The organism is Sphingomonas sp. Leaf242 (assembly GCF_001422045.1).
Classification (GTDB): domain Bacteria; phylum Pseudomonadota; class Alphaproteobacteria; order Sphingomonadales; family Sphingomonadaceae; genus Sphingomonas.
In genome coordinates, this window is the sequence record NZ_LMLW01000007.1 from 575,014 (window position 1) to 690,356 (window position 115,343).

Sequence of the window (115,343 nt, forward strand, 5' to 3'; positions counted from 1 at the left end):
CCTCAACGCGGCGGTCGCGACCGCGGTGATGGCGTATGAAGTGCTCGCCCGGCAGGAAAAATCCGCAGCTTCCGCCTGAACCGACGAAATAGGCCCGATTGGCGATGCTTAGCGAGTCCGGTTCAGCTATGGGTGGGGTGCGTCGTGCGAAAGCATCGACGAGATACGGGTAGACAGGATGAGTATGGCGCGCGGTTTGGATGATGGACGAGTGAAAAGCAGCATGGTCCGGTTGGCGCTGACGGCGGCACCGCTGCTGCTGGCGACGCCCGTGTTCGCGCAGGTGACGCCGCCGCCGATCGTTCCCACGGTGCCGGCGGTCATCCCGACGCTCGCGCCCCCGGTGATCACCGTGCCAACGCTGAGCGACAAGCAGGCGGCGCAACTCGACAAGCTGCTCAACGGCGACATCGTCGCGCAGGGGCTGAAGTCCGCCGCCACCGCGACGACGATCGCCCCGAGCAAGGACGAACTGGTGCGCGCCGCGCTCGATCATGCGCGCGCGGTTCATGCCGGCCGGCTGAGCGAAGCCGATTTCCAGAAGGATTGGGGCCTGCGTCCGCCCGCCTATGATCCGACCCCGGCGTTCGCCGACGCGGTGCGGCAGGACCGGATCGCGGCGTGGTTCGCCTCGCTGCCGCCGCCCTATGCCGGCTACGACGGCCTGCGGAAGGGACTCCAGAATTATCGCTCGATCGCTTCGGCGGGAGGCTGGCAGACGCTGGCCTCCGGTCCCGACTTCACGATCGGTGCGACCGGGCCGCGCGTGGTCGCGCTGCGCAAGCGGCTCGCGGTGGAAGACAAGGACGTCGATGCCAACGGCGATAAGTTCGACGCGTCGCTGCTTGAAGCGGTGCGTCGCGCACAGCGTCGCTACGGCCTGAACCCGAGCGGGATCGTCTCGACCCAGACGCTCGCCGCGCTGAACGTGTCGGCGGGCGACCGCGTGCATCAGATCATGGCGAACATGGAGCGCTGGCGCTGGCTTCCGCAGAACCTGCCGCGCGATCGGATCCAGGTGAACATCGCCGCGGCCGTGCTGACCGTGTTCGACGGCGACGTGCCCGTGCAGTCGATGCGCGCGGTGACCGGTCGCCCGGGCGACGAGACACCGATGCTGTCGTCGACGATCCACAGCATCGTCATCAATCCGCCCTGGAATGTGCCGACCTCGATCGCGACCAAGGAATTGTGGCCCAAGGAACGCGCCAATCCCGGCTATTTCAAGCGCAACGGCTTCAAGGTGATCGGCGGGACGCGGTTGCAGCAGCAGGCCGGCGACCAGAGCGCGCTCGGCCGGTTCAAGTTCGACTTCCCGAACGACTATTCGGTCTATCTCCACGATACGCCGAGCCGCGCCAAGTTCGCGAGCTTCAGTCGGCTTTCGAGCCATGGCTGCGTGCGCCTTGAAAAGCCTGCCGAACTTGCCGACCTGTTGCTGAAGGGCGACCCGACCTGGACGCCCGAGATGGTCGATGCCACGGTCGCTAAGGGCGATACCGTCCGCGCGCCGCTGATCAAGCCGGTCTCGGTCTATCTGCTCTACTGGACGGCGTTCGCCAGCGGCAACGGCCAGATGAACTTCCGCGCCGATCCCTATGATTGGGACGGCATCCTCGCTTCCAAGATCGAGGCGCGCACCGCACGCCAGACGATCGCCGCTCGCTGAGAGACACGCCATGACGATATCCCACACCCGTACCGCCATCGCCGGTGGCCTGCTCGCCGCGATGGCGCTGGCCGGTTGCTCGCGCTCGGAGCCAGAGCAGCCGCCGACGGATACCAACATGGTCGAGGATACCGGCGTGACCGAGACCGAGGCGGCCCCCGCCCCGGTCGAGGCCGCGCCGGTCGAGGCCGCCCCGCCGGCGCCGGCGGTGGTCGAACCGCCACGCGAGAAGCCGATCACGCCCGACGAGCAGATGCAGGACGATGCCGATGCCACCGGGATGACCGCCCGCGTCAACCGCGACGATGCGCCCGCGACCAACGAAGCCGAACCGCAGCAGTAGTTCGTTCTCCTGCGGACGCAGGAGCCCAAGATAACCGGCGTTGACGCTTGTGATCCTGGGCTTCTGCGTGAGCAAAAAAGGTCAGGCCGCCATCGCCGCCATCACCCGATCCCGTAGCGCGACGGGACAGATCAGTAGGTCGGGCATGTAGACATCCCGACAATTATACACCAACGGCGACCCGTCGATCCGGCTGCAATGCAGGCCGAACGCCGCCGCCACTGCCACCGGCGCGGCGGAGTCCCACTCATACTGACCGCCCGAGTGGAGGTAGATGTCGGCCTCGCCGCGGACTACCGCCATCGCCTTTGCGCCTGCCGAGCCCATTGGGATCAGCGTTGCGCCTAGGACCTCGGCGACCTTTACCGCCTCGGGTGCAGGGCGAGTCCGGCTGACAACCATCCGCAGCGGATCGCCCGGTGGCGGCACCGGCGCAGGCTGGTCGGAGCGCAGCACCAGGCCCAATCCCGGCAATGCGACCGCGCCAACTGTCGCGACCCCGTCGATCGCGAGAGCGACATGGACCGCCCAGTCATCGCGCGCCTCGCCATATTCGCGCGTGCCGTCGACCGGATCGACGATCCACACGCGCGACATCGTCGTCCGCGTCCCGTCGCATCGGCGTTCCTCTGACAACAGACCGTCGTCCGGCCGCGCGTCCTGCAGCGCATGGACAAGGAACGCGTTGGCCGTCTCGTCGCCAGCCTTGCCGAGTGCGCCCGGCGAGAACACGCCCGACCGCCGTACTTCCAGCAGCAACCGGCCCGCCGTTTCCGCCAGATGCGCGGCGAGTTCGCCGTCGGTCATCGCCCCGCTCATGGGATCAGCATCGCGACGATCGCATCGGCCGCCTGGTCAGGAGTCATGCCGGTCGTGTCGATCCGAATCTCCGGGTTGGCCGGCGCTTCATAGGGCGAGTCGATCCCGGTGAAGTTGGCGAGCTTGCCAGCCCGCGCCTTCGCATACAGCCCCTTCACGTCGCGCCGCTCGGCCTCCGCGAGCGGCGTGTCGATATGCACCTCGATGAACTCGCCCGGCGCGATCATCTGCCGCGCCATCTCGCGCTCGGCGCGGAACGGCGAGATGAACGCGGTGATCACGATCAGCCCGGCATCGGTCATCAGCTTGGCCACCTCGCCGACGCGGCGGATATTCTCGACCCGATCCGCATCGGTGAAGCCCAGATCGCGGTTCAGTCCGTGGCGGACATTGTCGCCGTCGAGCAGGAAGGTGTGGCGGTTCATTCGCGCAAGCTTCATCTCGACGAGGTTGGCGATCGTCGACTTGCCCGCACCCGAAAGCCCGGTGAACCATAGCACCGCCGCCTTCTGGTTCTTCAGGCTAGCGTGCGCCTCGCGGCCGATATCGGTCGCCTGCCAGTGCACGTTCTGCGCGCGGCGGAGCGAGAAGTGCAGCATCCCCGCCGCGACGGTCGCGTTGGTGATCTTGTCGACCAGGATGAACCCGCCGAGCTGGCGATTGTCGGCATAGGGCTCGAACACCAGCGGCCGGTCGGTCGACAGGTTCGCGACACCGATCGCATTGAGCTCCAACGTCTTGGCAGCAAGCCGTTCCATAGTGTTGACATTTATCGCGTATTTTGGCTGCTGGATGGTCGCCGTCACGGTCTGTGTCGCGAGCTTGAGCCAATAAGAGCGCCCCGGCAGCATCGCCTCGTCCGCCATCCACACGACCGTCGCCTCGAATTGATCGGATGCCTCGGGCGGCGAGTCCGCGGCAACGATCACGTCGCCGCGTGAACAGTCGATCTCGTCCGCCAGCGTCAGCGTCACCGACTGACCGGCGACCGCACTCGGCAGATCGCCGCCGAACGCGACGACGCGCGCGATCGTCGAGGTGCGCCCGCCCGGCAGAATGCGCACCGCGTCACCCGGCGCGATCGATCCGCTCGCGACCAGCCCGGAAAACCCGCGAAAATCAAGGTTCGGCCGGTTGACCCACTGGACCGGCATCCGGAACGCGCCCGCCTGATCTTCGCTGACGTCGAGCGTCACCGTGTCGAGATGGTCGATCAGCGTCGGCCCGTCATACCAGCGCGTGTTCGCGCTCGCGCCTGTAATGTTGTCGCCCTTGAACCCCGAGATCGGCATCGCCGTGAAGCCGGCGATCCCGATCGACTCCGCAAACGTCGCGTAATCCGCAACGATCCGGTCGTAGGTCGCCTGCTCGTACCCGACCAGATCCATCTTGTTCACCGCGAGCACGAGGTGCCGAATGCCGATCAGGTGCGCGAGATAACTGTGGCGCTTGGTCTGCGTGAGGATGCCCTTGCGCGCATCTACCAGGATCACCGCGAGATCAGCGGTCGACGCGCCGGTGATCATGTTGCGCGTATACTGCTCATGCCCCGGCGTATCCGCGACGATGAACTTGCGCTTCTCGGTCGAGAAATAGCGATAGGCGACGTCGATCGTGATGCCCTGCTCGCGCTCGGCAGCGAGCCCGTCGACCAGCAACGCGAAGTCGATCTCCTGGCCTTGCGTGCCGACCTTCCTGGAGTCACTCTCCAACGCAGCGAGCTGATCCTCGAAGATCATCTTAGAATCGTACAGCAACCGCCCGATAAGCGTCGACTTTCCGTCGTCGACCGACCCGCAGGTGATGAAGCGAAGGAGGCTCTTGTGCTGGTGCTGGAGCAGGTAGGCGTCGATGTCCTCGGCGATGATGTCCTGCACCTGATAGGCGGACTCCTGCGTGCGCGTAGCCATCAGAAATAGCCCTCCTGCTTCTTCTTCTCCATGCTAGCCGAACCAGCGTCGCGGTCGATCGCGCGGCCCTGGCGTTCGCTGGTGGTGGTCAGCAGCATCTCTTGGATCACTGCGGACAGGTTGTCGGCCTCGCTCTCGACCGCGCCCGTCAGCGGGTAGCAGCCGAGCGTACGGAAGCGGATCGAGCGTTCGACCGGCACCTCGCCCGGCTCCAGCCGGAAGCGATCATCGTCGACCATCAGCAGCATGCCGTCGCGCTCGACGGTCGGGCGCGGCGCTGCAAAATAGAGCGGGACGATCGGAATGTCCTCGAGCTGAATATATTGCCAAACGTCGAGTTCGGTCCAGTTCGAGATCGGGAAAACGCGGATGCTCTCGCCCTTCGCCTTGCGCGCATTGTAGAGGTTCCAGAGCTCAGGGCGCTGCTGCTTCGGATCCCAGCGATGATGCGCGGCGCGGAACGAAAAGACGCGCTCCTTCGCGCGACTCTTCTCTTCGTCGCGCCGTGCGCCGCCGAACGCCGCATCGAAACCGTGAAGGTCGAGCGCCTGCTTGAGCCCCTCGGTCTTCCACATATCGGTGTGGAGCGCGCCGTGGTCGAACGGATTGATCCCGCGCGCCTCAGCCTCGGGGTTCTTGTAGACGAGCAGTTCCATGCAGCTCTCTGCCGCCATCCGGTCGCGCAGATCATACATCGCCTTGAACTTCCACGTCGTATCGACATGCAGCAGCGGGAATGGCGGTGGCGACGGGTAAAAGGCTTTGCGCGCGAGATGCAGCATCACCGCGGAATCCTTGCCGACGCTGTAGAGCATCACCGGGCGCTCGCACTCGGCGACCACCTCGCGCAGTATATGGATGCTTTCCGCCTCGAGCCGCTGGAGATGCGTGAGCGGCACGGGGTCGGTATCTGAAGTTTTCGTCATCTCCCCAGACGTAGGGCGTCGGGGCGGCGCGTACAGCATCGTATTTCTCGCCCGCCCCCAAGATCGAGCATTACCCCTCGACCGGATCCAGCATCAGCGGGGCATGGCGATCGACCAGCGTCGCGCTTGCGGTGTTGAGCCCGATCACCTCGACCTCGCGGCCGTGGCGGCGAAGCTTGTCGACGACGGTTTCGAGCGCGCCAACTGCGGTGACGTCCCAGAGGTGGGCATTGGTCAGGTCGATGCGAACGGCGCGCGCGCTTTCTCGCAGATCGAAGCGATCGGCGAAGATGTCGGCGCTGGCGAAAAAGATCTGCCCGCTTACCCGGTAGATACGCGTGTCGGTTGCCACGTCGTGATCGATCGCAACGTCCATCAACCGCGTGACCTTCCACGCGAAGAACACGCCGCTGAGCAGCACGCCGACGCCGACGCCGAGCGACAGGTCGTGCGTCGCGACGGTGACGACTACGGTCGCGACCATCACCACGCTCGACATCTTGGGATGCCGCGCGAGGTCGCGGAGCGAGCCCCAGGAAAAGGTGCTGATCGACACCATTATCATGATCGCGACCAGCGCCGCGACCGGCACCTGCGCGACCCACGGCCGGAGCGGGACCATGACGATCAGCAGGAACACGCCTGCGACCATCGTCGAGAGCCGCCCGGTGCCGCCATAGCGCACATTGCCGACGGTCTGGCCGATCATCCCGCAGCCGGCGATGCCGCCGAACGCGCCCGCCGCGATGTTGGCGAGGCCGAGCCCGGTGCACTCGCGCGCCTTCGAACTGGTGGTCTCGGTGAGTTCGTCGACCACGCTGGCTGTCATCATCGATTCGAGCAGGCCGACCGCGGCCATTGCGAACGCATAGGGCGCGACGATCCGCAGCGTGTCCCAGCTGAGCGGCACGTGGGGAAGGCCGAACGACGGCAGCGAATCCGGCAGGCGACCGAGATCGCCGACGGTCTTCAGCGGCATCGGGAACCACATCGCGATTGCGGTGAGCACGACGATGCAGATCAGCGGCGACGGGATCGCGCTGGAGATCCGCGGGACTAGGTAGATGATCGCGAGGCCGGCCGCGATCATTGCATAGGCCTGCCAGCTGACGCCGACCATCTGTGGCACCTGCGCGGAGAAAATCAGGATCGCGAGCGCGTTGACGAACCCGGCATGGACCGACTTCGAGACGAACCGCATCAATATGTCGAGCTTGGCGAGCCCGAACGCGATCTGGAGCACGCCCGCGAGGATCGTCGCGACGAGCAGATATTGCAGGCCGTGCGCGTGGACCAGCGCGGCGGCGACCAGCGCGACGGAGCCAGCAGCGCCCGAGATCATCGCGGGGCGGCCGCCGGCGAACGCTATGACGATGCCGATCACGAACGAGGCGAACAGGCCGACTTCGGGATCGATGCCGGCGACGAACGAGAAAGCGATGACCTCGGGGATCAGCGCGAACGTGCCGACCATGCCGGCGAGAACGTCGCGGCGCGCAGCTGTCGGGCCGCTGAACCATTCGGCTCGGTAACGAGAAAGTGATGTCATGTGTGTATCCGCATAGGACGCGAGAACCGCGGCGGTTGCGCGGGCGGTTCATTGCAAAGGCGTCGGTGCGTTGTCCGGCGGATCGGCGGCCGGAATAGCCACCCGGAATTGCACCGGGTCCAGGGCGAATGGGGGTTCGTTAGCGGCGCACGAGCGTCAGTGCAACACTCGCGTCATGTCCGTCATCCTGACGAAAGTCAGGATCCAGAGCCATCTACGACAGCCCGAAGTTACTCTGGATCCTGACGTTCGTCAGGATGACGGAACGTTTGAAGCCAGCCCGACCCGGCCTACGTAAACAAATCCACGATCTCCGCCCCCTCGCCCACCGCTTGCAACAGCAAGGTCCGGTGGCAGTGACACGGGTCTCGCTCGTAACACAGGAGCGCGCTCGGCTTATCCGCTGCAAGACCGAGCATGATCGCGGCCGCCGCCTGAGCCTCGGGAAGCTCGAGTTGCTCGTCATACACCGCAGTCAGCGTCGCGACGTCGCCCTTTTTCGCCGCATCGCGCCCGCGCTTCGGCGTCCCCAACGCCTTTAGATGCACGTAATCGATCTCGACCTCGCGCAGCGCCGCAGCCAGCGATGTCTTCGAGAACCCCGGCCGTCGCGACAGCGGCAGCGCGCGGACGTCGATCACGCGCTGCACCCCCGCCGCCTTCAGCGCGCTGAGGAAATCGGCCATCGTCGTAGCCTCGTAGCCGATCGTGAAGATTGTCGTGGGGTTCGTCATCTAGGCGAAGTGGGATTGCCCCGCCGACACGACAACCGCTGACACGACAGGCGTCCCGCACTATCTGATCGGAATGACCCACGATATTCACGTCATCGGCGGCGGGCTCGCCGGTTCCGAAGCGGCCTGGCAACTCGCAGAAGCCGGCCTAAAGGTTCGCCTCTCCGAAATGCGCGGCAGCGGCGAAGAGACGCCTGCGCACCAGACCGACGGCCTCGCCGAACTCGTTTGTTCGAACAGTTTTCGCTCGGACGATGCGGAGAGCAACGCGGTCGGGCTGCTCCATCAGGAACTTCGCACGCTTGGCTCGCTGATCATGCGGCAAGCGGACATCCACCGCGTCCCCGCCGGCTCGGCGCTCGCCGTCGACCGCGACAATTTCTCGGCCAGCGTGACGGAGGCGATCGACCGGCATCCCAACATCACGCTGGTGCGCGAACGGATCGATGCGTTGCCCGATGGCCCGGCGATCATCGCGACGGGTCCGCTCACTGCTGCGTCGCTCGCGGCCGGGATCGGTGCCGAGACCGGTCGCGAGGCGCTCGCCTTCTTCGACGCACTCGCACCGATCGTCCACCGCGAGTCGATCGACATGGACACCGCCTGGTTCGCATCGCGCTGGGACAAGGGTGAGGGCAAGGATTACATCAACTGCCCGATGGACAAGGACCAGTATCTGGCCTTCCACCAGGGCCTGATCGATGGCGAGAAGACCCCGTTCAAGGAGTGGGAGAAGGACACGCCCTATTTCGACGGCTGCATGCCGATCGAGGTGATGGCCGAGCGCGGGGTCGACACGCTGCGCTACGGGCCGATGAAGCCGGTCGGGCTCGACAATCCAAAGACCGGGCGCTGGCCGCACGCCGTCGTCCAGCTGCGGCAGGACAATGCGCAGGGCACGCTGTGGAACATCGTCGGCTTCCAGACCAAGATGAAGCACGCCGACCAAGTTCGCCTGTTCCGCACCATCCCCGGCCTGGAGAATGCCGAGTTCGCGCGCTTGGGTGGGCTGCATCGCAACACGTTCATCCGCTCGCCCGAACTGCTCGACGCGACGCTGCGGCTGAAGTCGCGCCCGAATATTCGCTTCGCTGGCCAAATCACCGGCTGCGAAGGCTATATCGAGAGCTGCGGGATCGGCATGCTCGCGGGGCTGTTCGCCGCGGCGGAACTCACCGGCAAGACTCTGACGCCGCCGCCCTATGCGACGGCACTCGGCGCGTTGCTCGGCCACATCACGGGCGGTGCCGAGGTAGAAACGTATCAGCCGATGAACGTCAATTTCGGCCTGTTCCCGCCGATTCCCGGCAGGACGAAGAAGACCGATCGCAAGCGGATGTACACCGATCGCGGTCGTGCAGCACTCGCGCAGTGGCTCAACTCTCCTCGGCAGGAGCCTGAACCGGTGGACAATTCACCCGAGCTGGCCCCTTCCGCTTGACCGCCGTCGTGGCAAATTCGGGCGCGGTCATCGCGCCGGATTTGTCACGATCGGCGTCCGCGAACTTCGTCGTCGCCTTTACCGCCCATTCGTCGAACGACAGCTTGCCGTCGCCGTCCACGTCGAGCCGCGCGTAAGCCTTGTGCCGCTGGACAAGATATTCCTCGCGCGTGATCTTGGCATCACGATCCTTGTCGTAGCGATCGAAGCGCTTCTGCTCGCGAGTCTTCTCGGTCGCCTCGGGGGCGGCATCGGGTAGCGGATCGCTGGCGACCGCGGCGCCGCCTACCTGCGATATCGGTTGCGGGGGCAGCAGCGGCCCAGGTCGTGCGTCGCCGTTGAAAAACATGAACCCCGCGACGATCAACGCGATCACCGCCGTCCCACCTGCCAGATACCGCCACATCGCCGCCGCCCCCACTGCCCAGGCCGTACGCTAGGCCTCGCTCGCGGCGATCCCCATACGATTGGTCAGTATCCGGTCAGTCTATGCCACGCCAACCGCCCGACCCGCTTCGGGCTGCCCGGCGGCGCTGGCGAAGCCGAAACGTCGAACCGCGCCGACAGCGCCAGGGCGCCAAGCGCGCGCGCTTTGCCGGGCCAACGACCACGCAGGGCCGCGTCGAGCGCCTCGACAGCCCGCGCGCGCGCCAACGCCCGACTAGGCGCGTCACTCAACCGCTGCGACAGATCGGCCAGCGCCCAGCCCTCGCCCGCCAGCCCGATCCGCGCGTCGCTCACCGACAGCATCGAGCCGGCCAACTCGAACACCCGCCGCCCCCGATCACGCGCGAACCGGTCCACGGCGGCCGTATCGAGCACCGGCTCCAGCAAAGCCTCCCAGCCATCGGTCATCCCCGCCAGCATCGCCCCCGACACGCCCGCCGGCAACACGCACGCCTGGAGTGCGGTCAATACCGGTTCGGCGGGCGCAGGGGCAGTATCGAGCCTCTCCAGCGCCTCGTACCACCACGTCAGCCGCATCTGCCCGACCAAAGGCTCGCGTGTCGTCCGCAGGATTCCGCCCAACGTGTCGTCGAGCGCGAACAGCGCTTCCAAGGCTGGGCGTTCGGATGAGTCGGCATAGCCCATCGCCAGCCGAAATTCAGGTTTCGTCATCGGGTTTCCTACGCTTCACGCCGTCGTCGATGCCGGATGAGCCAACCGCAGCGTAAACATTCCTTAAGTCGCGCATGCGATACGGATTTCGGGTGGATGCAGATCAGCTATGACGATGCTTTACGACGATATGCCGGTACGGCGCCAGCTATCGCGGCCGGCTTGGGCAGCGATCATCCACGACACGCGTGGCTCGCCGGCGATCGAGTTCGCCATCGTCGCGCCGATGTTGATCGCGCTCCTGCTCGCGATCACCCAGATCGCGCTGTTCTTCTTTGCCCAGCAAAATCTGGAAACCGTCGCGGAGAACTCCGTGCGCAAGTTGATGACCGGGAATGCCCAGCAGGCCAACATGACCCAGGCCCAGTTCAAGAACGCGGTCTGCGCGGATCTTCCGCGTTTCATGAAATGCGCGAACCTGATGATCGATGTTCGTACCGCGAACTCATTCTCGGATGCCAATACGGGTGCGCCCACGATCACATACGATTCGACGGGTAAACCAACAAATCTTCAGTTCGCGCCCGGCGGCGCGGGCAGCATCGTCATCGTCAAGACGATGTACGTGTGGGACGTCGCCGATGGACCGCTCGGCTTCGACATTTCGAACATGTCGAACAACAAACGACTGCTGATCGCCACGTCGGTCTTCAAGACCGAGCAATACGCGTGATCGGCGCGCTTCTGGGCAGGCTCGCGCGTGACACGCGGGGCGTCTCGCTCATCGAGTTCGCGATCTCGCTGCCATTCCTGATCCTGCTTTTCACCGGCAGCTTCCAATTGAGCGATGCAGTGGCGGCCAATCGCAAGGTCACCATGGCGACCCGGACGATCGCCGATCTTACTTCGCAATACACGGCCGTGTCCGATTCAGACCTCGATACCATCCTGAATGCCAGCCAGCAGGTCCTGGCGCCTTATTCTGCAGATGCCGCGACAATGACGGTAACGCTGGTGAAGACCGACGCGCTGTCCCGGTCCACGGTCGCCTGGAGCGATGGGAAGAATACCACGGGTCTCAGGCCGTGTTCGGCCTTCAACCTGCCGCTTGCGATCAAGCAGGCCGGCACATCGATGATCGTCGCACAGGTAGTCTATAAGTATAAGCCGACGTTCGGCGCGACCTATATCGGCATGATACCGCTGACCGAAACGATCATCATGAGTCCGCGTGGATCCACCACGATCACATACTCGGGCCCGTCATGCTAATGCTCCCGCAAACCGGTGTAACATCATGAAGATATCCTTCAAATCCTCAATGCGGCGGTTGATGGCAGATCGGCGCGGTAACGTGCTGATGATCATGGGATTTGCGACAATCCCGATGGTGTTCGCAACGGGCATGGCGATCGATTACTCGGGTGCCGCGCGGCTTCGTACCAAGTTGAACGCCGTCGCCGACGCGGCCGCTCTCGCTGCGGTCACCACGCCGATGATGAGCCAGACGAGGGAAGCAGGCGCGCTTGCCGCCTACACCATGTTCACGTCGCAGGCGTCTAACATCAAGGGATTGGAATACACCGTAACCTCTCCGGTGATCACGTCGACCGCAACCGTAGCGTCGTACGACTATGGCGCGTTCAAGATCGTCATCACGCAGACCAATTCCACCGGAATCAATCGCACCGCGGTCGTTAGCTACAAAGCGCGTTCGCAGAACAGCTTCGCGGGCGTGCTCGGCATGGCGACGCTGCCAATCAGCGGATCCTCGACGACGAACGCGAAGGTCGCACCGAACATCGACTTCTACGTGTTGCTCGACACGTCGGGATCGATGGCGTTTCCAGCGACGTCCAGCGGGATCACGCAGTTGCGATCGCTGACCGGCGGGTGCGCATTCGCGTGCCATTCGACCAATGACGCGACCGCGCGGTCCAAGAATGGATCATATACCGATTATTACGGCGTCGCGCTTTCCTACGGTATCCCGCTTCGCGTCGATGAGGCCCGCAAAGCTGTGCAGTCTATGATGGCGCAGGCGACCCAGACATCGGCCAACAACAACGCCGATTATCAAGCCGCGATGTACACGTTCGCGGCGGCCGATCCTCGAGCCCCCAACAGCTTCAAAATGCTGGCAAGCCTGACTGATAATCTTCAGTATGTTTCGGATAGAGCGGCACAGGCCCAGACATCATTATATTATAACAACGGCTGCCCGACCAAAGGTTTTTGTAATAACGATGCCGATACTGGATCGAGCGATGCCTTTGTGAAGATGAATGCCCTCATGCGCCTTCCCGGAAACGGAACCAATGTCCTCGGCGACAGGCCTCAAGGGATCATGTTCGTCATCACGGATGGTATGCGTGACGAGCAACGGGCATCGGGTGTTCCCGAGATCGCATTCGACACCTCATGGTGTGCTGCCGTCAAAGCCAAAGGCATTCGCGTTGCGATACTCTATACCGAGTATCTAAAAATGTCCATGGATGGCGACGCGTGGTCCCAAGCCAATGTCGTGCCCTATCTGAGCCAAGTCGAACCCGCGCTACAGAATTGTTCGTCCGACGGGCTTTACTACAAGGTCACGACCGACGACGACATTTCGACTGCTCTCAATCGCCTCTTCTCGCAAGCCGTGTCCACCGCCCGCATCACGCAGTAGGCAGTGGACACGCGACTGGTCACTTCTTGTACGTGACCTTCTTCACCGCCTTCACGACCTTCGCGACGTCGACCAGCATCAGCTTTTCCAGGTTCGCCGCGTAGGGCATCGGCACGTCTTCGTTGGTGACGCGCAGCACCGGGGCGTCGAGGTCGTCGAAGCCGTGCTCCATCACCACCGAGACGATCTCCGAAGCGATCGAGCAGGTTGCCCAATTCTCTTCGACGATGATCATGCGGTTGGTCTTGGCGAGGCTCTTCAGCACCGTCTCGGTGTCGAGCGGGCGCAGCGTACGCAGGTCAATGACCTCCGCGTCGACGCCTTCCTCGGCAAGCTTCTCGGCGGCTTCCAAGGAAATGCCGACCCCGATCGAGTAGCTGACGATCGTGACGTCCTTGCCCTCGCGGACGATCCGCGCCTTGCCGATCGGCAAGACGTGGTTGTCGAGCTTGGGGACGTCGAAGCTGCGGCCGTACATCAGCTCGTTCTCGAGGAACACGACCGGATCCTCGGTGCGGATCGCGGCCTTCAGCAGGCCCTTCGCGTCCGCCGCGTCATATGGCGCGATCACGATCAGGCCGGGGACGCTGGCATACCACGCCGCGAAATTGTGCGAATGCTGCGCACCCACGCGCGACGCGGCGCCGTTCGGACCACGGAACACGATAGGGCAACGCATCTGGCCACCCGACATGTAGTTGGTCTTGGCCGCCGAGTTGATGATGTGGTCGATCGCCTGCAACGCGAAGTTGAAGGTCATGAACTCGACGATCGGGCGGAGGCCGCCCATCGCCGCGCCCGCACCGATGCCGGCAAAGCCGTATTCGGTGATCGGCGTGTCGATCACGCGACGGTCGCCGAACTCGTCGAGCAACCCTTGCGTGACCTTGTACGCGCCCTGATACTGCGCGACTTCCTCGCCCATCACGAAGACGCGGTCGTCCTCGCGCATTTCCTCGGCCATCGCGTCGCGCAGCGCTTCGCGGACGGTCGTCTTGACCATCTCGGTGCCCTCGGGGATCGCCGGGTCGGAGATACCGACCTTCTCGGCGGACGCGACGAGCTGCTGCGTGCCGCTCTCGGCCTTGGCGGGCGAAGCGCCTTGGGGAACCGGCGGTGCCTTGTCGTCCGACGGCGTTTCCTTCGGCGCGGCGTTGGCCGCATCGCCGGAGCGTGCTTCCGCAGGCTTCTGGTCGCTCGCGCTCTCGCCTTCTTCGAGGATCGTCGCGATGACGGTGCCGACCTTCACGTTGTCGGTGCCTTCAGCGACGCTGATCGAGCCGATCGTGCCTTCGTCGATCGCCTCGAACTCCATCGTCGCCTTGTCGGTCTCGATCTCGGCGAGGATGTCGCCCGACTTGACGCTGTCGCCTTCCTTGACGAGCCATTTGGCCAGTGTGCCCTCTTCCATCGTCGGGGAGAGCGCGGGCATCTTGATCTCGATCGCCATCAGTACTTCTCCACCAGAACGTCGGTGTAGAGCTCGGCAGCATCCGGCTCCGGGGTCTGCTCGGCGAAATCGGCGGCTTCGTTCACGATTTTCCTGATTTCCTGTTCAAGGGACTTGAGGTCCGCCTCGGTCACGCCCTGCGCGTCGAGCAGTTTCTTCATGTGATCGATCGGATCGGACTTGTCGCGGACCGCCTGGACCTCGTCACGCGTGCGGTACTTCGCCGGATCGGACATCGAGTGGCCACGGTAACGATACGTCTTCATCTCGAGGATGACCGGCCCCTTGCCCGCGCGGACCCATGCCAGCGCTTCCTCGGCGGCACCGCGGCAGGCGAGCACGTCCATGCCGTCGACCTGGATGCCGGGAATGCGGAAGCTCTCGCCGCGGCGATACAGCTGGTCCTCGGCGGAGGCGCGATTGACGCTCGTGCCCATCGCGTACTGGTTGTTCTCGATCACGAAGATGATCGGGAGCTTCCACAGCTCGGCCATGTTGAAGCTCTCGTACACCTGGCCCTGGTTCGCGGCGCCGTCGCCGAAATAGGCCATGCAGATGCCGCCGTCGTTCGAGTATTTGTGCTTGAACGCTAGGCCGGTGCCGAGCGACACCTGCGCACCGACGATGCCGTGGCCGCCGTAGAATTTATGCTCGGTCGAGAACATGTGCATCGACCCGCCCTTGCCCTTCGAGATACCCGAATTGCGCCCGGTCAGCTCGGCCATGATCACCTTCGGATCGATCCCGTAGGCGAGCATGTGGCCGTGATCGCGGTAGCCGGTGATCACCGAATCGGTCTCGCCGTTGAGCGCGGACTGAAGGCCGACAGCGACCGCTTCCTGGCCGATGTACAGATGGCAGAAGCCACCGATCAGGCCCAAGCCATAGAGCTGGCCCGCTTTTTCCTCGAAACGGCGGATCAGCAGCATCTGCCGATACATTTCGAGCAGTTCGTCCTTCGACGCCTCGTACGGCTTTGGTTCGGCCGGTCGTTCGCGGTTCGTAATCGGCGGTTCGGCGATTGCGCGTGCTGGTGGGGGGGTCTTGGCCACGATGTGGGAAACCTCGTTTTCCGTAGGGGAGTTGAGGGAGCCTATAGGCGCGGACGGGGCGGAACATCAATTCCTGTCTGGGGTATGATGGTTTGCGGGGTGTGGGAGGGGGTCGGAGGGGGCTGCGGCGCACTCTATTCGCCCGCCATCTTTCACCCGTCATGCCACCCACCGCCGTCATCCTGACGAAAGTCAGGACCCAGGATTACTCAGGGAAGCATTACGTTACTCTGAGTCCTGACTTTCGTCAGGATGACGGCGTGGTTGTGGCGATGCCGCTTCCGCCTCCTTGTTCTACGGTCTCTATCCCCACCCCAAGCAAAGCTCCGGTTGCCCTGCCCGTTCACCCAAGCCTAAAGCCAATCGCAATGGACCCCACCACAGACCCCCACCAGCATCCTTTACGGATCGCCAATTTCCGCGCCTATTGGCTGTCCCGCTTTACCGGCACGATCGCCGTCAGTGCGATGTCGATCGTGATCGGGTGGCAGGTCTACAACATCGCCCGTGAGACGATGGACATCCGCGAGGCCGCCTTCATGCTCGGCATGATCGGGTTCGCGCAGTTCGTGCCGTTGTTCCTGCTCACCCCGATCACCGGACTCGTCGCGGACAGCTTCGACCGCCGCTGGATCGTCCGCGGCACGACCGCGCTGCTGGTGCTGACGGCCGCCACGCTGTGGTTGCTGACCTGGACCGGCCACCTCACGCTCGGCGTGCTTTTCGTGGCTGCAGTCGCGTTCGGCGTCGCCCGGGCCTTCTCCGGCCCAGCCTATTCCGCGCTCGCCCCCAACCTCGTCCCCCGCGCCGTCCTCCCGACCGCGATCGCGATCAGCTCGATCGCCTGGCAGGTCGGCACGATCGCGGGCCCCAGTGTCGGTGGCCTCCTCTACGCGATCCACCCGGAGGTCGCCTACGGCGTCGCGACGATCCTGTTCGTCGTCGCGCTCCTCTTCATGTTCCTGATCGGCCCGGTGCCGCAGCCCGCCGCGCAGACCGATCACCGCCCCCTCGCCCGCATCATCGAGGGCTTCACCTATGTCCGCCGCAACCGGCTCGTGCTCGCGACGATCACGCTCGACCTGTTCGCGGTGCTGCTCGCCGGCGCGACCTCGCTGCTCCCGGTCTATTCGCGCGACATCCTCCACGTCGGCTCGCAGGGGCTAGGCGTCCTCGCGGCAGGCATGGGCATCGGCGCGGCAGTGACGGCGATCTGGTTCTCGTTCCGCCCGATGAGCACCAACGTCGGCATGAAGATGCTTATCGCGGTCGTCGTGTTCGGGCTCGCGATCCTGACCTTCGGCATCGCAACCCCGATCGTAAACCTGATCGGCATCGCGCCCGGCACGATCGGCGGCATCCCCGTCCAGCCAGCCTTCGTCCTCAGCCTCATCGCGCTGATCGTCGCGGGTGGCGCGGACATGATCTCGGTCTATGTCCGCCAGTCGCTGATCCAGCTCCACACGCCCGACGCGATGCGCGGCCGCGTCAGCGCCGTGTCGCAGCTCACCATTTCGGCCTCGAACGAACTCGGCGAATTCGAGAGCGGCGTGATGGCATCGCTGCTCGGTCCGGTTGGCGCGGTGGTGTTCGGCGGCGTCGGTGCTATTGCGATCACGATCGGCTGGGCGCGACTGTTCCCGGAACTTGGCCGCGCTAAAACCTTTGATCCCCCAGAGATCCTAGAGACCGAACCCGAACACGGAGAAGCCAAGCCATGAAGGCCCACTCGATCCTCGATACGATCGGCAACACGCCGCACGTCCGCCTGTCGAAGCTGTTCCCCGAATCCGAAGTCTGGGTGAAGTCCGAGCGCTCGAACCCCGGCGGGTCGATCAAGGACCGCATCGCGCTCGCCATGATCGAGGCGGCGGAAAAGGACGGCCACCTCCAGCCCGGCGGCACGATCATCGAGCCGACCAGCGGCAACACCGGCATTGGCCTCGCGCTCGTCGCCGCGGTGAAGGGGTACAAGATCGTCCTCGTCATGCCTGAGAGCATGTCGATCGAACGCCGCCGCCTGATGCTAGCCTACGGCGCGACCTTCGACCTGACTCCACGCGAGAAGGGCATGAAGGGCGCGATCGAGCGTGCGAAGGAACTGGTCGAGCAGACGCCGGGCTCGTGGATGCCGCAGCAGTTCGAGAATCCTGCGAACATCGCCGTGCATGTCGCTACGACCGCACAGGAAATCCTCGCCGACTTCCACGATACGCCGATCGACGTGATCATCACCGGCGTCGGCACCGGCGGTCACATCACCGGCGTCGCCGAGGCGCTGAAAAAAGAATGGCCATCGCTGAAGGTGTATGCGGTCGAACCCGCCGCCTCGCCGGTCATCGCCGGCGGCCAGCCCGGGCCTCACCCGATCCAGGGCATCGGCGCAGGCTTTATCCCGGTGAACCTTCATACCCAGGCACTCGACGGCGTGATCGAGGTCGACGCCGCGGTGGCCAAGGACATGGCGCGTCGCTCGGCGACCGAAGAGGGCATGCTGGTCGGCATCAGCTCGGGCGCAACGCTCGCAGCGATCCTCCAGAAGCTGCCCGATCTGCCTGACAACGTTCGGGTTCTCGGATTCAACTATGACACCGGCGAGCGCTATCTGTCGGTCCCGGACTTCCTGCCCGAACAGTGACACGTCCTACGTTCGCGCGCGGCGCATCATCCTCTTCCGCGCGCGGGTTTACCGCGTTGCATGGCATTTTGACCGGCATCGCCGGGCTGGCGATCGTCGGTCCGGCGTTGGTCGTTGCCAATGCACCGGTTATCGTCCCGGCCAAGCGCATGGCGCTGCCGCGACAACGCATCGTGCCGAAGGCCGAGATACCCCAGGTCGAACCGTTGAAATTCGTCGACCTGACGCCGACCGATGCTCGCGCCTTCAACGCAACCGTCCCGTTCTCGACCGAGCCCAATCCGGCGGCCAAACCGTTCCGCTTCGCCGGTGCCCCGGACGACCTCGCGCGGGCGACCGACTGTATGGCGGCAGGGATCCTCTACGAAGCCGGCGACGACACGCTCGGCGAACGCGCGGTGGCGCAGGTCGTGCTCAATCGCTTGCGCCATCCGGCCTTCCCCAAAACCGTGTGCGGCGTGGTGTTCGAAGGACAGGACCGTAGCACCGGTTGCCAGTTCAGCTTCAGCTGCGACGGTGCGATCACGCGTTGGCACCCGACCGAGGACGCCTGGCGTCGCGCGCGCGAAGTCGCCACCGCGGCGCTCGGCGGCGCGGTGTTCAGCCAAGTCGGCTATGCGACGCATTACCATACCGACTGGGTCGTGCCTTACTGGCAGTCGAGCCTCGACAAGATCACCGCGGTGCACACGCACCTGTTCTTCCGCTGGTCCGGCTGGTGGGGCACATCGGCGGCGTTCGGCCGTCATCCCGAAACCGTCGAACCGGTCATCACCCAGCTTGCCAGCCTGTCCGACGCACACAAGACCGGCGCAGCCTTCGACGAAGCGCAGGCGGCGTTGGCCGAGGCCTCCGCGGCGATGGGGTTCGTCACGGCCGCGGACTCGGATGACGCTGGTGCCGAGGACGCCTCCGCGCGGCGCATCGACGCGGATACCGTCGTGGTCGTGTTCCCGCGCGGGCAATCGCCGGACACGCTCGTGACGGCTGCGACGCAGTCGTGCGGCAACCGGTCCTTCTGTCGGTACATGGCATGGCTCGACGGGACGAAGGTGCCCACTGCGCTGCCGCTCGACACCGCGCAGATGACCTCGCTGACGTTCAGTTATCTGCGCGATCGGTCGAACGGCTATGAACGCGCGTTGTGGAACTGCCGCGAGTATAAGCGCCCGGATCCATCGCAATGCCTCCAGCCGCCGGGAACGAAGATCGCGGCCCCACTGCCTGCCGGATCAGATCCCGCGGTCAAGCCACCCGCAGCGACGGATCTCAACGGCGTGAGGCGGAAGCCCGCGGCTCCGTCCGATCCAGTCGCACCGATACCCAAAGCCGTCGCCGGTCAGTAAGTCGCAAAGGCCTGAAGGCGATCAACAGGTCGAGGGAGGCGGCACATCGTCGCATCCCTCGCTTTGCGGCAGACCTTCTACTTCGCGACACCAAGCTGTTGCAGCATGAACGCCTGCCACTCGGAGTTCTGGCGATAGCGCTCGAACCGGCCGGACTTGCCGCCATGCCCTGCCTCCATGTTGACGCGGAACAGCAGCGGGTTCTTGTCGGTCTTGAGTTCGCGGAGTTTCGCCACCCATTTGGTCGGCTCGTAATATTGCACCTGGCTGTCCCACAGCCCGGTGCCGACATAGAGCGCCGGATATGCCTTCGCCTTGACGTTGTCGTACGGCGAATAGCTCAGCATATAGTCGTACGACGCCTTTTGCGCGGGGTTGCCCCACTCGTCATACTCGAACGTGGTCAGCGGGATCGACGCGTCGAGCATCGTCGTCACCACGTCGACGAACGGCACCTGCGCGATGATCAGCTTGTAGTCGGCCGGCGCCATGTTCGCGACGCCGCCCATCAGTAGCCCGCCAGCACTGCCGCCAATCGCCGCGACGCGGTCCCTCGCCGCGTATTTCTGCGCGACGAGATAGCGGGTGACGTCGATGAAGTCGGTGAAGCTGTTCTTCTTGTTGAGCAGATGCCCGTCGTCATACCAGCCGCGCCCCATCTCCTGCCCGCCGCGGATGTGCGCGATCGCATAGACCACGCCGCGATCGAGCAGGCCGATCCGGCCGGGATCGACCGCCGGATCGCTCGAAATGCCGTAGCTGCCATAAGCGTATTGGAAGAGCGGCGCGGTGCCGTCGCGCTTGGTGCCCTTGGCGTACACCAGCGAGACCGGCACGCGCGTGCCGTCGCGCGCCGGCGCCCAGATGCGTTCGGTGACGTATTTCGCGGGATCATAGCCCGGCACCGGCGCGACCTTCAGCACGCGCCGCTCGCCGGTCTTCGCGTTGACCTCGTAGGTCGTGGTTGGCGTGACGAGCGAACCATAGGTGTAGCGAACCCACGGCGTCGACCTTTCCTCGTTGACGTCGAGCGACATGCGGTAGGCAGGTTCGTCCGCCGTGACCGGCGTCGACTTGCCTGCATCGCTCAGCACGCGGATCATCCGGTTGCCGCCCTCGCGCTGGTCGATCGCGACGAAACCGTCGAACGGCTTGAAGCCCTCGATGAAGACGGTGTCGCTGGCGGGCGTCAGGTCGCGCCATGCCGCCGTGCCCTTGGCCAGATCGGCATCGGCGACGGTGACGAGCTTGTAGTTCTTCGCGTCCTTGTTGGTGCGGACGATCCAGCGGTTGCCGATGTGATCTGCACTGTAGCGAAATTCTCGCGCGCGCGGTGCGACGATCGTGAAGCTGGTCGGGGCCGCGGCCGGCGCGCAGCGTTGCTCGTCGCTGACCGTGCTGCTCACGCCGATGCAGACGAACTTGTCGTCGGCCGTGCGTGAGACGCCCATCGAATAGGTGTCGTCCTTCTCCTCGTACAGCAGCCGATCGCTGGCGACGGGCGTGCCGAGGACGTGCGCCTTCACGCGGTAGCCGCGCAGCGTGACCGGGTCCTTCTCGACGTAGAGCAACGTCTCGTTATCGTCCGCCCAGACGACGTTCGGCTCGATGTTCGAGAGCGTGTCGGCGATCGTCGCGCCGGTCACGAGGTCCTTGACCTTGAGCACGTATTGGCGACGGCCGACGGTATCCTCCGCCCAGGCGACGCGGGCGTTGTCGGGGCTCACCGCCCAGTCGCTCAGCGCGAAGAAGCTGTGTCCCTTCGCCATCGCCGGCTCGTCGAACAACGTTTCGGCGGGCGCGGTGCGGCTGCCCTTGCGGCGTTCGAGGATCGGATAATCCGCCCCGGTCTGAAACCGCGAGCCGTAGTAATAGCCGTTCTTCGTGTACGGAACCGAGCTGTCGTCCTGCTTGATGTGCGAGACGGTCTCTTCGTAGAGCTTGGCCTGGAGCGGCTTCAGCGACGCGAGTTGCGCATCGGCGTACGCATTCTCCGCAGCGAGATAGGCGAGCATCTCCGGGTTCTTCCGCGTGTCATCGCGCAGCCAGTAATAGTCGTCCTCGCGCGCGCCGTTAGGCGACGTCACCTGGAACGGCTTCTTGGCAACGCGCGGTGGTTGGACCTGCGCCACCGCCGCGGTCGAGACCAGCGCTACGCCGGCGAGCATCATGTACCGTATCGTCATTGTGCTGCTCCCTGTGCCGGCGTCGTTGCGCCTGCCGGTTTTCGGTATCGATCGAACCAGGCGATGATCACCGACGCCTTGGCTGCGGATTGCGACGGGCGAGCGGCGAGGCCACCGTGGCTCGCGCCCGGCACCTTCACCAGCGCGGTCGGCACGCCGCGGATCTGGAGCGCCGCGTAATATTGCTCGGACTCGCTCACCGGCGTCCGGTAATCGTCGCCGCCGACCACCACCAGCGTCGGCGTCTTGACGTTGCCGACCAGGCTCAGCGGTGAGCGGTTCCAATAGCTCATCGGATCCTCCCACGGCAGCTTGGTGAACCAGTAGCGCGAGGTGAACAGCGTGTTGTCCATCGTCAGCGCCTCGCTGATCCAGTTGATCACCGGCTTCTGCGTCGCGGCGGCCTTGAACCGGTCGGTCTTGCCGACAATCCACGCGGTCAGCAGCCCGCCGCCAGAACCGCCGGTCACGAACAGATTGTCCGGATCGGCGGTGCCGTCCTTGATCGCCGCGTCGACCGAGGCGATCAGATCGTCGTAATCCGCAGCGGGATAGGTCTTGTCGATCAGGTTGGCGAACTCGGCACCATAGGAGGTCGAACCGCGCGGGTTGGTCCAGAGCACCGCGTAACCGGCGGCGGCGTAGAGCTGCATATCGGTCGCGAAGCCGGGGCCGTAGGCGGCGTTCGGACCGCCGTGGATTTCGAGGATCAGCGGCACGCGCTGGCCCGCGGCACGGCCCGGCGGGGTGGCAAGCCAGGCGTCGATCGGGCGACCGTCGGGTGCGGTCACCGCGATCTTCCGCACCGTCGCCAGCGCCTTCGATCCGGTCAGCACGGCGTTCAGCGTCGTCAGGCGTCGCGGCTTGCCGCCCGCAAGCACCCAGACGTCAGCGGGGGCGCTCGCATCGCCGCCGGTATAGGCGATCGTGCCGCCCTTCGAGACCGAGAACTCGCCGCCGGTATAGGGGCGGTCGAGCCCGCCACCCGCGACATTGTCGATCAGCGGCGTGACGCGGCCATCGACACCGACGCGTGCGACGCGGCGCTGGCCGTGATCGTCGTAGCTCGCATACAGGCTGCGACCGTCGGCAGACCACACCGCATTCTCGATCGCACGGTCCAGCGTGGCGGTCAGCGAGCGCGGCGCCGCGGCACCGCTGTCGCCGACATAGAGCTGCGTGTTCTCATAGCTGCGGCGCTTGTCGTCGAAGCCGAGCCACGCGATCTTCGAGGCGTCGGGCGAAACGCGCGGCTGCGCATCGGGGCCGTCGCGCGTCGTCAGCGTCCGCATCGTGCCGCTGATCGCGTCGACCGCGATCACGTCGGAGTTCATCACCTGGCGGTCGGCGGCGGGCCCACGGATTGCGGCGAAGACGATGCTGCGGCCATCGGGCGTCCATGACAGCGGGCCGCCATCGTCGAACTTGCCGTAGGTCAGTTGTCGCGCCGCACCGCCGTCCGCGCCGACCACGAAGAGATGGTCGTAGCCCGGCTTCACATAGCCCGGCCCGTCGTTGCGGTAGTTGACCCGGTCGATGATCGTCAGCAATTCGGCCCATTTCGCGCCCTCGGGCTTGGGCGGCTGCGTGCCGAGCTTGGTGCCCTCGCCTGCTACCGTTGCGATATAGGCGAGCCTGGTGCCGTCCGGCGACCAGGCGAGCGCCTGCGGATCGCCGGGAAAACTCGTCACGCGCGCGCTTTGCGCACCGCCGATCCAGCGAACGAAGAGCTGCGATCCTTCGCCGTCGCGTGCGGCATAGGCAATCCGCGCACCGTCAGGCGACCAGCGCGGGCTGCTGCCGTCGGTGGCGAAGGGGGTCTGGCGACCGCTCGCGACGTCGATCAGCCAGAGCGAGGACTTCATCGTGTCGGTCATCACGTCGCCGGTGCGGCGGACATAGACGATCGTCTTGCCATCCGGGCTGATCTGCGGATCCGCCGCGATCGTCAGGCCGAACAGGTCGCTCCCGGTGAAGCTGCGCGTCGGGCCATCGGGCACCGGCGCGGGGGGCTGTTGCTGGGCAAAGGCCGGCGTCGCCGCGAGCAGGAGGAGGGCAAGGGTCAAGCGCAACGAACGGCTCCTTCGAATGAACCGCGCGAAGATGACACAGTATTACGTGGAGGCAAGCGGTACGAACGTGACCGGCAAACCATCCTTCGGGCGCGGAATCGGGAAGACCTGCCACGCATTGCCGCTGCCTGCCGCCGCCTCGATCCGGTAGCGCGTGAGCAGATGCGCGATCAGCAGCCGCATCTGCATCGTCGCGAAGTGCAAGCCGATGCACATGTGCGCGCCTCCACCGAACGGCACCCAGGCGAACCGGTGGCGGCCCTTTGACGCCTCGGGCGTAAAGCGGAGCGGGTCGAACGTGTCGGGATCGGGCCAGTATTCGGCCATCCGGTGCGTATAGGTGATCGCCGTCCCGACGTTCGTCCCAGCCGGAATGTCGAACCCGCCGAAGCTGAAATCCTTCAGCGCGCGGCGCGGAATCGACGGGACCGGCGGCATCATCCGCAGCGATTCCTTGAACGCGTATTCGGTGAGGACGAGGCGATCGAGTTGCTCGGTCAGCGGCACGTCCGGGTCGAGCGCGGCGACCTCTTCGCGTAGCCGCTCCTGCCATTCCGGGTTGCGCGCGAGCAGCATCACCAAGCTGGTCGCGGACGAGGTGATCGTATCGTGCGCGGCCATCATCAGGAAGTTCATGTGGTCGGCGATCGCCAGCGCGGTCAGCGGCGCGCCGTCGTCATCGGTCGCGCGGCAAAATTGCGAGAAGAAATCCTGGCCGTTTCCGGTGCGTCGTGCGGGGATCTCGCGCTCGAAGAAGTCGACCAGATACGCGCGCGCCTTCGCGCCCTTGCGCATCTGCGTGCCAGGCCAGGGTTTGCGGATCGGCGAGACGCTCGCCTGGACCTCGTCGACGAACGCCTGGTTGATCCGATCCGCTTCGGCGCCGAGCGGAACGCCGAGGAAGCTGGTCGCGGCGAGATCGAGCGTGAGTTTCTTCACCGCATCGTAGAAGCGCAAGGTCTGCCCGGCCCAGCCACCGATCGCCGCCTCGATGCCCGCGTCGAGTTCGGTCGCGTAATGCCGCATCGGCTCGGGTTTGAACGCGACCGACAGCGCCTTCCGGTCGGCGCGATGCTTGTCGAAATCCATCAGCATCAGGCCGCGCGGGAACAGCATGTTGAGCAGCGGCCCCCAGCCCTGTTCGGACGAGAAGATTTTCTCGCGGTCGAACAGCACCAGTTCGTTCGCGTCGGGGCCGAGCAGGTTGACGCCGGTGCCGCCAAGTGCGCGGTTGCGATAGATCGGACCGTATCGCGCCGCCATACCTTCCGAAAACGCGATCGGATCGGCCAGCAATTTGAAGGTGTTGCCGAAGAACGGCAGGCCATAGCTGCCGGGGATATGATCGAGCGCGCCTTTTTGCTGACGCGGGAGCCAGTGCGGACTGGCGTTCTGCAACATGGCGTGGCTCATCGACAAATCCTCAGCGACATGCCGGCTTGGCAAGTCCCGGATACCGGCATAACTATTGTTCTGCAACCGGGGCGCGGATCCCGGCGCTTTGACAGGAGAGATGCATGGACCTCGCAAACAGTGCTGCCGTCGTGACTGGCGGCGCGTCGGGCTTGGGCGCGGCGACGGCTCGCGCCTTGGCCGCCAAGGGGGTGAAGGTGGCGATCTTCGACCTCCAGGCGGACAAGGGCGAAGCGCTCGCTGACGAGATCGGCGGGGTGTTCTGCAAGGTCGATGTCACGTCCGACGACAGCGTCGATGCGGGGTTCGCGGCGGCGCGGGCGGCGCACGGTCAGGAGCGGATCCTGGTCAATTGTGCAGGCACGGGGAACGCGGCGAAGACTGTGGGGCGATCGAAGCAGGACGGCTCGATCAAGCATTTCCCGCTCGATGCGTTCGACCGGATCATCCAGATCAACCTGGTCGGTACGTTCCGTTGTCTCGCGAAATCGGCGGCTGGGATGTTGACGTTGGAGCCGGGTGAGGACGGCGAGCGGGGGGCAATCGTCAACACGGCGAGCGCGGCGGCGGAGGATGGCCAGATGGGCCAGGCCGCGTATTCCGCGTCGAAGGCAGGGGTGGTCGGGATGACCTTGCCGATCGCGCGCGACCTGATGAGCGAGGGGATCCGCGTGAACACGATCCTGCCGGGGATTTTCGACACGCCATTGCTGGCGGCCGCCCCGCAGCCGGTGCGCGACGCGCTGGCGGCGTCGGTGCCGTTTCCGAAGCGGCTCGGGCGGCCGGAGGAATTTGCGGCGCTGGCGCTGACGATGATCGAGTGCGGGTATTTCAATGGGGAGGACGTGCGGCTCGATGGCGCGATCCGGATGGCGCCTCGGTAAGATCGACCGCACCCTTCCCCTAGCCAAGTCGCTGCGAGCTCTTTCCCTGTCCCAATTTGAACAGGGAGAGACGTCGGAGGCGACGAAGGGTGAGGATGGTCGGTGCGCGATACGACAACCTACCGCCACCCCGGCGGAGGCCGGGGCCCAGTTGGAAAGGTAGCAATAACGAAGCGCGATCCTTTGTTAGCACCGTTTCCCAACTGGGCCCCGGCCTTCGCCGGGGTGGTGGACTATGTGGTTAAGGTGGTGGCAGCCGCGCCGCCCCCCTCAGGCAGCCCGCGCTAACTGCCGGCCCTTGATCATGTCCGCCGCCTTCTCCGCGATCATGATCGTCGGCGCGTTGGTGTTGGACCCAATCAGCGTCGGCATCACCGACGCGTCGACCACCCGCAGTCCTTGCAACCCACGCACCGCCAGCCTCGCATCGACCACCGCCATCGTGTCGTCGGACGCGCCCATCTTGCACGTCCCCACAGGGTGGTAGATCGTCTCGGCGGTCCGCCGCACCCAGGCGTCGATCTCGTCGTCGGTCCGCACGTCCTCACCCGGCGACAATTCTCCCGCGCGGTAAGGATCGAGCGCCGCCTGCCGCGCGACATCGCGACCGATCCCGACGCACGCGCGCATCACGCGGCGATCCTCCGCGGTCGCGAGATAGTTCGCGACGATCACCGGATCGGCGAACGGATCGGCCGAGCGCAACCCGATCCGTCCGCGACTCTCGGGCCGCAACTGGCACAAATGCAGCGTGAAGCCATCCTCGGTTGCCTTCACCTTCCCGTGATCCTGCATGATCGCAAGCACCGCGTGAATCTGCACGTCGGGCCGCGACAGACCCTCGCGCGACGAGACGAACGCGCCTGCCTCAAGGAACTGCTGCCGCCCCGCCCCCTTGCCGCGCAACAGGTAATTGAGCCCGACGCCGATCATCCCCACACCCTTGGTCATCGCGTACCCGGTCCGCAACCCGCGCGATTTCCAGTTCATGACGACGTCGAGGTGATCCTGAAGGTTCTCGCCGACACCGGGCAGCGCGTGCACCACGCCGACCCCCGCCGCGGTCAGCCGATCCGGATCGCCGATCCCCGACAGCTGGAGGATATGCGGCGATTGCACCGCCCCCGCGCACAGCAGTACCTCGCGCGTCGCCGTTACGCTCTCCTTCCGTCCGCCCTTGTCGAGCACATAATCGACACCGGTCGCACGCCCGTTAGCGATCCGGATCCGCGTCGTCCGCGCGCCCGTCACGCAGGTCAGATTGCGCCGCGACAAGACCGGCCGCAGATACGCCGCTGCCGTGCTCCACCGCTTCCCGTCCGCGACGGTCAGGTCATAGCGGCCAAACCCCTCCTGGCTCGCCCCATTGAAATCCTCGGTCACCGGATAGCCCGCCTGCCGCCCCGCCTCGACCAGCGCGTCATAGAACGGACTGTCGGACTTGCCGCCCGAGATCGTCAGCGGCCCGCCGCCGCCGTGCAGATCGCACTCACCGCGGTGATGGCCCTCGAGCCGCTTGAAATACGGCAGCACGTCGTCGAACGACCAGCCCGGCAAGCCCATCTGCCGCCACTCGTCATAGTCCTGCGGATGGCCCCGCGTGTAGATCATGCCGTTGATCGACGAGCTTCCGCCCAGCCCCTTGCCGCGCGGCCACCACAGACGACGGTTGTCGAGATGCGGCTCGGGCTCGGTCGAAAAGCCCCAGTTGCTCGCATTCTTGCTCTTGATGAGTTCGCCGACGCCCGCGGGCATCCGCACCAGCACGCCGTCGTTGCGCCCGCCTGCCTCAAGCAGCAGCACGGTCACAGCGGGGTCCTCGGTCAGTCGCGCGGCGAGCACGCAGCCGGCCGAGCCCGCGCCGATAATCACGTAGTCATACGTCCGCATGCCCGCATCCCCCCCGTTTCGCGCTCCGCTTTTTTACGGAGTCGCGTCAGTCCGCTACGCTAGCGCTCGCACAGCAGGGTCAGCAATCCCTCGCGCAACACGCTGCGGTCGATCCCCTCGTCAGCATGAACCTGGCTGAGACCGATCGCCAGCAGCGCATAGCTGCGGATTTCGGCTTCGACGGGCTCGAACCCATGGGCGACCAGTTCCGCGATCAGGAACGCCATCACCTTTTCGTCATGCTCGCGGATCGCCGCCGCCGCCCGCACGTCGCTCTTTCCCCACGCCCGCATCGCCAGCGCAAGCTGGGCCATGTCGTGATCGCGGACATGGTCCGCAAACGCACGGATCCGCTCGACCGGCGCAAGATTCGACGCGGAGAGCGCCGCGATCAAGGGGTCGATATGCGCCTCGACGAAATACCCCGCGAGCGCCGCATGATACCCGTCGAAGTCCTTGAAATGATGATAGAAACTACCCGTCGATGCGCCGAGCGTCTGCGCCAAACCCCGGAGCTTCAGCGCGCGCAACCCGCCATCCTTCAGCAACTGCAAGCCGATTTCCAGCCAGTCGCGCGGCGCAAGATCCGCCCGTGGTGCCGTCGCGTCGTCCACCAATACCCTGCTTGACAAGCCATTCCCCATAACGAATGTTACGCCGTGCTGGCACCGGACGCAATCCGGCATCAGGCACCACGACCGAACCGGCGGGTGCAACAGGAGAGCGATGTGGCCGAGGCACTGATCATCGACGCCGTCCGTACCCCGCGCGGTATCGGCAAGACCGGCAAGGGCGCGCTTGCGCACATGCACCCCCAACATCTCGCCGCGACCGTCCTGAAGGCGATTGCCGAGCGAAACAAGCTGGATACCGCCGATGTCGACGACATCATCTGGTCGACCTCGACTCAGCGCGGCGAGCAGAGCGGCGATCTGGGGCGGATGGCGGCGCTCGACGCGGGCTATGACGTCAAGGCGAGCGGGACGACGCTCGACCGGTTCTGCGGCGGCGGCATTACCGCGGTGAACTTCGCCGCGGCGCAGATCATGAGCGGGATGGAAGACCTCGTCATCGCCGGCGGCACCGAGATGATGTCGCTAACCACGACGATGATGCAGGACGACATGGCGGCGGGGAAGCGGCCGCTCGGGATCGGCTCGGGCAATGCGAGGCTCGACGCGGCGCATCCGCAATCGAACCAGGGGATCTGCGCCGACGCGATCGCCAGCATCGAGGGGATCGACCGCGAAACGCTCGAAGCGCTTGGGCTTGAGAGCCAGCGCCGTGCCGCGGTTGCGATCGCCGAAGGGCGGTTCGATCGCAGCCTCGTGCCGGTCACCGACGATACTGGTGCGCTGGTGCTCGAAAAGGACGAATACCCGCGGCCCGATACGACTGCCGAGGGCCTCGCGGCGTTGCGCCCTTCGTTTGCGGGGATCGCCGACATACCGCTCGACGAGAAGGGCACGACGTATCGCAAGCAGATCAACCGCCGCTATCCTGACGTCGATATCAAGCACGTCCATCATGCCGGCAATTCGTCGGGCGTGGTCGATGGCGCCGCCGCCGTGCTGCTCGCGAGTGCCGATTACGCCGCAAAGCACGGGTTGAAGCCCCGCGCGCGGATCGTCGCGATGGCGAACATGGGCGACGACCCGACGCTGATGCTCAACGCGCCCGTCCCTGCGGCGCGGAAGGTGCTCGCGAAGGCTGGGCTCACCGTCGACGACATCGATCTGTGGGAGATCAACGAGGCGTTCGCGGTGGTCGCGGAGAAGTTCATCCGCGACCTGAAGCTCGACCGCGACAAGGTGAACGTCAATGGCGGCTCGATCGCGCTCGGCCATCCGATCGGCGCCACCGGCGCGATCCTGATCGGCACGATCCTCGACGAACTCGAACGCCGTGACCTGAAACGCGGGCTGGTTACGATGTGCGCGGGCGGCGGGATGGCCCCGGCGATCATCATCGAGCGCGTCTGATGCACCCCGTCGCGCACGCGCTGACGACGCCCGACAAACCCGCCTACATCATGGCGGCGACGGGCGAGACGGTGACGTATCGCGACCTGGATGCGCGCGCGAACCAGGGTGCGCATCTGCTCCGCTCGCTCCGGCTGAAGCGCGGCGACGGCATCGGGGTGCTGATGGACAATTCGCCGCGCTATCTGGAGGTGATGTGGGCGGCCGAGCGCACCGGCGTCTATTGCACCTGCCTGTCGTCGAAACTCACCGCGGCTGAGGCAGCGTACATCATCCGCGACGGCGATTGCCGCGTGCTGATCGCGAGCAAGGGGTGTGCGGAGGGAGCGGCGGCGCTGGCACCGATGCTCGACGACGTCCGGCGGTACGTCGTCGACGGCGCTATCGACGGGTACGCGTCTTACGAAACCGCGCGCGACGCGATGTCCGCAACGCCGATCGCCGATCCGTCGCCCGGCGGCATCCTACTCTATTCCTCGGGCACCACCGGCAAGCCCAAGGGCGTCAAGCACGCGCTGTCGGACGAGCCGTTCGGCACCAACGTCTCGCCGCTCGTGATGCTCGGCAAGGGGTTGTACGGGTTCACGCCCGAGATGGTCTATCTCTCGCCCGCGCCGCTCTATCACGCCGCACCGTTGCGCTGGTCGATGGCCGTGCAGCAGGTCGGCGGCACCGTCGTCGTGATGGAGTATTTCGCCCCGGAAGCCGCGCTCGCAGCGATCGAGCGGTTCCACGTCACGCACGCGCAATGGGTGCCGACGCACTTCATCCGCCTGCTGAAGCTCCACCCCGAAGTCCGCGCGCGCTACGACGTATCGTCGCTGAAGGCGGTGTGGCACGCCGCCGCCCCCTGCCCGCTCCCGGTCAAGCAGGCGATGATCGACTGGTGGGGCCCGATCATCGGCGAATATTACGCCGGTACCGAAGGCAACGGGTTCTGCGCGATCTCCAGCGCGGAATGGCTGACGCACAGGGGCTCGGTCGGCCGCAACCTGACCGCGCAGACGATGATCTGCGACGAGGACGGCAATGCACTGCCACCGCGCGCGGAAGGCGACGTGTATTTCGCAGGCGGCGGCGCGTTCGAATACCACAACGATCCCGCCAAGACCGCGGAGGCCGCCAACGCACATGGCTGGACGACGCTCGGCGATGTCGGTTGGCTCGACGAGGAGGGCTATCTCTACCTCACCGACCGCAAGAGCTTCATGATCATCTCGGGCGGCGTGAACATCTATCCTGCCGAGATCGAGAACCTTCTCGTCACCCACCCGAAAGTCGCCGACGTCGCGGTGATCGGGGCGCCCGACGACGAAATGGGCGAGCAGGTCGTGGCGATAATTTGCCCCGCCGACCCGACCGAGGATCGTGTGCAACTCGCCGCCGAACTCAGCGCCTTCGCCCGGGCGAACCTAAGCCACGTCAAGGCGCCGCGCCGGATCGATTTTCGCGAGACCTTGCCGCGGCATGAGACGGGCAAGCTCTACAAGCGCCTGCTCCGCGACGAATATTGGGCCGAGGCTAAGGAGTCCGCATGAACTTCGATTATTCCGACGACCAGAAATTTCTCAAGGGCGAAGCGCGCAAGTTCCTGTCCGCGCACTGCGGCAGTGACCGGGTCCGCGCGGTGCTCGACGACTCCGCCAAAGCCTATGACGCGGACTTATGGAAAGCCGTCGGCGCCCAAGGCTGGCTCGGCGCGGCAATCCCCGAAGAATTCGGCGGACTAGGGCTCGGCCACATCGAACTCTGTGGGATCGCCGAGGAACTGGGGCGTGCCTGCGCACCGATCCCGTTCGCCTCGACCGTCTATTTCGTCGCCGAAGCTCTGATGCTGTACGGCAGCGACACCCAGAAAGTCCGCTGGCTGCCGAGGATCGCGGCGGGCGACGTCATCGGCGCGTTCGCCACCTCCGAAGGCGCTGGCCCGGTCACCCCGCGCTCGGTGCGCACGACCGTATCCGGCGGCAAACTTTCCGGCGAGAAGATCCCCGTCACCGACGGCGACGTCGCCGACCTGATCGTCGTCCTCGCGCGCGACGGTCTCTACCTCGTCGAGAAGGGCGCGGGCGTCACGGCCGAAGTCTTGGAAACGCTCGACCCGACGCGGAGCGCCGCCCGCCTCACCTTCACCGACGCGCCTTGCGAAAAACTGGGCATCGACGATGGGATCGCGGCGATGCAGGCCGTGTTCGACCGGGCCGCGGTCCTGCTCGCGTTCGAGCAGCTTGGCGGCGCGGATCGCTGTCTTGAGATGGCGAAGGGCTACGCGCTCGATCGCTACGCGTTCGGGCGGCAGATCGGCGGCTATCAGGCGATCAAGCACAAGCTTGCCGACATGTACGTCAAGAACGAACTCGCGCGCTCGAACGCCTATTACGGCGCGTGGGCGCTGAACGCGGGCGCTGCCGAACTGCCGCTCGCTGCCGCCACGGCGCGCGTTGCCGCCTCCGACGCCTATTGGTTCGCGTCGAAGGAGAACATCCAGACGCATGGCGGAATGGGCTTCACCTGGGAGTCCGACTGCCACCTCTACTACCGCCGCTCGCGCCAGCTCGCGCTCGTCGCAGGCAGCCCCGCCGCGTGGCGCGAACGCCTCGTCGGCCAACTCGAAATGCGCAACGCCGCCTGAAAGGACGAGCATGGACTTCAAGGACAGCGACGCCGAAGCCTCCTATCGCGCCGCCGCGCGCGACTGGCTCGAGGCGAACATCGCCGAACACAACGCCGGTCATTACCCCGACGACATGACCAAGGCGAAGGCGTGGCAAGCGCGGAAAGCGGCCGGCGGCTATGCGTGCATTACCTGGCCACAGGAATGGGGCGGCGGCGGCGGCACTCCGATCGAGAGCGTCATCTTCGGGGAGGAAGAAGCGCGCCACGCGGTCGATGGCAGCTATTTCACGATCGGGCTCGGCATGTGCGTGCCTACCGTGATGGCCTATGCCGATGACGCGACCAAGCGCCGCTTCGTCGGCCCCGCGGTCCGCGGCGACGAGATCTGGTCGCAGCTCTTCTCCGAGCCCGCCGGCGGCTCCGACGTCGCCGCGATCCGCACGCGCGCGGTGAGAGACGGCGACGACTGGGTCATCAACGGCCAGAAGGTCTGGACCTCGGGCGCGCATTACAGCGACTACGGGATCGTCCTGGTCCGCACCAACCCCGACGTGCCCAAACACCAGGGCCTGACGATGTTCTGGCTCGACCTGAAGGCGCCGGGGATCGAGATCCGCCCGATCCACCAGATGTCCGGCGGGTCGAGCTTCAACGAGGTCTGGTTCAACGATGTGAGGATATCCGACGCGCAGCGGCTCGGCCCCATAGACGGCGGCTGGAAAGTCGCGCTGTTCACGCTGATGAACGAACGCCTGGCGATCGGCACGAGCGGTGGCGTCGGCCCGGAGGATATCATCGCCTTCGCCGCCCAGGCCAACGGCGCAGACGGTCCGCTGCTGAAGGACACGGCCTTCCGCCAGACGCTAGCCGCTAGCCGACTGGTGGGTGCAATCCGAAGGCCTCCGCAACACCCGGATGCGGACGATCACGGCGTTGTCGAAGGGTCAGGTGCCCGGCCCCGAAAGCTCGATCGGCAAGATCGTCGCCGCCAACCAGTTGCAGGCGATCGGCAACACCGCGGTCGAGGCGGGCGATCAATACGGCATCATATCCGACCCCGCGCTCACCCCGCTCAAAGGCGCGTTCCACGCCGCGACGATGTGGGCGCCGGGCCTGCGTATCGCCGGCGGCACCGACGAGATCCTCAAGAACATCATCGCCGAACGCGTCCTCGGTCTCCCCGGCGAAATCCGCGTAGACAAGGACCAGGCGTTCCGGGATTTGCCGGTGGGAGCTTGAAGCGCAATGCTCTCCACCCCGCTCCTTCGTCGCGCCCGACGCGGTAGACCGTCACGCCCGACGACGTGGCCTATGGGGCGACGCCGTTGCTTCGCTATCGAAGACTTGGGGGCTTGCCCGATGACCAACGAAGGTTCAGCTTTTACCGATGAAAAACTTGGATATCGCCGAACGCCGGTCGATCGGTCACGATCACGCCGCCGAAGTTTCGATCCGGATCGGCGCACGAACGAAATTCGATGCCCGCGTGACCAACGCTGGCCTGCTTTCCGTCGGCGTTCTTGTGTCGAGTATTCTGCTGTCGAGCGCTGTCATCGTCCTGGCAGCGGGAGGTAAGCACAAACGAAAGCCGTTGGCATCGCCTCCCGCTGAGCACCGCAACTAGCGCGCGGTATCTACAACGTAACACGATCGCTTGGCGTTCGCTTTGACCCCGCACATCTTGCGAGGCGGGTTCGTTACCCATTCGAGGATGCCCCGATGACCGACATGCAGACCATCCTCATCGCCCAGCGCGAAGCGTTCATGGCGGAGCTTCCCGTCACCAAGGCGGTCCGGCTCGACCGGCTCAAGCGCGCCGCGTCGATGGTACGGGACAACGCCGCGCGGTTCTGCGACGCGGTGTCGGAGGATTTCGGGCATCGCAGCCGCGAACAGACGATGATCACCGATATCGGCGCGTCACTCGCGCCGATCGCGCATGCCGCCAAGCATCTCGACCGCTGGATGCGCCGCGACCGCCGGCCGGTGCAGTTTCCCTTGGGGCTGCTCGGCGCGAAGGCCTGGGTCGAATACCAGCCAAAGGGCGTGATCGGCATCATCGCGCCGTGGAATTTCCCCGTGAACCTGCTGATCGCGCCGCTTGCAGGCGTGTTCGCCGCGGGCAATCGTGCGATGGCGAAAACCAGCGAGTACACCCCCGCCACCGCCGCATTGTTCGAGGATATCTCGCCGAAGTATTTCGCGCAGGACGAACTCGCTATCGTCTCCGGCGACGCGGAAGTCGGCAAGGCGTTCTCCGCGCTTCCGTTCGACCACCTCATCTTCACCGGTGCAACCGCGATCGGCCGCCACATCCTCCACGCCGCCGCCGACAACCTGACCCCGGTCACGCTCGAACTTGGTGGCAAATCGCCGGTCATTCTCGGCGCCTCGGCAGATATCGCGAAGGCCACCGAACGCGTGACGCTCGGCAAGATGATGAACGCCGGACAGATCTGCCTCGCACCCGATTACATGCTCGTGCCCTCGGCGGACGAGGCCAAGGTCGTCGACGGCATCAAGGCGGCGGCCAGCGCGATGTACCCCACCCTGCTCGCGAACGCCGACTACACCTCGGTGGTCAACGACCGCCATCACCAGCGCCTTACCGACTGGATCGCCGACGCGCGTGCGAAGGGCGCGACGGTCGAGGTGGTGAACCCCGCCAACGAGGATTTCGGCGCAGCCAACTCGCGCAAAATGCCGCTGCACATCGTCCGCGACGCGACCGACGACATGATCGTCATGCAGGAGGAGATCTTCGGCCCGGTCCTGCCGATCCGCCGCTACGACGGGATCGACGACGCGATCGCGCAGGTGAACCGTCGCGACCGGCCGCTGGGACTCTATTATTTCGGCAGCGACGACGCCGAACGCCGCCGTGTGCTCGACCGGACGATCTCGGGCGGGGTGACGCTCGACGATGTGATCTTCCACATCTCGATGGAGGACCTGCCGTTCGGGGGCAGCGGCCCGTCGGGCATGGGCGCGTATCACGGGATCGACGGCTTCCGCACGTTCAGCCACGCGCGCGCCGTCTTCAAGCAATCGCGGCTCGATGTCGCCAAGCTCGCCGGATTGAAGCCGCCTTATGGTGCGGCGGCTGCAAAGACGATCGCGCGCATGATCCGCTGATCCTTTCCGTGCGGGGGAGGACAGGATGGCCAAGTGACAGGCCGCCCGCACCCGGCTACCCCCGATTCGTGTACCGTCTTCGCCGCCTTTCCCTGTCCCATCGCTACCTCGCAGCGTTGCTGTGCGTGGCGGCGCTGGCGATGAAGCTGCTGGTGCCCTCGGGCTACATGGTGTCCAGCGAGCACGGCCGGATCGCGATCACGCTCTGCTCGGGCATGACCCCGCAGGACATGACGGCCCAGCCGTTGGCGACACAGGCGGTGGCCCCACAGGCAATGGCGATGCCGGGCATGCACGACGATGGCGCCGGATCGGCGATGAACCACGATCGCTCGACCAAGCACGACAAGGCGGAGATGCCCTGCGCGTTCTCGAGCCTGACCGCGCACGCGCTGGAAAGTGTCGATCTCGTCCTGCGTATCGCTGCGATCGCGTTCGCCATGGCGCTCGCATGGCGGTATGTCCGACCGCTCCCGCGCGCGCTGACGCGGTATCTGCGCCCGCCGTTACGCGGCCCGCCGGCCTACCTCTGATCCTCTGAAACGCACGTCGCCAAGCGCGACGGGCACCGATTCATGACGCGCATCCCCGAGATGCGCGCCGATCACTGGAATTGCCGATGTTTCGATTCACGCCTTCCCACGAGGCGACGATGGCGCTGGCCGTCGTCGTGCCGCTGCTCGCGTTCGCCACGCCGAGTACCGCGCAAACCGCCAATGCCCCGCCGACCGAGAGCGATACGCGCTTCACGATCGGCGACATCGTCGTGACCGCGCCGAGCATGGCGCGCTCGACCGGCAACGTCCTGACCTCGGTCGATCTGCTCGGCGGCGACGTCGCGCAGCGCCAGTCGGTCGACAACGCCTGGGAGATCTTCGCGCGGCTGCCGGGCGTCGTGCTGACCGATTTCAATCAGGGCACGACATCGGGCCGCTTCTCGATCCGAGGGTTCAACGGCGAGGGCGAGATCAATGCGGTCAAGCTGATGATCGACGGCGTCCCGACCAACGACAATGCCGGCGGGATGACCGGCATCGACATGATCGCGCCGCTCGACATCGCCGGGATCGAACTGGTCCGCGGCACGTCCGATCCGCGCTGGGGGCTCAACAACATCGCGGGCAACGCCAACATCCTGACCCGGATCGGCGGCACCTACCTAGATGCACGGTTCATCGGCGGCGCGTTCGGGACTGCCGATGGCCAAGTGTCGGCGGGGCTCGAACGCGGCAAGTTCAGCCAGAATTACCTGGTCAGCTATCGCCGCACCGACGGCTATCGCGACCATGCCGATCTCGATCGTCTCAATCTCGCGGGCAAGTGGTTCTACGATTTCGGCGCGACCCGGCTGGGCGCGATCGTCCGCTACTCGACCGCGACCGCGCAGGAACCGGGCTACCTCACCGACGCCGACGCCTATACCGACCGGCAGCGATCCTATGCCGTGTCGGAAACCGATGGCGGCAAGCGTCGGATCGGCCAGTACAGCCTCCACCTCGATTCAGACCTGACCGACACGCTGGCGCTCAGCGTGAAGGGCTATGCTAACAGCCTCACCGACGACCGCTATGTGCGGTTCTCGGCCACCGTCGCGCAGCAGCGGCGGCTGACCGACGAATGGCAATATGGCGGCATCGTCGCGCTGCATTATCATCCGCGCGTCGACTTTCTCCACGCGCTGATGATCGAGGCAGGGGGCGACATCCAGGTGCAGGACAATCGCAGCCTGCGCTGGCTGACCGATCGCCGCGTCATCACCAGCCAGACGCGGGACCAGCAATTCGGCCTGACCGTGTATGGCGGCTATCTCCAGGCGGTGATCGAGCCGACCGCGTGGCTCAAGATCACGCCGGCGTGGCGGGTCGACCGGGTCGACGGGTATTTCGCCAACCGGCTCGCGGGCACCACCGCGCCGATCAACGACTATGGCACGATCAGCCAGCCCAAGCTCAGCGTCGCGATCACCCCGGTCCGCGATGTCACGCTCTATGCCAATTACGGCCGGACGTTCCAGATCGGCGCGGGTTCGGGCGCCTATCTGGTGCCGCCGCGCACCGTCGATGTCGCCCCCTCGATCAACGAAGGATATGAGGGCGGGATCAAGCTCACGCGGGGTCGCTGGCTCGAGGCGCGCGTCGCGCTGTGGCAACAGACCGCGAGCGGCGAACTGAAGCGACGGCTGAACGACCCGTCGGGCGATTTCGACAATCTTGGCAAGACCCGGCGGCGCGGGATCGATCTCCAGCTCGACGTCAAACCGGTGCGCGGCGTCGACCTGTGGGGCAGCTATTCGCACCAGACCGCGACGATCGTCACGCCCGACCCCGCGACCCCGTCCCAGGCCGGCAACGCGATCGACCATGTCCCGCAGAACGTCGTCTCGGGCGGGCTCGACGTGACGGCGGTCGACCGGTTGCGACTGTCGCTCTGGGGCAATGGCCAGTCGAGTTACGAACTCACCCCGGCCAACACCCAGGGGCGCTATGGCAGCTATGTCGTGCTCAACGCCGAGGTCGCCTATGCCGTGACGCCGCACGTCGAGCTATCGTTGCAGGTCAAGAACCTCGCCAACGACCACTATGAATATGTCTGGTATGACGGCACGCAGCGGCTCCACGCCCCCGCCGATCCGCGCGCGCTGTTCGGCGCGGTGCGGCTGCGGCTCTGATGCCCGCCAGGATTACCGCCCCGATCGCCGCCCCGATTCCCGCCCGGCCACGATCGGCGCGCGTCGTCGTTCGTCACATCCATCTGTGGCTCGGTCTCTCGGTCGGGCTGATCTTCGCGTTCGCCGGCCTGACCGGCAGCGCGCTCGTATTCTACCCCGAGATCGACGCGGCCTTCAGCCCGGCGTTACGCGCGGTGCCGGACGGTACGCGCCCGCCATCGTGGCAGGCGGTCGTGGATACGCTGCACCGCGAGCATCCCGCGCGAACCGGTGCCTGGCGCATCGAGATCGACCCGAGCGGCGGCGCGATCCCGGTCCGCTACTATACGCCGAAGGAGACCGCGGGGCGCGCGTTCGCGCCGATGCTGTTGTGGATCGACCCGGTCCACCTGACGACGATCCGGACCGGCTTCTGGGGAGATACGGTCGTGACCTGGATCTACGACCTGCATTATCGCCTGCTGCTCGGCGAACCGGGTGGCATCGCGATGGGCATCGCCGGCATCGCGATGCTCGTCCTGATCGTCAGCGGACTCTGGGCGTGGTGGCCGAGACCGGGTGGATGGTGGCGGGCGCTGCGGTTCAAGCGCCCCGCCGCCGCGATCCGCCGGCTCTACGATCTTCACAAGCTGACCGGGCTGATCGGACTGATCCCGCTGCTCGCGATCACCGCGACCGGCGTCGTGCTCGACCTGCCCGACCAGACCCGACCGCTGATCGCGCGCGTGTCGCCGCTGTTCCACATGCCTGCGCTTATCGTCGAGCCTGTGGTCCGCGCCCTGCCGGTCGACCGCCTGATCGCAGTCGCCCAGCGCCGGTTTCCCGATGGCGCGCTTGCCTGGATCGAGACACCGGCGACTGCCACCGCGCCGATCCGCATCAATCTCGCGCGGCCGGGCGAGCCGAGCCGCCGGTTCCCGCGTACCAACGTCTTGCTCGACCCGTATACCGGCCGGATCCTCGCCGTCCGCGACGGTCTCGCCGACACCAGCGGAGATACGGTACTGAATTGGCTGCACCCGCTGCACGGCGGCGAAGCGTTCGGGCTGATCGGGCGGTGGCTGGCGTTCGTCACGGGACTGGTGCCGAGCGCGATGCTGGTCACCGGTCTGCTGCGCTGGCGACGGCGATCGCCGCCTCGCCACCGATCCTAGCCCGCGGCTAGGCGATACCGGCGCCGCGCCGCACCGCCAGCGCGACGCCCGCCCAGTCGACATCCTCGCCCTCGCTGGCGATCACCGAGCGGATATGGTCGCGGACGATCCCGAGGATCGGCATCGGCGCACACAGCGTGGTCGCGGCGGTATCGGCCAGCGTCATGTCCTTGAGGCCGAGCGGTGCGGCAAACCCGGCGGGGTGGAACCGGTCCTCGACGAGGATGTCGCCATAGGTCTGGTAGATCGGCGCGCCGAACAGCGTGCCGGTCAGCACGTCGAGCAACGTCCGGCGATCGACGCCGCCTTTCTCGGCCAGCGTCATCGCCTCGGCCATCGCCTCGACCGCGGCCATGATCATGAAATTGCCGCTGAGCTTGACGAGGTTCGCGGCCGACGGCGTCTCGCCGATCCGGAACGTCCGCTGTCCGATCGCGGCGAACAGCGGCTCGCAGCGGTCGAGGTCGGCTGGCGCACCGGCAGCGATCACGAACAGTTTGGCGGCCTCTGCCGCGACGGGCCGACCGAACACCGGCGCAGAAACGAACCCGTTTCCTGCATCGGCAGCGAGACGATCCGCCAGCGCGATTCCGATCGTGCTGTGCGACACGTGCAGCGCTGGAGCACCTTGAATACCCCCCTCGCCGTACACCACCGCCTCGAGCGCGCGATCGTCCGCGAGCATGGTCATCACCACCTCGCCTTGCGCCGCGTCGACCGGCTTCTCGGCCAGGTGCGCGCCTGCTTCGACGAGCTTGGCGGCCTTGTCCGCCGACCTGTTCCACACCGTCACGTCATGCCCCGCCTTGAGCAGATTGGCGGCCATCGCGCTGCCCATCTGGCCGAGGCCGATAAAACCGATCTTCATGTCATCAATCCTGTCCTGGTACGCCACACCACAGCGCAGGGACGGCGCGGACGTTCCCGATCGCGCATCGTGCCGGTGACCGAACCGCGCTAGTCCGTGGATCGAACGAGTTCGACGATCTCGAAATCATACCGATCCCAGCCGCGCGCGATGCCGGGATCGCTTGCGGCAGCACGCTTGCGGCGGGCCTCGGCGAGCGACTTGGTATGGCCCCAGAACACCTCGGTCCGCCCGCCGCCGAGATGCGCCACTAGCCGCCAGTAATGCGTGAACGGCGTCGCGGTCGGGCCGATCGTCTTCACATACCCGTCCGGCAACGTCGCGGTCAGCAGATACTTCTTCTTCGCCATAGACTGCCGAGCATGCACCAAGATCGTCGACACGACCATTGGTCGTGCATCGGTGGGCATCCAGCGCGGCGCACGTCCCGCACGGGGTTGCGCCTCGGCGATGCCCCGACGATGTACTCGCGATGGGGACGGCCTGGCCTTGCCCTCAAGGCTGACCCACTAGCGCGCAACGCCCCGCAACAAGGATGGAGACGATCTATGACGACGGCCTATGACACGAGCCTCGGCCTGTACATCGCTGGCGAATGGGTGAGCGGCGGCGGGCGCGAGACGCGCGACGTGCTCAATCCAGCGACCGGCGCGGGTCAGGCCGCGTTGCCGCTGGCGACCGCCGCCGATCTCGACCGCGCACTGGAGGCGACGCAGCGCGGGTTCATCGCCTGGCGCGCCACTCCGCCGGAAAAGCGTGCGGCGATCCTCATCCGCACCGCACAATTGCTCCGCGAGCGCGCCGATCACATCGCCCGGATCGCGACGCTCGAACAGGGCAAGATCCAGGCCGAAGCGAAGGGCGAGGTCGCGTTCGCTGCGGCGCTGCTCGACTTCCACGCCGGGGAAGCGCAGCGCATCTATGGCCGCGTGCTGCCGCGTCCGTCGGGTTCGCGCAGCCTCGTCCTGCATCAGCCGGTCGGTCCGGTCGCCGCGTTCTGCGCCTGGAACTTCCCGGTGATGAACGTCGTCCGCAAGATCGCGCCCGCACTCGCGGCGGGCTGCTCGATCATCATCAAGCCGTCCGAGGAAACCGCCGGCAGCGCGGTCGAAGTGCTGAAATGCTTCCAGGATGCCGGCCTGCCCGGCGACGTCGCGCAGTGCGTGTTCGGCGTCCCCGACATGGTCTCGCGCCATTTGCTCGCCTCGCCGATCACGCGGAAGCTGAGCTTCACCGGATCGGTTCCGGTCGGCAAGGCGCTGATGAAGCTCGCCGCCGACACGATGATGCGGACGACGATGGAGCTTGGCGGGCACGGACCGGTGCTGGTGTTCGACGATTGCGATCTCGACAAGACGCTCGACACGCTGGTCGCGCACAAGTTTCGCAACGCGGGGCAGGTCTGCGTCGCGCCGACCCGCTTCCACGTCCAGGACGGCATCTACGACCGGTTCGCCGCAGGCTTCGCGGAACGCACGCGCGCGCTGAAGGTCGGCGACGGGATGGCCGCGACCAGCCAGATGGGTCCGATGGCCAATGCACGCCGACCCGAGGCCATTGCCGAACTGGTCGGCGATGCGACCGATCACGGCGCCAAGCTGCTCGCGGGCGGCGAGTATGGCGGCAGCGGCGGGTTCTTCTTCCAGCCGACCGTGCTGTCGGACGTGCCGCTATCGGCGCGCGCGATGAACGAGGAGCCGTTCGGCCCGATCGCGCTGCTCAGCCGCTTTGCGACCGACGAAGACGCGATCACCGAAGCCAACCGCCTGCCGTTCGGTCTGGCCGCCTATTGCTTCACCGAGAATGGACGCCGGCAGAACATGCTTGGCGACGCGATCGAAGCGGGGATGATCGCGATCAACAACGTCCGGCTTAGCTATCCCGACAGCCCGTTCGGCGGGATCAAGGACAGCGGCCACGGTTCCGAGGACGGTCCGGAAGGCGTTGCCGCACACCTGATCACCAAGACCGTACACATCAGCTGATCGCGACCAACTCTTGTCGCGGACCGCGGCCGATGCACCCTATCGCGGTGCATCGGCCGCCTAGAATGCCTGGGCCAGCCGCCGATGCATCGAGCGTACCGCACTCGGCAGCGTGTCGGGCAGCGATTGCGCGGCGTCCAGCAGCGCGACCCGTCGATGCAGGTCCGTACTCGAGTCGATCAACGCACGCGCACGGGCCGGCAGGGATTCAAGAAGAACCCTGTCGGTAACCGGCCCATCTCCCAGGCGGCGCGACGGATCGAGCGCATCCTTGACGTCCAATTCGCCGGCCTGAACCGCACGCTGCGTCAGCAGCCACGCGATCACGTGCATGAGACGCGTCGTGACCTTGAGCGATTCGCAGCTGAAACCGACGCGCACGAACGGATCGAGCCCGTCGCGCTCGTTGCGGCCCACTTCATCGAAATAGGCGCGCGCTTCGTCGGCCAGCAGCATCGATTCGCTATACAGCGCGTCGATCAACCGACGATGCATCTGCGTTTCGTGTCGAGAGTCAGTCATGGACAGCGCGATGGCATAGCGCGCCTGCCTAGCCCATCATGGCGAACACCGCGTTAACCAAGATCTGTCCCGAAATGCGTCGTTCGGTGCGGCGGGCTCGTGATCTGAGCGGGGAACGCGTCAGACGAGGACGGCGATCACGCGATGATGTCGGGGATCAGCATATCCTCGCGTGCGGCAATCTCGTCGCGGAGCCGAAGCTTGCGCTTCTTCAGCCGCGCCATCTGCAACTGATCGGGCACGGGCTTGGCCGCCAGCGCCGCGATCGCGTCGTCGAGATCGCGGTGCTCGATGCGCATGGCTTCGAGTTGAGCTTTGGTCTGCGCCTCGTCCACCTCGTCCCCCGGTATTAGTGGCTGCTGCCGTGCCCCTTAGCAAATCCGCCGACCGGCGCGAGCGCTAAACCGACCGAACCGGCGATTTGCGTCGATGCGGGACGATCTGCGATCGGTGCACCGGTCATCGCGGAAAACCGGTCGTTCAATCGATTTGGTCCGTTTCCGATGAAGACATTTCGATGACACAGTGGTTTACTCAGCTCCCCAACCCGAATGCAGGAGGTATCCTACCGTGCAGACGACGCATCAGACAGCTCTGGAAACCAAGCACGCCGTGCTCGATAAACGGATTGCAGCCGAAGCTCACCGGCCTTTGCCCGATGCGACCATCCTGGCAGGATTGAAGAAACAGAAACTCAAGCTGAAAGAGGAAATCGTCAGCCTCTAATTTGCCGCCTTTCGGCATCCGCGGCACTCCCCGGACATCGGTCCGGGGAGACGCTAGGCCGCCGTCCGCGCGATCAGCGTGCGGTCGTTGCCTTGGCATAGAAGGGCGTATTGGCCGACTGCGACACACCGGCAACCTTGCGGGCTTTCTTGGGATCGATCGGCGAGTCGAGCGCGACGCCGATGCGACCCTGGGTGCACCATGCGACCTTGCCGCCGATTTCCCCGAGCCCGCGCAGTTCCAGCAGTACCGGCGTTGCGATCGCGACGACCTTGTCCAGTTCGAGCATCAATCCGCGCTCGGAAAGATTGCGGACCCGAACCTCCCGCGGTCCCCGCTCGTCCGCCAGCCTGAGCTTCGCCATGAGAAACAGACTGTCGCGGCTACCGACGCGGTTGCCCGACATGTCTGGCGACGACGCTCCCTGCCCGTCTGTCGCGGCGTCAGTGGTCGTCGACCGGTCAAAAGCTTCTGTCACGCCATTCGTCCCGTTTGGTCGCCGTCCGCTCCCGGCCGGCCCGATCCTCACCGCCGACGGATCATAGCATCATACTGCGACGAAAGACCTAACGGATCCGACGCATGCCGCTGACCCTCGCCGTCAACCTACACGCCGTCGAGCTACGGCGCTCAATCCTCGCGCGAGACCTTCTCGTGCCGCTCGTGACGTTCCTGCGCCTCGACGGTCATCGTCGCGATCGGTCGTGCCTCCAGCCGTGCTAGACTGATCGGCTCACCGGTAACTTCGCAATAGCCGTATTCGCCCTCGTCGATCCGGCGGATCGCGGATTCGATCTTCGAGACCAGCTTGCGCTGCCGATCGCGCGTTCGCAGTTCGATCGACCAGTCGGTCTCGCTCGACGCGCGGTCGGTCAGATCGGCCTCGCGCAGCGAGTCGACCTGCAGCTGCGACAGGGTTTCCTGCGACTCCCGCAGGATCGCTTCTTTCCAGGCCTGCAGCTTGCGTCGGAAATAGGCCTGTTGCCGAAGACTCATGAAAGGTTCGTCGGCATCGGGACGGTACGCCCCGTCTGCGCCGTCATCCGCGCTACGGTCGTTTGCCGCGCCGTGGTTGGAATTGTCGGTATCGTCCATACGATTCATAACGGTCGCCATACCACTCTCCCTTTGGCCTCGTCGGATCAGCCACGCCGATCTCCAGAAGCCTCCCCCAAATGGTGAAAGCGCCTATAGTCGCAGCCGTCCGGCACCACAAGCGACCCCACTTGCGCATCCTGCATCAAAACGGACATTTTATTGCGTGGCTTGCCGTACGCGTCGCGCGCCAACATTTGGCAAGACCGAACCGGACCTTATCCGCTGGCAGCACGGCCCGGATACCGCGGCACGCGCCTGCTTTTGGTGCTTTTATGTCCCAGCCCGGCACGTTAACGTTGATCGTGTCAGCTATGGATGCGTAAATAGTTCGTTACCTATACTAGGTTCGGATAATGCGGTTGCACTTAACCGTTTCTTTTGCAGTTAGTCGGATAGCAGGATGCAAGCTGCGGACGGGGTGCGGCATTACAGCGAATGTCGACAATGAAAGAATGACGATATGTCGGTGAGGATGGCTCTGGCTAAATTGTGCGCATGCGCATGCGGCGGTGCGTTGATCGGCGGGGGTGCGGTGCACGTCGCCGAACGCCCGGCGCGAACCGCGAACACCAAGCGCGTCCTGGTGAAACATGCGGTTCATCGTCAGGTCGCGTCGGTTGCCCGCCCGCGCCTGCGTCGCCGGGTCACGACGACGACCAGCACCGCCTGCACGCCGACGATCGTCACGGTCGCCAATGCTGCGCCCAACCCCGCGATCGCGCCGGTCGGTAGCGGCTTCATCGGTGGCGGTGGTGGCGTTCCCGTCGTGGTCGGCGGCAGCGGCGGTTTCTTTGGTGGTTCGGGCGGATTTGGCGGCGGCTTCGGGGGGGGCTTCGGCGGCGGTGGCGGCGGATCGAGCGGGAGCATCGTGATCTCGTCGACCTCGAGCGGCGGGTCAACGTCGTCGTCGACCGGCGGCGTCAGCAGCACATCGGCGTCGGGCGGATCGAGCGGCGACGTATCGTCCTCGTCCAGCGGCAACGTTTCTTCGTCCTCGAGCGGCAATGTCTCGTCGTCGTCGAGCGGCAACGTGACGTCGGCATCGAGCAGCAGCACCTCCTCCGCCTCGTCGACCTCGTCGGCAAGCAGCACGTCGACCAGCAGCAGCACGAGTTCCGGTGGTCATCATGGCGATCCGCCGGGATCCAGCGGTGGCCCGCCCGCCCCCGTCCCCGCGCCGCCGATGGTGTTGCTGTTCGGCGCCGCCGCAGCCGCGCTGGTGGCCCGCAAGCGGTTCGCGAAACCGGCGGCGGCCAAGGCCTGAACCGGCCTTATTGAAGCGAAGCAGGAAAAAGGCCCCGGTGGATCGATCCACCGGGGCCTTTTTCGTTAGGGACAATCGGGTTTGCTCGCGGCGATCAGGCGTTCTGGAGTGCCTTCTCGATGTCCTTGATCGGATGCCCGGTCAGGTCCTTGTCGAGTTCGCCCTTGAGGCGGCTGACCACCTCCTTGTGATAATGCTTGCGCAGTTCGCCCAAAGTCTTCGGCGGCGCGACCACGATCAGCGAGTCATAGGTGTTCTTCAGCGCACCGGTCTTCAGGAAGTCGGCGGCGTCCGCGGCGAACCGGTCTTCCTCGATCTGGTGGAAATCGGTCGGCTCGACCGAACTCTGCACGCCGCCTTGCGGTGACGAGGCGCGGCCTGCGGAATCGGTCGCCTGGTCGCGCGTTGCCGGATTGTCCTGCTCCTGCGCCTTCTCGACGATGAGATTGGGGAATTCGGTGTCGCCCTCGTTGCGCAGGAACAGCATTTTCCGGCCGTCGGCGACGAGCACGACGGAGTTATGAGGAAGATGCATGCAGGTTTCTCCTTTTCGCTATGCGTATGGTTGAAGAACGCGCCGCGAACGCGAGAGGTTGCGAACCCTTGGTCCTCTCCCGCCAAGGGGGAGGTTTCAGAGGGCCTGCCTTGCGTACGCCCGCGGCCCTCGGCATAGCCCAGCCATGCACGACATACGCCTGATCCGCGACGATCCCGCCGCCTTCGACGCCGCCCTCGCCAAGCGGGGTGTCGCACCGCAGTCCGCATCGCTGGTGACGCTCGACGAACAGCGCCGCGCAACGATCGCGGACTCGCAGACCGCGCAGACCCGCCGCAACGAACTGTCGAAGGCGATCGGCCAAGCCAAGGCGCAGAAGGACGAGGCCAAGGCGCAAGCGCTGATGGCCGAGGTCGCGAGCTTGAAGGAGGCGCTGCCCGCGCTGGCAGCCGATGAGGCGCGGCTCGGTGGCGAACTCCAGGCCATGCTTGCCGCGATCCCGAACCTTCCCGCGACCGACGTGCCCGAGGGCGGCGGCGAGGACGACAACGTGCTCGTGCACACGCGGGGCACGCCAACGACGTTCGCCTTCGTAGCCCGCGAGCATGACGCAATCGGTCCTGCGATCGGCCTCGATTTCGAGACCGGCGCGGCGATGTCGGGCGCACGCTTCACGCTCGTCCGCGGGCCGGCCGCCAAGCTGCAACGCGCGCTCGGCCAGTTCATGCTCGATCATGTCGCCGACGCCGGCTTCGAGCAGGTCTCTCCGCCGCTGCTGGTCCGTGACGAGGCCGTGTTCGGCACCGGCCAGTTGCCGAAATTCTCCGAAGACCTGTTTCGGACCACCGACGGTCGCTGGCTGATCCCGACCGCGGAGGTGAGCCTCACCAACATCGTCCGCGAACAGATCCTCGCCGAGGCGGAACTGCCGCTGCGCTTCACCGCGCTGACGCCGTGCTTCCGCTCGGAGGCTGGCGCTGCGGGTCGGGACACGCGCGGCTATATCCGCCAGCATCAGTTCGACAAGGTCGAGATGGTCTCGATCGTCACCCCCGACATGTCGGAGGCCGAGCATGAGCGCATGACCGCCTGCGCGGAGGGCGTGCTCGACGCGTTGCAGCTACCGTTCAGGCGGATGCTCCTATGCACCGGCGATATGGGTTTCACCGCGGCACGCACCTACGATCTCGAAGTCTGGCTGCCAGGCCAGGCGCGCTATCGTGAGATCAGCAGCGTCTCGACCTGCACCGATTTCCAGGCGCGCCGCATGAACGCGCGCTATCGGCCCGAGGGCGAGAAGGGCACGCGGTTCGTCCACACGCTCAACGGCTCGGCGCTAGCCGTCGGCCGGACGCTCGTTGCGGTGCTGGAGAATTACCAGCAGGATGATGGCTCGGTGGCGGTTCCGGACGTGCTCCAGCCGTATCTCGGCGGACTGACCCTTTTGGAGCCGAAGCGCTGATGCGGATCCTGCTGACAAACGACGACGGTTATCATGCGCCCGGCCTGAAGGTGCTGGAGACGATCGCCCGGAACTTGTCCGACGATATCTGGATCGTCGCACCCGCCGAGGAACAGTCGGGCGCTGGGCATTCGCTCACGCTCTCGCGGCCGATCCGGGTGCGGAAGCACGGCGAGAAGCGGTATGCCGTCGCGGGCACGCCGACCGATGCGGTGATGATGGCGCTGGCCAAGATCATGAAGGATTGCCCGCCCGACCTGATCCTCTCCGGCGTCAACCGGGGCGCGAACCTCGCCGAGGACGTCACCTATTCAGGGACCGTCTCGGCGGCGATGGAGGGCGCGCTGGGCGGCATCCGGTCGATCGCGCTGAGCCAGATCTACAGCCGCGAGGGCATGGGCGACAGCGTGCCGTTCGAGGCGGCGGCGGCATGGGGCGAACGCGTATTGCGGCCGTTGCTCGACGCACCGATGGCGCCGGGGACGCTGGTCAACGTCAACTTTCCTGCCGGCCCTGCCGATGCGGTAAAGGGCGTGCGTGTGGTCAGCCAGGGCCTGCGGGATTACGGGCGGTTGGAGATCGTCACCAACACCGATCCGCGCGGCTACGAATATCACTGGTTCGCGCTCGGTCGGACCGTCGAGACTCCCGCGCACGCGACCGATCTCGAGGCGACCGCGGACGGATTCGTCTCGGTCACGCCGCTGCATCTCGACCTGACCCACACCGAATCGCTGGACGTGCTCACCCAGGCCTATCGGTGATGGTGCGCGCGCGGTCCCTGCTGGCGGCGGCCTTGCTGCCGTTGCTCGGGCTCGCCGCGTGCATTCCGCAGGTCGACCGCCCCGCCGGCTACGGCCAGCCGGCCCCGGACCGTCGTCCGCAGCGCCCGTACCGCGATCCACCCGTCCAGCGTTACGATCCGCCACCTCGTCGGGACCAGGCCGTACCGCAGGACAGGTCCGATGACCGACCCAGCCGCGATACCGGCGCGGTGACGACCCTGCCCGCGCCGCGCCCGGCCTGGGAGGCGCGTCCGGTCCGCGCTGATGCCAAGACGATCCCTGACACGACCTATGTCGTGCAGCCCGGCGATACGCTGAGCAAGGTCGCCGATCGGAGCGGTGCGGGGCTCGAGGCGATCGCGCGCGCGAACGATCTCGATTCGCCCTACACGATCGAGACCGGCGAGCGGCTGACGATCCCCGGCGGGCGCTATCATCAGGTCCGGCGCGGCGAGACCGGCATCGCGATCGCGCGCGCCTATGGCGTAGAATGGTCGCGGATCGTGGCGGCCAACGCGCTGGTCGAGCCGTACGTGCTGCGCGCCGACCAACGGGTCCTGATCCCTAACGCCCCCGGCGGCGGCAGGCCCAGCGCCGCGGAACGCGCGTCGGCGTTCAAGCTCGACATCGACGACATCCTGACCGGCGGCGAGCCCGCGCTCGCCAATAACCAGGCACCGGCGAAACCAATCGCGACGCCGCGCCGCGTGCTGCCGTCGAACGCGGTCGTCACCGCACCCGCACGGTTGGCCAGCGGCGGGTTCCTGTGGCCGGTCGACGGTCGGGTCGTGAAACGCTTCGGCCCCGGCGCGAGCGGCGAGCGCAACGACGGCATCAAGATCGCGGTGCCGATGTCGACGCCGATCCATGCGGCCGCAGACGGCGTCGTCGCCTATGTCGGCGACGGCATCGCCGCGCTTGGCGGTCTGGTGATCGTCAAGCACGGCGGCGGCTGGACCAGCGTCTACGGCCACGCGTCGAAGCTGCTCGTCCAGCGAGGCCAGAGCGTGAAGCGCGGTCAGACGATCGCGCTGTCGGGCGACACGGGCTTCGCGGATCGCCCCGAACTGCACTTCGAACTTCGCAAGGGCCGCACGCCAGTCGACCCCGCGTCGCAGTTGCCACGAACGTAAGATCGTTCTCCCGCGAAGGCGCGAGCCCAGGCTTGGTCCCCGCCGTCGCGGGGAAACAAGTTTCGTGCGCGCCGTTTTCCTGACCGAGCTTTTGTCCTAAGCGCGCTCCCATGACCTACCAGTCCGACCTGCTCACCACGCTGACCTCGCGCGGCTATGTCCACCAGATGACCGATGCCGCCGCGCTCGATGCGCTCGCCGGCAAGCAGGTGGTGCCCGGCTATATCGGCTTCGATCCAACCGCTCCGTCGCTCCACGTCGGCAGCCTCGTCCAGATCATGCTGCTCCGCCGGCTCCAGCAGACCGGGCACAAGCCGATCGTCCTGATGGGCGGCGGCACCGGCAAGATCGGCGATCCGAGCTTCAAGGACGAAGCGCGGAAACTGCTCGGCGAGGACGGGATCAAGGCCAACGTCGCCTCGATCCGTCGCATCTTCGAACGCTTCCTGAGTTTCGGCGACGGGCCCACTGACGCGATCATGCTCGACAACGCCGAGTGGCTCGACGCGCTCGAATACATCCCGTTCCTGCGCGACGTCGGCCAGCATTTCTCGGTCAACCGGATGCTCGCCTTCGACTCGGTCAAGCTCCGCCTCGACCGCGAACAGTCGCTGAGCTTCCTCGAGTTCAACTACATGATCCTTCAGGCGTACGACTTCCTCGAACTGTCGCGCCGCGCCGAGTGCCGGTTGCAGATGGGCGGCTCGGACCAATGGGGCAACATCGTCAACGGCATCGAACTCGCACGCCGGATGGACTCGACCGAGGTCTACGGCGTCACCACGCCGCTGATCACCACGGCGGATGGCGGCAAGATGGGCAAGACGATGTCGGGCGCGGTCTGGCTGCACGAGGACCAGCTGCCGCACTTCGATTACTGGCAGTTCTGGCGCAACACCGATGACCGCGATGTCGGCCGTTTCCTGAAGCTGTTCACCGACCTCCCGCTCGACGAGATCGCACGTCTCGAGGCGCTCGAAGGTGCCGAAATCAACGCCGCCAAGATCGTGCTCGCCAACGAAGCGACCGCGATGTGCCGCGGTCGCGATGCTGCCGAACAGGCCGCCGAGACTGCGCGGAAGACCTTCGAGGAAGGCGCGTCGGGCGACTCGCTGCCGAGCTTTGCCGTCGCTGGCGGCGCGATCGGGATCGTCGAAGCGCTGGTCGGTCTGGGCTTCGTAGCCTCCAACGGCGAAGCACGGCGCAAGATCGCCGAGGGCGCGGTGCGGGTCGATGGCGAGGCCGTGAAGGAGCCGACCGCCTCGATCGACGTCGCGGCGCCCGTGCGCCTGAGCCTCGGGAAGAAGCGCCACGGGATGCTAACCCCTTCGTAACCAACGCCTTTATGTTACGGCAAACACGGTATTAAGCATCCCCGTTTGCACCGCCTTCACCGCAAATGGGTTAAGTCGTGATCTTCGAAACGGGGGACGTCCGATGCCAAACTATGCCACGGCTGTTCGAGACCATCGCGGCGAACCGCGCGACGAGGTGATGCACCGCACGCACGCGATCGACGGCGACGGCCGCAACATGAAGCTGGTGCTGGTCAACATGTCCGCGAACGGCCTGATGGCGCGGTGCGAGGGGGCGCCCGAGGCTGGCGACCGGTTGCGTATCGCCCTGCCCATCCTCGGCGGCGTTGACGCGATCGTGCGCTGGTCGCTGGGCGGGCGGATCGGCTGCGAACTCGAACGGACGATCCCGCTGTCCGACTATTACGGCATGCTCACGGTGATGGTCCGCAACAGCTGACGTCAGCCGGCGCGGACGAGCAGCACGCCGCCGATCACCAGCACGACGCCCCCAACCCGCATGAGGCTGATCGGCTGGGCGGTGAGCCCGAGCAGGCCGAACCGGTCGAGCACCAAAGCGGTTACCAACTGGCTCCCGACCGCGATCGTCAACGCGGAGGCGAGCCCAAGCCGCGGTGACGCATAGGCCAGCGCCGCGACGAAGCACGCACCGTAAAGCCCGCCAAGCCACGCCCAACTTGGCGCACCCTTCAAAGCCGACGGCATCGTCCGATCGGCCGCCGCCCAGATCGCGAACAGGATCGCGGTGCCCATCGCGAACGAGACGAGCGACGCCAGCCAGACCGAGCCAGATGCCTTTGCCAACGCGGCGTTGGTCGGCGGCTGAACCGCGAGCCCGACGCCGGCGAGCAGGACAATGAGGATCGGGAAAAGTGGTGGCATGCGTCCCCCGTGTCGTCCTGCGCGGGCGAAAGCAACAGCCCTTACCCCGATCGCAGCAGCGCTACCCCGGCATCGCGGTCGAACAGGTACAAGGCCGTCCTCGCCGCCTGCCCTCTCGGTCCTTCCAACCCACCGTCGCGGTCGATCAGCAGGCGCGCGTCGTCGTGCGCGCATTGCAGGAGGTCGGCCATCATGTCCGGGGTCGCCAGCCGGAACGCCATCTCGCCCGATTGCTTGGTGCCGAGCAGTTCGCCTGCACCACGGAGGCGGAGATCCTCCTCGGCGATGCGGAAACCATCGTTGGTCTCACGCATCAGCGCGAGACGCGCGCGCGATGTCTCGCTGAGCGACGACCCGCGCATCAGCAGGCAGATCGATCGCCCGGTGCCACGCCCTACCCGCCCGCGGAGCTGGTGGAGTTGGGCGAGACCGAAGCGATCGGCGTGCTCGATCACGATCAGAGTCGCGTTTGGGACGTCGACGCCGACCTCGATCACCGTCGTCGCGACAAGGACGGACGTGCGCGCGGCGGAGAACTCGGCCATGACCGCGTCCTTCTCCGCAGGCTTCATGCGGCCGTGGACCAGCGCGACCTTGTCGCCGAAGCGGGTGCGCAGCGTTTCGGCACGCATCTCGGCAGCGGCAAGGTCGCTCTTCTCGCTCTCCTCGACCAGCGGGCATACCCAATACGCCTGCCCGCCGTCCGCCAGATGCCGGCCGAGCGCGTTGACCACGTCGTCGAGCCGGTCCTCGGAGATCACCCGCGTCTCGATCGGCTGGCGGCCCGGCGGCATCTCGTCGAGGCGGCTGACGTCCATCTCGCCGTATTGCGCCAGCGTCAGCGTGCGCGGGATCGGCGTCGCGGTCATCGCCAACAAATGCGGCGGGGCGACGCCCTTGGCCTGCAACGTCATGCGTTGCGCGACGCCGAAGCGGTGCTGCTCGTCCACCACTACGAGCCCCAGGTCCTTGTAACCTACCGCATCCTGGAAGATCGCATGCGTGCCGACGAGGATGTCGATCTCGCCGCTCGCCAGCGCCATCAGTGTCGCCTCGCGTACGCGACCCTTGTCACGGCCAGTGAGCACACCGATCTCGATCGGCAGCCCGGCGAGCGTCTTTCGCAGCGTCTCGTAATGCTGGCGCGCGAGGATCTCGGTTGGTGCAAGCATCGCTGCCTGCGCACCGGCCTCCACGGCGATCAGCATCGCCATCGCCGCGACCAGCGTCTTGCCCGAACCGACATCGCCCTGCAGCAGCCGCAGCATCGGCGCGGTCTGCGCGAGATCGCCCTCGATCTCACCGACCGTCCGCGATTGCGCGCCGGTCAGCGTATAGGGCAGTTTCAGCATGTCGCGCAGTCGCCCGTCGCCCTGCAACGCACGGCCCCGGCGCTTGCGGGTATCCGCGCGGACGATCGTCATCGCGAGCTGGTTCGCGAACACCTCGTCATACGCCAGCCGCTCGCGCGCCTTCGCGTCCGACGGGTCGGCGTGGATGCGCTCGAGCGATTCGTGCCAGCCCGGCCATTCGCGTTTCGCCTTCAGCCCAGGTTCGATCCACTCGGGCAGATCCGGCGCGCGCGCGACCGCCTGCGTGGTCAGCGCCGCCAGCCGCCGCGACGTGAGACCTTCCGACAGCGGATAGATCGGCTCGCGCTCGCGCAACTCCTCGTCCGGCTCGACGATGTCGGGATGCACGATCTGCAATTCCTGGCCGTATTCGTCGAGCCGGCCGGACACGCGTTTGGCCTCGCCGATCGGCAGCAGCTTCTTCGCCCAGCCCGAGCTGCCGCCGAAGAAGACGAGGCTGACGTAATTGCCAAGCTCGTCGGTCGCCTGCACGCGCGTCGGCCCCCTGCCCGCGCTGATCTTGTAGTCGCGCGGGGTCAGCGTGATCGTGATGATCCGCCCGGCATCGGTCGACATCAGCTCGGTGCGTGGCAGGCGATCGACGTAGCCGGTCGGCAGATGGAAGGCGACGTCGACGACGCGCGCGAGCCCGAGCCGGTCGAGCGGCTTGGCGAGCGCGGGCCCCACCCCCTTCAGGACGAGGGTTTCGGCGAACAGCGGATTGAGGATTTCGGGTCGCATGACTATCTGGCCTCTATAGCCTAGCCGACGCTCGCTACCAGCGGGTCGCCGGCTCTTCGTGTTTGGAGATACGATGGACCACGAGACCCGCCTCAAGCGCCTGGCCTTTCGCAGCTCGCACCGCGGCACGCGCGAAGCCGACATGATGATCGGCGGCTTCTTCGCGACCTATGGCCGGACGTGGACGCTGAAAGAGCTCGACTGGTTCGAGGCGCTGCTCGAGGAACAGGACGTCGATATCATGGGCTGGGCAATCGGCTCGATCGTGTGTCCGCCCGAGTGGGACGGCCCGATGATGCAGGCGATGCGCGACATTAATTACGTGACGGTCGTGAAGTAGGCCTTCTGCGCCCCTCCCTGGAAGGGAGGGGCTGGGGGTGGGTCGGCCGCTTGGCGGTCGTGACACGCACCCCATACCAACCCACCCCCAGCCCCTCCCTTCCAGGGAGGGGGGAGTTCGAATGCCAGACCTCAAGACGATCCTCTCCGCGACGAGCCCGCTGACGCTGTCGGGCGTACCGTCCGGCTTCCAGCCGTCGCTGCTCGCAGACCTGGCACGCGCCGCGAAGACGCGCGCGGTGTTCATCGCCCCAGACGATGCGGCGATGCGCGCGGTCGCCTCGACCGCGGCGTATTTCGCGCCCGATCTCGAAGTGCTGAGCTTCCCGGCCTGGGACTGCCTCCCCTACGACCGCGCCTCGCCGACGCTCCGCATCATGGCCGAGCGTGTCGCCGCGCTCCAACGCCTGCAAGGCAAGCCCAAGGGTCCGCAACTCCTGCTGACCACCGCCAACGCCGCGACGCAGCGCGTCCTCACCCCGTTCCGCATCCGCCAGCTCGTCGCGCGGCTTGCGCCCGGCGAACGGATCGGCCGCGACAAGCTCGCCATGCTGCTCCAGGCGAACGGCTACGTCCGCACCGACACCGTCCACGACCAGGGCGAGTATGCGGTCCGCGGCGGGATCGTCGATCTCTACCCGTCTGGCGAAGACCACGCGCTGCGCCTAGATTTCTTCGGCGACGAGATCGAGAGCGTCCGCACGTTCGACGCAGCGGACCAGCGCACCACCGGCCGGATCGACGGCTTCGTCCTGCTCCCCGCCTCCGAAGCGCTGCTGGACGAGGATTCGATCAAGCGTTTCCGCACCCGCTACCGCGATGCGTTCGGCGCGACCGCGACCGGCGATCCGATGTACCAGGCGATCTCCGAAGGCCGCCGCATCGCGGGCATGGAGCATTGGCTGCCGCTGTTCGAGGAGAAGATGGCGACGCTGTTCGATCATCTCGGCGCCGACGACGTCGTGATCCGCGACAACGGCGTCGCCGCGGCGGTGGAGAGCCGGCTCGAATCGATCGCCGACTATTACGAGAACCGCAAGCGCGCCGAGGCCGCCCAGCCCGGCAGCTATCGGCCGATGCCCGCCAAGGCACTGTATCTCGACGCGCAGGAATGGTCCGGCGGAGTCGAGGCGTTCGCGGCGCACATCACCTCGCCGTTCCACGAACCGCCGAGCGACACCGTGCTCGACTTCGACGTCGATGGCCCGCGCGATTTCGGACCCGAGCGCGCGGCGCAAGCGAACATCTACGAAGCCGTCGCGGATCACGTCGAGAAACTGCGCAAGCAGGGGCGGAAACCGATCCTGGCGAGCTACTCGATCGGGGCGCGCGAACGCCTGGGGAGCCTGCTCGCCGACCACGGGATGAAAGGCGGCAAGCACGCCGAGACCTGGCAGGACGCGCTCGGCATCGCCGACACCGCGCGCAGCTTCGGAGTCGCACTGATCGTCCTGCCGCTCGATCACGGCTTCACCGCCCCGGGGATCGCGGTGCTCACCGAGCAGGACATGCTCGGCGACCGGCTCGTCCACCGCAAGAAGCGCAAGAAATCCGCCGACGCCTTCCTCGCCGAACTCGCGACGCTGACGCCGGGCGACCTCGTCGTCCACACCGAGCACGGCATCGGGCGGTACGAGGGCCTGACCTCGATTCCCGTCGGCCAGAGCCCGCACGATTGCGTCGCGCTCAGCTATGCCGGCGGCGACAAGCTGTACGTGCCGGTCGAGAACATCGACGTCCTCTCGCGCTACGGCTCGTCAGAGGAAGGAGCGACGCTCGACCGGCTTGGCGGCGAAGGCTGGCAGCGCCGGAAATCGAAGATGAAGGAGCGGATCCGCGAGATCGCCGGCGAACTCATTGCGACCGCCGCCGAACGCGCGCTGCATCCAGGCGACGTGCTCGAACCCGATGCGAGCGGCTATCCGAGCTTCGTCGATCGCTTCCCGTACGAGGAAACCGAGGACCAGGATCGCGCGATCGAGGACGTGCTCGGCGATCTCGCCGCGGGCAAACCGATGGACCGGCTGGTGGTCGGCGACGTCGGTTTCGGCAAGACCGAGGTTGCTTTGCGCGCGGCGTTCGTCGCGGCGATGGGTGGCAAGCAGGTCGCGATCGTCTGTCCGACCACCCTGCTCGCGCGCCAGCACTACAACAACTTCGTCGCCCGCTTCGAGGGCTTCCCGATGAACATGGGCCGTCTGTCGCGCCTCGTCACCGCGAGCGAAGCCAAGGCGACCAAGGAGGGGCTGGCGAACGGCACGATCGACGTCGTCATCGGCACGCATGCGCTGCTGGCGAAGAATATCGATTTCAAACGACTCGGGCTGGTGGTGGTCGACGAGGAGCAGCGGTTCGGCGTCACGCACAAGGAGCGGCTGAAGGCGCTGCGGGCGGACGTCCACATGCTGACGCTGACCGCGACTCCGATCCCGCGCACGCTGCAGATGGCGATGTCGGGCATCCGCGAGCTGTCAGTGATCCAGACCCCGCCGGTCGATCGCCTCGCGGTGCGGACCTACATCATGCCGTTCGATCCGGTCGTGCTGCGCGAGGCGTTGCTCCGCGAGCATTACCGTGGCGGGCAGAGCTTCGTCGTCACGCCGCGCGTGGCGGATTTGCCAGAGATCGAGGATTTCCTCCGCGAACAGGTGCCCGAGATCCGCTTCGTCGTCGCGCACGGCCAGATGTCGCCGACCGAGGTCGAGGAGCGCATGTCGGCGTTCTACGACAAGAAGTTCGAGGTGCTCGTCTCGACCACGATCATCGAGAGCGGGATCGACATCGCCTCCGCCAACACGATGATCGTCCACCGCGCCGACCGCTTCGGCCTTGCGCAATTGTATCAGCTGCGTGGTCGTGTGGGGCGTTCGAAGACGCGCGCGTATGCGTATCTGGTGACGCCGCCCGAGCGGCAGATGACCGTGACCGCCGAGAAGCGCCTGAAGGTGCTGTCCGATCTAGATTCGCTCGGCGCTGGGTTCCAGCTGGCGAGCCACGATCTCGACATCCGCGGCGCGGGCAACATGCTCGGCGACGAGCAGACCGGGCATATCAAGGAGGTCGGCTTCGAACTCTACCAGGCGATGCTGGAGGAGGCTATCATGGACGCCAAGGCCGGCGGCATGACCTCGTCGCGGCCGCGCGATTTCTCGCCGCAGATCACGGTGGATGCGCCGATCCTCATCCCCGAGGATTACGTGCCCGATCTCGACCTGCGGATGGGGCTGTATCGCCGCCTCAACGATCTCGACGAGGGCCAGGAGATCGAGGCGTTCGCGGCCGAGATGATCGATCGCTTCGGCCCGCTGCCGGATGCGACCGAGAATCTGATCAAGGTCATCGAGATCAAGCTGAACGCGAAACGCGCCTGTGTGTCGAAGATCGACGTCGGACCGAAGGGCGTGCTGGTCTCGTTCCACGACGACAAACCGCCGAACATCGACAAGCTGCTGGCCTATGTCGAGCGGCTGAACGGCGTCGCGCGGTTGCGGCCGGACAGCAAGCTGGTGTTGCAACGCGCGTGGGGGGATCCGAAGGCGCGGCTGCATGGTGCGTTGCAGTTGTCGAAGGGGCTGGCCAAGGCTGCGGGGTGAGTTCTTAGCCCTTTCCGCTCTGGGGAGAGGGTTGGGTGAGGGGCTCCGCGAGCGCTGCCCTTCCCAACTGCCCCTCACCCCGACCCTCTCCCCGCAGGGGAGAGGGAGCAGCGTAACAAAAAGGCCGGACTACCCTGGGGTAGCCCGGCCTTTTTGGCATCTCGAAGGTGACGGTTACTTTGGCAACACGACACTCGGTCCGATGCTGTCGACCACCTTACGCGCATCGAACGCGCGGATGTTGTCGCGCGGGATCGGACCCTTGCGCATCACGATCTCCGCGGTCGCCTCATACCGATCAATCGTACGGATATCGAAGTCGTTGCCCCATGGGCCACCACCGAAACCACCATAGCCACCACCGAAACCACCGCCAAAGCCGCCATAGGGGCTCCAGTTGCGCCAGCCGAAGCCGCGGCCGTAATAGCGCCATGACGGCCCCCAATAGCCGCCGAAGCCGCCATACCCGAACCCGCCACCGAGACCCGGCGTCGTATAGGTCCGCGACTGAAGATTGGTGTCGCGGTCGGCCATCAGGTAGTAATCATAGCCGTTCTGCAACGTCAGTTCGGCGGCACGGAAGAAGAGGTACCGCTCGACGGTATCGCGCGACGTGACGCTGTTGCCGGCGAAGCTGACGAGGAAGCGACCGGGCTCGACCTGGCGGTCGCTATAGCCGGTGCGGTTGAACCCCTGCCCCGTCGCGGGGCGATAAGCGGTCTCGGTCGCGCATCCGGCCAGCAGCAGCGCGCCCGTTGCGAGCGCTGCGAATGCGACCTTGCGACCCGGTGTCTTGAACATGGTGTCGTCTCCGTTCGCGGCGAATGCGGCGAAACGCCGCTTATTAGCCGTCAATGGTGGAACGGTTGATGAACGGGATCGCTCCAATACGCTACCATACTGACTCATTTTTCATGATCTGGTTCAATCGCCGATGACATGCAGCGCCAATGTGCGACGATGCGGGCGACGGCGGTGTTCGAACAGGTAGATACCCTGCCATGTGCCGAGCGCGAGTCGGCCGTCGATCAGCGGGATCGACAGCTGGACCTGGGTGAGCGCGGTGCGGAGGTGGGCCGGCATGTCGTCGGGGCCTTCGTCGTCGTGTTCATAGTCACGCGATTCGGGGGCTATGCGGGCGAAATAGGCTTCGAGGTCGGTTCGCACCTCGGGCGCAGCGTTTTCCTGAATGAGGAGCGACGCGGAGGTGTGGCGGCAGAATACCGTCAGCAGGCCCTCCGACATGCGTTGATCGCGGGTCCAGCGGGCGATCTTGTCGGTGACGTCGACGAGGCCTTGGCGGGTGGTGTCGATGGTGAGGATCGTGGTGGCTTGGCGCATGGGGTCCTAACGATCGGTCTGCCGAGTGGCTCCAAGTCCCGTTGCCCGGGAGCAACTGTTCCCCCGCGAAGGCGGAGGTCCAGGAGTCCCATAAGCCAGCGCCGGTAGCCTGGACTCCCGCCTTCGCGGGAGAACCGGAGGGTGCGGCACAAAGTGTATGCACGCCGCCCGATCTACTACCACCCCGGCGGAGGCCGGGGTCCAATTGGGGGACGTCGCTAACGACGGACGCGCTCCGTTACTTCGACCTCACCAATTGGGCCCCGGCCTTCGCCGGGGTGGTAACGCCTGGCAAGCTAAGCCCCTCAAACAGCGCCGTGGCACTGCTTATACTTCCGCCCCGACCCACAAGGACAAGGCGCATTACGGCTGACCACGCCTTCCCAGTTAGCAGGATCCTCGCCGATGTCGGCCTCCTGCGGCTGGGGGATCTGCAACGGCGGCATCGTCGACGTGATGTGACCACGCGTCCCCGCATCGAAGTCGTTCGAGTTATCCTCGCCCGTGAACGGATCGAAATGCGTCGTGATGAAGTCCGGCAGCTCGGGCAGCCCGACCGGCGCCTGCATCTGGAACTGTGCATGCGCGATCGTCTTGGTCACGTCCTCGCGGATCGTCTCGAGCATCCGCTGGAACAGCGAGAACGCCTCCTGCTTATACTCGTTGATCGGCGTCTTCTGCGCGTACGCGCGCAGATGGACGACCTGACGCAGTGCGTCGAGCGTCGCGAGATGCTCCTTCCAGTGATGGTCGAGATTCTGCAACAGGATCGACTTCTCGACCGACGTCCACGTCTCCGCATCGAGATCCGCCGACTTCTGCGCGATCGCCTCGTCCGCCATCGCCCGGACGCGCTCCTCGATCACCTCGGGGTCGACCGACTCCTCCAGCAGCCATGCATCGATCTGCGGCTCGAGGTTCATCACCTCGGCGAGCCGAGCCTTCATCCCGGCAACGTCCCACTGCTCGGGATACGAGTTGGGCGGGCACGCATCGCCGACGATCACGTTGACCGTCTCCGCGCGCATGTCGGTGACCACGTCGCCGACGGTGTCCGCGTCCATGATGTCCGCGCGCTGCTCGTAGATCACCTTGCGCTGCTCGTTCATCACGTCGTCATATTCGACGACCTGCTTGCGGATGTCGTAGTTGCGCGCCTCGACCTTCTTCTGCGCGGTCTCGATCGCCTTGCTCAGCCACTTGCTGCCGATCGCCTCGCCGTCCTCGATGTTGTTGCGCATCATCTTGGCGAACAGTGTGTCCGGCCCGAAGATCCGCAGCAGATCGTCGTCGAGGCTGAGGTAGAAGCGCGACAGGCCTGGATCACCCTGACGACCTGACCGCCCGCGCAACTGGTTGTCGATGCGTCGGCTCTCGTGCCGCTCGGTGCCGAGCACGAACAGACCGCCCGCGGCGAGCACCGCCTGCTTCTCCGCCTCGATCTCGATCGTGATCCGCGCCGCCGCCTCGTCATATTCCGGCGTGCCCTCGACCAGCTCCGGATGCTCGTCGAGCATGCGGAATTCGAGGTTGCCGCCGAGTTTGATGTCGGTGCCGCGGCCCGCCATGTTGGTGGCGATCGTCACCGCGGACTTGCGTCCGGCCTGCGCGACGATGTGCGCCTCCATCTCGTGGAAGCGCGCGTTGAGGACCTTGTGATCGACGTTCTCGCCGACCAGGAACTCGCTCAGCATCTCGGATTTCTCGATCGACACCGTGCCGACCAGCACGGGCTGGCCGAGGTCGGCGTGATGCTTGATCTTCTTGGCGATCGCCGCGAACTTGTCCTTGGTGTCCTTGTAGAACTCGTCTTCCTCGTCGACGCGCTTCACCTCGACGTTGGTCGGGATGCTGACGACGTTGATCTTGTAGATGTCGTAGAACTCGGCCGCCTCGGTCGCCGCGGTGCCGGTCATGCCGCCGATCTTGGGGTACATGCGGAAGTAATTCTGGAACGTGATCGAGGCCATCGTCTGGTTCTCGGGCTCGATCTGGACGCCCTCCTTCGCCTCGACCGCCTGGTGCAAGCCGTCCGACCAGCGCCGGCCGTCCATCATGCGACCGGTGAACTCGTCGATGATGATGACCTTGCCGTCCTTGACGATGTAGTCGATGTCCGACTTGAACATCACGATCGCGCGCAGCGCCTGGTTGAGGTGATGCACGACCTGCGTGTTCTCGAAGTCGTACAGGTTCTGCCCCTCGAGCAGCCCCGCCGCCTCGAGCATCCGCTCGACCTTCTCGGTGCCGTCCTCGGTGAGGATGATCGTCTTCTGCTTCTCGTCCTTGTCGTAGTCGATCGGCTCAAGCTGCTTCACGACCGCGTCGACCTGCATGTACAGCTCGGACTTGTCGTCGGTCGGGCCGGAGATGATCAGCGGCGTACGCGCCTCGTCGATCAGCACCGAATCGACCTCGTCGACCACCGCGAAGTTGAACGCGCGCTGCGTCATCGCGCTGCGCTCGTACTTCATGTTGTCGCGCAGATAGTCGAACCCGAACTCGTTGTTCGTGCCGTAGGTGATGTCGGCGGCGTACGCGGCGCGGCGTTCCTCGTCCGACAGATTGGGGATGATGACGCCGATCGTCATGCCGAGGAAGGTGTAGACCTGCCCCATCCACTCCGCGTCGCGCGCGGCGAGATAGTCGTTGACGGTGACGACGTGGACGCCATCGCCGGGGAGCGCGTTGAGATAGGTCGCGAGCGTGGCAACCAACGTCTTGCCCTCGCCGGTGCGCATCTCGGCGATCTCGCCGCGGTGAAGGACGATGCCGCCGACCATCTGCACGTCGTAATGGCGCTGGCCGAGCACGCGGTGCGCGGCCTCACGGACGGTCGCGAACGCCTCGGGGAGCAGGTCGTCGAGCTTCTCGCCCTCTGCGAGCCGCGCGCGGAACTTGACGGTCTGCGCGGAGAGTTCCTCGTCCGACATCGCCTGGAGCGACGGCTCGAACGAGGCGATCTTGGCAAGGATCGGGTTGAGCGACTTGACGTAGCGGTCGTTGGACGAACCGAACAAGGATTTGGCGAGGCCACCGAACATGGGCTGATTTCCTGAATTTGAGACGCGGCGGCACACAGGGGGCGCACGCGGAAGCGGATCACGCGGATCCAAAGGTTACGATAAGGTCACACCAAGACGCTATTCGCGGCGGCGCTCTGCCCATAGCGGTAGCGAGACGATGGCGATGGTGCGCAGCGTGGTGGCGACGGCAACCTGCGGCAGCACGGGAAGGCCAGATACGGGCCTTGTCAAGACCTTGGCCGGCGTTGCTGCTACCGACTGAGAGCAGACGTTGCCTTGCACTACTGCTTGGGCGGACTGCCCACGCATACCCGGCGCCGCGCCGGTCAGCGCGGAGAGCAAGGCAGAGAGGAGTAGCAGCAGGTTCATGCGGAACCGGCTGTATGCGAGCCCGTGCGATAAATCTACCATTCGTCTCAACAGGGCACCCGACGGACGCGGCGGAGCAGCATCCGCCTAGGCGATCTTCGCGCACGTCGTCTTGTCGCCCGGCCGGCAGCGACTATTAAGGCGTCATGCAGATTTCCCCCCTCGCCTTGCCCTTCCCCGACGCCCCTTCGATCGACGGAGTCGCGCTGCATGTCGCGCGCGCGCAGTACAAGGCGTGGGACCGCTGCGATCTGACGTTCGTGACGCTCGATCCGGGGACGGTGGTTGCGGGTGTACTCACGACGAGCAAATGCCCCTCGCCCGAGGTGGAATGGTGCCGTGCGGCGCTGACGCTTGGGCAAGCGCGGGCGCTGGTGGTGAACGCGGGCAATTCCAACGCCTTCACCGGATCGCGTGGTCGGGCCGCGGTCGAGGCGATCGCGGCGCGGACGGCGGCGCATCTGGGATGCCAGCCTTCGGACGTGTTCGTGTCCTCGACGGGCGTGATCGGCGTGCCGTTGCCTATCGACAAGGCCGAGACCGGGTTAGACGCCGCGTTCGCCGCGGAACCTTGCGGCTGGGAGGATGCCGCCGCAACGATCATGACTACCGACACCTTCACCAAGGGCTCGGTGACGACCGCGGTGATCGGGGATCGCACGGTGACCTTGGTCGGGATCATCAAGGGTTCGGGGATGATCGCGCCGGACATGGCGACGATGCTTGGCTTCATCTTCACCGACGCCGCGGTCGAGCCGGAATTCCTGCAAGCCGCGCTGTCGAAGGCGAATGCACCGAGCTTCTCGTGCATCACCGTCGACAGCGATACATCGACCAGCGACACGGTACTGGCTTTCGCGACGGGCAAGGCTGGTAACGTTGCGCTCGCGGATGACGACAGCGTCGGGGCGGACGCCTTCCGCGCCGCCCTGGCCGACTTGTGCCACCAACTCGCGATGCTCGTGGTTCGCGACGGCGAGGGCGCGCAAAAACTGATCGAGATCCAGGTAACTGGCGCGGACAGCGACCGCAGCGCACACCGCATCGCGATGAGCATCGCCAACTCGCCGCTGGTGAAGACCGCGATTGCCGGTGAGGACGCGAACTGGGGCCGCGTGGTCATGGCGGTCGGCAAGGCCGGCGAACCAGCCGATCGCGACACGCTGTCGATCCGGTTCGGGAATACGCAGGTAGCCGAAGGTGGCTTGGCGCTGAGCGGCTACGACGAGGCGCCGGTCGCTGCGCATCTCAAGGGCCAAGAGATCGAGATCGGCGTCGATCTGGCGCTAGGCGAAGGCCGCGCCACGGTTTGGACCTGCGACCTCACGCATGGCTATATCTCGATCAACGCCGACTATCGGAGCTGATACCGCTAATGCCGTCACCCCAGCTTCCGCTGGGATGACGGCGGGAGTTTAGCTTACGCCAGTTCGCCTTCGAGCCACGCCTTCAACCGGCCCTTGGGCTCGGCGCCGACCTTGGTCGCTGCCGGTGCGCCGCCCTTGAAGAGGATCATCGTCGGGATACCGCGCACGCCATACTTGCCCGGCGCGTCGGGGTTCTCGTCGATGTTGAGCTTGGCGATCGTCACCTTCTCGCCGAGTTCTTCCGAGATCTCCTCGAGCGATGGCCCGATCATCTTGCACGGGCCGCACCATTCCGCCCAGAAATCGACGAGCACGGGGCCGTCGGCGTTCAGTACGTCCGCATCGAAGCTGGCATCGGTGATCTGCTTGGTCGCCATCGTGAATTCTCCTTGGTTGAGTCGTATCTAAGGTTACCCGCGTGTCCGCTCAACCACCGGGGGGCTAGCTTTGCTCCGTGGGCCGATAGTGCGGCTTGTTCGCGGCCAGCGTCTCGTCGTTCAGCACGATCAACCGCGGTCCTGCCGTGTACAGCAAGGCCGCCTCGACCGACCGGCCGGGGAAGATCACGCTCAAGGCTTCGGCATAGGCCGCCATCTGCTTCAGATGGTATTCCGGCACGTCGTCGAGGCCGCGGGGTGCACGTCGCCCGGTCTTGAAGTCGACGACGCGGATGCGATCGGCCTCGATCAGCAGGCGATCGACCGTCCCCGACACGACCATGCCGTTCGCAAGGGTGGCGGCGATCGGCGCTTCGGCCAACGTATCCGCGCTGAAAAGCTCGGCAAAGCGCGGATCGTCGAGCACTGCGACCACGCTCCGCACGATTTCGGACCGTGCTGCGGCATCGTCGACGCCGCCTGCTTTCGCCAGCCAGCGATCGGCTGCCGTCGCGCGGTCGGTGGCGGCAACCGCCGGCAGCCGCTCGAACAGCGCATGGATCAACCGGCCCCGCTCCGCCGCGACGCGCATCGCTGGTGTCGGCGGCGGATCGGACACCGCGTCGTTACCCAGCGCAGACGGCGACAGCGGACGAGGCGGACGCGCTTCTTGCGGTGCGGGTTCATGCGCCCAGGCCGGCAGCTGCGCATTAGCCGCACTCTCGACCGAAGCCGAAGCCTTGGCCATCACCGCAGGCTGAGGCTCGACCCCGGCGAACGTCCGCGCGCCCTCATCCGCCGGCACCTCGAGCGCCGTCAGCGCCCGATCGGCTGCGGCGTACCAGCTGTTCTCCGGCGGCACGCCCTTTGCACGAGGCCCGAGCGCACCGGCGATCACCAGCCGCTCTTCGGCGCGCGTCGCGGCGACGTAGAACAGCCGCCAATGCTCCTCCAGTTCGCGCTGCTCGGCGGCCGATACGACGGCATCCAGCGGCCCGCCGCGCTCGCTCGACCGCGGCCGGAACACCGGGATCGGCGCGGCCCCAGGCTCTGGTGCCCATTTGAGGATCGAGCGCGGCGCCGCCGATGGGTCGGCCGTCGCATCCGCTAGGATCACCAGCGGCGCCTGCAACCCCTTGGCGCCGTGCGCGGTCATCACCCGGACCGCGTCGAGCGGCGCCGAGGGATCGCGGACGATCTCGACATCGCCGCGATCGAACCAGTCGAGGAAGCGTTGCAACGACGGCGTCGTCGTGCTCTCGAACGTCAGCGCAGCGTTGAGTAGTTCCTCGATCGGATCGCGCGCCTCAGTTCCCAGTCGGCGGATCAGTTTGCGGCGACCGTCGAGCGGGCCCGACAGCAGCTCCTCCAGAAACTGGTACGGCGTGGCGATATCCGCGCGCGCCAGCATCGCCAGCAAGGGCGCGAGCCGCGTCGCGGGTTGCGTGCGTTGCAGGTGGCGCCACAACGGCCCGGCCTCGCGCGGGGCGGCGGCCATCAGTTCGTCCTGCGTCCAGCCGATCAGCGGAGATACGAGCAGCGCCGCGACGCTGAGATCGTCCTCCGGCTGTAACACGAAGCGGATCGTCGCGAGCAGATCCTGCACCGCCAGCGGCGCGTTCAGCCGCAAGCGATCGACGCCCGCGACCGGCACGCCCTCGGCATAGAGCCGCGCGACGATCAGCGAGGCGAGATCGCCGCGTCGCTTGACGAGGATCATGACGTCCTCGGGCCGCAGCCGCCGCCCCTTGCTCTCCAGCATCAGGCCGGTCTCGGGCGCGAGCCAGCCCTTCACCGCACGCGCGATGTCGCTGGCGAGCTTGCGCACCGCGTCGTCGACCCAGCCCTCTTCGTCGTCCTCGCTGCCGCCGGCCGATACCGGTGGCCACAAGGTCACGGTGCCCGGCCCGGCGACCTCGCTCGCGTGCCGTTCGACTTCGCCCGCGATACCCAGCCCCGGCTCGCCGATCGCGTCGATCGCCGCATCGACGAACTCCAGCACGGTTCGCGTCGATCGGAACGAGTGGCGCAACGACAGCCGCGCCAAGGGGAGCCCGCGATCCTCCTCGGGCCAGTCGTCGTCGCCTTCCGCCTCGCTCGCCCGACCGCCGAAATACTGTTCGGCGGCCTGGAAATTGAGCGGGTCGGTGCCCTGGAACCCGAAGATCGCCTGTTTGTAGTCACCGACCGTGAACAGGGTGCGCGTCGACGGCGCATAGATGCCGCGGCCGACGAAGAACTCGTCCGCAAGCGCACGGACGATCCGCCACTGGTGGCCGTTGGTGTCCTGCGCCTCGTCGATGAGCAGATGCTCGGTCGCCTGGTCGAGCTTGTAGCGGACCCACTCGCCGATCCCCGGCTGGTCGAGCAACGCCACCGTCGTCGCGATCAGGTCGTCGAAATCGACTGCGCCCGCGCGCCGCTTGGCCAGCGCATAGCCGCGAGCATAATCGCGCCCGACCTCCAGCCCGTCGGCGAGCAGGTCGCAATAGGTCGCGCGTTGCACCATCGACAGCACGTCGGTGCACGCCTCCCCCAGATCGCGCGCGAGGACTTCGTAGTCGGGCTCGGCATCGATCAGTTTCTTCGAGGCCTTGCGCTGCGTGCCCGTGCCGGTCAGCACGACGCTGGCGAGTTCGTCCAGCGTCGCCGCGCGATCCTCGGAGTCAAGCCAGCGCTGCACGGTCGCCGCCGCGGCCTGTCCGGTTGCGGTCCCCCAGGCGCGATTGGCCGCTGCAATGCGCGCGATCGCATCGAGGTCGAGCACGTCGCACCATTCCGCGATCGCCTCGTCGATATCCCCGGACGGAAGCCCGAGTTCGCGCCGAAGCCAAGGCTGGATCCCGACCGGGAGCGCCTCCAACGCCGGTAGCGCCCGGGCGCAGGCGAGCAGGAACGCCTCCGCCCCGCCCTCGCCCATCCGCAGCGACAGCCGGCCGACGATCTCGACCGGGCGTTCGCGTCCATCGCGCTCGGCGTCGGACAGCATCGACGCCAGAGCTTCGCGTGCGAGCCCCGCTTCTTCGCGCGCCTCCAGCGGCCGGAAGCCCGGCGTCAGCCCCGCCTCGACAGGGAACGCCGCCAGCAGCCCCTGGCAGAAGCCGTGGATCGTCTGGATACGCAAACCCCCGCCCGGCGCATCGAGCACCTTGGCGAACAGCGTGCGGGCGCGATCCTGCAACGCCTGCACCGGGCTCTCGCCGAGCGCGATCAGGTCCGCGGCGAGCGCTGGCGCGGGCATTCGTACCCATGCGGCGAGCCGGCCGTTGATGCGCTGCGCCATCTCCGCCGCGCCTGCCTTGGTAAAGGTCAGGCACAGGATCGCGCCGGGATCGACACCGCGCAACAGCAGCCGGAACACGCGGGCGGCCAGCACCTGCGTTTTGCCGGTCCCCGCCGACGCCGATAGCCAGACGTGCGAGGCGGGATTGCTCGCATCCGCCTGCGCGCCCCTCAGCCGGGGGAGCGTTGCTAGCGCGTCACCGCTCACGGCCATACCATTCGTCGCGTCGCATCAGCTGGTCATACTCGGCATAGGGGGCGTATTCAGGGACGAGTTTCGCGGTGAAAGCGGCGCTGCCGGTGAGCCATTCGCCGACGACTTCGGTGAAGTTGTGCGCGGCGATTGCCGTGAATTCGGCGGTCGGAATCTTGTCGCGCTTGCCCTCGGGATCGACCGGGCTCTCGATATAGCCGAACGCGTCGCGCTTCTTGCCGAGCGACCAATATTCGAACGCGCCCGCAGTGCCGCGCACATCCTCGAACCCGCCGCGCTCGGCGATCAGTCCGAGCAGTCCGAGCTGCAGGCTGTAGCCTGCACGCACCGCGGTCGGCGAAGGCGGCTTGCCGGTCTTGTAGTCGATCACCGCGAGGCGTCCGTCGGGCAGCTTGTCGATGCGGTCGTAGCGGCCCGAGAGGGTCACGCCGGCGATCTCGATCTTGCCCTTGCCCTCGGCGCTGGCGACGGTCCGCCCATCCTCGCCTTGCGCGACGATAGCGCCCGCGATCCAGTCGATCGCCTCGAGCAACCGCGGCTGCCACAACGCGCGCATCATCGGGTGCGTCCGCTCGTCGTCGAGCATCGCCTTCGCGCGCTGTCGCAGCGTGTCGACGGTGCAGTTATCCTGCTTCCACCATTGCTCGAGAATGTCGTGCACCGCGGTGCCCCGCCATGCCGCGCTCGGATCGGCATCGACCGGGTCGAGCGGCATCAGCCCGAGCACGCGGCGGGCGTAGAAGGCGTAGGGGTCGGCCTTGAGGCGATCGACCTCGGTGACGGAGATCACCTTTGGACGCAGTAGCGCAGGGGGCGACGGCGCGGGACGGTCGGCGGGCAGATGCTCGCCCGGATCGTCGAGCGCGCGCGTCCAGCCTTCCAGTGCCGAAGCGCGTTCGAACCGATCGCCCGCGAGCGCCTGCAATCGTAGCCAGAGCCGCGACGCCAGCGCGGGTGATTTGGCATCCCGCCGCGCGCGCGTGACGACTGCTCGCGGTGCACCCAAGGCCTGCGCGAAATCATGCGCCGCGGTGCCGACGCGGCGTTCCAACCCCGGCAACCCGAGTTCCATGCGAATGCGGGGTGCGAGCCATGGGTCAGGCGCAGGCCGCCCCGGCCACACGCCCTCGTTCAGCCCGCCGAGCACCATGACGTCCGCCGTCTGCAACCGCGCCTCGATCAGGCCGTAGATCGCGAGCCGTGGATGGCCGCCCGGCGCCGGACGCACCGCGACTTCGTCGAGCAACGTGCGCAACAATTGCGGCAGTTCGTGCGGATCGATACGCGGGGGTCCGGCTGGGGCTTCCGCTTCCAGATCGGCGAGGAACTCCGCGGCCGCACGCCCTGCGAGCCCCGACCAGAGATTGTCGCCGCACAAGGTCTGCGCCGTCTCGCGCAGGCAGGCGAGTACCGACGCCAAGGGCTGCGGCCCCTGATCGAACGCGTTCGCCAGCGGTGTCAGCAACGGCTGGACGTCTGCCCACCATGTCGCGGCGGTGCCCTTGCGCTCCTCGAGATGCCCGGCGATCCCGTCGAGCCCCGCTGCCGGTCGCGGGCCGCGAAGCCTGCGATCGAGTGCGCGCGCGCCGTCGAGCCATTCAAGACGTATCGGGCGTTCGGAGGGCTTTTCGCTGGCACGCACTAGCGGGTGCTTCAGCAACGCCAGCAACGCCAGCGGCGAGAAGCGCTGCGCCGCCGCTTCGGCCAGCGCGAGGAGCAACGTCCCCGGCGGCAGGATCGACAGGGGCCGCCCCGCGCTGTCGTCGATGCCGATCCCCCAGCGTCCTAGATGCGCCGCCACCCGTCGCGCCAAGGCACGATCCGGCGTGACCAGCGCGGCGGTCCGCTCGGGCACTTCCAACGCCTCGCGTAGGACGAGCGCGATCGCTTGCGCTTCCTCTGCGGGCGTGGCGAGTTCGGCGGCGGTGACGCCCTTCAAGCGGCGATCCTCCGCGGCGATCTGCGTCCACTTGCCGGTGAAATCCGCGGGTGCCAGCGCGTTGGCGATCGCCCGGCCGCGCGCGGGGTCGGCGTCATGCCCGCCACCTTCGCGCCATGTCTGCACCTCGCCGCGAGCAACCCCCATGCGAAGGAGCATCAGCTTGGCATCGAACTGCGGATGCGTCTCGATCGAGCGCCGCGTGAGACCGGTGACCGGGTTCGCATCATGCGGGCCGAGTGCGTCCCATTCCTCGTCCGGCAGGGCCAGGTCGAGCCCTGCGAACACCACCATGCCCTGCGGCATGTCGGCGATGCAGCGGAGCAGGCGCGCGACTGCGGGCGCGGAATCGGTCACGCCGGCCGCGCAGACGATCCCGGCGGGTGGCGCGTTCCGCCAGCGCTGGGCGAGCCGGTCGAGCAACGCCGAGCGCCGCGTCGCTTCATCGATCCGCTCAAGCCGCGCGAGTTCGCCCGGCCAGCGTTGCAGCACGATCTCGAACGTCGCCAGCGCGCGGCGCCAGTGTTCGGTCAGTTCGGGGCCAAGCTCGATATCGCGCAACTTGGTCGGCGGCACTTCCTCGACCAGCAACTGATCGAGCGTCCGCGCGAGTTCGCCTGCGAGGCGCACCGCTTCGGCGGCATCGACCGGATGGCCTTCGCGCGCGCGCTCTTCGGACACCAGTCGGGCGAGGATCATGCGGCGCTGGTACGGCGGTACCGCGGGCAGCGGCGGATCGATGTCGTCCGCCGGGTCGAGCGCAGCGCCGACTGCCTCGCCCATCTCCGGATCGCCCAGCGCCACCAGTCGCGGCAAAACAAGCCCGCCGCCGCTCGCGCGCACGAACGCCTCGGTCAACGCCTTCACCGCGCGGTTGTTCGGCAATACGACCAGCGCGCGGGCGAGCGCCAGCGGATCGCGCCCCGCCCGCCGGGTCAGCCCGGCGACCAGCGCATCTGCAAACGCCCGGTGCGCGGGGATCGTGTAGAGCGTCGGGCGATCCGCCGTGGCAATATCAGCCATCCGCGAGGATCGCCTCGGTCTTCGGGATCGCGGCGGGCGTGCCGACGTCGAACCACAGGCCCTGGTGGACCTGACCGTAAGCGCGGCCCGCCTCGATCGCGCGGTCCCAGAAGATGTTGGTCGAGAACGGACCTTCCGGCCAGTCCGCGATCAACCGCGGGTGGAGGATCTGGATGCCGGTATAGGCGAACGGCGCGACGCGGCCGGGCTTGCGGCGGCCCACGATCCGCCCGTCGCTGCCGAGATAAAAATCGCCCATGCCGGAGTGATTGTTGGCGCGCGCGAGCGGCACCATCAGCAGCAGCGCATCCATCTTCGCGTCGTCCCAGCGCGACGCGAGCAGCCTGATCGCGTCGACCGGGCCGTCGATCCAGAGATTGTCGCTGTTGACGACCAGCACCGGCGCGTTGCCGAGCAGATGCCGCGCCTGGACGAGCCCGCCGCCCGTCTCCATCAGCATTTTCCGCTCGTCGGAAATCACCACGTCGATCCCGTCGAACCGGTCGGTGACGTGCGCCTCCAGCGTATCCGCGAGATAATGCACGTTGACGACCGCGCGCTTGATCCCGGCGGCCTGCAACCGCTCGAACACGTGATCGATCAACGGCTTGCCCGCGACCTTGACCAGCGGCTTGGGTCGGGTCGCGGTCAGCGGCCGCATTCGCTTGCCCAGGCCCGCCGCCATCACCATCGCCGTTTCAGGCACGTCACCGCGAGGGACGGGCCGGATCGTCTGCTGGCGGCTCACGCGCTCAAGGCCAGCGGATCGCCGCGCAGCGCGGGCGGCACGTTCGCCGCGAACCACGCCGCGACCGGCGCCATGACCGGCTGCGCCAGATCGCGCTCCAGATACGTCCACACGCGCGGGCACATCGTCGCGTAATGCGGCTTGCCGTCGCGCTTCCACAGCCGCGTGAAGATGCCGAGGATCTTCGCGTTCCGCTGCGCGCCGAGCACGTGATACGCGTTCATGAACTCTTCTCCCGCGTCCGCCGCCGCGCGATATCGTGCCAGCATCGCCGCCTCGACCGCCGGATCGACCGTCCGCCGCGCATCCTGCAACAGCGACACCAGATCGTAGGCCGGATGCCCCGCAAGCGCGTCCTGGAAATCGAGCAGGCCGAGCGATCGCTCCGGCCCGACGAGCATCAGGTTCTCGGCGTGATAATCGCGCAGTACCGTCACTGGAGTCTCGGCGATCGCGTGATCGAACACCGACTCCCAAGCCGCGTCCCATCCTGCGAGATCTGCCTCGATTCCGACCGCCGGGCAGTACCATTCGACGAATAGCCCCGCCTCACGCTTCAGCACCGCGCGATCATAGGGGGGGACCGGCCCGGCCGGCTCGGCACGCAACCGCACCAGCAGGTCGATCGCCGGCGCATACAGCGACAGTTCTTCGTCCGGTGAAGCGTCGACCGCCTCGCGCAGCCGATCGTCGCCGAAATCTTCGATCAGCACGAGCCCGCGGTCGAGATCGGACGCGAGGATCGCCGGTGCCGCGAAGTCGTGCGCGACAAGCCATTCCGCGACCGCGATGAACGGGCGGGGATCTTCGTGTGGCGGCGGCGCGTCCATGAGGATCGCTTGCCGCCCTGCTTCGATCGCGCGGAAATAGCGCCGAAACGAGGCGTCGCCGGCGACCGGGAGGATCTGTGCCCCACCCCAGCCATGAGCGTCGAGAAAAGCGGCGGCGCCGGGCGGCGGGGTCATGTCGGCCATCGCGACCTCCAAGCTTCCGGGACTCCCACTGTCAAGCCGCGCGTGCAGTCCAGCTCGATCGTCAGGGTCAAGCGAAGCGCGTCCGGCCAGTAATCCGGGCCCGCCCGCTCCGGCCACTCGACCAGCAGCAGCGAATCATAGCGCGCGTCGTCGAGTGCGAGTTCCTCGATCTCGGCGGGGTCGTCGATCCGGTAGAGGTCGACGTGGAGTACGGGGAAGCGCACTTCGGGCGGCTCGTAGGGCTGGACGATCGCGAAGCTCGGCGATGGTGCTTCGCCGGCGAGCCCGAGTGCGGCGAGCAGGCCGCGCGCGACGCTGGTCTTGCCGGCGCCTAGCGTGCCTTCGAGGGTGATCACGTCCCCGGGTCGGACCAGATCGGCAAGCATAGCCCCGAACGCTTCGGTAGCTTGCGGGTCGGGTAGTCGGATCACGCGCACGAGCCCTCTCCCCTCCGGGGAGAGGGTTGGGTGAGGGGCTGTTCCGGGCGACGCACTGCTTGGCTGCCCCTCACCCCAACCCTCTCCCCGGAGGGGAGACGGAGTAGATTCAAAACGATCATCGACGTGGCAATTCTACGGTGATCAGCGTGCCCGCGCCGGGTTCGGATACCAGCTCGATCGTCCCGCCATGCGCCTCGACGAACTGTTTCGCCAACGGCAGTCCGAGACCCAAAGCCCGATCCCCCATCGGCTTCGACTCCGCGAACCGGTCGAACGCATGCGCGACCGCCTCCGCATCCATCCCGACCCCATCGTCCGACACCACGATCCGCGCCGACGTCGCATTGCCGTCGGTATGCAACAGCACCCGTCCGCCATCGGGCGTCGCCGCGACCGCATGCCGCAACAGATGCTCGACGACCTCCTTCAGCCGCTTCGGATTGCCGTTGACGCGTCCCGTCGACCGCGCGACCTCGACCGCGAAGTCGAGTTTGCGCCGTTTCGCCGACGGCAGGATCGTCTCGGCCGCGGCGCGCACGGTGTTGGCGAGATCGACGTCGCTGCGGTCGGTCTCGTCGCGGTCGCTCTCGGCGCGCGTCAGGTCGAGCACGTCGTCGACCAGCAGCCCGAGCCGCTCGACCGACTCGAGGATCGCGCCGACATACCCGACGGCTTGCGGCGTCATCTCGCCCGCATAGCCGCCGTGCAGCATCTCCGCGAACCCGCTGATCGACGTCAACGGCGTGCGCAGTTCATAGCTCATGTTGGCGACGAACGCGGTCTTGACCTTGTCGGCGGCCTCCAGCGCGTCGGCACGGTCGCGCAACGCCTGCTCGGCGCGCCGGCTGTCGGTGATGTCGAGCATCGTGAACAGCGCGTTGCCATCGGGCAGCGGCACTCCGGCAAACTCGAAATGGCGCCCGTCGGCGAACGCCACGCGCCCGCCGCGCTGCTGGCGCTCGACCGTCGCCGAGCGGACCAGATCGGGGATCAGCGCCGAACGGCTCGGCGTCGCGAGCTTGCCGCCCACCGCCTCCGCGAACGCGTCGACGCGCGGGTGCGCGGCGAGGAATTCCTCCTCGAGACCCCACAACAGCCGGAACCGGTTGTTCCAGACCTGCAACCGGCCATCGGCCGCGAACACGCCGAGCGCCTCGAAGAGGTTGTCGAACGTCGCGGTCCGCACCCGCAACAGCGTGTCGCGCGCGCTCGCGAGCTGGACCTGCTCGGTGCGATCCTCGAAGATCAGCAACAGCCCGCCATCCGGCAACGGCTGCGCGACGACGCGCAGATGCGTGCCGCCGCGCAGATGCCAGTTCTCCTCGATCGCGCCACCGCCGACCGGGCCGCTCTGCGATCCGCCGGTCTGCAGGAACCAGCCGCGCCGCTCCGCCTTCCAGCTCGGGAAGTCGCGAACCTCCGGCAGGCGGTTGGCTTCGCGCATTCGCTCGAGCACGCGGTCGAATTCGGGGCGATCGGCGAGCCATTCGCTGCGCATCGCGAACATCCGCCGGAACGGCTGGTTGCAGAACACGAGTGACCGGTCCCCGCCGAACTGCGCGACGCCTGCCGACAGCCGGTCGAGCATCGCACGCTGCGCCTCGGCGAAGCGCTTGGCGCCCGACCGCGCCTGTTCCAGCTCCTCGATATCGATCGCGAACCCGGCCACGCCGCCGCTCGGCAGCGGCACGTCGTAGATCTGCAACGAGCGCCGCGCGCCGTCGATCGTCGCCGGCAAGACCTGTTGATGCGGCCGACCTTGCTCGCGCGCGACCGCAGCGCCGGCCAGCGGCCCGCCGCGGCCCGATCCCTCGACCAGCTCCAGCCCACGCGCGACGACATCGGCCGCATCGCGCCCCTCGACCGCATCGACATACGCGGTGTTGACCATCGTCAGACGCAGATCGTTGGCGCGGTACCACATCGGCATCGGCGCCGCCTCGATCAGTCCGGTGAGCGATTCATAGGCCGATCCCAGCCGCGTGGTTTCGGCGCTGAGCCGGGCGATCTCCGCCTCGCTGTCGGTCGCATCGAACGCCCACAGCAAAACTGCCCCCGCCGCCCCCATCTCGCCGGGCGCACGGCCACCGCGAAACGTGATTGCTCGTGTCGAGCCGACCAGCCGCACCGATCGCACGAACGTCCGTCCCGCGCGCTGCGCCGCAGTGATATCCGCAATCAGCCGCGCTGCGTCGTCGGCGGACAGCCCGGTCCCGCCCGTAGCAAGTTCGGCAATCGAGCGGGGGGCCACATCCAGCCCGAGCCAGTCCGCCATCCGCTGCGTCATCTCGATTCGTCCGCCCGAGCGGATCACGGTGACGATCGCAGGCGATCCGTCGAGCAGCGTCTGAAGATGCGCATTGGCCTCGATCGCCGCCACAGCATCGCCGCGCGCGCGCTGGCCGAGGAACAACAGGATGCCCCCCGCCACGACGAGCAGCGAAAGGATCGCGCCTGCGGCCAGCGCCGTGCCGAGACCCAGCGTGATCATGATAGGCGAGCGGAGCGGCGAGCGAGCGTCATCGTCGCCCATCTAGGACACTTCGCCCCCGCCGGGGAAGCCGCCACCATGCAAAAGGGCCCGGTCTTTCGACCGAGCCCTTCGATGTCCCATCCCGTAAGGATCGGTATCGGCATCTTAGTAGCGGTAGTGATCCGGCTTGAACGGGCCTTCGACCGGCACGCCGATGTAGCCGGCCTGCTTGTCCGACAGCTTCGACAGCTTCACGCCGAGCTTCTCGAGGTGAAGCATCGCGACCTTCTCGTCGAGGTGCTTCGGAAGGACGTAGACTTCGTTCTTGTAGTTCTCGCCCTTGGTCCAGAGCTCGATCTGCGCGAGCGTCTGGTTGGTGAACGAGGCCGACATCACGAACGACGGGTGGCCGGTGGCGCAACCGAGGTTCACCAGGCGACCCTTCGCCAGGATGATGATCTGCTTGCCGTCCGGGAACTTCACCAGGTCGGTGCCGGGCTTCACTTCGGTCCAGTCGTAGTTCGACAGCGCGGCGATCTGGATCTCCGAGTCGAAGTGGCCGATGTTGCAGACGATCGACATCGGCTTCATCGCCTTCATGTGATCGGCGGTGATGACGTCGGCGTTGCCGGTCGCGGTGCAGAAGATGTCGGCGCGGCTGACGGCCTCTTCCATCGTCACGACCTCGAAGCCTTCCATCGCCGCCTGCAGTGCGCAGATCGGATCGACTTCGGTGACCATCACGCGCGCGCCGCCGTTGCGGAGCGACTGGGCCGAACCCTTGCCGACGTCACCGAAGCCGGCGACGCAGGCGACCTTGCCGGCGAGCATGACGTCGGTCGCGCGACGGATCGCGTCGACCAGCGATTCCTTGCAGCCGTAGAGATTGTCGAACTTCGACTTGGTGACCGAGTCGTTGACGTTGATCGCGGGGAACGGCAGCTCGCCCTTCTTGGCGATCTCGTACAGGCGGTGGACGCCGGTGGTGGTCTCTTCCGAGACGCCCTTCAGGTTCTTGACGGTCTCGGTGAGGTAGCCGGGGTTCTTCGCGACGTACGCCTTGAGCGCACGCTGCATCTCGACCTCTTCCTCATTCTCGGGCTCGGGCATCGTGTGGCCGGCTTCGAGCTTGGCGCCCCAGAGTGCGAACATCGTCGCGTCGCCGCCGTCATCGAGGATGATGTTGGCAGTCTGGCCCTCGACGTCGCGATCCCACGAGAAGATGTCGCCGACATAGTTCCAATAGTCCGCGAGGCTCTCGCCCTTGATCGCGAACACCGGCACGCCGGTCGCGGCGATCGCGGCGGCGGCGTGGTCCTGCGTCGAGAAGATGTTGCAGGTCGCCCAGCGGACGTCGGCGCCGAGCGCGGTCAGCGTCTCGATCAGCACCGCGGTCTGGATCGTCATGTGCAGCGAACCGGTGATGCGCGCGCCCTTGAGCGGCTGTGCGGCGCCGAATTCGGTGCGCAGCGACATCAGGCCGGGCATCTCGGTCTCGGCGATGTTGATCTCGGCGCGGCCGAAATCGGCGAGGCTGATGTCGGCGACGACGTAGTCGGCCTTGGCGTCGGTCTTCGTAGGCGCAAGCGTGGTGGCCACGAGGAGTCTCCTGAGAATATCGTGATCGGCGAGCCTCATGCCCGTGCCGGATACTGCATCATAGGAGAGTGGAGGCCCCAAATCAAATATAAAGATATCTTTATATGACGTTTGGGGATGCACACTGTGTAAGCTGTTTACGTTCTCCTGCGAACGCAGGAGCCCAGGGTTACGAACGGTGTCCTATGTGATCCTGGGCTCCTGCGTTCGCAGGAGAACGTAAGGATTAGGCCCGACCCGTCTCCGCGACGAGCAACCGCGGATCCACGCCAGCCTGCGCGAAAGCCAGCGTCCAGCGATCCTCCGCCGCGGTCTCGAACAGCAGTTCGGCATCCCCGGCCACGTTGAACCACCCCGGCCGCGACAGCTCGCCCTCGAGCTGTCCGCCATCCCAACCGGCATAGCCAAGCGCCACCACCCACTCCGACGGGCCCTTCCCCTCGGCGATCGCACGCAGCACGTCGACCGTGCTCGACAGCTTCCACCGACCGGCGACATCGACCGAGTCCTGTCCGCCCCAGTCGGAGGAATGCACCACGAACCCGCGCCGCGGCTCGACCGGGCCGCCGAAATGTACCGGCGCATTCGGCGCGTCGCCCGGCGCGATCCCGAACTGTTCGAGCAGATCGTGGAAGCCCAAACCGTCGATTGTCGCACCGATCCCGATCCCGATCGCGCCATTCTCGTCATGGCTGCACATCGCGATCACCGCACGGGCGAAGCGTGGGTCGCTCATGCCCGGCATCGCGAGCAGGAATTGTCCCGAAAGAAAGCGCGTTTTGTCCATGACCAGGAACATAGCGCTGCGCGTACCCCGTCGCCACGCTTGAAATCCGCCGTCCGGCGTCCAAGGTACGCACCGCGCGCGACGACCGCGCGGCACAGGAGATTTCAGATGACGATCAGCGTCGGCGACCGCCTTCCCACCACCACTCTCGTCAAGGCCACCGCGGATGGCCCCGACCAGGTCGATACCGACAGCTTCTTCAAGGGCCGGAAAGTCGCGCTGTTCGCGGTCCCCGGCGCGTTCACGCCGACCTGCTCGGCCAAGCATTTGCCCGGTTTCGTCGAGAAGGAAGCCGAGCTGAAGGCCAAGGGCGTCGACGAGATCGCCTGCGTCTCGGTCAACGACGCGTTCGTGATGGGCGCATGGGGCAAGTCGGCAGGCGCCGGCGACATCACGTTACTCGCGGACGGCAATGCCGATTTCGCCAAGGCGATCGGCCTGACGATGGACGGCTCGGGCTTCGGCATGGGCACGCGCAGCCAGCGGTATTCGATGCTGGTCAACGACGGCGTGGTCGAGCAGCTGAACGTCGAGGCACCCGGCGAGTTCAAGGTGAGCTCGGCCGAGCACCTGCTCAGCGAGATCTGATCATTCCTCCCCGGCACGGGGAGGTGGCAGCCCGTCAGGGCTGACGGAGGGGGCTCTCCGCGAACGTACCGTGTGCGGCACGCCCCCTCCACCCTTCGCTTCGCGAACGGTCCCCCTCCCCGTGCCGGGGAGGATTTCGAAGTCTTGCCACCGTAACCTCCGCCACCTAACACTGCCCGATGACAATCGCATCCGACCTCGTCGCCGACCTCGACCGCCTCTACCGCGCCTCCGTCGAGCGCCTCCAAGCCGCCATGAGCGCCTATATCGCCGACGGCACGACGCCAGATCCGGCCAGCCGCACCGACGGCTCGTTCGCCTATCCCGAGATCCGGCTGACTTATAAAGGCGGCGTCGATCGCCCTACCCCGCTCCGCTCGTTCGGTCGCCTGGTCAACGCCGGCGAATACCGCATCAGCGTCACCAAGCCCGCGATCTTCGCCGAATATCTGATCGAACAGCTCACCCTGCTGATCGAGGATTACGACGTCACCGTTGAAGCCGTCGAAGGCCGCCAGGAAATCCCGTTCCCCTACGTGATCGAGCCCGGCCACGCGCTGAGCCTCGACGAGGTCTCCGCCACCGAATTGTCGCGCCACTTCCCCGCCACCGAACTCGCGCATATCGGCGACGAGATCGCCGATGGTCTCTGGGTCGCCAACGACGAGACGCGGCCGCTCGCACTGTTCGATGGCCTGCGCACCGATTTCAGCCTCGCCCGCCTGCGCCACTACATGGGTACGCCCGCCGAACACGCGCAGCGCTTCGTGCTGTTCACCAACTATCACCGCTACGTCGACGAGTTCGTCCGCTGGGCCGGCACGCAGCTCGGCGAAGGCTCGCGCTTCACCAGCCTGTCGGGTGCGGGCGGGATCACGATCTCGTCGGGCGATGACATCGACAAGATCATTTCCGACAGCGCGTGGCGGCGTCACCAGATGCCCGCCTATCACCTGATGGCAGACGATCGCACCGGTATCACGCTGGTCAACATCGGCGTCGGGCCGTCGAACGCGAAGACGATCTGCGATCATCTCGCGGTACTGCGTCCCGAAGCGTGGCTGATGATCGGCCATTGCGGCGGATTGCGGCCGAGCCAGCGGATCGGCGACTATGTCCTCGCGCACGCCTATCTGCGCGACGACCATGTCCTCGACGACGTCCTGCCGCCCGAAATCCCGATCCCCGCGATCGCCGAAGTCCAGCTCGCGATGGCGAAGGCGGCCGAGATCGTCTCGGGCCAGTCGGGCGAAGAACTCAAGCGTCGCCTGCGCACGGGGACGATCGTCACCACCGACGACCGCAACTGGGAGCTTCGGTACTCGAAGTCCGCGCTCCGCTTCTCACTGTCGCGCGCCGTCGGGATCGACATGGAGTCCGCGACGATCGCGGCGCAGGGCTATCGCTTCCGCGTCCCGTACGGGACGTTGCTGTGCGTCTCGGACAAGCCGCTCCACGGCGAATTGAAGCTGCCGGGCCAGGCCAACCGCTTCTACGAGCGTGCGATAAGCGAGCATCTGCGGATCGGGATCGAGACCTGCGAACAGCTCCGCCTGGAGGGACCGAAGCTCCACAGCCGCAAGCTCCGCGCGTTCGACGAGCCGCCCTTCCGGTAAAAACCGGAGCGGATCGCGCCGGAATGCGTTACGCATCCGGAATCATTGCCGAGGGAAGATAACCGTGGCCGACACCGACACGCCCGATACGGAAGCAAAGAAGCCCGTCACCCGCCGCCGCGCGCCACGCAAGGCGAGCGCGCCGAAGGCGGCGCCGGCTGCCACGTCTTCGACCAAGCCGGTCGCGTCGAAGCCGGTGCCCGCGGCAAAACCGGTTGCGGACAAGCCCGTGGCTGCCGCGCCGTCAAAGCCCGCAGCCAAGCCGACGCCAAAGCCGCGCTCGACCAAGCGCAGCACCCCGCGCCCGGTCCCCGCGCGCAATTCGGCGACGCCGGTCCCGGTCGCCAAGCCACCGGAAAAGACGCGTGGTAAATGGGGGGCGGCTGCGATCTTCAGCGGCGTCGCGGTAGCGGGAGCGGCGGTTGGCGCGTTGCTCACCTTGCGAGGCAGCACGCCCAAGGCTCCGCCAGCGCCCAAACCAAAGGGCAAGCACGCGCATCAGGCCGACGGCGCGGACTCGTCGAAGTCGTTCGACGCCGGCATCGCCGATCCAGGGACGGTTCCGGAGTAGGCGCCGGGCACGCTGCCAAACCAAGCCTCCACCCCGGCGAAGGCCGGGGCCCAATTGGAACGTCTTGAGTAACTAAGCTCATCGCTCCGTTAGCGACGTTTCCCAACTGGACCCCGGCCTTCGCCGGGGTGGTAAAAACGAGAGAGTGCCGCTGCCAACCGTTCCCCCGCGGAGGCGGGGGCCCAGCTGAAACCACGGAAGCGTTCGTAACTCTGGGCCCCCGCCTTCGCGGGGAAACCAGAAGTTAGTGAGCAATCCCTACTCTTTGAAGCGACGTCCGTCGGGATGATGGACAAAGCCTCGCGTGCTTACCGCGCGAGAAAGTCCGCGATCGCCTGACCAAGCTCGGGCTTTACCACCGCACTCATATGCCCACCGGGCGTCTCGACATAGTCCCCATGTGGCAGCGCCGCCGCAAGGTCCGGCGCAGACCCATTGTCCTGATCCTCACCGCCGCACACGACCAGGGTCGGCTGCTGGATAGCCTTCACCGTTTCCAACGGCGTATCGACGAACGTCTCCAGAATGCCAAGCAACGCGACCGGATCGCCGCCGGTGGTCTTGAGGAACGCCTCCGCCAGCCACTCGGGCGTACCCTGCACATGCTGCCCGAGCCTGGTCAGGATGTTCCGGAAATGCCCGGCACGGCGCGACGTCTGCGTCAGCCCCTCCAGCCCCATCCCCGAGAAGATCACCCGACGCGGGGTCGCGCCCGTCGCCAGCATCCGCGACGTCGTCCGCGCGCCCAGCGAATAGCCGCCCAGATCATAGTCGGTCAGTCCGAGATGCGCGATCAGCGCATGCCCGTCCTGCGTCAGCGCGTCGGCAGGATACGCCTCCAGCCCATGCGGCTTGTCGCTCTCACCGTGCGCACGCAAATCCGGCATGATCACGCGAAAGCCCTTCGCGGCGATCTTGGCGGCGTGGCCATAGCGGATCCAGTTGGTCTTCGCGTCGGAGAAATAGCCGTGGATCAACACTACCGCGCGCGTACTATCCGTGGTCGGGCCAACCTCGTGCCACGCCAGCCGCGTGCCGTCGAAGCTCTCGAAATACTGCGTCTCGCTCGGGGTGCTGCTCACAAACTCATCCTGCATTGCCTGTCGTCGCCAGATCGAAGGACGGCGACACGACGCCGCCGCCCCGCGCGTTCACGCCTTCTGCAGATGCCGACGCCCGAGCAACTCCGCGATCTGCACCGCGTTCAGCGCCGCACCCTTGCGGAGGTTGTCGCTGACGCACCACAGGTTGAGGCCGTTCTCGACGGTCGGATCCTCGCGCACGCGGCTGATATACGTCGCGAAGTCGCCGACGCATTCGATCGGGGTGATGTACCCGCCGTCTTCGCGCTTATCGACCAGCATGATGCCGGGCGCCTCGCGGAGAATGTTCTGCGCTTCTTCGGCCGAGATCTCGTTTTCGAACTCGATGTTGATCGCTTCCGAATGGCCGACGAACACGGGGACGCGGACGCAGGTCGCGGTGACCTTGATCTTCTTGTCGAGGATCTTCTTGGTCTCGACGACCATCTTCCACTCTTCCTTGGTCGATCCGTCGTCGAGGAAGCTGTCGATGTGCGGGATCACGTTGAAGGCGATCTGCTTGGTGAACTTCTTCGGCTCGGCCGGATCGCCGACGAAGATGTTGCGGCTCTGCTCGAACAGCTCGTCCATCCCCGCCTTGCCCGCGCCCGACACCGACTGGTAGGTCGAGACGACGACGCGCAGGATCTTCGCGGCGTCGTGCAGCGGCTTCAGCGCGACGACCATCTGCGCGGTCGAGCAGTTCGGGTTCGCGATGATGTTGCGGACCTTGTAGCCGTCGATCGCCTCGGGGTTCACCTCGGGCACGATCAGGGGCACGTCGGGGTCCATGCGGTAGAGCGACGAATTGTCGATCACGACGCAACCGGCAGCGGCGGCGATCGGCGCGTAGACCGCGGTGCCCTCGGAGCCGATCGCGAACAGCGCCATGTCCCAGCCGTTCCAGTCGAAATGCTCGATGTTCGTGCATTTGATCTGCTTGCCGGTGTCGCCATAGTCGACCATCAACCCCTGGCTGCGCGACGACGCGACGCAGGCGATCTCGTCCGCCGGAAACTCGCGCTCCGCCAGGATATTGAGCATCTCGCGCCCGACATTGCCGGTCGCGCCCGCGACCACCACCCGATAACCCATGTTGTCACTCCGATTGGACTTGGCCGCGCAGTACCGACGTTGCGCGGCAAGGTCCAACGGCTTTCGACTTGTTGCGCGGATAGGCGGAGTTTGGGAGACCATAGCCTGCGGGTCGATGTCGCCCGCCCCTTGTTTTCTCCCGAGCGATAGCCCGGTCTGGGCCCCCGCCTTCGCGGGGTGAACAACCTGAGTTCGCATGAGAGCCCGGTGGAAGCCGGGGCCCAATCGGAAAGATTGCAGTAACGGCGCGGCGCGCTCAGTCAGCAACGTCCCCCAACTGAACTGGCCCCGACCTCCACCCGGGAGAGCCGGTCCAGCGATCAAAACATTTGCAACTCACGCGCTCGACTTAGCCCTGCAGCGCTGCGAGCGGCTGAGACGGGGAGGAAAGCGGACCGTGCGCTTCTGAGGTGAAAAGCATAGAAAATTGACAGTGAAGCACTAAGCTGTCCGCTATGTATACTGTCAGACCTGAGCGCTCTTATCCGCCGATTTGGCGCATCATCGCCGCCTTTTTGATCGTTCCCGGTGTCGCAGCATTGGTGATGGCCATTATGATGCCAGCCTACGACGGGATCAGCGATCCACTAGAGAGGATTTGGCGCAGCGCCCTAGTGCTTGCCGTTGTCGGAGCATATCCGGCGACTGTGATTCTAGGCTTACCGGCGTTCCTTATTCTGCGCCGACGTTTTGAGGCTACATTACTCAATTGCTCCCTGACCGGGGCTGTCGTCGCCGCTTTGCCTTGGCTCATCCTTTCGTCGCTGATCACACCCGACAGCGCCAGCACCGGTGGGCGTGCCACAGTATTGCACGGATCGTTGACCCCATATGGATGGCTCACCAACCTAACCTTTATCGGCCAAATTGCGCTTTTTGGTGCAGGTGGTGGGATGCTGTTTTGGCTCGTCGCTGCCGCTGGCTGGAAAACTGAAAAGGTTGACTTGTAAAGGAGAGACCGGACGCGGTTTATGTCCGCTAGCAGGATCGGAAAACCAAGCCAACGACGTCGTACTTTGGTCGATCCTGCAGTAGCGGATTTGCACCGTGACGACCCTGAACAACGCTGCCGCAACACCGTCAGCGGCGCGCTTCGAACCAATCGGTCGCATCCTCCCCGTAAAGCAACAGGATCGCCAACGCTTCCATCACGAGCTGTAAAGCCGAGGTTGCGATGATCGCAGTATCATGCTGCGCCAGCGGTTGGATCAACCCTGATCCGCGCAGAAACGCAAAGCTCGTCACGACGCCCAGAAGCCAGCGCAGAGCGAGCGCACCGCGAGCAGCGCGCGACGCCGACAAGACCACCAGTAACATCAGGAACAAGGCGAGGCCCAGGCCGACTGCCCGGATCGCCTGGATCCGCATGACCAATGTCGTCATCGCCTCGGGTGCGATCGGGAAGGCGAAGCTCATCGTGCGTGTGGCATAGTACGCCAGTACCGCTGAAAACATCAGACTGATCGCGAACAAGACCGCGAACAACCGGATCGAGAGGGATGTCGCCAATTGCCTGCTCCGGATGCGTAGCATTATGCCACGTTGAAGCGCGGTTTAGCCCCTAAGACCTTCCTAGCCTTTAACGGCCGCGTAGAACTCGCCTTCTCTGCAGCCATCGGACAGTATCGTCGATCGAGGCAACGGACACATTTGAGGTCGTTGCCGGCCGATCGGACTGCATAGTTAAGCGACAGTCCGGTATCCTGCTGCGCTATCCCCCGGTGCGCACGACCGAAACGCTGTATTGTGGGGTAAGCGCGCAGTCTGCGGGCGCCGTGCCGAACGCTGCGTGATCCAGGCAATTGGCCGCAGATGCGAAGTTCGCCGCGATCGCGGCCCTCACGATCCCGTTGTCGCGCATCGACGCGTCCACGCCGCCGCCGTGGGCAGACGTGGTGATCTCTCGATCAAACAAAGTCTGCCCGTTGTCGACCCGCTCCAGGCGGTAGTGGAGCGTCACGCTCGTCGTGTTGCCTGTGCCGATGTGGAACGGCGTCTTGTCGCCCAGCCATGACACCACGAGCCGCTTACGCCCGGCTGCAGGCGCTGGTGCGAGGAGATTCATTTGCCGGAAGGTTTCGCTCATCGCTGCATTGATACTGGAACGCTTAGCCGCCGCTATGAAGTTTAGCGCCGAGCTCTTTACGGTGGCGGGAAGGCCCTGAATCTCGCCGATCGTGACGTCGTGAAACAGAGGGTGCGACGATCCGACGGGTGTGGGCGCCTCCGGTGCAAAGGGGAGACCGATGGCCACCATGGAAATATCGTTCGACGATTTGGCGGGGGGAGCATTGATCGGCCCGACGTCGGCGGAAGCCGCCTGCAGGATCGCAAGCGAGACGCTCCGCGCCTTACCCCTATAGACGCTGACGCCCGCCTGAACGGTGATGCCTTTGCCCAGGTTCCAGACGGTGAAATCATCCTTCTTGTAGTCGCCCGGTCCAGGGTCTGCAGCGCCAGCGTTCAACCCCGGCCCAACGGTGGCCGCGATGTCACGGCCGGTAAGGCGAGTGCCCGCGGTGCCCGTCACTTGGCAACCGGCCGTGAAAGCACCGGAGTTGCCTTGGGTGAGGACCAGCATCATACCACCCTTGCTGAACACATGGGGGAGCATCATCGGCCTGTTGCCGATCATCGCTACCGAGGGCACCGCGCGCTCGATCCACCCGCGCGCGACGGCGGCTTTCGCGATGGCATCGAAGTCTGGAAAGCTGCCGCGGCAGGTCTCGTTGAATGCCTCGAGATAGACGGAAGGGCTTGGCTCGGGAGCGTCGGCCGCCGCGGCTGTCGCGTAAAGGACCGTGATGGCCGTCAATCGGGATGCGCGAAGCATGAGGGGCATGATCGTCTCCTGTACCTCTGGAGGGCGCTAAGCCTTCATCCTTACGATCCGTTGAACGGGCGATCGGTTTTCGCGGCGCGGTCATCGCCATGATGTAGCGAGACGATGCATAGCCGCCGAACGGGGCTACGCGGGTTTTACGTCAATCCTCCAACCACGCGGCTGCGATCTCACCCTTATGCCCGTCCGGTGCCAGCACGGCGCACAGGGCGTCCAGCAAGGGTGGCAGCGCCTGCATGAAAGCGTAGGGCGGATTGACGATGAAAAGGCCCGCGCCATTATAGATGCCGGGCTGATCGTCATCGTACAACCAATGTTCGACCACCAGCAATTTCGGGATGCCGAGCTTGCGTAACTGCGCCTTCCACCGCGAATGCGTGGCGCGGTCTTTCAGCGGATACCAGATCACCGTCACGCCATGCGCCCATTTGCGGTGAGCGGCGGCGAGCGTGGCCGTGATACGGTCGCGCTCATCGAGCTGCTCGTACGGCGGATCGACCACCACCACGCCGCGCGGGGTTCGGGTCGGCAGCATCGCCAGCCAAAGCTCGTAGGCGTCGCGCTCATGCACGGCAGCGGATGTACCGCGCATCACGCCGCGCAGGGTATAGGCGTCATCGGGATGTTTTTCGTTCAGGATGAGGAAGTCCTGCGGGCGCAGAAGCTGCGCCAGAACCCGCGGCGAGCCGGGATAGAGATGCGGCTCGGCCCCGGCATTCACCGCCTGCACGCTGGCGCGGTAGTCGTTCAGCAAGGAGTTCGTGTCGGCAAAGGCCCGCCGCACGCCGTGCGTGGACTCGCCCGTGCGCTGGGCATCCTGGCCGCCAAGGTCGTACAGCCCGCAGCCGGCATGGGTATCGATCAGCGTCAGCGCGCCCGGTTTTTGCTGCAAGGCCCGCACGAGGGCGATCAGCAGGCTGTGCTTGACGACATCGGCACTATTGCCGGCATGAAAGGAATGACGATAATTCATTGCGGCTCAAAATCCTGACGATCTACCTGCATGCGCGCCGCTGGGTGCGGTTGCCGAGCGCGAGGCGACCGAGTACCTGATGCGATGCCAGTATAAAGTCAGGCGGAAACCTTCAACGCACTTCTGAGCGAGGCTTCAAGCCCGCATTGGCGGTCGTCACCAGGGGCGGAGAGGCGAGGCCCCGGCAGAGGCGCCGACCCAGTAGCAGACAATCACGCCGCCCCTGCCCCCAACTCGTTTTGGCGCGGATCAATCGCGACATCGGATACCGCGCCGAACTCCGAAGACGATTCGACTGGCGTCGGAGGCAGGCAGTCCGTTGCACGCCAGCTGACGTTGCCATCAGTCGGCATGCAACGGTAGCCGATCACGCGGCTAAGGGGACGGAATAGTCCATCGCGGCAAGATCGCTGAGCAGATCGGGACCGGTGGGCTTCCACCCCAGCCGCGCCTGCGTCCAATTACTCGATGCGATCATATCGAGTGCGGCAAAGGGCGCCATCCAGCCGAAGTAATGCTCGACCTCGTCGTTCCTGACTGAGCGGACCGGCAGTCCGGTCCCTTTGCCAATCGCCTCGGCGATGGTGCGCGCATCGACGCCCTCCTCTGCCGAAGCGTGGTATCTCGCGCCTGGCTCGCCGCGTTCGAGCGCCAGAACGTAGAGCTTGGCGACATCGCTGACGTGCGCGGCGGCCCAGCGCGTGGCGCCCTCGCCCAAATACGCCATCGCTCCGGCACGACGTGCCTCCGCGATCAGCGGCGTGATCAACCCGGCCTTGGTGGTGTCGTGCACCTGTGGCAGCCGAATGGTGCGTACGTCGATGCGCCGGGCGATCAGCGCCGCGGCGGCGAGCTCGGTGACGATACGCGGATTGGCGTGGAGCGGGTTGAGTACGTCCTCGGTCGCAGGACCGCCGTTCCGCGGCGTGCCGATGCCGATCCCCGAGGTGATCAGGATCGGCTTGTCTGTCCCCGCCAGCGCATCGCCCATCGCCATGATGTTGCGTTCGTCCTTCGCTGTATTCGCGAGGAAGGCTTCGAAGTTGTGGTCGAACGCGCAGTGGATGACCGCGTCGGCCGCAGCCACGCCACTGGCGAGCGTCTCCGGCCGTTCCAGGTCGCCACGATGAACTTCGACGCCAGCCCGCTCGAGCTGCTGGGCACCGGCGTCGGACCGCGTGAGCCCGAGCACGTGATGGCCGCGGCCGAGCAGCTCGGGGATGACGTGAGAGCCGATAAAGCCGGTCGCACCGGTCACAAAAACACGCATGGAAAATCTCCTTGTTGCCTGGCGACCATATTCACCGCCTCGATTACGTGTTAAAGTAGTGAGCTTATCGTGGTATAAGCTTCAACAGGATCGATTATGGCAAGCGACGTACCCAATCCGCTCGGGACCTATCTGCGCGATCGGCGTACCCGGCTCGACCCTGCGGCGTTCGGGTTTGCGGGCGGACGGCGCCGCACGCCCGGTTTGCGCCGCGAGGAGGTGGCGAGCCGCGCGAACATCAGCCCGACCTGGTACACCTGGCTCGAGCAGGGCCGCGGCGGCGCGCCATCGGCCGACGTCCTCGATCGCATCGCGAGAGGATTGATGCTCACCGAACCGGAGCGCGAGCACATCTACATGCTCGGCCTCGGACGTCCGCCGGAGGCACGCTACCAGCCTGTCGAAGGGATCACCCCGCGGCTCCAGCGCGTGCTCGACGGGATGGTGCTGAGCCCGGCGATCATCAAGACGGCGATGTGGGACGTGGTGGGCTGGAACCGAGCGGCCGCGGTGCTGCTGACCGACTATGCCAAGCTGCCGCGGGAGGGACGCAACATCCTGCGGCTGATGTTCGGCAGCGACCATGTCCGTGCGCGCAACGCCGACTTCGACAGCATCGCCCGTTTCGTGGTGGGTGCCTTTCGCGCCGATGTGGCCCGCACGGGTGCCAGCACCAGCGTCGAGGTCACGAAGCTGGTCACCGAACTGTCCCGGCTCAGCCCGGAGTTCGCGGCGATGTGGGAGGACAACGACGTGGTTGCCCATGGCGACGGGGTGAAGCGCATCCATCACCCGGATGCGGGACTGCTCGCGATGGAGTTCTCGTCGTTCGCCGTTGAAGGACGACCGGAACTTGGCATGATCATATACAACCCCGCTTCGCCAGACGATGCCGAGCGGCTGCGCGTGTTGCTGAACGGTGCCGGCGACTGACTGGGATTGAAGACGCCAGCGCGGGTCACGAAAACGCCGGCGCTGAGGGATGCGGAAGGTTGGCAATGGAAAAGATCGGCTTTGGTGGCGGGTGCCATTGGTGCACCGAGGGCGTGTTTCAGGCGCTCAAAGGCGTTTATCAGGTGGATCAGGGATTTATCCAATCCGAGGCCCCTTGGGACACATGGGCGGAGGGCGTGCTCGTGAGCTTCGATCCCACGGCCATAAGCCTGGCGACGCTCGCCGAAGTCCATCTCAGGACCCATTCGGCGAACGGGACCTACTCTCCCGGCGGGAGGTATCGAAGTGCGATCTACGTCGTTGATGCGGAGCAGCGCGAGACAGCCGCACGGACGATCGCACGGTTTGCCACAGAGTCGGGCAACGGTCCCCGGACGCTGGTTCTTCAGTTCGTCGGTTTCAGACCCTCTGAAGCACGCTACCAAAACTACTATCAAAATGATCCAGGCAGGCCGTTCTGTCGCCGCTACATCGATCCCAAGCTGGACTATATCCGGCACCATTTCGCCGATGTTGCCCTTCCCGATGCCGCGGGGCACCAGCCATAAGCCGCGACGTGCCGTTTGCCCGGTTCGGCCGTTCCTTCATCTCAGTCGTTCCAACGATGCAGGGTGCCCAGCGGGCCGCTTAACCTGTCGAATTGACTGAAATTTAACACCAAAACGGCATCCATGCGATGCGCTCCTGGGGGGAGCCCCAGGGAGTGATGTTGATGCCGCATGGTGATGGCGTGCTGCCGCGTTGGGCTGTCACGCGCTGGCTGGTCGAGTGTGTTGGTGAAGTTCCGGCTGAAATCCGCCCGTCCCTTGTTCAGGGGTTGTATGGATCACTCCCGATCTTTCTGGGCGGGGTGTTCAACACCATTCTGGTCTCCTCGATCGTGGCTACTCGCCTTCCCAAACCCGCGTTCCTTCTCTGGGCAGTGCTGGAGGTCGGCTTGGCGGCATTGCGCCTGCCGCTGCTCATCAAAGGAACCCGCGCCGCGAAGAGCGGAGGCCGCGCGCATATCGACCTGTACATATTGGCTGCGGTATGTTGGGCTGCCTCGGTAGGTTATGGGTGCTTCATTACCGTGCTGAGCGGTGACTGGCTCGCCGCAACGCTCGTCGTCCTCTCCGCAGCGGCGATGACGGGTGGCGTGGCATTTCGGAACTTTGCGGCCCCTCGGCTCGTGACGACCATGATCCTTCTTAGCCTCGGGCCGTGCGCCATCGCCGGGGTCATATCCGGCGAACTGATCATGCTCGCGACGGCATTCCAGATTCCGATGTACATCTATGCCATGACGCATGCCGCCTATCGTCTGAACGCCATGCTGGTCCAGACCATGCGGTCCGAGCGCGAGAACGGACGTCGCGCGCGGCACGATACCCTGACAGGCTTGTTGAACCGTGCGGGTCTCGAGGAAGTCGTTGCTCGCCGCGCAGGCACGGCTACGGGCGCCACGCTCTTCTACATCGACCTCGACGGCTTCAAAGCGATCAACGACAGGCTCGGCCACGCGGCGGGCGATCAACTTCTCGTCGAAGTCAGCGACCTGATTAGACAGGTGACCCCTGCAACGGACGTCGTCGCCCGGATGGGAGGCGACGAATTTGTCATTCTGGCCGACGAGACGGACGCTGCCACCGCTCGTCAAACCGGACAGCGTCTCATCGACACGCTGTCCAGCACGTCATTCTTGTTGAACGAAACCGCGGTGACGGTCGGTGCGAGCGTCGGCATCGCGATAAAATCGGATGCTCAGTCGGACTTCTCGACCCTGCTGCTCGAGGCGGACAGGGCGCTGTACGATGCAAAGCTAAAGGGACGCTCCTGCGCCGTGCTCGCTCCCGTCACGTCGCCGAGCCTATACCTTGCCGCCGATCGAGGCTCAGACGTCCAATCCAGTAGATCGGCAGCACGCTGAAACGGCCACCTGCGACAGACTACCGCTAAGCGGTGCTAGGGAACCTCGAAAGTGGTCGGGGTCGGGCAAGGTCCCGCCGTGGCACGCGACACCCTGGCGCCCGCCATGATGCTCTTTGCGAGCGTGCATCGGAAAAAATCACAGGCACTTTTCTCAGGTCCGGTATTGACCGGTCATCGTCCAGCCCGCGCATCACGGACGACCGGCTCCAGCGTCACCAGCACGACGTCGTTGCTGCGCATAGGTATTGCGACAAACGCGCTGCCGCGCGCGTCGATCTTCACCACCTTGTCCTGCTCGGGCAGATCCGCGGTCGCCTGTTGGAGACGACCGAGCTGCGCGGTGTCGAGCGCCTTGGGCATCCCCATGTCGATGTACAGCGAGAGCGGATCGTTGCGCCGATAGCCGGTCTTGCGCACCACCAGCCGATAGGTGCCGGCCGGAACATGCGCGAAGCGGAAGGCAATCGGCTTGCCCGCGGTAGCCGGGACCAGACGCGTGTAGAACGGCTTGTTGCTGACCGACTGGACCGGCTGCTGCCAGTCCCAGACCAGCGCGGCGATCCGGCGACCATCGGCGGCGGCCATGACATGGTCGTCGGTCACCGGTATCGTCCGGCCCTGCAGCGCATGCAGGTATTTATACGCGAACCACGCGGGCTTGCGGATTCCCTCGCGGTTCATCAGTCCGAAGCCGCCATGGAACGGCGTCGGCGGCGGTCCGGGCTCCTCGAACAGGTCGGTGTAGGTCCAGTAGCTCATGCCCTGCGCATAGCCCTGCGACTGCTTGAGCTTGGTCAGGATGTACGGCGCGCTGATATAGCTGTCGTGGACGAAATCGCGCGGCGTGTAGCTCGTGCTCCACTCGGTGAAGAACAGCGGCAGGCCGGGATAGGCCGACGCCTCGATCTGCGCGCGGACGTTGCGCACGTCGCCGATGACCGCGTCGGGCGACGGCGAAAGCTTGGTATCCTGCTTGCCGTCCTCGTCGAGAAAGCCGCCATCGACGCCGTAGGTGTGCGTCGTGACGAAATCGATCGGCACGTTGGTCCGCTTGGTGAACTTCAGGAGCTCGGGCACCCAGGCGGCGCCCGCGGTCGACGGCCCGCCGACCCGCAACGCGGGATCGATCGCCTTGATGGTCCGGGCGGTATTGGCATAGAGATCGAAATACGCCTGCTGGTCCGCCTTCTCCCAGAAGCCCGCGAGATTGGGCTCGTTCCAGACCTCGAAATACCAGCGCCGCACTTCTTCGTTGCCATAGCGCTGGCGGACGTGACGGACATACGCGTCGATCAGGTTGCGCCACAGTTTCGGATCGGGGTGCGACGTGTTCCCTTTCCAGTAGAAGATCGTCTGCTCCGACGTCCGCATCGCGCTGGGCGTGAAGCCCAGTTCGACGAACGGCCGGATATGCTTGGCGAGCAGCGCGTCGTACAATTGGTCGATTTTAGTCCAGTCGTAGACGATCCTGTCATCGGTCTTGCGCACCGTGCCGAGCACATCGTGGAAGATGTCGTGGAAGCGGATATAGCGGAAGCCGAGTTCGTCGACCGCGGTCTTCAACTGCGCCTGGCTGTCGCTGCGGATCAGCGTCCCGGGAAAGTCGGACCCGACCGACAGATCGAACGAGCGGTCGACCGGTGCCGCAGCCTTGGCGACATCGATGCTGACGGTCCGCTTAAGCTCGGCGGGTTCGGCCGAGACGCCCGACGGCGATGCAACGACCGCGACCGCCGCCATGAGTGCCCACCGCATATCCAACTCCCCCGCCGTCTTCTGTCTTCTAGCTACCGTAGTGGTAGCGCAATCGGTTGCTCAACTAAGCCAGTCCGGTCAGACCACGACCCTCGATCCGCAGGACCGGCACGAACGGGCTATGGCCGCGCGTCAGGTCGACGTGAAGCCCGGCGCGATCCTGGCGGTGCGCGCACGTCCCGCCGCCAAGCAAGGTCACGCGCTCGATCGCCCCCTTCAACCGACCGCTGCCGAGCGCGGCAATCGACACGGAGCCTTCGGGTTTGCCGAGGACGAGCGCGTACAAGGCGCCCTTGTTGGTGGTGAAGCGGATGTCGCGCGACGTGAACTGGCCCGCACTGCCCTCGTTCTGCATCCCTTCCTGAACCTTCGACGGTCCTTCGCCATAGATCCGCCAAGGCCGCGAACCGAAGATCGCCGCGTCGTTGATCGCCATCCACGCCGCCATGCCGTCGAGGATGCGCTCCTCCTCGCCGTCGATCGAGCCGTCGCCGGGCTGCGGGATCGAGAGCAGCAGATTGCCGTTCTTCGACACCACGTCGGCGAGCCGCTGGATGACCTGTTCGGCGGTCTTGTAGCTTTTGTCGTTCAATCGCGCGACGTTGTAGAACCAGTCGCCGATGCAGGTATCGGTCTGCCACGGCTCGTCCCACAGGTGATCCGTAAACCCGCGTTCGACATCCTGGACGATTCCGAACCGCTCGTTGGGCTTGAGCATCTTGCCCGTCAGGACCACGTCGATCTTGCCGTGCCAGGCGATCGAGCGGTTGTAGTAATCCGCCGCCGCCTGCAGCCCGATCGGACCGAACGGCAGGCCGTAATCGTCGAAATAGCAGAAGTCCGGCCGGTATTTCTCGACGAGGTCTGCCTGGCGCAACAGCCACTTCGCGGCGTAGCCCGGATGCCCCGGCGGCCCGGTCTCGACCCATTGCCCGTCATGCGCGTCGTGCCACGCGTTCATCGCCGCGATCGTGTCGATCCCGGCGGGGAGCACCGCGTGCGCGCCGGTGTACAGCTGCTGTGGATCGAGCCCGTCCCACCATGTCCCGCGCCCGTCGCTCGCGCGGCGCGTGAACGCGTCGTAGCGCTGCCCCTTCAGCGCGCCTTCGGGGTCGTAGCCATAGGCGGTCTGGTACCAGTGCCAGCTGTGCGCAGCGTGGTTGGAGACGCCGAACTTCAGCCCGGCGCGCCGGGCCGCGCCCGCCCAGGTGCCGACGATGTCGCGCTTCGGCCCGACCCGCAGCGCGTTCCACGCATGATACCGGCTGTCGTAGCAGTCGAGATTGTCGTGATGGCAGGCGAGCGACACGAAATACTTCGCACCAGCGCGCTTGTACCGGTCGATCAGCGCGTCCGGATCCCAGCGCGCCGCGGTCCAGCGGTCGAGGATGTCCAGCATGCCCGTCTTCGTCGGGTGACCGTAGGTCTTCAGGTGATGCTCGTAGACCGGATGGCCCTGCATGTAGAGGAACCGGCCGTACCAGTCGCCCTGTTCGGGTACCGACTGCGGCCCCCAATGCGACCACAACCCGAGCTTCGCATCGCGAAACCAGTCGGGATAGCGATAGTGATCGACCAGCGACTCCCAGGTCGGCTTCACCGGCCCGCGCGCGAGCCCCATCGGGCTTTGCGCCAGCGCGTGCGTCGCCGGGCCGATCGCGGCGAGCCCCGCCAGCACGCCGCGTCGGTCGAGCGCCATGCTCATCGCCCGCCGATCGAGGTACGGACCGCGGCGAGCGCGAGCGGACGCATCACCGCATAGCCCGCAGGCGTCGGATGGACGCCGTCGCTGGCGAGCCCCGGCTTCATCGCGCCGTCCTTGGTCGCCAGCGCGGCATAATAGTCGACGAAGACGAAGCCGTTGCGGCGCGCATAGGCTTGCAGCCACGCGTTCAGCGCGCGGACCTGCGGGACCGGGCGTTTGTCGGGGCTCCACGGAAACGCCGCCGCGGGGGGGACCGATGCGAGGATCACCTTGATGCCGTGCGCGCGCGCGAGTTCGGCCATCGTTTCGATATGGCCCTGCACGGTCGCCATCGTCGCCGCGCCGGTGTTGCCGGCGATGTCGTTGGTCGCGGCCATGATGTGGACCGCACGCGGCTTGAGCGCGATCACGTCCTGTCGGAAGCGGACCAGCATCTGCGCGGTGGTCTGCCCGCCGATCCCGCGGTCGACGAGCCCGTCGGTGAACAGGTCGCGATCCGCGCCGATCCAGTTGTCGGTGATCGAATCCCCCATGAACACCACGCGGACCGGTTTGGCCGACGCCAGAACCTCGCGGTTCTGCGCCTGGTACCGGCACAGCTGCCCGAAATCGCGCGTCAGCATGTGGCGCTTCCACATCTGCCAACCCGCACCATCGCTAGGCTTGGGATGCGACGGACACGGATCGGCGACGATCCCGACCGGATCGCTGGCATAGGGATCGCCGGGTACGTCGACCTGCGCGAACGCGGCGCTCGACACCGCCGCAAGCGACAGCGCGAGCGTGCGAAGACCGCGCGCGCCGATCATGGCCGGCCGACGATCTTGACCAGCCCGGCCACCGCCTGCCCGGTCGGCAGCGGCCCCGATGCAGTCAACCGCCCGGCGCGGTCGTCCCAGTGCAGCGCGGCCTTGGTCCCGCCGCCCTTCCCCTTGCTATCACGATAGGCGTTGGTGACGCCGTCATCGTCGTAGAGCGTGAAATTGCTGTCCGCGCCCGGATAGACGCGAATTTCCGACAGTTTCTGCGCAGTCGCGGTGCTCGGCACCTGGACGCCCATCGGGATGATCGAGCCCGCCCGCACGAACAGCGGAACCCGCGAGATCGGCGCGGCGGCGTCGATCGTCTGCCCGCCGCTGTGCCGCGCGTTGGTCCAGTAATCATACCAGTCCGCGCCCGCAGGCAGATAGACCGAGCGGTGCGTCACGCCCTGATCGGTGACCGGCGCCACCAGGAACGCCGACCCGAACATGTATTCGTCGCCCATATTCGCGACCTTGGGATCGTTCGGGAAATCCATGAACAGCGCGCGCATCATCGGCGCGTTGCTCTCGTAGGTCTGCCGGCCGAGCGCGTAGATATACGGCATCAGCGTATAGCGGAGCCGCAGGAAATCGGCGAGCAGCGGTTCCGCCGCCGTCCCGTATTCCCACAGCGCGGTGCCGGGACGCTGGCCATGGATACGCAGCGTCGGGGTGAACACGCTGTACCCGAACCAGCGCACGAACAGCTCGGGATAGTCGGTATAGCCCGGCGCCATCGCGGTCGCGCCGGCGGGATCGACCAGCACCGGGCGTTCGGCCTTGGGCCCGTTCGGCCATTGCCAGCCGCCGATATCGCTGCCCCAATAGGGAATGCCGGTCGCGGTGAAATCGAGCCCGGTCGGCACCTGCCGCTTGAGCGCTTCCCAGGTCGACTGGATGTCCGACGACCAGAACAGCGCGCCGTTGCGCTGGGCCCCCAGATAGGCGGCGCGCGCGAGGATCAGGTTGCGCATCGTCGGGCGATCGCGCGCCGATCCTTCCGCGACGCTGGTCGTGTGCAGCAGCGGGAAGACGTTGTGATAACGATCGCCCGACCCGATCGAGAAATAATGACCGTCAGGGACGAGGTCGGGCTCGGTCTCGTCGAGCCAGATCCAGTCGAACCCCTGCGAGACGATGTTGTCGCGGATCCGGTCCCAATACCAGGCGCGCGCATCGGGGTTGGTCGTGTCGATCAGCCCGCCGGTCCGGTCCGAGCGGATCGGCAGCCCGTTGACGACGCTGCCGTCCTTCTCGTGGAGCAGCCAGCCCTTGTTCGACAGCATGTCGAAATAGCGCGATTCGGGCTCGTAGCGCGGCCACACGCTGATGATCGAGTGCATCCCCATCGCCTTCAGCTTGGCGTTCATGCCCTTGGGGTCGGGGAAATAGGTGTGGTCGATGTCCATCTGGCCCATCCGGGTCCAATGGAACCAGTCGAGCACCATCGCATCGAGCGGCAGGCCACGGCGGCGATAGCCCTCGGCGACCCCCAGCAGCTCGGCCTGCGTCTCGTAGCGCGCCTTGCTCTGCAACAACCCGAACGCCGCCTTGGGCGGCAACGGTGTGGCACCGGTGAGCCGCGCATAGCCGGCGTAGAGCTCGTCGGTGGTCTTGCCCGAGATCACGAAGAACGACACGCGCTCGCCGACGTTCGACTGCCAGTGCGTCGAGCCGTGGAGGCCGGGCGACACGGTGGTCTGCGACGGATTGTCCCAGACGATACCATAGCCCTTGTTCGTCACCATGAACGGCACGCAGACCGTCTCGCCCGCGGGCGCATCGTAATTGTGCCGGCAATCGATCGTCCTGCCGCGCAGGTCGAGCACGCCCTCCTGGTTCTGGCCGAGCCCGTAATAATGCTCGTCGGTGGACGCCGCGAACTGTGCACCGACGCGGAACGTCTTCTCGTCGTTGACCGTGTGCGGCGCCATTTCCCAGCCGGTCATGCGGGTCAGCAATGTGCCGTCGGCGCCGCGGACCGTTACCGCGACGGGCGGCAGCGACGGCGCGAAATAGCGTTCCATCTGGCTCGGCGCCTTGGGCCAAGGCTGCGCCTCGACGGTCAGCGCCAGCGCGGACGAGGTGAAGACGTCGGCGCCGGCGTCGCTACGCCGTGCCCATCCCGCCGCGTCGGGCTTCGCATTCGGTCCCGGTCCCGGTGCTGCGGTGGCCTCGGCGCGATCGGTCGAGATCGTTACGCGGACGATGTTCGGCGCATATGCCTCGACAGATACGAAGCTGCCGTTGCGCTCGACTGTCGCGATCGGATCGGCCCAGGCCGCGGTCGAGATCAGCAGCGCCCCCAGCGAGAGCAGCCCTCCGACGCGGCGTGAACGAAACGCGCTCGTCGGCACGGAAGATATCGGTCGCATATGCTTGTCCTCTCCTTCGACGGTAGACCCGCCGACTGGTATCGCTACCCTAAATGAAATTCTCGTCATGCAAAGGCCGCTTGCCGACGGTTGTGTGCGGTCGCTCAGCGGTAATGGCCCATCGTCACCTTGAGCACCTGCGGCCGGTCGAGCAGATTGAGACCATAGTCGGTCTGGTCGCCGTTCCACACGCGCGCCATCACCCAGCGCCCGTTCTGGAAGCCGCCTTCCTCGACGCGCACCACCATGCCGCCGGGCTTGCCGTCGGCGCCGTCGATGTTCACGCGGACATGATCGCCGACCAGCAGGAACTCGTCGGCGGACAGCTGCGCGACCGCGACGCCGCCGATCGGTTCGTTCGCCCAGGGCGCGGGATCAGACTTGAGCCAAGTCCAGTCCTTCATCCCGAACTGCCATTCACCCCAGCTCGCGCTGACCTTCCAGCCGCCCATCCTGGTCGAGACCGCCGCGCCGTTGTTGGGCTTGGCGGCGCCCCAGGTCGGCCGTTCGAACGCGATCCGCGCCCAGTCGCGCATGATCGAGCCGAACATCCGATAGGCGAGCGCGAGCGGTTCGAGCGTCTTCTCGTCTAGATCGCGCGCGCCGAGCGGGTAGTTGAAATAGCCGGTGTCATCGAGCCCGAACGGCGAATAGCCGATCGCGCCACGTCCCATCGCCGGGTAGATGAAGCGGTGGAAGTCGCGCGCGTTGCCGATCTCCGGCACCATCAGCGCGTTGTCGGGCCGGGCGTATTTGTCGAGATACTGGACGACGTTGCCGGCGTCGCGATCGTAGATATCGGGCGCCTGGAAATCGATATGCGGTGCCGCCGCCTTCCAGATGTCGAGCACGTCCTGCTGCGGCCCGCCGCTCGCGACGCCGTCCGGATCGGGCACGTTCGACGGTCCCGACAGGCTGGCGTTGACGTACATCGGCAACGGCTTGACCGCCTTGCCCGCCGCCGCGATCGCGTCGACATAGGCGGCGACGTACCAGCTGTTGAACGCGCGATCGGCCTGCGCGCCGAACGCCTGCGCCCAGGTGCCGCGCTTGCCGGTCGCGCGGGCGAGCGCGGCGGGAATGGGTTGCGCGAACAACGCGTTGCCGGTCGCCGAATAGTCGCGCGGATTGCGATAGCTGCCGGTCTCGTTCTCGGGCTGGACCAGGATCACGGTGTTCTGGCGATCATGGTCGCGCAGATACTCCATCACCTTGACGAACGCGCGGCGGTCGGCGTCGAGCGTCGCCTTACCGTGCGCGCTGAGCACGCCGTGATCGCTGCCGTCGCGCATCTTCATCCGCGGGAAGCGCCGGTTGTCGAGCTTCACCCAGTCGGGCGTATAGGCGAGACCAGTATTCTTCCACGTGCCGAACCACAGCAGCACCACCCGCTTGTCATGCCCCCGCGCCTGATCGAGCAGCGCCTGGAGGAACGACAGGTCGAACTGTCCCTCGCGCGGCTCGACCTGCTGCCAGGCGATCGGCACCTCGACGGTGTTGGCGCCGATCCGGTCGAGCACCGGCCACGCGGTCTTGAGCGCGTCGGGATAGTTGCTCGAATTGTTGACCTGCCCGCCCAGCATCGTGAACGGCGCACCATCGACGATCAGCGCATGCCGGCCGTTGCGCGTCTCGATGTGCGGGACCGCCGTGGCCTGCCCCGCCGTCGTTTGCGCAAGGACGGGATGCGCGACGCCGAGCGCCGCGAGAACGAGAAGTCGCCGGATCATTGAACCTCCTTGGGGTCGCCGTAGAACAGGCCGCGCCCGTCCGTGCCGAGATAGACGCGGCCCTCGCGCCGCGGATCGCCGGAGACGACGCGGTAACGGCCACCCCAGCGATGATCGTCATCGTCGATCCGCGACCAGCTCTGGCCGTCGTCGACCGAGCGCCAGACCCCGCGCACGCCGTCACGCGTACCGACCGCGAAGACCGCGTCCTTACCGAGGCCATAGAGTTCGACGCGAAGCGCCTCGCTGGCAGGGACGAAACTGCTGCCATAGTCGATGCTGCGGAACAGGCGGTCGCCCGCCTGCAGCCTCAGCGCTCCAGCGTGCCCCGGCACAGCAAGCAGCGCGCTCTGTGCTTCGCGGCCCTGCCGGCCAATCGCCCGAAGCTGCGCGGGCAGACCGTGGCCGGCGACGGGCGCGAAACTGGCGGCGGCATCGCGCGACAGCAGCACCCGGCCGCGCTCGACATCGACCGCATAGAAGATCCGTGGGTCGCGCTTGTCGGCGACCGCCCGCGTCTTGCCTGGCAGCCCGCGCACCGGCGTCCAACTGCGGCCGCGGTCTCGCGTCACTTGCGGGATCGGCGTCGCGACCACCATCGTCGCACCATCCGCCGATACCGTGATCGGCCAATCGCCGTTCAGGTCCTCGCGTCGGGCGGGCGTGCCCATCGGCGGCACGGTCACCATCGTCCAGCTCCGGCCGCCATCTTCCGAGCGCCCCAGCGAGCCATCGCGCGGTCGGTCGAGATACAGGCTGCCGCTGCGGACGATGACGTTCGGCGCCATCCCGGCATAGTCGAGCGCGTTCGTGTTCGACATGTACGGGTTGATGAAGGTCGGCTGCGGCGACCGGTCAAGATCGTCGTGGACGAACCCCGCCAGATCGCCGAAGCCCGAGATCAGCGGTGCGCCACCGGTCGGCGACACGAGCGTGATGATCGCGGTCTGCTCGATGCCGCGAACCCAGGGCGCCCAGTTGATCGTGCCTGGATTGGTCGCATTCCGCGCCGCATAGACGGTCGCCCCGGTCGTATAGGTGATCCGCGCGGGATCGAACGGGTCGATCGCCAGCCCCGAGATCCAGTGCCCGAAATCCGCGCCCTTGCCCTCGTGCAGCAGGAACGGCGTCGCCGAGACGTCGCGGCGGCTGCGCGGACCGAGATCGTCCCAGCTGCGGCCGTCGTCGTGGCTGATCCACACCGAGTCACCGTGGCGATAGCGATCGACCGAGCTGACCGCGACGGTCCCGGTCTGACGTCTCGATACCGCAACGCCGAGAAACGCGCCTTCCGCACCGGTCGCGCGCCACGCGGCGGGGGTGACGTCGCGCCCGCGCCCGTCGGGGCCGTAGCGCCATACCGCCCCCGTCGCGATTCCGCTCGGTCCCAGACCGCTCGCATAGCCGACCCACAGCACGCCGCGGCGATCAATAACGCCCTTCCCGGCGAACAGCCGCGGCCCCTCCGCCGCATGCCACGTCAGTCCGGCGTCGTCGGAGCGGTAGAGAGTGGCCGCGCCGGGATCCGCTACGCCCGCCCATAGCCTGCGCGAACCTCCGCCCGGACGCCCGCCCGAACGGCCGCTCGTCGGGTCGATCGCCACGAACGAGACGCCGCCATGCGTTGTCCGCGAAGCCGGTTTACCGAGCCCCGCGACCGGAAAACTGGCCACCTTCGCCCAGGTCGCGCCCGCATCGCTGCTGCGCCACAGGCCGTCATGGCGCGATCCGAAGAACAGCGTCTGGGTCTGGTTGGGATCGACCGCGAGCCGTTCGCCCATGCCCCGGCCGTCCTCGTTGCCACCCATCGCGAACGGCACGGGGGTAGTCCGCCACGAACGCCCGCGGTCGGTCGACCGCAGGATCGCCGCGGGCTGGCGCGCGCTCACGCCTGCCGCCATGTAGACGATGTCGGCATTGCGGGGATCGGGCGCGATGCTCTCGATCCCCATATAGCTCGACGTCGCGGTGCCATCCTGCAACGCCGACCAGCGCCGCGTCGCGTCGTCCCACCGGTACGCGCCGCCCATGTCCGTCCGCAGATAGGCGAGCCCGCGCTCGACCTCGCTGAACACGATGTTCGGCGCGTAGCCGCCCGCTCCAACCGTCACGTTGGTCCAGCGATAGGGAACGGCTTCCGGCGACCGGCTCCAGCCCGGCGCGGACACCATGATCAGCAGCGCCGCCGGGAGCCAATGAAAGCCGCGACGGCGGACGGCGATGCGGATCATGGCGCGATCGCCGCCGCGCAATGCTGCGCGATGAACTGCTCGTGCGTCGGCATCGCGTCGGCGGTCTTGCCGATCATGTCGCGAACATGGTCCATGAACCGCGCGGATTCTTCGGGTGGCAGCGCGGCGACCAGCGGATCGGTCGACACCGGGCGCACCCCCTGTCCGAGCAGCACCGCGATCCAGCCATCGGGCGTGAACAGTTCGCCCTGTTCGCGGAAGGTTCGTGCCTTGCCCGACCAGAGATCGAGCTTGGCTTGCAGCGTATCCGGGATCGTCATCGTCCGGCAGTGGTTCCAGAACGTCGAATCCGACCGCTCTGTCGCGTGGTAGTGGAGGATGATGAAATCGCGGATCTGTGCATATTCGCGCAGCATCACGCGGTTATATTCGGCGATCTCGACACCGCCGAACCCGCGGTCCGGAAACAGCGCCATCAGCCGCGTGATACCCGACTGGATCAAATGGATGCTGGTCGATTCGAGCGGTTCCAGGAACCCGCCGGACAGTCCGATCGCGACGCAGTTCTTTTCCCACAACCGCTCGCGGCGACCAGCGATGAACCGCAACTGGCGCGGCTCCGCCAATGGCTTGCCGTCCAGCCCGGCGAGCAGCGCGCGCAGCGCGTCGTCGTCGTCGACATGGTCGCTGGCATAGACATGGCCGTTGCCGACGCGGTGCTGGAGTGGGATCCGCCACCGCCAGCCGGCCGTCTCGGCGGTGGCGCGGGTGTACGGCGTCAGCGTCCCCTGTCGCTCGCTCGGCACCGCCCAGGCGCGATCGCACGGCAACCAATGCTGCCAGCTTGTGAACGGCACCCCTAGCGCATCGCCGAGCAGCAACGACCGGAACCCGCTACAGTCGATGAACAGCTCGCCGTCGATGCGGCGATCGCCGTCGAGCCGCAAACCGGTGATGAAGCCCGACTCGGCATCGCGGTCGACCGCCGCTACGCGTCCCTCGACGCGCACGACGCCCGCTTCTTCGGCCATTCCGCGCAGAAACTTCGCGTACAGCGCGGCGTCGAAATGAAACGCATAGGACAGTGTCGACAGCACCGATTGCGGATTGCTCGCCGGGCGCGTGAACCGCCCTTTCCGCGCAGCGACAGCGGACAGGCAATAATCGCCGATCGGGCCCGGATCGCCGCCCAGGTTCGCCTGCCGCAACCACAGCTGATGGAACGAGACGCCCTCGATATCGCGGCCATGCGTACCGAACGGATGCAGATAGGAATCGCCCAGCCACCGCCAGTCGCGAAATTCGATCCCCAGCTTGAACGTCCCGCCGGTCGCGCGGACGAGCGCGTCCTCGTCGATCCCGAGCATCCGGTTGTAATCGCGCAGCGACGGGATCGTCGCCTCGCCGACCCCGACCGTGCCGATGTCCTCGGATTCGACCAGCGTCACCGCGACACCGGTCGCGACCAGGCGCGACAATGCTGCGGCGGTCATCCACCCGGCGGTCCCGCCACCGACGATCACGACCTTGGTGATGCGCGCCGCCGGCGTATCGGTCATGCCGGTGCCCGCGCGCCGAAACGATGCGTCTGCGCATAATCGACCAGCGCACGGTTCGACGGCAGGTTGGCGATCGCATACTGCGCCTGCCGCTGCACCTCGGCGAACGCGCGCCGCGCATCGTCGGGATAGCGCAACGCCCCAGCCTTCGCGCTCAGGTCGGTCTTCCAGCCCATCCCGTACAAGACATATTGCCAGCTCGCGTCGGTGAAGATGTCGACCTGCCCGTCGATGTCGAGCTCGTTGGGCGGTCGGAACCGCCAGCGGTCGAGCAGTTCGAGCAGGCTGTCCGGGACCGACGAATCCGCCACGTTGTCGCGCCAGAACGCCGTGTCGCGACGTTCCGAGATGCAGTAATGCAGCTTGATGAAATCGAGCGCACGCTCATAGCGGCGCAGCATGTTGGCGTTGAACTGCCGCGCGGACGTCTCGTAATCGCCGCCCCAGGGGAACAGGTTGGCGATCATTCCCGCCGACACCTCGGCAAACGCGATCCCGGTCGCCTCGAGAGGCTCGAAGAACCCGCTCGACAGCCCTACCGCGACGCAGTTCTTGTACCAGTTGACCTCGCGGTAGCCCGCATCGAACTTGAAATGGCGCACGTCGGCCTCGTCGCCGCCGGCGCCCAGATAGCCGCGCAACACCCGTTCGGCGGTCTCGTCGTCGCTATGATCCGACGAATAAACGTGACCGATGCCGCGCCGGCGATCGAGCCCGATATCCCAGATCCAACCAGATTCCTGCGCGGTCGAGATGGTGTACGAGGCTATCGGCGCGTCCCGCCGCGCATAGGGCAGCTGTGCGGTGATCGCGCGGTTGCAAAACAGCACGTCGCGACACGATCGGTATGGTATCTTCATCGCCTTGCCGATCAGCTCGGCGCGAAATCCCGTGCAATCGATGTAGAGATCAGCGTCGAGCAGACCGTTTTGCTCGGTCCGAACCCCGCCGATTGCGCCATCCGCATCGAGCAGCACTTCGGTGACGGTATCGGTCAGGTGCCGCACGCCGTTCTTCACGCCCTGCTCGCGCAGCAGCCCGGCGAGCGCCACCGCATCGAAATGGAACGCGTAGTTGAGCGGCCCGACGTAATCCGGGTTGCTCGCCAGTTTCGGCGCCCGCATCTGGTCCGCGGCTTTCTTCTGCGGGTTGGAAACCTCGTCCCAATTGTCTGGACCGCCATAGCCGAGCAACCAATAGGGCAGCAGATCCAGCCCGTCGCTCGCATCCGCGATCTGGAAGGGATGCAGGTAATGATCGGTGCGACTTTGGCCGGGCTCATGGCGCCAATGGACGAATTTCGCCCCCTGCTTGAACGTCGCACCGCAGCGACGGACCAGTTCGGCCTCGTCGATACCGATCGTCGCCAAGGTCCGCCGAATGGTCGGGAACGTCCCCTCGCCCACCCCGAGAATGCCGATATCGCGCGACTCGACGAGCGTGATCGAGACCCCGCCCGCAAGGTCGGCACCGAGACGCTTGGCCAGATAGCCGGCGGTCAGCCACCCGGCGGTACCGCCGCCGACGATCAGGATTCGCTTGCGCATCGCGCCCTCCGCTCGATCGCCGGCCGACCGCGTGTCGACCGGCGATGCATCATCGTCAGAAGGCGAGGTTGATACCAGTGCTGATCCGGCGATCGGCCTGGAACCAGCTCCGGCCAACCAGTTCGCCACCGGGATAGCCGCCCATCAGCGTGCGCTGGGTGGACGCGGTCAGGTTGGTGCCCTGCACGCCGAACGAGAACTGGTCGTTCACCTTGAAGCGAATACCGGCATCGATCGACCCGTAGTTGCCGCCATAGATCGGCAGCGCGATCTGCGTTGTGGCATCGGCGCCGCCGTCCTGATTGCTGACGACACCCGGCGCACTGTAGTAGGTGTACGTGCCGTTCGTCCCGTTGCTGTTCGTCGACAGCAGGTACCGCGAGCGCCACGAATAAGCGATGCGCAGCGAGATCGGATTGCGCTCGTAGAGCAACGTCGCGTTCAAATTATGCTTCGACAGCCCGACCAGCGGCGCATCGTTCCTGACGGTACCGGTGATATCGCGATAGGCGTCGCCCGGATTGCTGCTCTTGATGAACGTGTAGTTGCCCTCGAAGCCGATCCCGGCAAGCGCGCCGGGCAGCATGTCGAAGAAGAAACGACCGCCGACCTCGACGCCCTTGACGGTCGCCGCCTTGGTCGAGTTGCTGTAGTCGGTGGCGGACGCCGAGACGTTCTCCGTCGTGCCGTCGGTGAACTGGACCGTCACCTGCCGGGTGGTCAGCGCGTAGATCGGCAGGTTGGTCAGCCGCTTGAAGAACGGTGCGACGTGGAACGACGTCCCCGCGCGACCGTAATACTCGAGCGAAACGTCGAAATTGTTCGACAGCGTCGGCTTGAGCAACGGATTGCCGGTGTCCGCGGTGAAGTTGTTGAACGTCCCGAACCCGCCCGGAGTCTGGCTGGCGGTCGTTGCTACGCCGACCGAACCGGAGGCTCGCAACGCGTTGAAGGTCGGCAGATCCATCGTGATATTGTACCCGCCGCGGAGCTTGATCTTGTCCGTCGGCGAAAATTCGAGATTGATCGACGGCAGGACGCGCGTGAAGTCGGCCTTGCCGCCGCGCGCGAGGAAGGTGTTCGCCAGCGTCTGCTGGACGCCGTTGCGGATGAAGACCGTTCCGCCGTTCTGCTGGATGAAACCGCTGCCTTCGTTCTCGATGTGAACGACCCGCACGCCGACATTGCCCGAGATGCCGCGCGCGCCCTCCTCTGGGCCGAAGCGCACCAGTGCGTAGCCCGCGGTATTCTTGGTGCGGTTCTCGACCTGGTCGCCCGGCAGGACGAAACCGACCGGCCGGATCGCCAAGGTGCCATCAGGATTGAACTGGCCACCATAGCCGGTGACCGGCAGAGGCCCCGAGGCGGAACAGTCGAACTCGCGGCCGGTGCAGAAGCCGGCGGGAGGCGCCGTCACCAGTCCGGTGCGGTTGACGTTGAACCGCGACGCCAAGTCCTCCGACGCAAACATCAAATTGCCCGGCAGCGTAGTTTCGCCGCGGAAGAAGTCCTTGAACGCGTGGCTGGCGACGTCGCCCGGTGCCGCATTGGCGTACGTCAGCTGCGGATCGCCATTCCAGCCACGGCCGAGCGCTGTCCAGTTATAGCCGTTCGCCAGATCGCGCTCGGTGCGCTTGGCGTAGCGGCCGCCGACCTTGATCGACCGGAAGAAGCTGTTGTCGAACGTGTATTCGGCATCGAGCTGCCCGGCGTCGAGACGCCCCTTGTTCCGTTCGTTGTGCGGCATAGAGGCCGTCCAGAGATAATTCGCAGGATCGGCAAACGATGCCTGCGTCGCCGGATTGACGCTGATCTGGGGCAGATCGCCCGTCAGGTCCATGCCGAAGCTTTGTCCGAAGCCGATGTCCCGGAAGATGTCGATGCGATCATAGATCTGGCGTGAATCGACGCGCTGCAGCGAGCCCTTCAGCGACAAATGGCTGTCGACCGGCGCCCAAGCGAACGACAGCGAGTAATCGCGCGTCCGCGTGTTGCTTTGGACGAAGCCCTTGTTGCCGCTGCTGTTGACCGCACCGCCGGTCGGCGCGAACGTGCCCGTGTCGCGATTGAACAGCGCGTTCGTCTTCGTCAGCAGGCCGTTGCTGTCGAAACTGCTGCTGGCCGGATCGACCGCCAGCGTCTGCGAATCGAGCTGCGTGCCGTAGTCGCTCGACTGGCTCTTGTAGCGCGACTGGAAGAAGCTGCCGGTGAAGGTCAACGACTCGGCCGGCTGCCACTGCGCCGCACCGTAGATGCCGTAGCGCTTGTACTGGAACGCCTCGTCGCCATACGCGAAGCCGCTCGGGACATATTTGCTGCTGCCGTCGCTCAGCGTCGTCTTGAAATACGGGCTGACGCGGAGGAACTGCGACAGCGAACTGAACTGGCTGAACGCGACGTCGCCAAGCAGGCCGATCCGGCCGATCGGCGTCTCGAACGAATCGGTGACCAGCACCGACCCCGACGGATCGGCCTTGTTCGCCATGTCGCCGAGCGCGAGCTCGCCGGTGCCCGAAACGTGGAACTTGCCGTTGAAATCGAACGGGAGCTTGGTGCGCAGATCGATCTGCCCGCCGGTGCCGCCCTCGATCAGGTCCGCCGTCGATGCCTTGTAGACGTCGACCGCCGACATCAGTTCGGGCGTCACGTCGCTCCACAGGATCGCGCGGCCGTTGTTCGCGCTGAAGATTTCGCGGCCGTTCAGGCGCGATGCGACGCCGGTCAGGCCGCGCACCTGCACGCCGGAACCCTGAACCGAATAGTGATCGGGATCGCCGAGCGCGGCGAAACGCACGATCGACACGCCCGAAACGCGCTGCAGGACTTCGGTAATCGAATTGTCAGGCAACTTGCCCGCATCGTCGGCGACAACCGAATCGACGATCGTCTCGCTGCGACGCTTGCGTTCGTCGGCAGCTTCGAGCGCGGCGCGGCGACCGGTAACAACGATATCGCCGCCCGTTTGATCAGCCGCCGGATCGCCAGGGGCGTGCTCGGGTGCCGCCGCTTGGGTTGTGTCAGGCGATATGGCCTGAGTCTCAGCCTGGGCCCAGGCATTTCCGCTGAAACCGGCAGCGATCAGTGCCGCTGCGGATACGCCAGCACGCATCGCAACCATGGCATTCCCGCGGCGATGCGAACCGATAACAAATATGTTCATAGAACCCTCCCCTATGCACGACACGTTTTTACGCATCGCCCCCAGTAAGCCGCACCTTATTGTGGTGCTGCTTCGCCGGCGTGGTAGCCTTACCATGATTGTACGACAATTGAAAAATTCGTTATTTTTTTGAGGGTTGCCTTATGACGAGACGGGATAACCAGACGGGCCTCTGGTGCGCCTAGAGACTGTGAAGATTGGGCGCAAAAGCGCTACCGGTGCGAGCCGCCTCTGACCGGTATGAAGGTGCGGGGGACTGCTCCAGTAGGATGGCGACCGTCCAAGTATCGGCGCCCCGTCGGTCCGGTCTACTGCCCGCCGTTTCGTCACGCGCGCGCTCGCCGACGCTAGGCTGCGCAAGTCCAACGCCTTCAGACGGATTTAGAAACGATAGTTCACCAGACCGATTCTCGATTAAGGACTATCACAAACCAACGATTGCCGTTTCGACAAGCGGAGAGCCGATTAGGTGGAAACTCTGGGACAGTCAGGTTTTTAGATATCGGCAAAAGCGAACGGTAAAACGGTTCACTAACGTTCCGTGCAGCCAAAAACGAGCCGACGACAGTGCGAGCCGACAGCGAACGGACCACAGTGCACCATAGTATTGGACGATATTTGATCGCTGAGGCCACCATCACTAGTCAACAGCTTTATAAAGCAGTTACCATATGACAGAAAATGGTCCATCTAGATAATGGTAATTCGATAGATCACCCTTTAATCACATTTCTTTTTGTTGATGAACGATTAATTCCGAAAATCCACCTATTTCGAACCACTATATTGGACGTTGCGATCATAGGCTATTGACGTGATATGATATGTAAATTTGCTTATGCTTTTAGCCGACCGGTGAACTATTCACGAATAGAATTAGGTGCAGATCTTGCATTGCATTATTTTGAGAAACAACATGGCTGGCGGAAAAAGCAGCGTTCCATGTCGTTCGCAATCAACACGCCATTCCCAACCATCCTTCCAGCTTCGGAGAAAAGGCTTAACGTCAAACTTACTTGCTGGGATCAGGGCCAATGAGGTCAATGAACCTCCCGTCTGAGTCGAGCATGATCCCGACGAGAAGGGTGCGATCGGGGTAGACGAGCGTAAACTCGTCGAACCCGAACCCATTAGGCCGTCGAAAGCGAATGGCCTGCGGAACCCCGAGCGGTTGCAGGCGGCGGTGCGTGGCCGCCAGCGCCGCGCGGCCTGCCTCCGAGGCGTCCGGTTTCATCAACGTGTAATCAGCCTCAGGCGCGGTACGGCCGGCAAAGAGGCGGCGCAGCATCGCCTCCCCGCCCTTGAGCGCCACAGTCCTCGGCGCGAAGACTGAGACGGGGGACGCCGCTTCGATCGTAGCGGCAGCGGGCACTCGGCCGAGGCGACGTAGCGTCGTGGCGAGCGCATCCGCGGCGGGGACCTTGAGATCGGGCTGCACGCCACGCCCTTCCCAGTTCGATCCGGTAACGGGGCTCTCCGCGCGACCGGTCGGGATAAACGCCATGACACCGTGTCCAATGGAAATACGCTCCCCGGGGTTCGCGCCGCCACCGGTCACCTCGCCGACAACGGTGCCGAGCTTCAGCGTCTGCATGTCGTAGGCGAGCTCCTCGCCGCCCGAAAAGGTATTGCCGCTCGTAAGGACATAGGCAGGCACACCGGCGAAGCTGACCGGGGTCGGCTCGCTGAAGAAGAAATCGCGCCTGAGCTCAGTGGTCCCTGCCTTACGCTCAACGATGCTGTTGATCGTGGTCCGCTGGCCCGAAGCAAGAAGATAGCTGACCAGATAGCTTACCGATGCCGGATCTCCGCCACCGTTGCCGCGCATGTCTAGAATCAAGGCACGACTGCCCTTCAACCCCGCCATCGCGCGGTCGAGCGCTGGTTTAAACGCCCAGGGGTTGGCGAACCCGTCGATTTGGAGGTAGCCGATCCCGCCGGGCAGCCGGTCAGCGCGGACGATCCCGGCCTCGCCGGCTGGCATCGACGCAACGCTCGACGCTGGCCGGTTCGTTGTGTCAAACACCATCAGATGTTTGTCGGTCATGACGCCGCGGAGGTCCTCGGTCAGTCGCGTGGCGAACGCGGATAGATCCACAATCCGAGCGTAAGCACCCGAGGCTGCGGCGGCGGTGATCGCGGCGGCCCCCTTCTCGCCGACAGCCTGATAGATGTATTTGCTGCGCAAATCGGTCGACAAACGCGCCACAATCGCTGTGCGGGCGGCCGCGTCGAGATTGGGAGTCCGTGCAGACGTGGCCGAAGCCGTGGCGGTTTGAGCGCCGACAGACGCTGGCATGGATAACGCTAAAAAAGGGAGGAGCAGCATGAGGGCATGGCGACGACAGGGCATCGATTACTCCTTGGTCGATTTGAGAGCGGCGAGGCGCATTGGGATCGATGACGCATCAAGCTGGGCGTCGAAGCGATCGAGGACTGAGATCAGAGAAGCGTCGATGTCTGCAAACAGGTCATCAAACAGGGTGTTAAGGTCTTCGTTGAAAGCGCTGAGCGCGGCAGCCTCGTGACGCGCCTTGTCCGTCGGGCTTAAGACCCGTCGCCGGCCGTCGGACGGATCAGCGTTGACCTCGACCAAGCCACGCTCTTGAAATTCCCTTGCCATGCGGACGATGAGCGGGTGCGACAATCGCAGGCGTCGCGAGATTTCCACCACCCCGATCTGTTGGTGCTCAACGATCAGTAACAGCATCGAAGCGCCACGCGGTGGAACGTCGAGGCCTAGCTGGAGAAGAACGCCGCTTATCTGATCGACGATACGGTCCGACGAGCGGCGCAGTCGATGCGCCAGGAATGCGCTCCCATGTGACTCGATGAAGTCGGCCATAACGGAAGAGCGTTCAGTAACAGGTTACGTGTCAAGTTACGTATGTGGCATCGTGAAGGCCATCCGCCACCGCCCGCTTTCGTTATTAAATTCCAATATCGAACGGTACTTCACGTGCCGGAGCTTTTTTTGAAAAGAGGCCTGTTGCGGAACAGTTGCTTGAGCGAGCGTGCGGAATGCCGGTCGGGGCACCTGCTTTCCCAACTCCGTTCCCAACTGCTCTTTCCCGAAATGGCCTGTCCGATCCGGAGAAACGACAAAGCTCGCGCTTAACGAATGGCCGTTATTCGGGAGCTCGGATCTTCAGGTTGGACGTCCAAGTGTGAACAGCGTGCCCTGCCCTACGGCTTCTCGCCCGTCGAACCACGACCGGGCGTTCAGAGGCCATATCGCCTCTCCAACTTCGGACGCCTGTTAATGTGAAGTCGATACGTTGCGTTGAGCATTGAGTACTATCACAGAGTCAACTCAAATGAGACCCAGGTAACCGTTGCCAATCAAGTTAGCCGGTCGCTGGTAGCGCGCCCGATTTCGTGGACACTGAATGACGTACAGGTTGTTGGAAGATTTTCGTCATAACCTATAGGATTATAAATGCGGCGGGCAGCGTGCATCAAACGGCTGAGACTGCCGAAAGACGGCTGGCGCATACGGTATCTAGATATAAGATCCGGTCGAGCGCGAAGATATACAGACCTCCGGGCTACCGCCCGGAGATTCTTATATATCCGCTATTTTCCAAAGATGGAGATTTTTTCCGTTATGGTTATCATCATTACGGAGATGTTCTAATTTCAAGGTCTTGTGGACTCTAGGACCGCGCTTTGGCGTGCGTAGATGGTTGCTTTTCCCTTTCGTTATGACCGGGCGCAAACCCGTATTCTGACGCTAGTCACATAGTCTCGGCAACGATAGTTCCACAATCTGATCAACAGCTTCAAAGACCGTGGATACGACGCGGACATCTGGATATCAGCGTCGATCCGGCTCATCCGGGATCGGCATTAAACGGCATCGCAGGATCGTTCAGTCCTTCTGCTCGTCGATCGATTTGAACCAGACCATGTCGGCCTGCCAGCCGCGTTCGGCGGCAAGCGAGACGAGGCGGTCGCGCCAGTCTGCGCCGCGCGCGCCGAGTGGCGGCGCGACGACCGCCGGGTCGAACGGCGCCCGGCCGGTGATCAGCAGCAGACCCGACCAGCCCTGATGGTCGAGATCGATCTGGAGCCGATACGTGTCACCGCCAAGATCGGTGATCGGCACGCCGTTGCGCGAACTCGCGAGCTGCGCGCGGAACGCGGAGCGATCGGGGATCAGCAGATCGATTTTGCCCGACGGTTCGAGCCCGACGAGCGTGAAATCGGTTTTCGGATCGCGTACCGCGACCTTGACGATCGCACTGGCGGCACTCGTGCCGGCATAGGCGGAGTCGCCCGTCTGGCGGCGCATCTCGAACTTGCGTTGCGCGACCGACAGGCGCGTGTCGTCGGGCGCGCCGATCTGGCGATAGGCGTCGAGCGCGGCGCACCCCGCGGGCGTGATCGGCGCGACCTCCGAGAAATCGAGCACGGCCCCCTTGCCGCCCTGCGATGCCAGCGCATGGCTGATCTCAGCCTGCGCAGCGGACGGGTTGCCGGCGACCCCGGTCAGCGCGATCTGCGGCTGGTCGCGACCTTGCGTCACGCTGACGATCCGCAGCCACGTGCAACTGACCGACGGCAGCGCTGAGGCCACTGCGCTGCGGACGTCGTCGATGCCGTCCATCGCGGGCTTGGCGGTTGCCACAGACGCGGTCACCGGCGTCGATCGATGGCGCGTGGCATAGACGACGATCGACGCCAGCAGGATGACGGCGACGATCCCCAGGGCGATCCAGCGCACCGGGAAGGTCGCCGGCTTTTCGACAGATACCGGCACCGCCTCGATCTTCGCGATCTCCGCCAGCACCTCGACCATCGAGCCGATCCGTGCGGTCGGATCGGCCTTCGTCATGCGCGCGAGCAGCGGTCGCAGAATCTCCGGCGCAGGCGACAGGTCCGGTCCCGCCCGCCGCTTGTCGACCGCATCGACCAGCGACCCGCCGAGCCCGACATCGCGCCCCGCCGCCACCGCCAGAATCACCAGCGCCAGGCTGTAGACGTCGGTCCACGGCCCGAGCCGGCGATCGAAGTCGCCAAGCTGTTCGGGCGCGACATAGCCCAGCTTGCCCGCGAACCCGTCGCCGACGATCGTCGCGGTGCCGGGGTCGAGATCCTTGGCGATCCCGAAATCGATGATCTTCGCGCGCGCCAGATCGCCGCCGCCGAGCAGGATGTTGTCGGGCGAGATATCCCGGTGGATCGCGCCGAGCGCATGCGCCGCCTGCAAGCCCGATGCGAGCCGCCGCAGCAGCGCCACCAGCGCTTCGGGCGAAGCCTCCACGGTCTTCAGCACATCCGACAAATTGGTGCCGTCGATATATTCGGTGACGATGTAGAGCACGCCGAGCTGCGGCTCCTGCGCGAGCACGCGGTACTGCACGACCGCCTCGTGATGGAGATGAGTCAGCGTCCGGGCCTCGCGACGGAACAGCGTGATGACGTTCTCGTCGGCGGCGAGCGCGGGCAGCATCACCTTGATCGCGACGCGTTCGTCGGTGATGACGTTGGCGCCCTCGAACACCTCGCCCATGCCGCCGCGCGCGATGAAGCGCTTCACCTCGAAGATGTGGTTGAGGACATCGCCGACCTCGATGCCCCGCGCCGCCACGCGCGGCGCGATCGGGGGGAGCGGCGGTGTCGCCGATCCGGCTTCGAAGACGGTGGCCTGGTCGGGCTGCTGCGGCATGAAGACGGTGCGGCCATCATCGACAGGACCGCCATCGACCGGGCCATCATCGATCGGGCCATCATCGACCGGGCGGCCATCGATCGGCGGGTCGTTCTCGTCGATCACGCGAAGCCCCCCGGCATCGGCGACAGCGACAACAAGGTCGGCTCGCCCGTGGTCACGACGATCACTGTGACGTTGTCGGGCGCACCGCGCTCCAGCGTCAGCGCGATCAACCGGTCGCGGATCGCCACCTTGCCATCGGCCGCGGCGAGCATCGCGGTCAGCTCGGGATCGCTCACCTGCCCGGTCAGTCCGTCGCTGCACAGCAGGAAGACGTCGCCCGCCTCCGCCGCGTCGACCACGACATCGACCTCGAGCGTCGCGGTAACGCCGACCGCGCGCGCCAGCACGTGCGAGCGCGGATGCGCAGCGGCCTCATGCGGTTCGAGCAGGCCGCGGTCGACCATCTCCTGCACCTGCGTGTGATCACGCGTGAGTTGATAGAGCACGCCGCCGCGCAACAGGTAGGCGCGGCTGTCGCCGACCCAGACCACGCCGAACCGACCGTCGCGTACGAGCAAGGCCGCGACCGTGGTGCCCATCTGCTGCCCGCGCGCCTGCGCCTCCGCCCAGATCCGCGCATTGCCCGCATGGATCGCCGTCGCGATCTCCCGACAGGCCTCGTCGAAATCGTCGGGAAGCGCAGCGTCCGCCAGCGCCTTGGTCAGGACCTGCGACGCCCAGTCGCCGTGCGCATGCCCGCCCATGCCGTCGGCGACCGCCCACACGCCGTCTGCGCCGCGATCGCAAAAGCTGTCTTCGTTGGCGCGGCGGACCATGCCGACGTGCGACGCGGCGACGCCTTCGGTGCGCAACGTGCGGCCGTTCACGACGCAACCGTCGACATGTCGGGGGGCGATATGGCGGGAGTCAGCATGGCCGGGATCAGGTCGGCCGGATACGCAGCCGACCGCTCACCGGGCGCGAACCCCTCGCCGCCCAACGTCCACCATCGGCAGGATCGTTCCGCCGGCTCCCGATCAACCATGAGCATGTCCGCCTGCTCGACCAGCGCATCGGCGGTCCAACCACCGGCGATCGCGTCGTACAGCAAGCCCTCGCACGCCTCCGCTACCGCCGCGTCCGCTGCTCCCGTCACCGCCACGAATACCGGAAAGCGTCGCCCGACCGCATCCTGCGACGCCGCGAGCGCACCCGACAGGCCACCTTCGACGACGTCGAGGACGCAGCGCCACGGCGGCGCGCTGTCGAACCGTGTTTCGAACGCCGCACCGTGCACCGTCCGCGCGTCGGCCAGCGACGTCGACAGCCAGGCATCGAGCGCCTCCCGCTCGTCCGCACGCCAGCCACGCGACACGAAGTCGCCATGCGCGGGCAGCTTGCCAAACAGTCGCGCGGTCCCCGTCACAGCGCACCCGGGCAGCGGAACGACCACAGGCCGCCGCGGCTGAACGGGTTGCGGTCGCTCGGTAATCCGACCAGCAGGGTCGCCGCACCGCCGCCGTCGCCGAACCGCGCCTTGATCGCCCGCTGCCCGGCATTCTGCTTGTCGGCCTTGTCCATAACCCGGAACAGCGCCCAGGGGCCCTCTGCGTTCCAATGCGCAATCTCGGCGCCGGGCTTCGGCTCGCTGGTCGGATCGGTCTGCGCTGGGCCGGGGCGATACAGGACCACCGACGCTTCGGGCAGGCCACCGCTGGCGGACCACAGCAACGGCTTGGCGCCGTTGATCGACGGCGTGAAGCGATAGCGCGTGCCGCCGCTCGCCACTTCGACCATGCCGACGTCGCTACCGAAGCTCGCCACGGAA

95 protein-coding genes and 1 other annotated feature (2 of these 96 only partly in view) are annotated in these 115,343 nt (G+C 65.8%); of the genes, 37 read left to right on the forward strand and 58 right to left on the reverse strand.

Annotation, left to right across the window (positions count from 1 at the left end; translation table 11 throughout):
• The 3 genes from ASF09_RS06985 to ASF09_RS06995 all read left to right on the forward strand — a co-directional run.
• Positions 1-79, forward strand: partial view of a TrmH family RNA methyltransferase gene (locus tag ASF09_RS06985; protein ID WP_060525509.1) — the end only. Its footprint begins 737 nt before the window's first position; 79 of the gene's 816 nt are visible here — the last part of the coding sequence; its start codon lies off the left edge, out of view; its stop codon occupies positions 77-79.
• Between the two features lie 144 nt (positions 80-223).
• Complete coding sequence (locus ASF09_RS06990) at positions 224-1,669, forward strand: L,D-transpeptidase family protein (RefSeq protein ID WP_060525510.1); 1,446 nt, start codon at positions 224-226, stop codon at positions 1,667-1,669.
• Between the two features lie 10 nt (positions 1,670-1,679).
• Entirely contained in the window at positions 1,680-2,012 is a 333-nt protein-coding gene (locus ASF09_RS06995; protein ID WP_060525511.1) for a hypothetical protein, read from the forward strand.
• Between the two features lie 81 nt (positions 2,013-2,093).
• Here ASF09_RS06995 and ASF09_RS07000 read toward each other — a convergent pair whose 3' ends face one another.
• The 5 genes from ASF09_RS07000 to ASF09_RS07020 all read right to left on the reverse strand — a co-directional run bounded on the left by ASF09_RS07000 (position 2,094) and on the right by ASF09_RS07020 (position 7,950).
• A complete protein-coding gene (locus ASF09_RS07000) occupies positions 2,094-2,831 on the reverse strand; it encodes a 3'(2'),5'-bisphosphate nucleotidase CysQ (protein ID WP_060525512.1) in 738 nt (245 codons plus the stop codon).
• A complete protein-coding gene (gene cysN / locus ASF09_RS07005; RefSeq protein WP_060525513.1) occupies positions 2,828-4,741 on the reverse strand; it encodes a sulfate adenylyltransferase subunit CysN in 1,914 nt (637 codons plus the stop codon). Before cysN ends, ASF09_RS07000 begins: the two co-directional genes overlap by 4 nt.
• A complete protein-coding gene (gene cysD / locus ASF09_RS07010) occupies positions 4,741-5,667 on the reverse strand; it encodes a sulfate adenylyltransferase subunit CysD (protein ID WP_060525514.1) in 927 nt (308 codons plus the stop codon). The genes cysN and cysD overlap by 1 nt, the downstream gene beginning before the upstream one ends.
• 70 nt (positions 5,668-5,737) lie before the next feature.
• The gene (locus ASF09_RS07015) at positions 5,738-7,216 is read right to left on the reverse strand and encodes a SulP family inorganic anion transporter (protein ID WP_060525515.1); all 1,479 of its coding nucleotides are present in this window, start codon (positions 7,214-7,216) and stop codon (positions 5,738-5,740) included.
• A 68-nt stretch (positions 7,217-7,284) separates the two neighbouring features.
• Positions 7,285-7,340, reverse strand: a sequence feature (sul1 is cis-regulatory element that is thought to sense ions involved in sulfur or methionine metabolism; They are found in Alphaproteobacteria).
• Positions 7,341-7,506: 166 nt separating this feature from the next.
• Positions 7,507-7,950 carry a DUF488 domain-containing protein gene (locus ASF09_RS07020; protein WP_060525516.1) on the reverse strand — a complete coding sequence of 148 codons (444 nt, stop codon included), beginning with the start codon at positions 7,948-7,950 and terminating at the stop codon, positions 7,507-7,509.
• Between the two features lie 73 nt (positions 7,951-8,023).
• Between ASF09_RS07020 and trmFO the strand changes: the two genes are divergently transcribed.
• Positions 8,024-9,391, forward strand: coding sequence for a methylenetetrahydrofolate--tRNA-(uracil(54)-C(5))-methyltransferase (FADH(2)-oxidizing) TrmFO (trmFO, locus tag ASF09_RS07025; RefSeq protein WP_060525517.1), 1,368 nt, complete (start codon positions 8,024-8,026; stop codon positions 9,389-9,391).
• Here the strand turns inward: trmFO and ASF09_RS07030 are convergent.
• Together ASF09_RS07030 and ASF09_RS07035 are read right to left on the reverse strand one after the other, a co-directional pair.
• Positions 9,327-9,797 carry an EF-hand domain-containing protein gene (locus ASF09_RS07030; protein WP_060525728.1) on the reverse strand — a complete coding sequence of 157 codons (471 nt, stop codon included), beginning with the start codon at positions 9,795-9,797 and terminating at the stop codon, positions 9,327-9,329. The genes trmFO and ASF09_RS07030 overlap by 65 nt on opposite strands.
• A 65-nt stretch (positions 9,798-9,862) precedes the next feature.
• Positions 9,863-10,510: a squalene/phytoene synthase family protein gene (locus tag ASF09_RS07035; protein WP_060525518.1), complete on the reverse strand. Its 648-nt coding sequence runs from the start codon at positions 10,508-10,510 to the stop codon at positions 9,863-9,865.
• A 226-nt stretch (positions 10,511-10,736) separates the two neighbouring features.
• Here ASF09_RS07035 and ASF09_RS07040 point away from each other — a divergent pair, with 226 nt between their 5' ends.
• Genes ASF09_RS07040 through ASF09_RS07050 form a run of 3 tightly spaced genes read left to right on the forward strand, consistent with a single transcriptional unit; the run spans position 10,737 to position 13,121 of the window.
• Positions 10,737-11,183, forward strand: coding sequence for a pilus assembly protein (locus tag ASF09_RS07040; protein ID WP_235529698.1), 447 nt, complete (start codon positions 10,737-10,739; stop codon positions 11,181-11,183).
• Positions 11,180-11,722: a TadE/TadG family type IV pilus assembly protein gene (locus ASF09_RS07045; RefSeq protein WP_056048777.1), complete on the forward strand. Its 543-nt coding sequence runs from the start codon at positions 11,180-11,182 to the stop codon at positions 11,720-11,722. Before ASF09_RS07040 ends, ASF09_RS07045 begins: the two co-directional genes overlap by 4 nt.
• 25 nt (positions 11,723-11,747) lie before the next feature.
• Positions 11,748-13,121: a TadE/TadG family type IV pilus assembly protein gene (locus ASF09_RS07050; RefSeq protein WP_082444124.1), complete on the forward strand. Its 1,374-nt coding sequence runs from the start codon at positions 11,748-11,750 to the stop codon at positions 13,119-13,121.
• A 19-nt stretch (positions 13,122-13,140) separates the two neighbouring features.
• On the opposite strand, the gene ASF09_RS07055 is transcribed toward ASF09_RS07050, so the two are convergent.
• Both ASF09_RS07055 and pdhA read right to left on the reverse strand, forming a co-directional pair.
• A complete protein-coding gene (locus ASF09_RS07055; protein ID WP_060525520.1) occupies positions 13,141-14,571 on the reverse strand; it encodes a pyruvate dehydrogenase complex E1 component subunit beta in 1,431 nt (476 codons plus the stop codon).
• Positions 14,571-15,623, reverse strand: coding sequence for a pyruvate dehydrogenase (acetyl-transferring) E1 component subunit alpha (pdhA, locus tag ASF09_RS07060; protein WP_056048766.1), 1,053 nt, complete (start codon positions 15,621-15,623; stop codon positions 14,571-14,573). Before pdhA ends, ASF09_RS07055 begins: the two co-directional genes overlap by 1 nt.
• 368 nt (positions 15,624-15,991) lie before the next feature.
• Between pdhA and ASF09_RS07065 the strand changes: the two genes are divergently transcribed.
• From ASF09_RS07065 to ASF09_RS07075, 3 genes are read left to right on the forward strand one after another with little or no spacing between them, the layout of a single operon-like run.
• The gene (locus ASF09_RS07065; RefSeq protein ID WP_060525521.1) at positions 15,992-17,344 is read left to right on the forward strand and encodes an MFS transporter; all 1,353 of its coding nucleotides are present in this window, start codon (positions 15,992-15,994) and stop codon (positions 17,342-17,344) included.
• Positions 17,341-18,261 carry a cysteine synthase A gene (gene cysK / locus ASF09_RS07070; RefSeq protein WP_060525522.1) on the forward strand — a complete coding sequence of 307 codons (921 nt, stop codon included), beginning with the start codon at positions 17,341-17,343 and terminating at the stop codon, positions 18,259-18,261. The genes ASF09_RS07065 and cysK overlap by 4 nt, the downstream gene beginning before the upstream one ends.
• The gene (locus ASF09_RS07075; RefSeq protein WP_235529701.1) at positions 18,258-19,607 is read left to right on the forward strand and encodes a cell wall hydrolase; all 1,350 of its coding nucleotides are present in this window, start codon (positions 18,258-18,260) and stop codon (positions 19,605-19,607) included. Before cysK ends, ASF09_RS07075 begins: the two co-directional genes overlap by 4 nt.
• A 77-nt stretch (positions 19,608-19,684) precedes the next feature.
• Here ASF09_RS07075 and ASF09_RS07080 read toward each other — a convergent pair whose 3' ends face one another.
• From ASF09_RS07080 to ASF09_RS07090, 3 genes are read right to left on the reverse strand one after another with little or no spacing between them, the layout of a single operon-like run.
• The gene (locus ASF09_RS07080; protein WP_200912538.1) at positions 19,685-21,793 is read right to left on the reverse strand and encodes a S9 family peptidase; all 2,109 of its coding nucleotides are present in this window, start codon (positions 21,791-21,793) and stop codon (positions 19,685-19,687) included.
• Positions 21,790-23,865 (reverse strand): alpha/beta hydrolase family protein, encoded by a 2,076-nt coding sequence (locus tag ASF09_RS07085; RefSeq protein ID WP_060525524.1) that lies wholly within the window; start codon positions 23,863-23,865, stop codon positions 21,790-21,792. The genes ASF09_RS07080 and ASF09_RS07085 overlap by 4 nt, the downstream gene beginning before the upstream one ends.
• 42 nt (positions 23,866-23,907) lie before the next feature.
• Complete coding sequence (locus tag ASF09_RS07090) at positions 23,908-25,278, reverse strand: cytochrome P450 (RefSeq protein ID WP_060525525.1); 1,371 nt, start codon at positions 25,276-25,278, stop codon at positions 23,908-23,910.
• A gap of 104 nt (positions 25,279-25,382) precedes the next feature.
• Here ASF09_RS07090 and ASF09_RS07095 point away from each other — a divergent pair, with 104 nt between their 5' ends.
• Positions 25,383-26,162 carry an SDR family NAD(P)-dependent oxidoreductase gene (locus tag ASF09_RS07095; protein ID WP_060525526.1) on the forward strand — a complete coding sequence of 260 codons (780 nt, stop codon included), beginning with the start codon at positions 25,383-25,385 and terminating at the stop codon, positions 26,160-26,162.
• 270 nt (positions 26,163-26,432) lie between these two features.
• Here ASF09_RS07095 and ASF09_RS07100 read toward each other — a convergent pair whose 3' ends face one another.
• The gene (locus ASF09_RS07100; protein WP_060525527.1) at positions 26,433-28,052 is read right to left on the reverse strand and encodes a choline dehydrogenase; all 1,620 of its coding nucleotides are present in this window, start codon (positions 28,050-28,052) and stop codon (positions 26,433-26,435) included.
• A 59-nt stretch (positions 28,053-28,111) separates the two neighbouring features.
• Positions 28,112-28,666 carry a TetR/AcrR family transcriptional regulator gene (locus tag ASF09_RS07105; protein ID WP_060525528.1) on the reverse strand — a complete coding sequence of 185 codons (555 nt, stop codon included), beginning with the start codon at positions 28,664-28,666 and terminating at the stop codon, positions 28,112-28,114.
• Positions 28,667-28,780: 114 nt separating this feature from the next.
• Here ASF09_RS07105 and ASF09_RS07110 point away from each other — a divergent pair, with 114 nt between their 5' ends.
• The 9 genes from ASF09_RS07110 to ASF09_RS07150 all read left to right on the forward strand — a co-directional run bounded on the left by ASF09_RS07110 (position 28,781) and on the right by ASF09_RS07150 (position 39,607).
• A complete protein-coding gene (locus ASF09_RS07110; RefSeq protein WP_060525731.1) occupies positions 28,781-30,034 on the forward strand; it encodes an acetyl-CoA C-acetyltransferase in 1,254 nt (417 codons plus the stop codon).
• The gene (locus tag ASF09_RS07115; RefSeq protein ID WP_060525529.1) at positions 30,034-31,572 is read left to right on the forward strand and encodes an acyl-CoA synthetase; all 1,539 of its coding nucleotides are present in this window, start codon (positions 30,034-30,036) and stop codon (positions 31,570-31,572) included. The genes ASF09_RS07110 and ASF09_RS07115 overlap by 1 nt, the downstream gene beginning before the upstream one ends.
• Positions 31,569-32,666, forward strand: coding sequence for an acyl-CoA dehydrogenase family protein (locus ASF09_RS07120; RefSeq protein ID WP_060525530.1), 1,098 nt, complete (start codon positions 31,569-31,571; stop codon positions 32,664-32,666). Before ASF09_RS07115 ends, ASF09_RS07120 begins: the two co-directional genes overlap by 4 nt.
• A gap of 10 nt (positions 32,667-32,676) precedes the next feature.
• On the forward strand, positions 32,677-33,936 hold the full coding sequence (locus tag ASF09_RS07125; protein ID WP_200912539.1) for an acyl-CoA dehydrogenase family protein: 1,260 nt from the start codon (positions 32,677-32,679) through the stop codon (positions 33,934-33,936).
• Positions 33,937-34,046: 110 nt separating this feature from the next.
• A complete protein-coding gene (locus tag ASF09_RS07130) occupies positions 34,047-34,274 on the forward strand; it encodes a hypothetical protein (protein ID WP_156359246.1) in 228 nt (75 codons plus the stop codon).
• A gap of 95 nt (positions 34,275-34,369) precedes the next feature.
• Entirely contained in the window at positions 34,370-35,785 is a 1,416-nt protein-coding gene (locus ASF09_RS07135; RefSeq protein WP_060525532.1) for a coniferyl aldehyde dehydrogenase, read from the forward strand.
• A gap of 68 nt (positions 35,786-35,853) precedes the next feature.
• Positions 35,854-36,318, forward strand: coding sequence for a hypothetical protein (locus tag ASF09_RS07140; protein WP_082444125.1), 465 nt, complete (start codon positions 35,854-35,856; stop codon positions 36,316-36,318).
• A gap of 86 nt (positions 36,319-36,404) precedes the next feature.
• Positions 36,405-38,453: a TonB-dependent receptor gene (locus ASF09_RS07145; protein ID WP_235529703.1), complete on the forward strand. Its 2,049-nt coding sequence runs from the start codon at positions 36,405-36,407 to the stop codon at positions 38,451-38,453.
• Positions 38,453-39,607 (forward strand): PepSY-associated TM helix domain-containing protein, encoded by a 1,155-nt coding sequence (locus ASF09_RS07150; protein WP_082444126.1) that lies wholly within the window; start codon positions 38,453-38,455, stop codon positions 39,605-39,607. The genes ASF09_RS07145 and ASF09_RS07150 overlap by 1 nt, the downstream gene beginning before the upstream one ends.
• 7 nt (positions 39,608-39,614) lie before the next feature.
• Here the strand turns inward: ASF09_RS07150 and ASF09_RS07155 are convergent, their stop codons facing one another.
• Positions 39,615-40,475: an NAD(P)-dependent oxidoreductase gene (locus tag ASF09_RS07155; protein ID WP_060525534.1), complete on the reverse strand. Its 861-nt coding sequence runs from the start codon at positions 40,473-40,475 to the stop codon at positions 39,615-39,617.
• Between the two features lie 89 nt (positions 40,476-40,564).
• Positions 40,565-40,825: a hypothetical protein gene (locus ASF09_RS07160; protein WP_056050397.1), complete on the reverse strand. Its 261-nt coding sequence runs from the start codon at positions 40,823-40,825 to the stop codon at positions 40,565-40,567.
• Positions 40,826-41,023: 198 nt separating this feature from the next.
• On the opposite strand from ASF09_RS07160, the gene ASF09_RS07165 reads away from it, so the two are divergent.
• A complete protein-coding gene (locus ASF09_RS07165) occupies positions 41,024-42,460 on the forward strand; it encodes an NAD-dependent succinate-semialdehyde dehydrogenase (RefSeq protein ID WP_060525535.1) in 1,437 nt (478 codons plus the stop codon).
• Between the two features lie 60 nt (positions 42,461-42,520).
• Here the strand turns inward: ASF09_RS07165 and ASF09_RS07170 are convergent, their stop codons facing one another.
• On the reverse strand, positions 42,521-42,982 hold the full coding sequence (locus ASF09_RS07170; protein WP_060525536.1) for a DUF1465 family protein: 462 nt from the start codon (positions 42,980-42,982) through the stop codon (positions 42,521-42,523).
• A 137-nt stretch (positions 42,983-43,119) separates the two neighbouring features.
• Positions 43,120-43,281 (reverse strand): DUF465 domain-containing protein, encoded by a 162-nt coding sequence (locus tag ASF09_RS07175; RefSeq protein ID WP_082444168.1) that lies wholly within the window; start codon positions 43,279-43,281, stop codon positions 43,120-43,122.
• Between the two features lie 271 nt (positions 43,282-43,552).
• Between ASF09_RS07175 and ASF09_RS19685 the strand changes: the two genes are divergently transcribed.
• Positions 43,553-43,708 (forward strand): DUF465 domain-containing protein, encoded by a 156-nt coding sequence (locus ASF09_RS19685; protein WP_082444127.1) that lies wholly within the window; start codon positions 43,553-43,555, stop codon positions 43,706-43,708.
• Between the two features lie 73 nt (positions 43,709-43,781).
• On the opposite strand, the gene ASF09_RS07180 is transcribed toward ASF09_RS19685, so the two are convergent.
• The 4 genes from ASF09_RS07180 to ASF09_RS07195 form a co-directional block, all read right to left on the reverse strand.
• Positions 43,782-44,186 carry a PilZ domain-containing protein gene (locus tag ASF09_RS07180; protein ID WP_235529706.1) on the reverse strand — a complete coding sequence of 135 codons (405 nt, stop codon included), beginning with the start codon at positions 44,184-44,186 and terminating at the stop codon, positions 43,782-43,784.
• Positions 44,187-44,338: 152 nt separating this feature from the next.
• Positions 44,339-44,824: an RNA polymerase-binding protein DksA gene (gene dksA / locus ASF09_RS07185; protein ID WP_060525537.1), complete on the reverse strand. Its 486-nt coding sequence runs from the start codon at positions 44,822-44,824 to the stop codon at positions 44,339-44,341.
• A 585-nt stretch (positions 44,825-45,409) separates the two neighbouring features.
• A complete protein-coding gene (locus tag ASF09_RS19690; protein ID WP_082444128.1) occupies positions 45,410-45,916 on the reverse strand; it encodes a hypothetical protein in 507 nt (168 codons plus the stop codon).
• 248 nt (positions 45,917-46,164) lie between these two features.
• The gene (locus ASF09_RS07195) at positions 46,165-46,605 is read right to left on the reverse strand and encodes a host attachment family protein (RefSeq protein WP_060525539.1); all 441 of its coding nucleotides are present in this window, start codon (positions 46,603-46,605) and stop codon (positions 46,165-46,167) included.
• Between the two features lie 145 nt (positions 46,606-46,750).
• On the opposite strand from ASF09_RS07195, the gene serS reads away from it, so the two are divergent.
• The 5 genes from serS (at position 46,751) to ASF09_RS07220 (ending at position 51,701) form a co-directional block, all read left to right on the forward strand.
• A complete protein-coding gene (serS, locus tag ASF09_RS07200) occupies positions 46,751-48,028 on the forward strand; it encodes a serine--tRNA ligase (RefSeq protein ID WP_060525540.1) in 1,278 nt (425 codons plus the stop codon).
• Positions 48,028-48,792 (forward strand): 5'/3'-nucleotidase SurE, encoded by a 765-nt coding sequence (gene surE, locus ASF09_RS07205; protein WP_060525541.1) that lies wholly within the window; start codon positions 48,028-48,030, stop codon positions 48,790-48,792. Before serS ends, surE begins: the two co-directional genes overlap by 1 nt.
• Positions 48,792-49,946 carry a M23 family metallopeptidase gene (locus ASF09_RS07210; protein WP_060525542.1) on the forward strand — a complete coding sequence of 385 codons (1,155 nt, stop codon included), beginning with the start codon at positions 48,792-48,794 and terminating at the stop codon, positions 49,944-49,946. The genes surE and ASF09_RS07210 overlap by 1 nt, the downstream gene beginning before the upstream one ends.
• 110 nt (positions 49,947-50,056) lie before the next feature.
• The gene (tyrS, locus tag ASF09_RS07215) at positions 50,057-51,280 is read left to right on the forward strand and encodes a tyrosine--tRNA ligase (protein ID WP_060525543.1); all 1,224 of its coding nucleotides are present in this window, start codon (positions 50,057-50,059) and stop codon (positions 51,278-51,280) included.
• 103 nt (positions 51,281-51,383) lie between these two features.
• Positions 51,384-51,701, forward strand: coding sequence for a PilZ domain-containing protein (locus tag ASF09_RS07220; protein ID WP_060525544.1), 318 nt, complete (start codon positions 51,384-51,386; stop codon positions 51,699-51,701).
• Between the two features lie 2 nt (positions 51,702-51,703).
• Here the strand turns inward: ASF09_RS07220 and ASF09_RS07225 are convergent, their stop codons facing one another.
• Together ASF09_RS07225 and recG are read right to left on the reverse strand one after the other, a co-directional pair.
• A complete protein-coding gene (locus ASF09_RS07225; protein WP_060525545.1) occupies positions 51,704-52,144 on the reverse strand; it encodes a DMT family transporter in 441 nt (146 codons plus the stop codon).
• Positions 52,145-52,185: 41 nt separating this feature from the next.
• Positions 52,186-54,237: an ATP-dependent DNA helicase RecG gene (gene recG / locus ASF09_RS07230; protein WP_060525546.1), complete on the reverse strand. Its 2,052-nt coding sequence runs from the start codon at positions 54,235-54,237 to the stop codon at positions 52,186-52,188.
• A 73-nt stretch (positions 54,238-54,310) separates the two neighbouring features.
• Here recG and ASF09_RS07235 point away from each other — a divergent pair, with 73 nt between their 5' ends.
• On the forward strand, positions 54,311-54,577 hold the full coding sequence (locus ASF09_RS07235) for an FAD assembly factor SdhE (RefSeq protein ID WP_060525547.1): 267 nt from the start codon (positions 54,311-54,313) through the stop codon (positions 54,575-54,577).
• Positions 54,578-54,698: 121 nt separating this feature from the next.
• A complete protein-coding gene (gene mfd, locus ASF09_RS07240; RefSeq protein ID WP_060525548.1) occupies positions 54,699-58,169 on the forward strand; it encodes a transcription-repair coupling factor in 3,471 nt (1,156 codons plus the stop codon).
• A gap of 174 nt (positions 58,170-58,343) precedes the next feature.
• Here mfd and ASF09_RS07245 read toward each other — a convergent pair whose 3' ends face one another.
• The 4 genes from ASF09_RS07245 to ASF09_RS07260 all read right to left on the reverse strand — a co-directional run bounded on the left by ASF09_RS07245 (position 58,344) and on the right by ASF09_RS07260 (position 62,905).
• Positions 58,344-58,970: a CC0125/CC1285 family lipoprotein gene (locus ASF09_RS07245; protein WP_060525735.1), complete on the reverse strand. Its 627-nt coding sequence runs from the start codon at positions 58,968-58,970 to the stop codon at positions 58,344-58,346.
• A gap of 123 nt (positions 58,971-59,093) precedes the next feature.
• Positions 59,094-59,510: a secondary thiamine-phosphate synthase enzyme YjbQ gene (locus tag ASF09_RS07250; protein ID WP_060525549.1), complete on the reverse strand. Its 417-nt coding sequence runs from the start codon at positions 59,508-59,510 to the stop codon at positions 59,094-59,096.
• 305 nt (positions 59,511-59,815) lie between these two features.
• Positions 59,816-62,554: a preprotein translocase subunit SecA gene (secA, locus tag ASF09_RS07255; protein ID WP_060525550.1), complete on the reverse strand. Its 2,739-nt coding sequence runs from the start codon at positions 62,552-62,554 to the stop codon at positions 59,816-59,818.
• Between the two features lie 99 nt (positions 62,555-62,653).
• Positions 62,654-62,905 (reverse strand): hypothetical protein, encoded by a 252-nt coding sequence (locus ASF09_RS07260; protein WP_060525551.1) that lies wholly within the window; start codon positions 62,903-62,905, stop codon positions 62,654-62,656.
• Positions 62,906-63,051: 146 nt separating this feature from the next.
• Here ASF09_RS07260 and argJ point away from each other — a divergent pair, with 146 nt between their 5' ends.
• Positions 63,052-64,272, forward strand: coding sequence for a bifunctional glutamate N-acetyltransferase/amino-acid acetyltransferase ArgJ (argJ, locus tag ASF09_RS07265; protein ID WP_060525552.1), 1,221 nt, complete (start codon positions 63,052-63,054; stop codon positions 64,270-64,272).
• A gap of 53 nt (positions 64,273-64,325) precedes the next feature.
• Here the strand turns inward: argJ and trxA are convergent, their stop codons facing one another.
• The 9 genes from trxA to ASF09_RS07310 all read right to left on the reverse strand — a co-directional run bounded on the left by trxA (position 64,326) and on the right by ASF09_RS07310 (position 78,128).
• Positions 64,326-64,649: a thioredoxin TrxA gene (trxA, locus tag ASF09_RS07270; protein ID WP_055877560.1), complete on the reverse strand. Its 324-nt coding sequence runs from the start codon at positions 64,647-64,649 to the stop codon at positions 64,326-64,328.
• A gap of 64 nt (positions 64,650-64,713) precedes the next feature.
• Positions 64,714-68,145: a double-strand break repair helicase AddA gene (addA, locus tag ASF09_RS07275; RefSeq protein ID WP_060525553.1), complete on the reverse strand. Its 3,432-nt coding sequence runs from the start codon at positions 68,143-68,145 to the stop codon at positions 64,714-64,716.
• Complete coding sequence (addB, locus tag ASF09_RS07280) at positions 68,129-71,107, reverse strand: double-strand break repair protein AddB (RefSeq protein WP_082444129.1); 2,979 nt, start codon at positions 71,105-71,107, stop codon at positions 68,129-68,131. Before addB ends, addA begins: the two co-directional genes overlap by 17 nt.
• Complete coding sequence (locus ASF09_RS07285) at positions 71,100-71,798, reverse strand: nucleotidyltransferase family protein (RefSeq protein ID WP_082444170.1); 699 nt, start codon at positions 71,796-71,798, stop codon at positions 71,100-71,102. The genes addB and ASF09_RS07285 overlap by 8 nt, the downstream gene beginning before the upstream one ends.
• Positions 71,799-71,851: 53 nt before the next feature.
• The gene (locus ASF09_RS07290; protein ID WP_200912548.1) at positions 71,852-72,820 is read right to left on the reverse strand and encodes an aminoglycoside phosphotransferase family protein; all 969 of its coding nucleotides are present in this window, start codon (positions 72,818-72,820) and stop codon (positions 71,852-71,854) included.
• The gene (gene tsaE, locus ASF09_RS07295) at positions 72,817-73,257 is read right to left on the reverse strand and encodes a tRNA (adenosine(37)-N6)-threonylcarbamoyltransferase complex ATPase subunit type 1 TsaE (protein WP_082444171.1); all 441 of its coding nucleotides are present in this window, start codon (positions 73,255-73,257) and stop codon (positions 72,817-72,819) included. The genes ASF09_RS07290 and tsaE overlap by 4 nt, the downstream gene beginning before the upstream one ends.
• A gap of 127 nt (positions 73,258-73,384) precedes the next feature.
• Complete coding sequence (locus tag ASF09_RS07300; protein ID WP_060525737.1) at positions 73,385-75,760, reverse strand: PAS domain-containing sensor histidine kinase; 2,376 nt, start codon at positions 75,758-75,760, stop codon at positions 73,385-73,387.
• A 147-nt stretch (positions 75,761-75,907) separates the two neighbouring features.
• Entirely contained in the window at positions 75,908-77,341 is a 1,434-nt protein-coding gene (gene ahcY / locus ASF09_RS07305; RefSeq protein ID WP_060525557.1) for an adenosylhomocysteinase, read from the reverse strand.
• A gap of 226 nt (positions 77,342-77,567) precedes the next feature.
• Positions 77,568-78,128, reverse strand: coding sequence for a YqgE/AlgH family protein (locus tag ASF09_RS07310; RefSeq protein WP_060525738.1), 561 nt, complete (start codon positions 78,126-78,128; stop codon positions 77,568-77,570).
• Between the two features lie 108 nt (positions 78,129-78,236).
• Here ASF09_RS07310 and ASF09_RS07315 point away from each other — a divergent pair, with 108 nt between their 5' ends.
• The 3 genes from ASF09_RS07315 (at position 78,237) to ASF09_RS07325 (ending at position 80,903) form a co-directional block, all read left to right on the forward strand.
• On the forward strand, positions 78,237-78,716 hold the full coding sequence (locus ASF09_RS07315) for a peroxiredoxin (RefSeq protein ID WP_056048648.1): 480 nt from the start codon (positions 78,237-78,239) through the stop codon (positions 78,714-78,716).
• Positions 78,717-78,895: 179 nt separating this feature from the next.
• Complete coding sequence (locus ASF09_RS07320) at positions 78,896-80,332, forward strand: AMP nucleosidase (RefSeq protein WP_060525558.1); 1,437 nt, start codon at positions 78,896-78,898, stop codon at positions 80,330-80,332.
• A 64-nt stretch (positions 80,333-80,396) separates the two neighbouring features.
• Positions 80,397-80,903 (forward strand): hypothetical protein, encoded by a 507-nt coding sequence (locus tag ASF09_RS07325; protein ID WP_082444130.1) that lies wholly within the window; start codon positions 80,397-80,399, stop codon positions 80,901-80,903.
• 308 nt (positions 80,904-81,211) lie between these two features.
• Here ASF09_RS07325 and ASF09_RS07330 read toward each other — a convergent pair whose 3' ends face one another.
• Complete coding sequence (locus ASF09_RS07330) at positions 81,212-81,985, reverse strand: alpha/beta fold hydrolase (protein ID WP_060525740.1); 774 nt, start codon at positions 81,983-81,985, stop codon at positions 81,212-81,214.
• Positions 81,986-82,054: 69 nt separating this feature from the next.
• Positions 82,055-83,080, reverse strand: a complete 1,026-nt coding sequence (locus ASF09_RS07335; protein ID WP_060525559.1) for an aspartate-semialdehyde dehydrogenase — start codon at positions 83,078-83,080, stop codon at positions 82,055-82,057.
• 455 nt (positions 83,081-83,535) lie between these two features.
• Between ASF09_RS07335 and ASF09_RS07340 the strand changes: the two genes are divergently transcribed.
• Positions 83,536-84,030, forward strand: a complete 495-nt coding sequence (locus ASF09_RS07340; RefSeq protein WP_060525560.1) for a hypothetical protein — start codon at positions 83,536-83,538, stop codon at positions 84,028-84,030.
• Positions 84,031-84,160: 130 nt separating this feature from the next.
• Here ASF09_RS07340 and ASF09_RS07345 read toward each other — a convergent pair whose 3' ends face one another.
• The 4 genes from ASF09_RS07345 to ASF09_RS07360 form a co-directional block, all read right to left on the reverse strand.
• Positions 84,161-84,589, reverse strand: a complete 429-nt coding sequence (locus ASF09_RS07345) for a hypothetical protein (RefSeq protein ID WP_235529708.1) — start codon at positions 84,587-84,589, stop codon at positions 84,161-84,163.
• Between the two features lie 202 nt (positions 84,590-84,791).
• Positions 84,792-85,922, reverse strand: a complete 1,131-nt coding sequence (locus ASF09_RS07350; RefSeq protein WP_156359248.1) for a hypothetical protein — start codon at positions 85,920-85,922, stop codon at positions 84,792-84,794.
• A 142-nt stretch (positions 85,923-86,064) separates the two neighbouring features.
• On the reverse strand, positions 86,065-86,895 hold the full coding sequence (locus ASF09_RS07355; RefSeq protein WP_060525563.1) for a 23S rRNA (adenine(2030)-N(6))-methyltransferase RlmJ: 831 nt from the start codon (positions 86,893-86,895) through the stop codon (positions 86,065-86,067).
• Between the two features lie 367 nt (positions 86,896-87,262).
• Entirely contained in the window at positions 87,263-88,165 is a 903-nt protein-coding gene (locus tag ASF09_RS07360) for an SDR family oxidoreductase (protein ID WP_060525564.1), read from the reverse strand.
• A 96-nt stretch (positions 88,166-88,261) separates the two neighbouring features.
• Here ASF09_RS07360 and ASF09_RS07365 point away from each other — a divergent pair, with 96 nt between their 5' ends.
• The 3 genes from ASF09_RS07365 (at position 88,262) to ASF09_RS07375 (ending at position 91,028) form a co-directional block, all read left to right on the forward strand.
• Positions 88,262-89,098: a helix-turn-helix transcriptional regulator gene (locus ASF09_RS07365; RefSeq protein ID WP_060525565.1), complete on the forward strand. Its 837-nt coding sequence runs from the start codon at positions 88,262-88,264 to the stop codon at positions 89,096-89,098.
• Between the two features lie 65 nt (positions 89,099-89,163).
• Entirely contained in the window at positions 89,164-89,667 is a 504-nt protein-coding gene (locus ASF09_RS07370; protein ID WP_060525566.1) for a peptide-methionine (S)-S-oxide reductase, read from the forward strand.
• Positions 89,668-89,831: 164 nt separating this feature from the next.
• Entirely contained in the window at positions 89,832-91,028 is a 1,197-nt protein-coding gene (locus tag ASF09_RS07375) for a GGDEF domain-containing protein (protein ID WP_082444172.1), read from the forward strand.
• 173 nt (positions 91,029-91,201) lie between these two features.
• Here ASF09_RS07375 and ASF09_RS07380 read toward each other — a convergent pair whose 3' ends face one another.
• The 15 genes from ASF09_RS07380 to tssM form a co-directional block, all read right to left on the reverse strand.
• On the reverse strand, positions 91,202-92,785 hold the full coding sequence (locus ASF09_RS07380; protein WP_060525567.1) for a GH39 family glycosyl hydrolase: 1,584 nt from the start codon (positions 92,783-92,785) through the stop codon (positions 91,202-91,204).
• A gap of 64 nt (positions 92,786-92,849) precedes the next feature.
• Complete coding sequence (locus tag ASF09_RS07385) at positions 92,850-94,484, reverse strand: alpha-L-fucosidase (protein ID WP_060525568.1); 1,635 nt, start codon at positions 94,482-94,484, stop codon at positions 92,850-92,852.
• A gap of 2 nt (positions 94,485-94,486) precedes the next feature.
• A complete protein-coding gene (locus ASF09_RS07390) occupies positions 94,487-95,299 on the reverse strand; it encodes an SGNH/GDSL hydrolase family protein (protein WP_060525569.1) in 813 nt (270 codons plus the stop codon).
• Positions 95,296-97,668, reverse strand: a complete 2,373-nt coding sequence (locus tag ASF09_RS07395) for a glycoside hydrolase family 31 protein (protein WP_060525570.1) — start codon at positions 97,666-97,668, stop codon at positions 95,296-95,298. Before ASF09_RS07395 ends, ASF09_RS07390 begins: the two co-directional genes overlap by 4 nt.
• 104 nt (positions 97,669-97,772) lie before the next feature.
• Positions 97,773-99,398, reverse strand: coding sequence for a DUF5597 domain-containing protein (locus tag ASF09_RS07400; protein ID WP_082444132.1), 1,626 nt, complete (start codon positions 99,396-99,398; stop codon positions 97,773-97,775).
• Complete coding sequence (locus ASF09_RS07405; protein ID WP_060525742.1) at positions 99,395-101,629, reverse strand: hypothetical protein; 2,235 nt, start codon at positions 101,627-101,629, stop codon at positions 99,395-99,397. Before ASF09_RS07405 ends, ASF09_RS07400 begins: the two co-directional genes overlap by 4 nt.
• Positions 101,626-103,149: a tryptophan halogenase family protein gene (locus tag ASF09_RS07410; protein ID WP_060525571.1), complete on the reverse strand. Its 1,524-nt coding sequence runs from the start codon at positions 103,147-103,149 to the stop codon at positions 101,626-101,628. Before ASF09_RS07410 ends, ASF09_RS07405 begins: the two co-directional genes overlap by 4 nt.
• Positions 103,146-104,696 (reverse strand): tryptophan halogenase family protein, encoded by a 1,551-nt coding sequence (locus ASF09_RS07415; RefSeq protein WP_060525572.1) that lies wholly within the window; start codon positions 104,694-104,696, stop codon positions 103,146-103,148. Before ASF09_RS07415 ends, ASF09_RS07410 begins: the two co-directional genes overlap by 4 nt.
• Positions 104,697-104,751: 55 nt before the next feature.
• The gene (locus ASF09_RS07420) at positions 104,752-107,856 is read right to left on the reverse strand and encodes a TonB-dependent receptor (RefSeq protein ID WP_060525573.1); all 3,105 of its coding nucleotides are present in this window, start codon (positions 107,854-107,856) and stop codon (positions 104,752-104,754) included.
• A gap of 1,012 nt (positions 107,857-108,868) precedes the next feature.
• Complete coding sequence (locus ASF09_RS07425) at positions 108,869-110,209, reverse strand: S41 family peptidase (RefSeq protein ID WP_082444134.1); 1,341 nt, start codon at positions 110,207-110,209, stop codon at positions 108,869-108,871.
• Between the two features lie 3 nt (positions 110,210-110,212).
• Positions 110,213-110,701, reverse strand: a complete 489-nt coding sequence (locus ASF09_RS07430; protein ID WP_060525575.1) for a MarR family winged helix-turn-helix transcriptional regulator — start codon at positions 110,699-110,701, stop codon at positions 110,213-110,215.
• A gap of 1,026 nt (positions 110,702-111,727) precedes the next feature.
• The gene (locus ASF09_RS07435) at positions 111,728-113,635 is read right to left on the reverse strand and encodes a serine/threonine-protein kinase (RefSeq protein WP_060525576.1); all 1,908 of its coding nucleotides are present in this window, start codon (positions 113,633-113,635) and stop codon (positions 111,728-111,730) included.
• Positions 113,632-114,402, reverse strand: coding sequence for a PP2C family protein-serine/threonine phosphatase (locus tag ASF09_RS07440; RefSeq protein ID WP_235529710.1), 771 nt, complete (start codon positions 114,400-114,402; stop codon positions 113,632-113,634). The genes ASF09_RS07435 and ASF09_RS07440 overlap by 4 nt, the downstream gene beginning before the upstream one ends.
• The gene (tagF, locus tag ASF09_RS07445) at positions 114,399-114,941 is read right to left on the reverse strand and encodes a type VI secretion system-associated protein TagF (protein WP_162237233.1); all 543 of its coding nucleotides are present in this window, start codon (positions 114,939-114,941) and stop codon (positions 114,399-114,401) included. The genes ASF09_RS07440 and tagF overlap by 4 nt, the downstream gene beginning before the upstream one ends.
• A protein-coding gene (gene tssM, locus ASF09_RS07450; protein WP_060525744.1) for a type VI secretion system membrane subunit TssM crosses the window boundary here: on the reverse strand, positions 114,938-115,343 show its final stretch. It continues 3,092 nt past the right edge of the window; the window shows 406 of its 3,498 coding nt (coding positions 3,093-3,498); its start codon lies off the right edge, out of view; the stop codon is at positions 114,938-114,940. The genes tagF and tssM overlap by 4 nt, the downstream gene beginning before the upstream one ends.

Excerpts from the sequence above, each read along its gene's own strand:
- ASF09_RS07035 (WP_060525518.1), bottom strand. The coding sequence starts at position 10,510 with ATGACGAAACCTGAATTTCGGCTGGCGATGGGCTATGCCGACTCATCC.
- ASF09_RS07380 (WP_060525567.1), bottom strand. The coding sequence starts at position 92,785 with ATGCGGTGGGCACTCATGGCGGCGGTCGCGGTCGTTGCATCGCCGTCG.
- ASF09_RS07235 (WP_060525547.1), top strand. The coding sequence starts at position 54,311 with ATGGACCACGAGACCCGCCTCAAGCGCCTGGCCTTTCGCAGCTCGCAC.
- recG (WP_060525546.1), bottom strand. The coding sequence starts at position 54,237 with ATGCGACCCGAAATCCTCAATCCGCTGTTCGCCGAAACCCTCGTCCTG.
- argJ (WP_060525552.1), top strand. The coding sequence starts at position 63,052 with ATGCAGATTTCCCCCCTCGCCTTGCCCTTCCCCGACGCCCCTTCGATC.
- ASF09_RS07100 (WP_060525527.1), bottom strand. The coding sequence starts at position 28,052 with ATGCGGACGTATGACTACGTGATTATCGGCGCGGGCTCGGCCGGCTGC.
- ASF09_RS07220 (WP_060525544.1), top strand. The coding sequence starts at position 51,384 with ATGCCAAACTATGCCACGGCTGTTCGAGACCATCGCGGCGAACCGCGC.
- tyrS (WP_060525543.1), top strand. The coding sequence starts at position 50,057 with ATGACCTACCAGTCCGACCTGCTCACCACGCTGACCTCGCGCGGCTAT.
- secA (WP_060525550.1), bottom strand. The coding sequence starts at position 62,554 with ATGTTCGGTGGCCTCGCCAAATCCTTGTTCGGTTCGTCCAACGACCGC.
- ASF09_RS07340 (WP_060525560.1), top strand. The coding sequence starts at position 83,536 with ATGTATACTGTCAGACCTGAGCGCTCTTATCCGCCGATTTGGCGCATC.
- addB (WP_082444129.1), bottom strand. The coding sequence starts at position 71,107 with ATGGCTGATATTGCCACGGCGGATCGCCCGACGCTCTACACGATCCCC.
- ASF09_RS07365 (WP_060525565.1), top strand. The coding sequence starts at position 88,262 with ATGGCAAGCGACGTACCCAATCCGCTCGGGACCTATCTGCGCGATCGG.
- cysD (WP_060525514.1), bottom strand. The coding sequence starts at position 5,667 with ATGACGAAAACTTCAGATACCGACCCCGTGCCGCTCACGCATCTCCAG.
- dksA (WP_060525537.1), bottom strand. The coding sequence starts at position 44,824 with ATGGCGACCGTTATGAATCGTATGGACGATACCGACAATTCCAACCAC.
- ASF09_RS07300 (WP_060525737.1), bottom strand. The coding sequence starts at position 75,760 with ATGATCACGCTGGGTCTCGGCACGGCGCTGGCCGCAGGCGCGATCCTT.
- ASF09_RS07425 (WP_082444134.1), bottom strand. The coding sequence starts at position 110,209 with ATGCCCTGTCGTCGCCATGCCCTCATGCTGCTCCTCCCTTTTTTAGCG.
- ASF09_RS07000 (WP_060525512.1), bottom strand. The coding sequence starts at position 2,831 with ATGAGCGGGGCGATGACCGACGGCGAACTCGCCGCGCATCTGGCGGAA.
- ASF09_RS07135 (WP_060525532.1), top strand. The coding sequence starts at position 34,370 with ATGACCGACATGCAGACCATCCTCATCGCCCAGCGCGAAGCGTTCATG.
- ASF09_RS07285 (WP_082444170.1), bottom strand. The coding sequence starts at position 71,798 with ATGGTGATGGCGGCGGGCCTGGGCAAGCGAATGCGGCCGCTGACCGCG.
- ASF09_RS07040 (WP_235529698.1), top strand. The coding sequence starts at position 10,737 with ATGTTGATCGCGCTCCTGCTCGCGATCACCCAGATCGCGCTGTTCTTC.
- ASF09_RS07145 (WP_235529703.1), top strand. The coding sequence starts at position 36,405 with ATGTTTCGATTCACGCCTTCCCACGAGGCGACGATGGCGCTGGCCGTC.
- ASF09_RS07350 (WP_156359248.1), bottom strand. The coding sequence starts at position 85,922 with ATGCCCCTCATGCTTCGCGCATCCCGATTGACGGCCATCACGGTCCTT.
- ASF09_RS07320 (WP_060525558.1), top strand. The coding sequence starts at position 78,896 with ATGACAATCGCATCCGACCTCGTCGCCGACCTCGACCGCCTCTACCGC.
- cysN (WP_060525513.1), bottom strand. The coding sequence starts at position 4,741 with ATGGCTACGCGCACGCAGGAGTCCGCCTATCAGGTGCAGGACATCATC.
- ASF09_RS07065 (WP_060525521.1), top strand. The coding sequence starts at position 15,992 with ATGGACCCCACCACAGACCCCCACCAGCATCCTTTACGGATCGCCAAT.
- ASF09_RS07160 (WP_056050397.1), bottom strand. The coding sequence starts at position 40,825 with ATGGCGAAGAAGAAGTATCTGCTGACCGCGACGTTGCCGGACGGGTAT.
- ASF09_RS07080 (WP_200912538.1), bottom strand. The coding sequence starts at position 21,793 with ATGACGATACGGTACATGATGCTCGCCGGCGTAGCGCTGGTCTCGACC.
- ASF09_RS07360 (WP_060525564.1), bottom strand. The coding sequence starts at position 88,165 with ATGCGTGTTTTTGTGACCGGTGCGACCGGCTTTATCGGCTCTCACGTC.
- ASF09_RS07430 (WP_060525575.1), bottom strand. The coding sequence starts at position 110,701 with ATGGCCGACTTCATCGAGTCACATGGGAGCGCATTCCTGGCGCATCGA.
- ASF09_RS07385 (WP_060525568.1), bottom strand. The coding sequence starts at position 94,484 with ATGGCGCTCGACCGACGCGGCGTGCTGGCGGGGCTCGCCGCGATCGGC.
- ASF09_RS07030 (WP_060525728.1), bottom strand. The coding sequence starts at position 9,797 with ATGTGGCGGTATCTGGCAGGTGGGACGGCGGTGATCGCGTTGATCGTC.
- ASF09_RS07050 (WP_082444124.1), top strand. The coding sequence starts at position 11,748 with ATGAAGATATCCTTCAAATCCTCAATGCGGCGGTTGATGGCAGATCGG.
- mfd (WP_060525548.1), top strand. The coding sequence starts at position 54,699 with ATGCCAGACCTCAAGACGATCCTCTCCGCGACGAGCCCGCTGACGCTG.
- ASF09_RS07125 (WP_200912539.1), top strand. The coding sequence starts at position 32,677 with ATGGACTTCAAGGACAGCGACGCCGAAGCCTCCTATCGCGCCGCCGCG.
- ASF09_RS07115 (WP_060525529.1), top strand. The coding sequence starts at position 30,034 with ATGCACCCCGTCGCGCACGCGCTGACGACGCCCGACAAACCCGCCTAC.
- ASF09_RS07400 (WP_082444132.1), bottom strand. The coding sequence starts at position 99,398 with ATGATCCGGCGACTTCTCGTTCTCGCGGCGCTCGGCGTCGCGCATCCC.
- ASF09_RS07335 (WP_060525559.1), bottom strand. The coding sequence starts at position 83,080 with ATGGGTTATCGGGTGGTGGTCGCGGGCGCGACCGGCAATGTCGGGCGC.
- cysK (WP_060525522.1), top strand. The coding sequence starts at position 17,341 with ATGAAGGCCCACTCGATCCTCGATACGATCGGCAACACGCCGCACGTC.
- ASF09_RS06990 (WP_060525510.1), top strand. The coding sequence starts at position 224 with ATGGTCCGGTTGGCGCTGACGGCGGCACCGCTGCTGCTGGCGACGCCC.
- ASF09_RS07315 (WP_056048648.1), top strand. The coding sequence starts at position 78,237 with ATGACGATCAGCGTCGGCGACCGCCTTCCCACCACCACTCTCGTCAAG.
- ASF09_RS07395 (WP_060525570.1), bottom strand. The coding sequence starts at position 97,668 with ATGCGACCGATATCTTCCGTGCCGACGAGCGCGTTTCGTTCACGCCGC.
- trmFO (WP_060525517.1), top strand. The coding sequence starts at position 8,024 with ATGACCCACGATATTCACGTCATCGGCGGCGGGCTCGCCGGTTCCGAA.
- ASF09_RS07370 (WP_060525566.1), top strand. The coding sequence starts at position 89,164 with ATGGAAAAGATCGGCTTTGGTGGCGGGTGCCATTGGTGCACCGAGGGC.
- ASF09_RS07405 (WP_060525742.1), bottom strand. The coding sequence starts at position 101,629 with ATGATCCGCATCGCCGTCCGCCGTCGCGGCTTTCATTGGCTCCCGGCG.
- ASF09_RS07250 (WP_060525549.1), bottom strand. The coding sequence starts at position 59,510 with ATGCGCCAAGCCACCACGATCCTCACCATCGACACCACCCGCCAAGGC.
- ASF09_RS07155 (WP_060525534.1), bottom strand. The coding sequence starts at position 40,475 with ATGAAGATCGGTTTTATCGGCCTCGGCCAGATGGGCAGCGCGATGGCC.
- ASF09_RS07310 (WP_060525738.1), bottom strand. The coding sequence starts at position 78,128 with ATGGACAAAACGCGCTTTCTTTCGGGACAATTCCTGCTCGCGATGCCG.
- addA (WP_060525553.1), bottom strand. The coding sequence starts at position 68,145 with ATGGCCGTGAGCGGTGACGCGCTAGCAACGCTCCCCCGGCTGAGGGGC.
- ASF09_RS07415 (WP_060525572.1), bottom strand. The coding sequence starts at position 104,696 with ATGCGCAAGCGAATCCTGATCGTCGGCGGCGGTACCGCCGGGTGGCTG.
- ASF09_RS07090 (WP_060525525.1), bottom strand. The coding sequence starts at position 25,278 with ATGAGCCACGCCATGTTGCAGAACGCCAGTCCGCACTGGCTCCCGCGT.
- ASF09_RS07095 (WP_060525526.1), top strand. The coding sequence starts at position 25,383 with ATGGACCTCGCAAACAGTGCTGCCGTCGTGACTGGCGGCGCGTCGGGC.
- ASF09_RS07210 (WP_060525542.1), top strand. The coding sequence starts at position 48,792 with ATGGTGCGCGCGCGGTCCCTGCTGGCGGCGGCCTTGCTGCCGTTGCTC.
- ASF09_RS07290 (WP_200912548.1), bottom strand. The coding sequence starts at position 72,820 with ATGACCCCGCCGCCCGGCGCCGCCGCTTTTCTCGACGCTCATGGCTGG.
- ASF09_RS07245 (WP_060525735.1), bottom strand. The coding sequence starts at position 58,970 with ATGTTCAAGACACCGGGTCGCAAGGTCGCATTCGCAGCGCTCGCAACG.
- ASF09_RS07020 (WP_060525516.1), bottom strand. The coding sequence starts at position 7,950 with ATGACGAACCCCACGACAATCTTCACGATCGGCTACGAGGCTACGACG.
- ASF09_RS07375 (WP_082444172.1), top strand. The coding sequence starts at position 89,832 with ATGCCGCATGGTGATGGCGTGCTGCCGCGTTGGGCTGTCACGCGCTGG.
- ASF09_RS07390 (WP_060525569.1), bottom strand. The coding sequence starts at position 95,299 with ATGATCGGCGCGCGCGGTCTTCGCACGCTCGCGCTGTCGCTTGCGGCG.
- ASF09_RS07410 (WP_060525571.1), bottom strand. The coding sequence starts at position 103,149 with ATGACCGATACGCCGGCGGCGCGCATCACCAAGGTCGTGATCGTCGGT.
- ASF09_RS07055 (WP_060525520.1), bottom strand. The coding sequence starts at position 14,571 with ATGGCGATCGAGATCAAGATGCCCGCGCTCTCCCCGACGATGGAAGAG.
- ASF09_RS07150 (WP_082444126.1), top strand. The coding sequence starts at position 38,453 with ATGCCCGCCAGGATTACCGCCCCGATCGCCGCCCCGATTCCCGCCCGG.
- ASF09_RS07195 (WP_060525539.1), bottom strand. The coding sequence starts at position 46,605 with ATGCATCTTCCTCATAACTCCGTCGTGCTCGTCGCCGACGGCCGGAAA.
- ASF09_RS07170 (WP_060525536.1), bottom strand. The coding sequence starts at position 42,982 with ATGACTGACTCTCGACACGAAACGCAGATGCATCGTCGGTTGATCGAC.
- ASF09_RS07225 (WP_060525545.1), bottom strand. The coding sequence starts at position 52,144 with ATGCCACCACTTTTCCCGATCCTCATTGTCCTGCTCGCCGGCGTCGGG.
- trxA (WP_055877560.1), bottom strand. The coding sequence starts at position 64,649 with ATGGCGACCAAGCAGATCACCGATGCCAGCTTCGATGCGGACGTACTG.
- serS (WP_060525540.1), top strand. The coding sequence starts at position 46,751 with ATGCACGACATACGCCTGATCCGCGACGATCCCGCCGCCTTCGACGCC.
- ASF09_RS07165 (WP_060525535.1), top strand. The coding sequence starts at position 41,024 with ATGACGACGGCCTATGACACGAGCCTCGGCCTGTACATCGCTGGCGAA.
- ASF09_RS07260 (WP_060525551.1), bottom strand. The coding sequence starts at position 62,905 with ATGAACCTGCTGCTACTCCTCTCTGCCTTGCTCTCCGCGCTGACCGGC.
- surE (WP_060525541.1), top strand. The coding sequence starts at position 48,028 with ATGCGGATCCTGCTGACAAACGACGACGGTTATCATGCGCCCGGCCTG.
- ASF09_RS07175 (WP_082444168.1), bottom strand. The coding sequence starts at position 43,281 with ATGCGCATCGAGCACCGCGATCTCGACGACGCGATCGCGGCGCTGGCG.
- ASF09_RS07420 (WP_060525573.1), bottom strand. The coding sequence starts at position 107,856 with ATGAACATATTTGTTATCGGTTCGCATCGCCGCGGGAATGCCATGGTT.
- ASF09_RS06995 (WP_060525511.1), top strand. The coding sequence starts at position 1,680 with ATGACGATATCCCACACCCGTACCGCCATCGCCGGTGGCCTGCTCGCC.
- ASF09_RS07120 (WP_060525530.1), top strand. The coding sequence starts at position 31,569 with ATGAACTTCGATTATTCCGACGACCAGAAATTTCTCAAGGGCGAAGCG.
- ASF09_RS07355 (WP_060525563.1), bottom strand. The coding sequence starts at position 86,895 with ATGAATTATCGTCATTCCTTTCATGCCGGCAATAGTGCCGATGTCGTC.
- ASF09_RS07015 (WP_060525515.1), bottom strand. The coding sequence starts at position 7,216 with ATGACATCACTTTCTCGTTACCGAGCCGAATGGTTCAGCGGCCCGACA.